Raw genomic sequence first — 115,343 nt, forward strand, 5'->3', positions numbered from 1 at the left:
AATGCCCACAAGCTGAATATAACCATGGAATTCCTACAGTATCACCAACTTTTAAGTGATGAATACCTTCTCCAATTTCAACAACTTCACCTACACCTTCATGTCCTGGAATAAATGGTAATGTTGGTTTAATTGGCCAATCACCATGCATTGCATGTAAATCTGTATGACAAACACCTGTTGCCACTACCTTAACGAGGACTTTTCCAGCTGTCACTTTTGGTATTTCAACTTCCATGATTTTTAATGGCTGATTAAACTCAGTAACCACTGCTGCCTTCATCATTTTAGCCATGCTGTTCTCCTTGTTTTTTCACTTCAATTACTTATTCACGCAATAAGAAACATACTAATTCAATAAAGGTAGGAAATTGGTAGGTACGCTATCATATTTATTTTCTTACAGTTTATCGGTAGATTTTTATTAACAAAATCACTAAATTAATAAAATGTTTGATAAAAACATCAAAATAACTTTAGGGAGAAGATCGAATGTCATCTAAATCCATTTACAACATTACTCCAATTACATTTCGTTTAGATTTAAAAGATCCATTTATTTTTACCGCTCATCATATTGATCATTATCCGCAAGGTAATGCCAATTTAGGTCCAGCAACGCCTGCAACTCAGCAAGAATATAATATGTACTATGGTGATGTTGTTCCAGGATTTCCTGAGCATCCTCATACAGGTTTTGAAACAATTACACTTGTTGAACAAGGTTATGTCGATCATTTTGATTCGTTAGGAAATGGTGGACGATATGCCGCTGGCGATGTTCAATGGTTAAGTACTGGTCATGGTGTTGAACACTGTGAAATGTTTCCCCTAATTCATCAAGATAAAGCGAATCCATTTGAATTATTCCAAATTTGGTTTAATTCATCACCAGAACAAAAGAAACAGCCTGCTGACTATAAAATGTTTTGGCGTGAGCATATTCCTCATATAATTCATGAAACATCTCAAGGATTAAAAAGTGATGTTCGTGTAATTTCTGGAAAATTTAAGCAACAAAAAGCGTTAGAAAGACCACCTCATTCATGGGCAGCAGCAGATGAAAATAAAGTTAATATTTATTTAATTACTTTAGATGCCAACGCTGAACTTACAATTCCAGCAACAACTTCAACTTCAACAAGATTTGCCTATTTTTATCAAGGAAGTACACTCAATATTGCTGATACATCCATTGGATTTAAGCATCTTGTAGAACTTAAACCAGATGATGATATTCATCTAATTGCAGGAGATCAGGAAGCTCGTATTTTATGGTTAGAAGGTGAACCTATTGGTGCACCTGTCGCAATGCGTGGTCCTTTTGTACTTAATAGTGATACAGAACTTGATCAAGCATTTTTACGCTATCGTAATACTCGCTTTGGTAAATGGCCTTGGCCGAATAATGCACCAGTTTTCAATCGTGAAACACCACGTTTTGCGAGTTATGGTGGTGGTGTAAAAAAAGAATTTCCTGAAAAGGTTTAATTTTTTACAGGTACAACAACACCAATATTACATTCAGGGTCCTGACCTAAAGCTCGTATTAAATCACGTTTAAACCGAGACTGAGCATAAGGATATGCTCTTGGTAAAAACAAAGTAATTCTAGTTTTATGGTCTGTAAGCCCTTCCACAAGTGTTTTCTGCAAAAATTGATTTGGATAAACTTTAATAAAAATTGTGCCCATTTCTAAATGCTCCTCCAAACGATTATCGCTATAAACCAAATCTTCTTCTGTCGTAAATGCAACACACTGCTGATAAGCTTGTTTCAAATGATTGAAAGCTTGTTCATATGAAATATCAATATCTGCACTTAATCCATTTTCATATGCATTAGCAACTAAAGCAGCTTCTGTTGGATAATTGGGTTCCGTTAAAAATTGTGTGGTATAACAACCAGATAAAATTAATGATAAAAAACAGATATATATTTTTTGTGTTAATTTCATTATGCCCTAGAATTATTTTAAACCGAGATAAACAACACAATAATAAACGACCATTTATAATTCAACACATTATATTTTTATAATAAAACTACTCTAAAGAGTAGTCTTTTATCAATAACTACCTTATTTTTTAGGTAATTCAATCTTTTGCTTACTGCACTTCCCTATAATTCCCATATCATTTTTTGAGATAATATCTTTAGCTTTCGTTTCATCTACCGTCTCTAACTTAGCACCACCAACAAAAGCACCCATTTTGATCTTTTGTTGAATATAGTAGAACTTTCCTGCTTCTATAGGTAAAGAAAGATGATTCGGTGAAAATTCTGACTCCGTTGAGATAATATAGTCCTTCCCACCATCTACTTCTTTATAGAAAAATACACCTCTTGATATCTCACCTAAACATTCACCGTTAATCCAAACGTCTTTTTTTAATACAGCACCTTTCATACTATTATCTCTATAAACATAAATACCTGCTTTTTCAGGAGCCAATGTAGATAAAGTTTTCATTTGCTGTGATTGTGCTTGATTAGCTTTAGGTACTGAAGCGCAACCAACAAATGTTAGAGAGAATAATAATGGTAAAACCATTTTAATTTTTGTCATAAAAAAACCACCCTTTCAGGTGGTTCTTTTAATCTCAAACCGACAATTAGATTGCGCGGTTTTTGATTTTGCGGATCGTGTCCAACTGTGCAGCAGTTTCTGCAAGAGCAGCAAGAGCAGCAGCAGAGTCCAAATCGCTCTTTTGATTTGCTAACAATTGTTCAGCTTGCTTACGCGCTTCAATAATTGCAGCTTCATCTAAATCGTGTGCACGAACTGCAGTATCTGCAAGAATCGTAACCACGTGCGGTTGAACTTCTAGAACACCACCTGATACATAGATTAATTCTTCTGTACCATTTTCAAGCAAAACACGAATTGCGCCTGGCTTGAGTAAAGTTACTAACGGAGCATGACCCGGCATAATACCGATCTCACCGCCAGCAGCTTTAGCAATTAGCATAGTTACAGTGCCAGAGTACAAAGACTCTTGAACACTTACAACGTCACACTGCATAGTCGCCATGAGAATCTCCTAAATTAGGGAACTAATTAAAGTTTCTCAGCTTTAGCAATAACTTCGTCAATACCACCAACCATATAGAACGCTTGTTCTGGGATGTGATCGTATTCACCAGCTAGAAGACCTTTAAAGCCACGAATTGTTTCTTTAAGAGGTACAAGTTTACCAGGAGCACCAGTAAACACTTCAGCTACATGGAACGGTTGAGAGAAGAAACGTTGGATCTTACGTGCACGGTATACAGTAAGTTTGTCTTCTTCTGCCAATTCGTCCATACCAAGAATTGCGATAATGTCTTTCAATTCTTTATAACGTTGAAGAACGTTTTGAACTGAACGAGCAATTTCGTAATGCTCAGCACCAACAACTAGTGGATCTAGCTGACGTGAAGTTGAGTCAAGTGGATCGATCGCTGGGTAAATACCAGAAGATGCGATGTCACGGCTCAATACTACAGTTGCGTCTAAGTGAGCGAATGTAGTTGCAGGCGATGGATCTGTTAAGTCATCGGCAGGTACATATACCGCTTGGATAGATGTAATAGAACCAGACTTAGTAGATGTAATACGTTCTTGAAGAACACCCATCTCTTCTGCAAGAGTAGGCTGGTAACCTACAGCAGATGGCATACGACCTAGAAGTGCTGATACTTCAGTACCTGCTAGTGTATAACGGTAGATGTTGTCTACGAACAATAATACGTCACGGCCTTTACCGTTTTCGTCTTTCTCGTCACGGAAGTACTCAGCCATAGTAAGACCAGTTAACGCTACGCGTAAACGGTTACCTGGTGGCTCGTTCATCTGACCGTAAACCATTGCTACTTTGTCAAGAACGTTAGAGTCTTTCATCTCGTGATAGAAGTCATTACCTTCACGAGTACGCTCACCAACACCAGCAAACACAGATAAACCTGAGTGAGCTTTCGCGATGTTGTTGATCAATTCCATCATGTTTACAGTTTTACCAACACCGGCACCACCGAACAGACCAACTTTACCACCTTTAGCGAACGGGCAAAGTAAGTCAATTACTTTAATACCAGTTTCTAAAAGGTCAGTAGAAGCTGCTTGTTCAGCATAAGAAGGTGCTTGACGGTGAATTGGTAGGCGTGCTTCAGTAGCAACTGGACCAGCTTCATCGATAGGGCGACCAAGAACGTCCATGATACGACCAAGAGTGGCAGTACCAACTGGAACAGAAATCGGTGCATTTGTGTTAGTTACGTTCAAACCACGTTTAAGACCTTCAGTAGATCCCATTGCAATTGTACGTACAACACCGTCACCAAGTTGTTGCTGAACTTCTAATGTAGTTTCAGTACCGTCAACTTGGAGAGCGTCATAGATCTTAGGAACGCTATTACGTTCAAACTCGACGTCGATAACCGCGCCGATGATCTGAATGATACGACCGCTACTCATTGCTGTCTCCTCAATTCAAACTAATATATGTTAAACGGCAGCGGCACCACCAACGATCTCAGAAATTTCCTGAGTAATCGCGGCTTGACGCAGCTTGTTATAAATAAGTTGTAGGCTCTTGATAAGGTCACCCGCATTGTCAGTTGCAGCTTTCATTGCAACCATACGAGCAGACTGCTCACATGCGATGTTTTCGATCACGCCTTGATATACCACAGACTCGATATAACGAACCAATAAGCCATTTAAAAGCTCTTCAGCTTCTGGCTCATAGATATAATCCCAACCGTATTGACGATTAAGAGTCTTGTCTTCTTCAGCAGCAGCCAAAGGAACAAGTTGTTCGATTTTTTGATCTTGAGTCATGGCATTGACGAAGCCGTTTGATACAAGATAAATACGATCTAAATCGCCTTTATCAAATGCATCCAACATCACCTGTACAGAACCAGTTAACTGTTCAAGACTTGGTGTATCGCCTACGTTTGTAGTCGCACCAAGAACTTTACCGCCGTAGTTTTTAAAAAACGAAACCGCTTTTTGACCAATTAAAGCAAATTGAACTTCAATTGACTGCTCTTGTTGCTGTTGAACGTGTTTTACCACTTTTTTAAACAAGTTAATGTTCAAACCACCAGCAAGACCGCGATCTGAAGAAACAATAATATAGCCAACGCGCTTAACTGGGCGTTCAACCATATAACGATGTTTATATTCAGGATTCGCTTGTACCAAATGAGCAATTACACGGTGCATATTTTCGGCATACGGACGGCCTTGAGCCATGCGCTCTTGCGCACGACGCATCTTAGAAGCTGCTACCATTTGCATCGCTCGAGTAATCTTCTGCGTGCTTTTGATACTAGCTACTTTGGCGCGAATTTCTTTTAAATTTGCCATACGCTTAACCTAGTATTCGAAAGCTCTTTCGAGCTCTCGAAGGTTGATTCCGTGAACCAAACCAACACTAATTAGCAAGTTGCTAAATTAGTAAGTTTGAGTCGCTTTAAAGCTTTCAATACCTGCTTTGATTGCAGCTTCGATGTCTTTGTTGTAATCACCAGTGGCATCGATTTGTTGCATTAAGTCAGCATATTCTGAACGGAAGTAAGCAATTAACGCAGCATCAAAGTCTACGATTTTCTTAACTTCTACGTCAGCCATATAGCCTTCATTAGATGCATAAACTGAAACAGCTTGGTCTGCAATTGAGTATGGAGCATATTGTTTTTGCTTCATTAACTCAGTTACACGTTGACCGTGTTCAAGTTGTTTACGAGTTGCTTCGTCAAGGTCAGAAGCGAACTGAGCAAACGCTGCTAATTCACGGTACTGTGCAAGTGCAGTACGGATACCACCAGATAATTTCTTGATGATCTTAGTTTGCGCTGAACCACCAACACGAGATACAGAGATACCCGCATTCACAGCAGGACGAATACCTGCGTTGAATAATGATGTTTCAAGGAAGATCTGACCATCAGTAATCGAAATTACGTTTGTTGGTACGAATGCAGATACGTCACCCGCTTGAGTTTCAATAATTGGCAATGCAGTTAATGAACCAGTTTGGCCTTTAACTTCACCATTAGTGAATTTCTCAACGTAGTCAGCAGATACACGAGAAGCACGCTCAAGAAGACGTGAATGTAGATAGAACACGTCACCTGGATAAGCTTCACGACCTGGTGGACGACGAAGAAGCAATGAAATTTGACGATATGCTACAGCTTGTTTAGACAAGTCATCATAAATGATAAGAGCATCTTCTCCGCGGTCACGGAAGTATTCGCCCATTGTACAGCCAGAATATGGAGCTAGATACAACATTGCTGCTGGATCTGCTGCTGCTGCTGCTACAACAGTTGTATACGCCATAGCGCCAGTTTCTTCTAACTTACGTACAACGTTAGCGATAGTCGATTGTTTTTGACCAATTGCTACGTATACACATTTAATGCCAGAATTTTTCTGAGCGATGATCGCATCGATCGCCATAGCTGTTTTACCAGTTTGACGGTCACCAATGATCAACTCACGTTGACCACGGCCTACAGGGATCATTGTATCTACTGATTTATAACCAGTTTGTACAGGTTGATCCACTGATTGACGCCAAATTACGCCTGGTGCTACTTTTTCAACAGCATCAGTTAATTTAGCATCGATAGGACCTTTACCATCAATAGGATTACCTAAAGCATCTACTACACGGCCTAAAAGTTCTGGACCAACCGGAACTTCTAATACACGACCTGTGCAACGAGCTTTTTGACCTTCTTGAAGGCTTAAGTAGTTACCTAAAACAACGACGCCCACTGAATCCTGTTCTAGGTTCAGTGCCATACCGTATAAGCCGCCGTCGAATTCGATCATTTCACCGTACATTGCATCAGCAAGGCCGTGAATACGCACAATACCGTCGGAAACCATAACAATGGTTCCTTCGTTTTTAGCAGTCGCGCTGGTGTCCAGATCGCCGATACGCTGTTTAATGAGCGCACTGATCTCGGATGGATTCAGTTGTTGCATTGCGCTATACCTCAATCTTTTTTAAGTTCAGTCTTCTTATATGCAATTACGCAAGAAGACGAGTCCGCATTTTTTCAAGCTTGTTAAGCGCAGAATCATCTATCACTTGGTCGCCTGCACGAATAACAACACCAGCAATAAGTGCCTGGTTAACTTCTACTGAAATAGAAACAGTACTGTTAAAATGCTTTTCTAAAGCAGTTTTCAACATGTTTTCTTGTTCAGCAGTCAATGGGAAAGCCGATTCAATCACGACATCCACATTGTTGTTATTCTGTGATTTGAGCTGTTCGTATTCTGCTTGAATCTCAGGAAGAAGAGATAAACGATTATTATCAGCAAGAAGTGTCAAAAAGTTTGACACAGCTGTCGTTTGATCTTCACCTAATACTTTAGCAAAAAGACTTACCTGCTCAGCAGGAGTAAGCTCAGGGCGATTTAAGTAAGCTGAAAATGCGTCATCTTGTACAGCAGCACCAAGCACCTGTAATGCATTTGACCAGTTGTCTGTTGCATTTTGCTCAGTTGCATAAGCAAATGCTGCTTTTGCGTATGGGCGTGCCAACGTCAAGAGTTCAGCCATAATCCGCCTCGCTTAAAGTTTAGCAGCCAGCTGAGTAAGCATGGCATTGTGAGCTTCTGCGTCAACTTGCTGGCTAAGAATTTTCTCAGCACCAGCAACTGCAAGAGCAGCAACTTGTTGACGTAATTCTTCGCGAGCAGCATTGATTTCTGTATCAACAGCTTCTTTAGCCTGTTGACGAATTCGCTCACCTTCAGCAGTTGCTTGAGTACGAGCTTCTTCTACCAATTGCGCCGCACGACGGTTCGCTTGTTCGATCAATTGAGCCGCTTGTGCTTTAGCCGCATCTAATTCAGCTTTCACTTGTGCTTGCGCATCCGCAAGGTCAGCTTTAGCTTTTTCAGCAGCATTTAAGCCATCAGCGATACGACGCTGACGCTCACTAATCGCATTGATTAGTGGTGGCCAAACAAACTTCATGCAGAATGCGACAAAGATCGCAAATGCAATTGCTTGACCAATCAATGTGAGGTTGATATTCATTGCTCTCTATTCCTCAAATAGTGGATTTTTGGGAATTAAGCTGATTAACCTACAAATGGATTAGCGAAGATGAAGAACAAGCCAATACCAACACCGATCATAGGCACAGCATCAAGAAGACCCGCGATTAAGAACATACGAGTTTGAAGTTGTGGAGCCAATTCTGGTTGACGAGCAACAGCTTCTAAGAAGCGACCACCTAAAAGACCAAAACCAATCGCAGTACCTAAAGCACCGAAAGCGATTAAGATAGCAGATGCAATTGCAACTAGACCTAAAGTGAGTTCCATGAAAAATTCCTCAGAGGTTAGGTTTATACCCAATAAATAAAAAATTGTGCCTAGTTAACTTTTGAAAACTAGGCAATACCATTAATGTTTTTCGCTTGCCATGCTCAAGTATACGATAGTCAGCATCATAAAGATGAATGCTTGTAACGTAATAACAAGAATGTGGAAGATCGCCCAAGGCACAGACAACGCCCATTGAATCCAGAACGGTAACAATGCGATTAAGATGAAAATTAATTCACCTGCGTACATATTACCAAACAAACGAAGAGCCAATGAAACTGGTCGTGCAAGGAAAGTTACTAATTCCAAAATTAAGTTCACTGGAATTAAGCAAGCTCTTGCAACTGGGTTACTTGGGTTAAATGGGTTTAGTGCCAATTCACCAACGAAACCGCCAACACCCTTTTCTCGGATGCTGTAGAACAAGATAAGTACAAATACAGACAATGACATACCAAGGGTAATGTTAGGGTCTGTAGATGGAACAATCTTGAAGTAAACGTGGTGTGGATCCATGCCAAATACGTTTGCACCAATCAATTGAGCTGCATACGGAATGAAGTCAACTGGAATTAAGTCCATTGCGTTCATGAGGAAGATCCACACGAAAATGGTCAATGCAAGCGGCGCAATTAAGCGTGATTTGCCATGGAAAGTGTCACGGACACTTGAGTCAACAAACTCGATAATCATTTCGATTGCTGCCTGGAACTTGGTAGGAACACCAGAGTTTGCAGCTTTCGCTACGATCCAGAACATTAAACAGAAAACAATACCAAGGCCAATTGACCAACCCATTGAATCCAAGTGAATAGCAGTGAACCCCATCTGTTGAGCTTCTTCAGCAGTCTCAGCCAACTTCCATGAACCGTCTGGCATTTTGCCATACGTCATATTCGTCAAGTGATGCTTGATATACTCGGTCGAAGTAAGGGCATGTTCTTCAGCAGCCATAAATCACACCTGGTCAATGTCAAATACTAAAGGAGAGAGCGAACATCGCGTGCTGCTTGATATCTCACCCAACTCCCAAAAAACTTTTCAATTTTTACTGAGCTTATACTCGTTTTTGTAGACGTGACACCCAAAAAGGTGCAACCCACGACATGGCTTGAACGAGAATAAAACCACAAAACAATGCTACCGGTGATAACGGTTGTACATTGCTTAAAATTAAAATGAATCCTACGATCAAAATTGCAAACTTACCTAACATGCCTCTATACATGTTCAAAAGAACTTGTTTAGATGCTCGCGCTCCCGCAGCACGAAACGACTGCCATGAAAAATAACAACTTGCCAACCAGCAAACCAACGCACCAAGTGCGGCACTTAACGCTGCGACAGAGTCTTTTATTGCCCATGCAATCAATGCTGAAACAGGAATCATTAATGCTTGTAAGAAGACTAAAGCTTTCGCTAATCGTCGGTCAATCAAGCGACTAGTTCGGCTCATTTTTTACCTACTCACTACATCAATAGTCGATAAGTTCAACTGATGATCGTTTTTTATCGCAGGCATTATAGAGTTACACCCCTGAACATGCAATCTTTTCCCGACCTTAGTAGATATTTTTTGCAACGAATTAATATCTGAATGAATTTTACATTTTGTTTAAAAAGCAGGTTACTTTTGCGCATTTAATACACACTTCTGAGCTTCAGTCGCCAATTTTGACCATGCTTCTACAAAGTTATCTTCTCCCCCCATACTTTCATCAACTTTTTGAAATACAATTGGATCTAGTTTTTGATATTGACTTGAACTTGCATGCCCTTCTGCTAAAAGGCACATTTTTTTATATGGTCGGCTATCATTTAAATATTTGATTTGTGCAATTGTTGGTGCAACATGAGGATCTGATGTTAATGCACCTGCAAATTTTAAGTTTAAAGCACGTTCTAAGTATTGATATGCATCATGATATGCCCAATACGGTCGCGCAATCGTATTACGATTATACTTATTTGACACTTCTAACATTTCTTTTGCAAAACGACGTGCATTTTCCCAATATTGCGTCTTAAATTCTGGCTTTTGCTGTGAACGCAGTGCAGCAATAAAAAAACCAATACGAATTGCATTGTTTGGATCTAGCCAAACATGAGTATCTATCGTTCCATTTAATACCTGCCCTCTTGGATTCCGCTGAGGTAATTCTTGTATTAAATTTGAATCTAAAATAGAAATAGCCAAGGCATTATTTTCAAGCAACTTTGTTAAAGGTGCTTCATGCTGTGGTCCTAACCAAATAAGTAAAGATGCATCTTGAATCATCTTTCTATGTTTTGGTGTTAATGTAACATCATGCCCTGTTTGATCTGCCAATAATAACTCTGGTTTTTCAATACCTTTTGTTACTTCTTGAGCAATCAAATAAATTGGATGTGTCGAAACCACGATTCCTTGAGTCCAACCAATGGTACTAAAGAAAAATAAAGAAAAAAAGGCAAAGAACCTAGACATAGATGTACATTAAAATTCGGAGGATTGTTATATTATAACACTTAAATTTAAAAACATCAGTTAATGTCGATTCATAAGCATGTCTTCTTCATGCTAAAATGCTACTAATTTTTTCTAAACGAATGGGATTGTTATGAGTCAGTGTTCTCACAAGCATCACGATACCTTGCATGGTGTACATGACCATCTCAATGTCACCCAAAGATTATCTGAAGCTGAAAATATCTGTACCTCAACAGGTTCACGCCTAACACCTCTTCGCAAAGAAGTTCTTGAGTTAATTCTTAATGCTTCTGGTCCAGTAGGTGCTTATGATTTATTGGCAAAGATTAAAAGCGATTCTGATCGCCCTGCCGCTCCGCCAACGGTATATCGCACCTTAGACTTTCTTTTAGAACAAGGCTTAATTCATCGTTTAACATCAATTAATGCATATATTCCTTGTTGCCATCCACGAGAAGGTCACCAAGCTGCTTTTCTCATTTGTACCGAATGTAAAATTGTGAAAGAAGCATCTGCTCAAGGTTTGTTGCAACAACTTGATGTCATTTCTTCATCTGATGGTTTTACTGCACATCATAGTATTATTGAAATTTCTGGAATTTGTCAGCAGTGTCAGAACAAATAAAAAGTTCAAATCCCCTCATCGAACTTCACAAAATTTTTGTTCGTATTGATGATCGAGATATTCTTAAAAATGTTGATTTTAGTTTAAATCATAAAGAAATCGTCACGCTTATTGGTCCCAATGGCGCAGGTAAATCAACATTAATTAAAGTATTACTAGGCATTTTAAAACCAAATTCTGGCAAAATTAAAACGGCTTCAAAACTTAAATTTGCATACGTACCACAAAAATTTAATCCATCTCATAGCCTCCCCTTGCGTGTTAAAGATTTACTTGCATTGGAAAAATGCCCAACATCCTTAAAACAAGAAATTATTCGCGATACTGGAATTACCAAATTAAAAGATTCTAGAGTTCAACAATTATCAGGTGGTGAACGTCAACGTGTTCTACTTGCTCGTGCCTTATTACGTCAACCAGATGTACTGGTTTTAGATGAACCCATGCAAGGTTTGGATATTCAATCTGAAGCTGAACTTTATGATTATGTAAGAAGCCTTCCTGAAAAATATGATTGCGCCATTTTAATTGTTTCTCATGATTTACAATGGGTGATGCAAGGCACACATCGTGTCGTTTGTTTAAATAAACATATTTGCTGTAGCGGTCTTCCTGAAAATATTCAGCAGCACCCCGAATATCAAGCTATTTTTGGCACAAATCGTGTGTTTTATCAGCATCATCATGACCATTGCGTACATGGTGATACAGCAACACCTTGCCAACATAATCCACGTCCTCATATTCACCCAGAACCGGAAGCTTAAATCATGATGGAATGGCTACAATTGTTATTACCAGCATGGACTATGGGTACATTACTTGTATTTCTTACAGCTCCATTGGGTTGTTTAATGTTATGGCGTCGTATGTCTTTTTTTGCTGATACTATGGCACATGGAACGCTATTAGGTGTTGCAATTGCAGGAATCCTTCAATTACCTTTTTGGTTAGGTGTTGGTTTCTTAGCCTTATTACTGGTTGCGATTTTATGGGTGCTTCACGATCCACGCTTGCCTAATGATGCTTTACTTGCCCTTTGTTCTGCAACATTACTTTGTTCTGGTTTACTCCTTATTCAAAATTTACCAAGTTTACGTCCTGAATTACTTAGCTATTTATTTGGTGATTTATTACAAATTTCTTGGACAGATTTACCTTTTTTTGTTCTGATCATCGCCTTTGCCTTGGCTGTTCTTTATCGTTACTGGCAAGCACAAATTCAAATTGCGATTGATCCTGATATTGCAATGAGTGAAGGCGTAAATGCTAAATGGCAACGCTTAATTTTTATGTTGCTTCTTGCATTATTTACCGTGTTAGCACTTCGTGCTGTAGGCTCTCTCTTGATGGGTGCTTTACTTGTAATTCCCGCATTAACTGCACGTCTACTTGCACACTCACCTAAACAAATGGTGGTTTGGGCATTTGTAATTGCACAAATTGGGGTTACAGTAGGGTTATGGTCAAGTGCTGCCTTAGATACATCTACAGGTCTAACCATTGTTCTAACAATGGCGTTACTTTTCGCGATGATTTTTATCGTACAAAAATTTAAAAAATTAAGTTAATCATGAACTACTCTCCCCTCTTCTCTAATATGAGGGGGAATTCAACATTTAATACAAATATAATTCATATTATTAAATGATGCTATATATTCCATAAGCAGCAATTAATATTAAAATCCAACCACATAAAGCCAATATTTTTGAGTAATATTTGGTTTTAGATAGTTTATTAAAACCTAAATAAACCACAGACAATGTCAAAAAATCGAGAATAATCCATGCAATCACCAATATCATTAAACTCGTATTGATATTGCTATGAATACCTATAAATTGTGGGAAGAAAGACGAAAAGAAAATAATATCTTTAGGATTTGAAATACCAACAAGAAAACCTTTTTTCATTCCACCATCAATCGGTGAAAGCGTTTGAATTTGTGCATCTTTAGTTTGAAAAACTTCTTTTAAAATTTCAAAACCTAAATATGCAATATATAAACATCCTAAAATTTTAATCCATATAAACAGTGTTTCATTAACACTAAAAGCGCCTTTTAAAATTAAAATAGAAATGGAAATAAGAACTAATGAAGCTAGATTTGTACCAATAATTGTTTTTAGCGCACTTGTATAACCACCTTTTAATCCTGCACTTGCCACTAAAATCATGACAGGACCAGGTGTTGAAATCATAATAATGACACTCAACACATAAAGATAAAAATCAAAATAATTCATAAAATTGACCGTTTAAATATTTATGATTGCCGCACTAAACTTAATAAACTTGCTGCACCAGCAAATAAAAATGCAAAAGTTCGATTCAAATATTTTTGTTGTTTTGGTGATTTTAAGATACATAAAACTTTTGATGCTAAGCCTGTATATCCTGCCATAACAATCAGATCAATAATAACCATCGTGATCGCCATCGTCATATATTGCGAAGTTTGGGGTTTAGACAAATCTAAAAATTGTGGAACAACAGCCAATAAAAAAACAATCGCTTTTGGGTTGCTAATATTCACAATAAAACCATTTAAAATCAGTTTTACACGAGATTTTTTAACCGAATCTTGTTCTACACTTACAGCCTGAATAGGTGCTTTCCATTGCAAATAAGCCAAATACAATAAATATGCAACACCAAACCATTTTACCAGTAAAAAAGCCCAAGATGTGGTTGCAAATAAAATCCCTGCACCAGCAGCAACAATTGCAAATTGTACAAGTAGAGCCAATTGTAGCCCTATTGCATTCCAAACGCCTTGTCTAAAACCATAGTTTAAACCGCTAGACATTGAAGCAATTGCACCCGCACCAGGAGAAACACTAATCACCCAGCAAGCCAGCATAAAGGCAAACCACATTTGATAAGACATAGTAATCGTTTAGAAATGAGCTGAAATCCAAGAAGAAAAGTATAAAATAGATCAGGTCTTTAAAATGTAAAATTTCAATAATGATTTTTAATAATATGCTATTCAGAAAGTTATCATTCAGGCACAATAAAGATAGCCACTGAGGAATATAATATTAGGAGCCATGAATGACTGCCCAATCTGTAATTTTACCTTTACCATCAGATCATGCGCGATTTATTACTTTACGTTTAAAAGACCTCTCTATTGATCAATTAAAAGAAAAATTATCCGATTTACTGTCTACTCGTGACCGTCTCATTTCCCAACATCCTCATGCCGAAATTAAAACTGCAATTGCTTTTGGTCCTGAGCTTTGGGCACAAATTTATTCAACATCACCTGCTGACTTTAAACAGTTAGAACCAATTGCAGGTTCATTTGAAATGCCTGTTGTTCCAGCAGATATATTTATTCATATTGCATCTCAGCGTGTCGATATCTGTTTCGCACTCAGCCAAGCATTTTTTGAAGGCATTCAAGACCTGGTTGAAGTACTTGATGAACGTGTTTGTTTCCGTCATTTTGAAGGTCGCGATTTAACTGGCTTTATTGATGGTACAGAAAACCCTCAATTTAAAGATGACCGAGCTGAAACTGCATTATTAGCAGAAGATGCAGATGTGTTTGCAGATGGTTCTTTTATCTTTGCTCAGCGCTATGTGCATGATTTAGAAAAATGGAAAAAACTCAAAGTTGATGCGCAAGAGCATGTAATTGGTAGAACGAAATTAGAAAGTATTGAACTTGATGATGATGTAAAACCTGAAAATGCACATACAGCACGTGCCATTGTTGAAGATGAGGAAGGTGAAGAACAAGCGATTTTGCGCCACTCTTTACCTTATGGCGATGGTCGTGGCGAACAAGGTTTATATTTTGTTGCCTATACCAATAATTTAAGCATTATCGATAAAATGCTGTTCCAGATGTTTGGTACAAGCGGTGATGGTATTCATGACCGACTTCTACATTTCGTTACACCAATAGATGGTGCATATTTCTTTGCGCCGAGTGAAGAATTATTAGAAGAAGTTTTAGAAAATTAATATTTTATAAGAAGCTGACATTAGTCAGCTTTTATCTTTTTTATTTGTAATAGCTGCTATGAAATACGAGTTTGGGCTGAAAAATTAGGGAACAGTCAAATCAAGTTGAAACGAGCATACTTAAATGCAAGAAAACAAATTACCAACAGATATAGATGTTACAATATTAGAACTTATATCATATCTCACACCAACCTCCTTATTTGGGTTAATTTTATAATAAATAAACATATCTCCCTCCTTTCCATTTTCATCAATCTCAATATCAGGTTCTATATTTTTAGGATGATTTATATAAACTTTATTAGCAGAATCACCCACAGCTACCCCATATGGAGATAACATATCCTTTCTTGAAGCTATTATTCTAGAAACTATTTTTTCATTAATTTCATAATTTAATCCGTTATTTCCATTATTAATTTCTTTTGCAAGGAAACAACCATCTATTTCTTCTGTATATTTTTCAAGTACACTTTCATTAAATTTATCATTAATTTTAACTCCTTTAGAAGTGCCATCAAGTTCTAATACAACTATCTTGCTATTTTCATCAACGAGCTTTATATCCTTTTTAGCACAGGCAACAATCAATAAACTTACGATTATTACTGTACAGAGTCTAAATATCTTCAACATTATATTTATGCTTTCCTATATGTAAATATATATGGTTATGATGATCATTCGGGAATCCCGCCTAAAAGACAATAGAAACTAAAAATAGAATTTTTATTTATTTCTCTACAATTAATCCTAGCTATGATGATATTCATGACCGACTTCTACATTTCGTTACACCAATAGATGGCGCATATTTCTTTGCACCGAGTGAAGAATTATTAGAAGAAGTTTTAGAAAATTAATAATGAAGCCGATGAGAGTCGGCTTTTATTCCTCTATAGCTTTGTTGCACATAAACCATTGTTTTTTATTTAAATTAAAAAAACATTCAAACTTTTTTTAAATCATATAGTTATGAAACCTTTATGGAACCAAGCCTATTCAAATTTCCCTCCTACATTTTACAATAACAATGTATAATATATCCGTGATGAGAAAATTAATAAAAGTCCACTTCCATCAGCTTATCAAAATTGCGTATTCTATTCAGAATTTATATTTCAATAATCTAACCACATCTTCCTCTATAAGTTGAGAAGCTTACTTTTGAACCAGACATACAATTTACTTTTCTAGGGGGCTGATCATCTTCATTCAAATCATAAATTAAATAATTATCTTGAATAACAAATGGTTCATTATTTGAATCAACTTTAAATGTGGTATATCTCTTACCTAATACAGCATTATCTGCACAAGTATCGTATTCTAATGTGAAATTATTTTTACTAATAGCAATATTATTAAAATGACTAAAATTACATGCATTATAACTATCATCAAATAATAAATTATTTGTCCATAATACTTTATGACTCAGACCATCTCTAATAATAATTGATTTTAATAAATCCTTTTCACCTAAAACTTCTATAAAATCCTTAACTCCATCTTTATTAATGTCCATTTCTCTTTTTAGAAAAATATTGCTTTTTAGCCTAGAAACTCTATTTTCAACAAAAGTGGTCATTTCATTTAAGTTATTGGATCCAATATTTATATTATTATTCTCAACCCATCCATTTCCTGAGTTTAAAAATATTTTTAATTTATAGTTTTCTTTAGGTATATAAGATGTATCCGAAGTAACAGTTTTTACTAAATAATCTTTGGGAATTAGAAAAACTATTTTTTCTTTAATTCCCTTTATTTCTCTTAATTTTAAATCCTTTTTTTGATCAATATTTGGAATTATAAAAATGAATGCATTACCCATTTTATTAGATTGACCATTATAAATGCAACCATGATCAGGCAAATAATAATATCCATCCAAATTACTATATTCAGTATTCACACCATTACAAGCTAATATACTATCTAAATTTTTATCATTTAGATCTTTTTTATCAGCCTGCACACCACAAGCAGCTAATAAAAAAATAAAAAACCATACTGTACTTTTTATCATATTTTCTTTCCGCCTATATTTGGTCTAAAATATCCAATCCACCCACTATGCGCTGCTAAAGCCTTACCTGAAATGGTATAAACAGCTGTTCTAGTACAACCTTTCTTACTACTACCACCATTATTTTGATTAAATTTTTCTTCAGCACTCCCTACATAGCCTATGGCTTCCAGAATGGTTACTGTTTTCTTTGTAGAGTCGACCGCATAAACAATACCACAATGCCCAGCACTACTTCTCCATACAAATATATCGCCAACTTGAGGAATAAAAGATACTGATTTACTTCCTGTAACATAGTCTATTTTATTAGAATGTATCGCTAGTCTAAATGCATTCTCAGTTAACATTACTCCCGTATGAATTGAATAAAATTTATCCGTAACACCTAGTTTCATTAAATATATTGCAACCGTTTCTGAGCAATCTAAACCTTTTAAATCATTAGCCGTAATTATAGACTTGGCATTTTCAGGAGATGTCCCTCCTCTAGCTCCCAATTGAGAGTACGGTATATTTTGATCTACAAGCCTTTTCATTTCATTTAAAACTGAAGTCATATGTCCAACTGGTTCAACTGGTTCAACTGGTTCAACTGGTTCAACTGGTTCAACTGGTTCAACTGGTTCAACATTATTTAAAGAATCTGTTTCTACGATAGAATTTTTACATTTATTTAGTTCAAATACTCTTGATGTAATATCTTTAAAATGATTTTTTCTTTTTTGTCTTGAGGCCGTCTTACTATTTATTATATCAATTAAATTATCCACTATAGCTAATTGCGATATTAAAGTGACTTGCTTTTTATTCGCTAAAGCTGACAAACCGAAAGACTTCCAGTATGCCATTGATGCTAGCGTCCCTTCTTTTAGATTATTAATATTATTGGCATCTATATAAATATTTTCTTGTGGATAGCATTTTTTTATTTCATTGTTAATTTTACTATACTTATCTTTTCCTGTGATTTGGATTATCCCTCGTCCTCTATATTTCCATCCATCTCCAGAATTAACATCTCCATTCCCATTTCGATTAGCATAAGCAATATTCGCAATCATCTCTTGATCAGCTGGATGTTTATCATTTCTACCATATTTATCACATAATTGTTTATTACCACGAAAGGCTTTAAAAGGTCCCCCATGACTACTTTTAGCAACTTTCTTTCCATTCTCAATTATATAAATAGTTCTTGCATTCGTTGTATAAGGGGCGACTAAAATATCTGAATGATAATTTAGACTCTCACCATTTTTTACTGTAATAGAAGTTCCAATTTCCTCAAGAACTTGAGCAAAAAAATGTGCTTTACTTACGCAATTTTTCATTAAAAATTTTTCTGAATATCTATTATATGCATCAACTAATATTTTAATTTCAGTTGTACTCGCCTGTGAAAAAATTTGCTTTAACTCATCTTCTGTAACTTGAGAACAATTTTTACATCCATTTACAGATACTTGAGCTATAGGTTGATTTTCATCATTAACAGTATGTTGTGTTTTAGATTGGTTAGTATCAAGAGAAGAAGTATTATTTGGTTGACTGTGATTGTCAGTTTTAGCCTCAAATTTAATTGTATCTAATGAAATACCTATACCAAAATTTCTAGATTCTGTAACAAACCTATTACTAATTACTTTATAGTTTGAATTTGTTTTTGACCAACCCTCTATAACTATACTTTTTCCAGACTTTCCTTGGTTTAAAATAACCAAGCCTTTTTCATTTGTTAATTTTTCACAAATTTTTTTTCCACCAATAATTATTTTAATTTTAAAATTACTTATAGCTTCACCTTTTCTATTGACTATTGCAACTGCCAACAGATTTGTATTTGTATTTGTATTTGTATTTGTATTTGGTAGCTGTAACTTCTGACCAATATAAATCAAATTTTTATTTTTTATTCCATTTAGACGAATTAATTCATCGACAGTGCATCCATTTTTTTTTGCAATTACACTTAAAGTATCGCCTCTCCTTACTGTATACATTTTACTCTCCTAGAAGTTCATTGAAATTTTCAATATTAAAATCTGTATATTGCGTTTCATAAACAATCAATTCCAACTCTTCTTCTTTTTCGGTATAGACTCTATCAGTTTCAAAATTTGAATTAATTGCTCCTTGAATCAATACCTCTTGAGTATTTTTGTTAATAATCTTATAGCTAGAGCCAATTAAATCACCATGTTCACTCCCTAATGATTTCAAATTAAATTGCTGGCTATAACCCCCAACCAATATCTTCGGTATAAAAGGTAACTGAATATTTACTTTCTCCCCACCCACAAAACTATGCTGTCCAGCTTTACTCTCGAACTTACCGCCCGTTTTCGTAAAAATACCACTTCCATTAATTTTAAGTTGAGAACCACCAGCCGTCAGTACAATTTCTTTTGGACTGGTAATTTCAATTTTATCTTCAGTAGAAATAAGTTTAATCACTTTACGAGCAATTGCTTCAATTGCATCATCCTGTGCTTGAAGTTCTAACTTTCCTTTTGCCGCATAAGCACTAAATCCTTTTTGCGCGGCAAATAAACTGATTTTATTCTGAGCATGCCCAACAATATTCTTTTGAGCACTTAGGTTAATAGAACCTTGCGCACTTTCAGCAATATCTTGCGAAGCATTTAAAATAATATCTTCAGGTGTGGTCAGCGCAATACCATTAGGTGAGGCAAGCAACATCAGAGCTTGTCTAAATATTTGACCTTGAGCCTGCTTATTTTTATCTGAACTTTTTTCTAAACCTTGCGTATAGCCTTCCATAAATCCAGCAAGACTACCTAAAATTTGAGATGCATCAATTTTAAGTGGATTATTAATTCCCCCAAATGAACCACAGGATTGAGTTAAATCAAAATCTGAAATATCAACATTCATTAACACACGTGCAACATCCTGCAATAACGTTGCTGTTGATGATTGTGTACTCATCAAACTTGCTAATTGCCCTTGTATTGCCTCATTTGCATATTCTTGAACATTTTCTAAATAAGACGTTAAATTATCTAAAGCATTTGGAATTTCAGAAACAAATTGATTTAATTCCGTCATAATATTTGAACCAATAGGGCTCAATTCTTGCAGATCATTAAAAAATCCAGCACATCCTTTTAGTGCTGTAATTGGATCTATATTTAAACTTTCCGTAAATAAATTAATCGTAGTATTAATGGCATCACTTTGACTTTTCAAACCAATCGATTGAATAAATTTCGGTAAACGACTAATAACATTCAATGCATCTGTCTGTTGTTTAACTGCAATTTCGCTCAACATTTTCATGCTTTCCTCGCCTTGAGCAAGTAAGCTTTGGGCTTGAGCCGATTCTAAATGTTCTGCAATTGCATTTTCTTGAGCATAAGTCGTAATGAGCATGCCTTTTCCAGCACGTACAGCACCGTAAGCATCTGTTCTTAACTCAAACCCTTCACCACGCCCATCACTTATTTCATTTTGTTTTGGATGACTTAAATTTCCTAAATTTAATTGTGTTGCAGCATGACTACTCTGTAATTGTGCACTAATTTGTCCTGTCGTATCATCAAAGCGGAGCTGGTTAAATCCTTCACCTTCAACCTCTTTGGAACGAATACCACTTAATTTTTTAGTATCTGGTAATTGTCCTTTTATATCAAACATAGTTTGGTGACGTTCGGCTTCGTGTAATCGTCCTGTCACAAATGGTCGGTCAACATTACCATCAAAGAAATCAATTACGACTATTTCACCAATTCGTGGATGAAATCTTGTACCGTATCCCTCACCCGCCCATGTTGTTAATACATCCACCCATGCCGAATCTGTATCATTTTCATTTGAACCTGCACCACCATCATGTGAATGATCATCGGTACGCGTAAATAAAAATCTAACTTTAATACGTCCCCATTGGTCTACATAAATTGTTTCACCTTCAGGACCTACAACTTTAGCACGTTGAGGATATGCAATCGGTCTATGCTTTAATGGATCATATTCAGGAACAACTCTAATTGCACGGCGTATTAATGAAAGTTGACAACCTTGTCGCTCATCTTGGTAAATATTCCACCGACTAAGTTTTAATAAATTTAAAACCTGTTCTTGCAAATCTTTGGGTAAATTATTTTGATTATAAAATTGCTTAGATAATATTAAAAATTCACGATCTGAACCTTGATGCATATCAATTTCAGGATGACCACTAAATTCAAACCAATACCCCACTTGTGCATCTCGAACAGAACTCAATGCTGTAAAATACTTAGATTGTAATTCTTGATATTGGGTTAAATTTTGATTAAGTGCTTCTAATTGAGCAGTTCCTGAAGCTGTTGCTTGATCGTCACCGTTTAAATCACTAATCCAAGCTGGACTAATTGTCCATGCTTGTTCCAAACTTAATGATTGATTTTCTTGAACATCACTATGTAAATGCGTACTCAGTACACTCTCACCCAAATCTTGAGCCAAGGAGTCAGATTGCCAACGCTGTAATTGAATTGCTGTAGATTGCAAACTACGTTGAGCAATAAAACTTGTAATTGTATCAAAATGCTCTGTAGCATTTGTTCGATGATAACGAATTAACTTTCTTTGTAATGCTTGATAATAAGATTGATCATCAATTAATTTCAGTTTTTGTGCTTCAATCGGTGCTGATGAAAAAGGAACTTTTAATTGAGCTTCGTCAATTAACCAACTTATTCCTTCACTTCGCCATAGACGAGTAAGAAAGTCGATATCCAATTCATTTGACTGCATGACAAATGGGCGAACATCATAATTTTTGCTTAGTCCCGTTAAATCCAAGCTCAAGCTTGCAGCAAAAAGTGGGCTTTTTTCCTGCCACTCTTTAAAAATAATTTCTGTAATATCTCTAATACTTTTATTCATAAACACACGACTATTGCGTCGTTTGTACCAAAGTGACATTGCATCTTGTAAAGTTAATTTATATAAAGTTAGTGCACCATCACTTTGCCCTTGAGATGCTTCTGTAATAATGCCCGTAGTTCGAAATAACTCCCCTAAATCTGTTACTTGATCTACAGCAACTTGGCAACCAACAAACTGCTTTAATGAAATATGCGCATTTGTTGAAATACATATTAACTCAGCTTTTAAACCGTCATTAATTGTATGTTGCCCATCAATACGCTGTAAAAATACTTGTGTATTTAAAAAAGGATTAGAAAATTGAATATGAATTGCTCTTTTTTAAGCAGTTAATCCAAAACTTTCTAAGATGTTATAAATTTGAGAAATCATAGTCATATTTTCTTTTAATACTTAATATAATTTAAAAAAAATGAAATATAGTTATCATTTTAATGATTGTATATTAATCAATTCCACCAAAAATGTCACATATTTTTTATAAAAAAAGGGAGCTTATGCTCCCTTTTTAAATCACAAGAAATTAGAACGTAACACGCTTATATTCACGATACTCTGGCTTCCAGAAATTATCATCAATTGCTTGTCTCAAAGCTTCATCGCTTACTACAGGAGCAACTCCTGCTTCCATTGCAGCTTTTGCAACTTGATAAGCAATGATTTTTGAAACTTTTTGAATTCCATCTAAATCTGGCAATAAGTCTGCATCTGGATCTTGTAACTTAGGTGAACAATCTGCTAATGCATTACTTGATGCCATTAACATACTATCCGTTACACGTGTAGCACCACATGCCACAATACCTAAACCAATACCAGGGAAAATGTAAGAGTTATTACACTGTGCGATATGGTGTAATTTTCCTTGATAATTTACAGGTACAAATGGACTACCCGTCGCAATTAAAGCCCTACCATCTGTCCAATTTAGAATATCAGCAGGAACTGCTTCTACACGTGATGTTGGATTAGATAATGGCATTACAATTGGACGTTCACAGTTTTGCGCTAAGGTACGAATCACTTCTTCAGTGAATAAACCTGGTTGACCTGATACACCAATTAAAACAGTTGGCTTCGCATGTTTTACAACTTCTAATAAAGAAATCATACCGCTTGCATCAGCCCATGCAGATACCGCTTCTGGTTTTTGTGCCAAATTACGTTGGAAGTCAAGTAAGTTTGGTTGATTTTCAGTAATTAAACCAAAACGATCAACCATAAACACGCGTGCACGTGCTTCTGCATCCGTTAATCCTTCAAAGACCATTTGTGCAATGATTTGTTCTGCAATACCACAACCTGCTGAACCTGCACCTAAGAATGTAATGACTTGATCTTTCAGTTGCTTACCTGCTGCACGTGAAGCAGCAATTAAACTACCAACAGAAACTGCAGCCGTACCTTGAATATCATCATTAAAACAACATAATTGATCACGATACTTTTTCAACAACGGCATCGCATTATTTTGTGCAAAATCTTCAAATTGAATTAAAGCTTTTGGCCAACGGCGTTTAATTGCATTAATTACTTTATCAACAAATGCATAATATTCATCTCCACTTAAACGTGGTTGTCTGCATCCCATATAAATAGGATCATTCAGCAATTGCTGGTTATTTGTACCAACATCTAATGTAATTGGTAATGTGTAAGCTGGGCTGATACCGCCACAAGCGGTATATAGCGAAAGTTTTCCAATAGGAATCCCCATTCCACCAATGCCTTGGTCTCCTAAGCCCAAAATACGTTCGCCATCAGTAATCACGATCACTTTGACATTTTTCTTTCTTACATTATGCAAAATCGTATCAATATGATCACGATCAGGATAAGAAATAAAAATACCACGATGACGACGGTAAATATCTGAGAATCGTTGACATGCCTCACCTACCGTTGGGGTATAAATGATCGGCATCATTTCACTTAAATGATCTTCAATTAAGTGATAAAACAAAGTTTCATTCGTATCTTGAATATTTCTTAAGTAAATATGTTTGTTAATCGCATCATTAAATGCGCTAAATTGCTGATACGAGCGCTGACTTTGCTCTTCAATACTTTCAATTACATATGGAATTAAACCATGTAAATTGAAGTGTGAGCGCTCTTCTTCAGTAAAAGCAGATCCTTTATTTAATAAAGGTAGTTCTAATAATGTATTTCCTGCGTAAGGAATATATAAAGGTTTCTTTGTTGCGGTTGTATCTGATGCCATTTCCGATCTCATTTTGGACAACTTCGAAGGAATTTTCAAAAGAGAAAATACCTATCTAGCTTTATGTGTATAGCTTACCTTTATTTCCACAAAAAATGTCATTTTGTAGATTGATATTGAATCTATCATTATTTTATCAATAAATAAAAAATGAATTTAATAGTTGTTTTGTATATTTATTATTCATAATTGGCTATTTATTAACTGTTTTTAGATTTTGATCAAATTTTAAGTGATAGAAAAAAAATTTAAATGCTCATAAATAATCGAATATTTGCTATTTATTTGCACTACTTATCATTTTAAAAATAAATACCATGTAATTTATTAGGAATAGTGATCTGGTTATCATTTATTTAGATGACTTTAGATGTGATATATCAACAAAAATACCAACAAATCGTCTCACCCAAGGTAAGAGCAAAAGTACAATTGGAAATGCCATCGACCAAGAGATCATCCAATTTTTTAGCCACAAATCAATAAAACCGTCATACCATCCTATATTTCTTAACAGATTAATCAGTGAAATAATTCCACTCATTAAACAAGATAAAATAAACGGTACAAATATATTTGCCCATTTCGCTGAAAGCTTAGGAATATTACGAATTTTTCTCATTTTTTCTTGATACATTTTTATTCAATAAATCATTTATTGGCTATCTAATATGTCATAACAATCGTATTTTTTTATTCTATTTTTCTACAAACCATATAAAAATATTCGCACAATATTCATTCAGTACAATTGCACTCACCTAAAGGGCTGGAAATTTGCTATATTTAGCGTTTCTCTGCGACATTTATTTTCGATTGATATGAATACGGCAATACAAGCAGCGCTGGAACATGCAGTGCAAAACCTTCAAAACGAAGGTGTTCTTCCATCCGATTGGAACAATACAAGCAATTTGACTCGTACTAAAGACCGAAGCCACGGTGACTTTGCGTCAAATATTGCAATGATTGCTTCTAAAGCTGCAGGTATGAAGCCACGAGATTTAGCAGAAAAAATTCTCGCAAATCTTCCAGAAGTTGCCGACATTAGCAAAGCAGAAATTGCAGGTCCTGGCTTTATCAACTTCTTTTTAAATGCAGATCAACGCTTTACGATTTTAGATCAAATCCAAGCACAAAAAGAGCAATTTGGTCGTACAACCGTAAATGCTGAAAAACGTATTCAAGTTGAATTCGTTTCTGCAAACCCAACGTCTAGCCTCCACGTAGGTCACGGTCGTGGTGCTGCCTACGGTATGACAGTTGCAAATTTACTTGAAGCAACTGGTGCAAAAGTAGATCGTGAATACTATGTAAATGATGCAGGTCGTCAAATGGACATCCTTGCAACATCAACTTATTTACGTTACTTAGAACTTACTGGTCAAACATTAGTATTTCCAAAAAATGCTTACCAAGGTGACTACGTTAAAGAAATCGCACAAAGCATTATCAATAAAGATGGTGATGCTTATGTACGCCCAGTTGCCGATGTATATAAAGACGTCCCTGAAGACGTTCAATATGCCGCTGAACTTGATGCAGATGGTAATAAAGTTGTACTTTCAGGTGATAAAGAAAAACATATTGATGGCTTAATCTTCAATTCACAAAACTTAATTGCTGAAGGCTATCGTGTTTTCCATCAAGCAGCACTAAAAGCAATTCTTGAAGATATTAAAGATGACCTTGGTGAATTTGGTGTAACTTTCAATCAATGGTTCAGTGAAGCAACATTGACTGAAAAAATTGATGAAGCACTTCAAATGCTTGATCAACGTGGTTTCTTATATGAAAAAGATGGCAATATTTGGTTCAAATCGACTGAATTTGGCGATGAAAAAGACCGTGTTGTAAAACGTCGTAATGGACAAACAACTTATTTTGCATCTGACATTGCTTATCACTTAAATAAACTACAACGTGGTTATACAGACCTTATTGATATTTGGGGTTCAGATCACCACGGTTATATTACTCGTGTAAAAGCTGCAATTGATGCTCTAGGTTATGACTCTAAAAAACTTACAGTTCTTTTAGTTCAGTTTGTAAGCTTATGGCGTGGCGGTGAGATGGTTCAAATGTCATCTCGTTCGGGTCAATTTGTAACTTTACGTGACTTACGTAAAGAAGTTGGTAATGATGCTGCTCGTTTCTATTACGTAATGCGTAAGTCTGAACAACACATTGATTTCGACTTAGATCTTGCTGTTTCACAAAGTAAAGATAATGCTGTGTACTACATTCAATATGCACATGCACGTATTTGTCGTATGCTTGAAAAAGCAGCAGCAACTGATGTGAATTTCTCTGCAGAAAATGCTCGTCAATTTGCAGCAAAACTTGATCTTGATGCTGAAACTGAAATTTTAGCTAAACTTGCAGCTTATCCTGAAATTGTGGCACGTGCTGCAAATAGCTACGAACCACATCAGGTTGGTAACTATTTGAAAGAATTAGCCGCATTATTCCACGGCTGGTACAACGAACATAAAGTTCTAAATGATGATGCTGAACTTACACAAGCACGTTTATTACTTTCAGTGAATGTACAACAAGTTTTACGTAATGGTTTAGAATTACTTGGTGTTTCTGCACCAGAATCAATGTAATTCTAAAATTACAGATCATGTATATATTTTCAAAATAAGATGAAATATTTCTTTTTTTTGAAGATTTAAGTAAACAGGACTCTACGTCCTGTTTACTTATTTAAAACACTTCAGTAATGTTACAGTATTGATATAAACAATGAATAACAAAGAGGTTTCCTCGTGTTTGGAAAAACGCAACGCGGTGTATCTGAAAGACCCAATAAGCCAAAAAAGTCACTCATTCCATCATGGCTTGGAACATTAGTCGTTATTCTGGTTATTCTATGTTTTGGCCTAGCGCTTTTATTGTGGAAACCTTGGGAACCAGTACAACCTAAAAGTGATGCTACAGTTGAAAGATCTCAAGAAGATACTAACAGCGAATATCGCTTCTATGATTTATTGCCACAACAACAAGTCACCCCTATTCCTGAACAAGCAATTCCTGAAACAAAAGAGCAAGCAACTGTGGTTATTGTTGAAGCACCACCAACAACAGCCTCATCAGAAGTTGGTCTTATTTCCGAACCAACTGCAACAAAGCCAAGTTATATCTTACAAGTTCGTAGTTATAATAATCCAGATGCAGCAGATGCGCGTCGCGCTGAAATTATTTTAAATGGCTTATCTGCAGATGTAATTCGTACTGTAGAAAATGGTGAAACATGGTACCGCGTGATTTCAGGACCATATGAATCTCAACAATCCGCAGTCATTGCACAGCAAACTTTACAACATAGTGGTATTGATTCTATTGTGATTAAACACTAAAAATTAGAATATAAAAAAGATGCTTTTGCATCTTTTTTTTATATTTATACTTTAATCAAAATCTATTTAGAAGATCTCATTCGATCTGGCAAGATCGGTGCTTTAAGTCTTTCACCATCATAATGTGGAATTGAGCCAAAACGAGCATCCTCATTTACCCATTGTTCTCTTGCAATTGCTAATTCTTCTTGAGTTCTGCCGACAAAATTCCACCATAATAAAATTGGCGATTCAAACGGCTCACCACCTAACATTAAAACTCGGCTATTCGCATGAATATATATTTCAATTTCATTCATGCCTGTTTCCAATGTCACCATATTATCTAATGTTAATTCATGTCCATTGATCGTTGCCGAGCCATCTAACACCATAAAGCCATATTCGAATTTTGAATTTAATTGAAGCTTTGTAGAGGTTGAAGTCTGTGCAAATAAATCCACACCCAATAATTCAGTATGAACAGCAACAGGCGATCGCGTATTTAAAAACTCCCCAACCAATACCGTAAATTCAATCCCCTCTCCTTCAATTGTAGGGAGCGTTGGATAATGGTCAAACTGTGGTGCCATATTGCGCTTATCATCAGGCAATGCAATCCAAAGCTGTGCAGCGTGCATACGTGTTTCAGTATCTGGTGCAACTTCAGTATGTGAAATACCATAACCTGCAGTCATTAAATTCACTTGTTTAGGGCGAATCAATTGGTTAGTCGTTCCCAAGCTATCACTATGTAGCATCGTGCCTTCAATCATCCATGTGAATGTCTGCAAGCCCATGTGTGGATGTGGACCAACATCTAGACCATCACCTTGTGGAAAATGTACTGGACCCGCATGATCTAAAAAGCACCATGCACCAATCATGCGCTTTTGTCGACTTGGTAATGCTCGTTTAATAACAGTACCTTGACCAATTTCAGCACGTCGAATAGGAACTTCTTGAATAAATTGATTAATATATTTTTCGCAATCATCTGAATGAGACATATCAGTATAGTTACTGTTACTCATATTCCTGTTCCTTTATTTTTAATATCTCTATACCTATAACATTACCCTATTTTTATTATTTTTCGAGATATTATCTACATACACTGAATTTCATATTTAGGACAATAGATTATCTCTATTCATAAGTCTAATTCGCAGAATAAGTATAGTGATCTTAGATAGCACTGTACGAAAGGATAATATCTCTTGTATATTTTTTGTGTAATTTTCAACTATTTACTTTATTGTGAGTATCAATTTTGAAAATTAAAAAAATTTCAGAGATTAAAAACTTTTCCATTTTTAAAGATTTTGATTGGGACACTAATTTAACTTATCAAAATAAACAAAGACAGAATGAAGTCTATGATTTTAAGGATATCAATATCCTTTATGGACGTAACTATTCTGGAAAAACAAGTCTTTCAAAAATAATTCGCAGTCTTGAGAAAAAACAACTTCCGCTTAAATATGATAATCCTGATTTTAAAATTAAGCTTTCTGATGATACTGAGATCACTCAAAATACTTTACAAACTTTTGAACATCCTATTCATGTTTACAATTCAGACTTCGTAAAGGAAAACTTAAAATTTATTCATAATGAAAATGACAACATTGAGTCATTTTCGGTAACTTTAGGTGGTGACAATCAGCAAATTCTAGAGCAGATTCAAAAATTAAAAGGTGAATTAGGTTCAAATGAAGAAAATAATAAATCAGGTATCTATCTTGATATTCATAATAAAGAACACCAAGTCAGAAAGGCTAGTGAAAATCACAATGCTAAAAACCGTCATTTGGAAAATACACTTTCAGATAAAGCGACTCGCGGCTCTGAATCAATAAAGAGTCAACATACTCTATTTGGAGATATTAATTACTCTATAACCAAACTTAGAAATGATCTTACCGAAGTTCAAAAATCTAGCTTTCAAGTTTTATCTGAAGATCAAAAAATAGAAAAATTAGCCTTGATAAAACAAACTGAATTACCCACCCCACCTGAAATTCCTAAATATACTTTAAACTTTTCTTCACTTCTTCAAGCAACAACTGAAACTTTAAAAACCGTTGTTAGCCTTAGTGGAAAAATTGAAGAATTAACAAATAACCCCACATTAAACTCATGGGTGCAAACAGGACATCAACTCCACCATGATCGGGACACCTGTGCATTTTGTAATAACAAAATTTCAGAAGAAAGAGAACAAACCCTGAATCAGCATTTCAATCAAGAATTTCAAATACTTCAAAGCAGAATATCAAAGGGTATTCAACTTTTAGATAAAGAATTAGACAGTGAAATTTTAAAATTTAATTTAAATATCAATCTCTATTATCAACAATATCACTCTAGGCTCTCAGCATTAAGCTCAAACCTAGACTCTTCATTTAGTAAACAAAAAGCATCACTTGAACAACTAAAAATTGCACTCGAGCAGAAACAAAATAACCCTTTTATAGAACTAGAATCTAACAACCCGCAAGATTACTCTCTAGAAATCACAACTATTCTTGATCAAATTTCTGATATTCGAAATCAGTGCATCCGATTGAATAGTGACTTAAAAACCAAACAGGAAGAAGCTAAAAAAGCTGTACGCCTTAACCACGTTTATCACTTCTTACAAGATATTAACCACACTCAATTAACTTCTGATATAGAGTTTGCATTGCAAGCTATAGCACCTTTAAAAACAGAACTAGCAACGCTAAGAACTCGAAAAGATACACTTCTATCAGATATTGAAACTGAAGAGGCTAAATTAAAATCTGAGGGCGAAGCTTGTAACCGTATTAAAGAGCTTTTAAATCATGAATTTGGACATTCATCATTAAGTTTAGAACCAATTGAGGTCGATACTATGAATGGAAAGCAGATCAAATTTGAAATACAGCGTATTAAAGATGGAAATAAAACTAAAGCTCACAATTTGAGTGAAGGTGAATGTAGCTTAATTTCATTCTGCTATTTCTTAGCTAAAATTCAAGATGATTTAGACCACGATAAAAAGCCAATTATTTGGATAGATGATCCAATTTGTAGTCTTGACAACAACCATATATATCTCATTTACTCATTATTAGAGAATTTATGCTTAGAGAACAATTACAATCAACTATTTATTTCAACTCATAATTTAGATTTTTTGAAATATCTAACTCAACTTACACCTATGGGAAAAACAGCAACTACAATTAAACGCGAAAAAGCTTTCTATCAAATCGAGAGAGCTTTCACTTGTTCTATATTAAAAAAGATGCCACTCCATTTACAAGAAAATTCAAGTGAATTCATATACCTATTCGATCAGATTTATAAATGTTCCTTAGCAATCGACGTAGATGATTCAAATCATATTTACTTTTATAACTTCGCTAATAATGCTAGAAAATTCCTAGAAATCTATACTTACTACCTTTTCCCTAATCCTCAATTAAAAGACAGACAAAGACTTCAAAGATTTTGGGGTGATAGACTGCCACGTATTTTTAGTGAACGCATTAATCATGATGGATCTCACGCAGTGACTATTCTAGAAGGAAAAATAACTTTGCGAGATTTTAGTGAAGTTAATACTAATGCCAAACTTATCTTAAGTAAGTTAAAGACATCTAATTCTGAGCAGTACAATTGCTTACTTGAGAGTATTGGTATCACGCCTACAACTCAATAAAAAAGGACACCTAAGCGTCCTTTTTCTAAATAATTTCCGTCAGGAAATTATTCCCACTCGATAGTCGCAGGTGGTTTAGATGAAACATCATAAACAACACGTGAAACATCTTTAATTTCATTCATGATACGAGTAGAGATTTTATCTACTAAATCATATGGAAGATGAGCAAAGCGAGCTGTCATAAAATCAACAGTTTCAACTGCACGTAATGCAATTACCCATGCATAACGACGACCATCACCTACTACACCAACAGATTTAACTGGTTGGAATACAGCAAATGCTTGAGCAGTTTTGTCATACCAACCACTTGCACGAAGTTCTTGCATGAAAATATCATCTGCTAAACGTAAAATGTCAGCATATTCTTTTTTCACTTCACCAAGAATACGAACACCTAAACCAGGACCTGGGAATGGGTGACGGTAAAGCATTTCAAATGGAAGACCTAGAGTCGTACCTAAACGACGTACTTCATCTTTGAACAAGTCACGAATTGGTTCAACAAGTTCAAAAGCTAAATCTTCTGGTAAACCACCCACGTTGTGGTGTGATTTAATCACATGTGCTTTACCTTGTTTGCTTGCAGCAGATTCAATAACGTCAGGGTAAATTGTGCCTTGAGCAAGGAATCTTACACCATCAAGCTTACGTGCTTCTTCAGCAAATACTTCAATGAATTCACGACCAATGATTTTACGTTTTTTCTCTGGATCAACTTCACCTTTAAGTGCAGTTAAGAAACGCTCTTCAGCATCTGCACGAATTACACGGATACCCATGTTTTTCGCAAACATATCCATTACTTGCTCGCCTTCGTTCAAACGAAGTAAGCCGTTATCTACGAATACGCAAGTTAATTGATCGCCAATTGCGCGATGTAAAAGAGCAGCAACTACAGATGAATCAACACCACCTGATAAGCCTAAAAGAACTTTTTCATCACCAATTTGTTCACGTAACTGTTGTACGCGAAGATCGATAATATTTTCAGAATTCCAAAGGTTACGACATCCACATACACCATGAACGAAGTTAGATAACAATTCTGCACCTTTCGCAGTATGTGTTACTTCAGGGTGGAATTGAATACCATAGAAACGACGTTTTTCATCAGACACCATCGCCACTGGGCAGCTTGGTGTACTTGCAGTAATTTGGAAACCTTCAGGGATACGCGTTACTTTATCGCCATGACTCATCCATACTTTAAGTTGATCTTTTGTATCTTCTAAATCACCAATTAAAGCATCACGTACTTTAATATCAACTTCAGCATAACCAAACTCATGCACTGTACCTGGTTCAACTTTACCACCAAGCTGTTCAGACATGGTTTGTAAGCCATAGCAAATTCCTAATACAGGAACACCAAGTTCAAATACAACTTGCGGTGCGCGTGGACTACCTTCTTCATGAACACTTTCTGGACCACCTGAAAGAATGATCCCGTTTGGGTTAAATGCACGAATGTCTTCTTCAGACATATCGAATGCGTACATTTCTGAATAAACACCAGCTTCACGTACACGACGTGCAATAAGCTGACTATATTGAGAACCGAAATCCAAAATCAGGATACGGTCTTCAGTAATTTGGGTATTGGTAGTCATGGCAAACAACTATGCAGGCAACGAGAATAATAAGCGCGACATTCTAACATTTTTCTTGAGCTTACGCACAATATTCGGACAAGCCTTCAATGAAAGTATTTTTCTAGAATATATTCAATCTTTTAGTATCGAAAAAATATTCATGAATCATAAAAATGAGCAAATGAAAATTCATTTACTCACCTTGAAAACAGGTTATTTTTCCATTAAATAATCAATACTTAATTTACCTGCACCATTTAACATCAAGAAAAAGAAACCACCTGCAATGGCTAAGTTTTTCATAAATTGAATCGCATCTGCTTCTCCACTATGAAAAATAAATGCTGTAGCTATGCTAAACATGCCTAAAACTAATGCAATAAATCTAGTTTGAAATCCTGCTAATAAAGCTAATCCACCACCTAATTCAACTAAAATAGTGAAAGGTAATAAGCCTCCAGATACTCCCATTGCTTCCATATATCCTACTGTTGTGCTGTAAGCAGTAATTTTTCCCCAGCCAGCAACAATAAAAATATAAGCAACCAATACACGAGCAAAAACATTAATCCATGAGTTAATACTATTTTTTTCTATACTATTTTTAATTACGATATTTGGATTAAACATTAAAAACCTATTTTGTTTCATTATTTGATGGCATATCTTACAGAAAGTTCATTATTAGAATAAATGATCTTTTTTCATACACATCATTCTATTTTTGCAACGAACTTAATTCAAAATAATTTATTTTTGATACTGACTTTCTATGTATGGACTGCTAGGATTTGTTTAATTTTTCGCAACACTGTCCAGCATGGAACTAATCGATTTTATTTTAAATGTAGATGAGCACTTGTTTGAATTTATTACCAATTATGGTACATGGGTTTATGCAATCTTATTTTTAATTATTTTTGTCGAAACTGGTTTAGTGGTTATGCCATTTTTACCAGGAGATAGTTTACTCTTTGCTGCGGGTGCATTAGCTGCATCAACAGGTGCAATGAATCCTATCACTTTGATTATTCTTCTTTTTATTGCTGCTGTTTTAGGTGACACATTAAACTATCATATTGGTAAATATATAGGTCCACGTGTTTTTGAACTTGAATCTAAATTAATCAATAAACAACATTTAATTGCAACACAGCATTTTTTTGAAAAGCATGGTGGAAAAACGATTATTTTTGCTCGCTTTATTCCTTTTGCACGTACATTTGCCCCTTTTATTGCAGGTGCGGGCAGTATGAATTATAAATATTTTCTAACCTATAATGTTATTGGTGCATTCTGTTGGATTACATCTTTTGTTGTTCTAGGTTACTTATTTGGTAATGCACCGATCATTAAAGATAATTTCACTCATCTTATTTTTGGAATTATCATTATTAGTGTATTACCTGGTATTTTTGGAATTATAAAACAACGCATTGGAAAGAAAAAACTTAAATCTTCATCTGATTAAGTTAAAAAATCTGAAATACCACGGGTAACATACAAATCAATAAAATGAGAGCTGAACCTTTATATAACTGGTCGGCTTTTATTTTTTTGGTCTCCCCAGCTAAAATTTTACGCCCAAAGAACATCCAAAACATTGCTGTTGGAATCAATACAATACAAAATATAAGATGAATAACTACAAAATTGAAAACACTATTCCAAGTCTCCTCTGGGAAAATACCAGCAGCAAATAGAAGCGCTTTAGGGTTTTTTAATGTCACAAAAAATAATTGACGAGGGCGAATATAACGATGCTTCTGACTATGTTCTTCTAAATATGAAAGCTTCCATAATCGAAATACAAGCCAACAAACATAACCAAAACTCAAAGCATGTAAAAGTGCAATTAAATGTGGCCAAATTGAGGTAAATAAATGAATAATCAATGACCATAAACTAATGGCATAAAAATACCCCAATAGTTCAGCAGGGATAAATAAGCTCGTTTTTGCAAAGCCTTGTTGATGAGCAGAACTTGCCAATAAAATATTGGTTGGACCCGGAATCATCAAGACAGCAATTATTGCTAAAACAAAAAGCCAACTCTCAATCATTGAGCTTTATCCCCTTTTAAAAGCAGGTGCACACCTTATATGAAAGTGAATAAAAATAACAATCAATTTAGTTAAAAACTCAATCACACTAAAATTATTTTTGTAAAAATAATAATAAATTTTTGTTTTATATAGTTTATTTCAAACATCATTATTTTGTTATCACATATTCCAAATGTGATAACAAATTCACTTCATATTAATTTGCTGTTTTATTTCTCACAATAATTGGACATCCTTTAAATTGTGCAGCTTGAATAATAGCCTCTTGCTCGCCTAAAACACGTGCTAATTCTGTTTTTTTCGTATTAGAAGACTGTCCCATATTCACAGAAATGCTCGGACCAAATCCCCATCCACTTCGGCTTCCCCATCCACCACCAAGACCTACACCCACACCAACGCCTGTACGCTTCGGTGCATCTACACCATTTTCAACATACTGATGAATACGGTTATATTCACTTTGCAATTGACCGCAATCTAAAGCTTGATACTGTGTAGGAGAAACATAAGTTGGTTTCACATTTGAGGCACATGCGCCCAATAATAATGTGGAACCGATCATTAAAAATGTTAAAGTGCGTTTCATTTTATAATCTCAAATATTTATCTATCTCATTGAACAATGATTGATAGGCTTGCGTCAATTTATGTTGTTGATTCATGTGAATCAACTGTAAATTTTGGTGGCGTGTTATTCTCAGTATCACACATCATGGCAATTTCATTTTGGATCAAAAGTCGTACTTTTAATATTTTATCGATCTTACTTCTTACGCTATTTTGAATCGATATGATCAAAATTACATATATTTTTCGCAAGAAGAAAGTTCTCAATATTATCCAAATGTTGGCTGTAAGATTACTAAACCATAAATAGCAATAAATGAAATTACAGCAATCACCCAACCCGCTCTTCGCTGAACCAATAAAACTGTTTCATCTTTTTTAAAAGCTTTAATTAATGAAGAAACCATAACAAGAAATAAGATAATTTTAGCGTAAAACCAAGTTTCAACTTGAAAGTTCTTCTGCATCAACAAGACTAGCCCTGTTAGCACTAATAAAGTTAAAGCCAAATGCTGTATACCAATAAATGGTTTACGCAATTTTGGATGAATCTGCTGTGTCTCAGTTGCTTTAAATAAACCAATGCCACTTAATATAAGAGCAATCAACAACAAACCTACACCAACTAAATGAATGTTGCTAAGTAATGTAACATCTACCATCGACTTAAAACCTTAATTTTTGGGTGCATGTGCACATTCTGGGCTAGATGTATCTTGTCCGTTCCATTCTGATGGAAGAAATGCATGAATCGCTAATGCATGTATTTTTCCAGCACTTAATAAATTACCCGCAGCGCTATATACCAATTGATGGCGCTGTACTAAACGTAAGCCTTCAAATGCTTCACTCACAATAACAGCTTTAAAATGTGACTCTTTACCAGGAAAATAACCACCATGGCCAGAAGACTCATTCACCACTTCTAAGTAATTAGGAGAAAGCTCTTGTAAACGTTGAACCAACTCTTGTTCTAAGCTCATTTTTAATTCCAATTTCCAGCAATCTATCAATCAGTATAACGATTATTTATCTCTCTTTTTAGCTAATTCTTTTCATACTTATAAGAAATCTTTTATTCATTTTGACTATTTTTTCTATTTAATAGAATTTTATGTTCCATTTTGGCTTTTATTTATTCAAACAGTATTTTTTTTTGAATAAAGTTATTGACCCAAGTTTTCCATAATGTATTATACACCGCATGCGGGAATAGCTCAGTTGGTAGAGCACAACCTTGCCAAGGTTGGGGTCGCGAGTTCGAGTCTCGTTTCCCGCTCCAAAATCTTTTTTGTTTAGTTTTTTATAGTAAAAAATTATTCGACCCCGCGGGAATAGCTCAGTTGGTAGAGCACAACCTTGCCAAGGTTGGGGTCGCGAGTTCGAGTCTCGTTTCCCGCTCCAAATTCAAAAAAGCCCTCATCAAAAGATGGGGGCTTTTTTATTGTTGATTTTAAACAATATTTTTTTCCCAACTTATAAACTTAAAATGCTTAAAGCTAGTAAAAAGTTAAGATAGATCACTTGAAAATGGTCTTACGTGACCAAAAGTGCCCTAAACGTGCCCTGCAACCATCACATATAGATCAATATATTAAAGATTTTGCATAAATTTTAGTGAACATAGACTGAGTAATTCTAAAAAAGCTTAAAACACTTCATTATGGCTTTTATTGAAGTCTTTTTTACTACTTTATAAAAATGGTGACCAAATCTGGTCACCATAAATATACAATAAAAAACAAAATCTTAAACTAAAAATTATTAATTTATGGACCGATTTTTTATTAAAAAAACTTATTCTTCCTGCTTGAACTTTAATAAATCACCAACCTCTACATTTAACAATACACATAATTTTTCTAATGTTTCAAAGTCAATACGAGTTGATTGACCATTATAAAGCTTATGTAAAGTTGTCTTACTCATTCCGGTTGCCCGAGCTACATCTGCCACCTTCATTCTTCGTTCCGCCAAAAGAACAGGCAAGTTACAAACTATCATCAATTACCACCATTGTGTAATAAAGTACTTGCATAGTGTATTAAACGCATTTATTATTGCATTGTGATCTTAAATAACACCATTATGATACTTTATAAAAGGATACAAACATGAATCTTACCTATATTACTACAAAAGAACTAGCGGAACGAATCCATTACAACGAACGTACCATCCGTAATCAGTTGAAGGACAGTGTTCTAATTGAAGGCATTCATTACATCCGCCCTTTTGGTGGACGCAAAATTTTATATGTATGGGAGCGTATTGAAGAAGATATGACTAAAACCACTTTAGGCTCGCTATACAGCCTACAACTTCAATAAGGAGAACATTATTATGGCGGCTATTCGTACTAGATACGGTAAGTTATGTGTTGATTTTCGATACTTAAACATCCGTTGTCGTGAAACAACAGCTCTTGAAGATAATGCTCAAAATCGCAAAAAGCTTGAAAAAGCGATTGAGCGAATGGAAGCGGAAATCTTACTGGGTATTTTTGACTATGCTAAATACTTTCCAAAAAGTTCTCGCTTAAAAGAAATCAAAAATGCAGAAAACAAAGTAAATGAAATCAGCTCTAAAACTCCCCTATTTTCCAAGTTCTGTGAAATCTGGTTCACTGATAAAAAAATAGAATGGCGTGCGAGCTACAAGGAGAAAATTCAGATTGTGATCAAAAAGTACTTAATCCCTTTTTTTGGCACAATTCCGGTTATTAATATCAAAAAGTCAGACATTCTTGGATTCCGTTCATCCCTCGCCAAAGTGACTCACGGAAAAAACCAAGAATGCCTTTCACCATCAAGAATCAACCAGATTATGATAGCACTTCGTATGATACTCGATAGTGCTGCAGAACGATATGACTTTGATAACCCTTATAAGAATATCAAGAACTTAAAGCAAGGAAAGATTGAAGTAACACCTTTTTCATTAAAGGAAGTACATACAATTTTAGCTGCAGTTCGTGATGATTTTAAGCCTTATTATACTGTTCGATTTTTCACAGGTATGCGCACCAGTGAGATCGATGGCTTGCAATGGAAAAATGTGGACTTACAGCGTCGTGAAATCAATATTAGAGAAGCGCTAGTGAATGGGGTTCTTGGTGGAACCAAAACTTATGGCTCTGACCGCACAATCCAAATAAATGATCGGGTTTATCAAGCCTTTCTGCAGCAGAAAAGCTTGAATAATGGTAAATCCAGTTTTGTCTTCTGTAACCGCGATGGTGGACCTCTAGATTATCGTTTAGTGAATAAACGTGTCTGGCATCCCCTACTACGCTATTTAGGACTAAAGCCTCGTCGTGCTTATCAAACACGTCATACCGCTGCAACGCTCTGGCTGTCGGCAGGAGAGAATCCTGAATGGATCGCGCGCCAGCTCGGGCATTCAACGACTGAAATGTTGTTCCGGGTCTATAGCCGTTACATTCCGAATGTTACGCGTCGTGATGGCAGTGCTTTTGAGGCCATGCTAGAGAGACTAAATACAGAGGAGCTTGCCCATGAACAGTAAAGCTTTCTTTGGTGGTGTGGTCGTCAGTCATGAAGCAGATATGGTCGCACGTGAACTCATTCATGAGTTACACATTCCCAAACTGAACAATCTAGCCTTTTTGCTGAAGGTTAACAGATGCTTCGATGATCACCAGGCATTGAGACTTTGGCTACAGCGAATGCTAGATGATGGGCAAGCCCATTACGATAACCTGGCACAACAAGCTCGCCTCCGGTTAATAAGTCTCGCTCACTAATAAAACAAACATACAAGGTCATCCAATCGATGACCTTAGACCCTTTATACCTCTAAGAAAGGTGAACACATGCATAAAGATATTTCAATTTGGATGCCACTCTATATTGGCGACTTACAGGCGAAATTTGCACGAATGACAGCAGAACAAATTGGTGCTGCACTTCTGCTAATGATGGATTTCTGGAAAAATGGTGCCATTCCTCATGACCTAGCTACTGTATGTAGCATCACGAAATTACCGCAGCACACCAAGGCTAAAACTTTATTGAATACGCTGATGACCCTAGAATTATTTGAAGTCGAATCTGAGCAGATTAATTCAAATTTTTTAACCAATTTAAAAAGCCAGGCATTGCAAAATCAGCAAATGAAATCTGATAAAGCTAAAAATGCAGCTCAAGTACGTTGGAATAAATCCACAAGTAATGCTCAAGCATCTAACAAGCAAATACCCAAAAATGCTCAAGCATTCTCTGAGGATAACCCGAGTATTACTCAAGTTATACTTGAATCATGCCCTTCATCTTCATCTTCATCTTCATCTTCATCTTCATCTTCATCTTCATCTTCATCTTCAAATTTTGAAGAAAAAAATGAGGATTTTTCAGAAAATTCCAAATGGATTTAGGAGAATGATCATGAATACCATGCTTAAAACATTCCAGTTACGCGCAGAAGCAATGGAAACACTCTGCCCTTCCCACCATATACCACTGATGGAAATTGCTGGTCATAGGCTCTGCAAATTATGTGCGAAAGAAACCGTCCATCACTCACATGCAGCCTATGCAGATGAGCTGCAACAGCGGTTGCTGCAACAGAAAATCAAAAACTCAGGGCTCAATAAACGCTACCTGGACCGTGGCTTCAAGAATTATGTGGTTGCATGTCCTGAACAAGACAACACCATCAAGCTCTGTCAGGCCTTTGCACAGCAGATTATTTCTGACCACTATCCAAACATGTTGATGATTGGTACACCAGGTACAGGTAAAACCCATCTGAGTGCATCAATTATTCGCAACATTCTGCACAACAGCACAAAATCTGCACGCTACTATACAAGTGCAGAAATTGCTCAAAAAATGATGGATACCTGGTCAGATGCTTCACGCTCTGAAAAGGCAGTCATCGACCATTTCTCCAGTTTTGATTTATTAGTGATAGATGAATATGGCTTGCATGACCGGCATGAGAAACGTCTAGAGATGGTACATAAGATTCTGTATAGCCGTTATGACAATATGAAGTCCACGCTGCTAATTTCCAATTTCACATTACAGAATATGCAGCGGGATTTAGGTGTCCGATTATGGTCACGGTTGCATGAAAACAATTTGATTGTAGTTCCGTGTTATTGGGATGATAGAAGATTAACTGGGTAACAAAATCCACATAGCCAATCAACCTAAGAGTAGGGTGATTGGCTTTTTATAATAAAAATGAATTTTATATATACAATCTAATCAGATCTAGGCTTAATTATTAAAAAAAATAACTTCCATATATATTTTTTTAACTTCCAAAAGCCAATATGCTGATATAATTTTATTTTTTAATGGTTAAAATTTTCTTAGCATGGACGGAAATTGGTTCGAATTCATAGCAATACAAGGCTTACAGGCTCGTAAAGCTTTTTACATCATTATGGTTCCTCTCAAAGTTGTACCTAAATTTTTTAAATTTGATGATGACTCATTACCACCTGCAATGCGTGCACAACGCACATTAAACAAAACAAGAATTCCTCAAATAAGCAGATATATAATTGATAATCCTGATGAATATATACTGTCATCTCTCTGTGCATGCGTAGATGGAGAAGTTGTATTTGAGCCCAATGATCTTTCTAATAATTTGGGTAAGTTAAAAATTTCAATGGATGCTACTGTCCTAATTAATGATGGCCAACATAGAAGAGCAGCTATAGAAGATGCTCTCAAACATCGTCCATATCTAGGAAATGAAACTATTTCTGTTGTGGTTTATGCTGATCAGGGCTTAAAACGTTCTCAGCAAATGTTTGCTGACCTAAACATGCATGCAGTAAAGCCAGCTCAATCAATTAAATTACTTTTTAACCATAGAGATGAACAATCACATATTACTAAAGCAGTAATTGAAAATATTGAACTATTCCGCAAATTTACTGACTTTGAAAAGTCTAGTTTATCTAACAGAACAACTAATTTATTTACATTTAGCTCCTTACATCAAGCAACTAAACAACTATTAAACGATTTACCACAAGAAGCTACTCATGAAGAAAAGATTATAATTGCGACTAAATTCTGGAGCTGTGTAATTCAATATATTCCAGGGTGGCTAAATCTTTTAGAAGGTAAAGTTACGGCAGCTGAGTTAAGGAATAGTTATATCCATGCTCATGGCATTGCAATCCAAGCTCTAGGTAAATTAGGCAATATTTTACTCATACAGTATTCAGAAAATTGGGAGTCTAAACTCAGTAAATTGATACATATTGAGTGGTCTCGAAACAACTTAAAAGTCTGGAATAACCGCGCGTTAGTTGCAGGTAAAATCAATAAGTCCCGCAATAATTTGGTGCTTGTGACCAACTATATTCAAAAAGTTTTAGGCATTCCATTGAATGACGAATCACAACGAGTTGAAGATCTACACAGCAACTCTATTCAAGTTGAACAAAGTACCGTAACAAAAATCGAGGAGATGGTCTAAATGAGTTTTTTTGAGACCAACTCACTAAAAGATGTTCATGCATCAATCCAAGAAGTCTATCTGTCTGATAAGCGACCATGGGTTGTTGGATATTCAGGCGGTAAGGACTCTACTTGTGCCTTACAACTAGTATGGAATGCCCTAGCTTTATTACCAGCAGAACGAAGACAAAAGCCGGTATATGTTATTAGTTCAGATACTCTGGTTGAAACCCCTATTATCGTTCGCTATATCGATAAAAATCTTGAAAACATCCAGAAAAAATCTGATGAACAAGGCATGCCTTTTATTGTTCAAAAGGTAAGTCCAAGAGTCGAGCGATCATTCTGGGTCAACTTAATAGGTCGTGGTTATCCAGCACCAAGTAATAAATTCCGCTGGTGTACAGAACGTTTAAAAATCGAGCCTGCGAATGATTTTATTACACAACGAGTCGCTGAATTTGGTGAAGTTGTAGTTGTTCTAGGCGTACGTTCCGCTGAAAGTGCAACGCGTGCACAGGTTATTGCGATGCACAAAATTAAAGGCACCAAACTAGCACGCCATTCGTCACTTTTAAATGCTTTTGTGTTCGCGCCAATTGAAGCCTTTACTACGGATGATGTTTGGAATTATTTACTACAGAATAAATCACCATGGAATAATGACAATCGCGAGTTAGTCACCATGTATCGAAATGCCCAAGCGGGTGAGTGCCCTCTTGTTGTTGATAAAACAACACCTAGTTGTGGTAACTCACGTTTTGGTTGCTGGGTATGTACTGTTGTTCAACAAGATAAGTCGATGGAAGCAATGGTTGAGTCTGGAGAAGAATGGCTTGAACCATTATTAGAATACCGAGACCTTTTGTCTTCAACTCAAAATCCGGAAAAGAAATTCATCTATCGTGAATTTAAACGCCGTAATGGTCAAGTTTCATTTAACCATGCAAATGGCAAGCTTGTTCCTGGTCCATATAAATTAGATTTCCGTAAAGAGTTACTTGGCAAATTGTTGGAAATTCAGAAACAAGTACAAGCCGAAGCACCAATTGGTGAAGCACCTGTTCTGATTCATCCAGCGGAATTACATGAAATTCGTCGTTTATGGCGTTCTGAAAGCGGTGATTGGGCTGATTCCGTCCCTCAAATTGTAAAAAATATTTTAGGGATCGATTTAGATTGGGAAATTGAAGATAGTGTTCTCTATAACACTCAGGACTTTTCTTTACTCGATCGTATTTGTAAAGAGCATGAACTTCCTACTGAGCTAATGGTTAAACTTATTGGTGTGGAAAAAGCTTCTCATGGTCTAAAGCGACGTCATAACATACATAGTCAACTCAGCAAAGTACTTAATGAAGAATGGCGTGATTTAAAAACTATTCTTGCTGATCATGGCTCAGATCAAACAATTGATGACATCATTGAAATAGAAGATGAAGAATCATCTTTTGCTGAAGAAGTTTCTTCAGGTCAACTAGATTTACTAAATAACGCTGGAGCTAATCCATGATTATCAAATCGTTAGTTTTAGATAATGTTGGTTTATATAGTCAGCGTACTGAATTCTCTTTAGAACCTAAAAAATCATCCTCTACCAATCGCCCTATTATTCTAATTGGTGGTCGTAATGGTGCTGGTAAAACAACATTCTTAGATTCTGTTCGATTAGCACTTTATGGTAAACGTGCTTTGGGCCTTGGGATCAGCACAAAAGAATATCACCAATATTTATTAAGTAAGATAAATCAAAATCATCTTGAGCGTTCTTCAAGTGTGGAACTTACATTTGTTTATACAGAAGGTAGTATTCCCGCTGAGTTCAAAGTAAGTCGCTCTTGGTCTTTATCATCAGAAGGACAAATTTATGAGAATTTAGATCTTCAAAAGAATGGTTCAACTGTTACGTCTGTACCAAAACAAGAATGGGAAAACTTCCTCTTAGAACTGATCCCAATCGGCGTATCTCAGCTATTTTTCTTCGATGGTGAAAAAATTCAAGATATTGCTGAAGATAACAATGCTTCTTTATCAGATGCAATTAAAAATCTTCTCGGAATCGACTTGATTGAAAAGTTACGTCTAGATCTACACGCATATTTGAGTCGTAATAAATCCGATGATGCTGGACAAAATGATGTAGAGCTTCTAACGGAGCAGTTGAATGATCTTAAGTCTCAAGAAAGTAAAATCAATAACGAATATGCCCAGCTTAAATTCGAACATCAGGGTTTACTGAAAAGTATTGAGCAAAAAAAACTTCGCTTTGTTTCTGAAGGTGGCGCAATTGCATTGCAATATGATCAACTTAAAATAAAACTCTCTCAGCTAAACAAAGATATTAATACCTGCAAACAAGAATTAGTCAGCTTAGCAAATGGTCTTCTCCCATTCCTCTTTGCACCAAAACTGATTTCAAAATTTACTAAGCATCTAGAACGTTCTTCGGCTGATCAATCATCAGATCAAAAAGTTGTTGAGCAAGCTCTAAACTCATTCCAAACTAGTTCTGTTCAGAAACCAGAGCTTTGGAAAGATGAACATTGGCAAAACTTAAATGAATTTCTTGTGAGCTATTTTAATGCAGAACCACAACATAGCTCACATATCGCATTTGGGGAATTAACAGAATCACAACAAACCCTAGCTAAATTATTAAGTTTAGATGCAGAAGTGAGAAAACAAGTTAAATCACTCTTTGAGCGTTTTACCTACTTGAACCAAGAAAAAGAAGCAACAGAGTTTTCTATTGCTCGTGCTGAAAATGCTGAAGACTCTAATGCTTACTTAGATGAGTTACTATACAAAGAGCGTAAACTTGGTGAGCTTGATTTAATTCTTAATAAGAAGGAAGAAGAAGTTCGTAAAATGAGTTGGGATGTTGTGACAGCAGAACGAAACTTAAAAGCTGCTAGCGAAGCAGTTGCCGAGTTCGCTCTACAAAATCACAAAAATTCTTTAGCCGCTAAAGGAATTAAAGCTCTCATTGAATTTGAGACTGCTCTTCTTGAACAAAAAATCAATCAAGTTCGTCATAACTTTGTTGAAATTTTCAACTCATTGCTACGTAAGCGTAATTTTATTACTGATTTACATATTGATCCAAAAAGCTTTAATACTCAGTTAATTAAAACCAATGGTAAAGTTGTAGAAAAGTCTGCTTTATCTGCTGGTGAAAAGCAGATCTATGCGATTGCGATGTTATGGTCTTTAGCTAAAACAAGTGGTCGTCATTTGCCAATGATTGTAGATACTCCACTTGGCCGTCTAGACCGCGAACACCGCGATAACCTGATGAAGTTCTACTTCCCTCACGTAAGTCATCAAGTCATTATTCTTTCAACTGATACAGAAATTGATGACTTATATGTTAATCAATTAAATGAATTTATCTCTGAAAGTTACTTGCTTGAATATAATCACGAGTTAGGTTCTACTCAAGCATTACCAGGTTACTTTACTGATCTGAAACGCACCAATACGACGGAGAAGAGAATTGCATTACAGCAAGCTTAAAATTTCATCTGAGGCAACTACTCGTCTTCGTATGTTAAAACAACGGACTGGTTTAACACCAAACTTGCTTTGCCGTATTGCCCTGATGATGTCTTTAGAAGAAGGCCCTTTAGGTAATATTCCATTACCGAATGAAGATGGTTCTGAATTCAATGCCTACACCCTTACAGGTGAAAATACAGATCTATTCTTATCACTTCTTAGATATGTAGAAGACCACCAAGAAGAGCCTCTAGAAAACAAGATACTTCTTGATCGTATGCGTGGGCATATTCACAGAGGTGTTGGTGCTATGTCTGTTCGCTATAAGTCTTCTGAAAGTTTAATTGCTAATATATAAATTAAAAGGCAAGCCTATTGGCTTGCCTTTTAATAACTTTATAAACTCTATTGTTCCAAAGCAGTTTTTAATTTAGCAATTGCACCTGCTCTATGTTTAGCAATAATTTCTCCACCTTTATATATATTTTCAGCAAATAATTCAGATGTAAATCTTAAATTTATCAATGGCAACTTTTCTTGCAATTTATCCAACTGATGATCTTTCAAATACAAGCTGTATATTTCAGCTAAAATCTCTAAACCAATATGTCTCATGAATATCATTTTCTGAATATCACGCAAATCTTTTGTTAATTCTGTATTCGTGAAAGATTGTTCGATCTCTGGAAAAAGATCCATTAAAAAATTTAAAAAACCAATTTGAACTTTATACAAACTCTCTTCAGTAGTAAGTTTCAAATTCTTTTTAAATACTTTAGCTATAGCAACCAATGTTAATAAGCTTGTGAAAAATTCAGGATCATTAACTGTAGTAGTTTTTGAAAGGATAATTTTAGTATATGGTAATCTATCAAAATCGCCATAAATTTTCCTCGCTATAATATTTTCAATATCTTCCTCATCAATAATTGCTAATTCTCCAGGACTTACCTTTTGAGCTTTTTTATTAATATCCGAAAATAATTTTCTAGTTCTTTTTTTACCACTAACAGAATCCACATGTTGTACTAATATTATAGAAAACTGATCTTTAAAATTAGGGTCATCTAAAACTTGTCTTTTTATAGCCTCTACACGATGTTGCCCATCAATCGCAAATAATTTCTCAGCACCAGTTAGCTCCAATAATCCCATTGAATCTTCTAAGTATTCTCTGCGTTCATCAGTAAGAATATCTACATGCCCAAGATCCAGTGGATACCAATTAGGGGTATCATCAAACACTCCAACAATAATTGAGTTAAAGAAACGATCTTCGTTATTTCTAATATATTCAGTGATTTTTTTTACATTTGGAGTGATTTCTCGTTGTAAATAATCATCTAAAGTCTGATTCTCTCTTATATCTTTAGAACGCATTATACGATCTGAAATTTCAGATGCAGACATAAGAATAGGGTAATAGACCCAATTACCCATTACAGCTCGAAGTGCTGGAAAAATATTACTCATAATTCTATTTCAAAACCTAATTTTAGAATGCATTACGTGCACGCTTAATATTTACTGGAAAGTCCCTATCATTCGCCCAGGGTAAATAGAAACCATGTAAATATTCTTCAATCTGAGATAATTCACTTGTATCATCAAATTCACAGTAATGAATCGTTACATCTTGATGATACATCGCTAAGGCAGTTCTCACCTTATCTCTTCTTTCGATACCAGATATCTGAATATAGTTTCTAAGTCTTTCTCTTAATGGATTTGTTGAACCACGCTCACCTGCTATTCCAACATAAAAAACACACTCAGGTAACCGATTAACACGTTCTCTAGGTCCAACTGAAAAAAGATAAATTCCACATTCAGTGGCACGTGTTCTATCTTCCGACAAATATTTATCTAATTCTGTATACTTGACCGACACCCAATTAAAGTTATATCTAGATAATATTGCTCCATATGTGTCCCAATATCTTGGAGCAATTGCTATCTTTTGAATGGAGCTTTTCAAATAGAATTTATCAGATTGATCTTGATACTCCTGATATTCAGGCGATAGAAAGTCTAAAATATCTCTAGTTGCCACTCTTAATCCTTATCTTTTCAAACACACAAGCTAAAGCACACAGTGGTACTAAAAGCTCAAGATCTTTTCTAACAAAAGTCGCTTCTACAAATACACCTTTGTCAGATTCATAAAGCTCAGTAATACGCTTCACTCCACGCTTATGAAGCTCTTTTCCTAATCTGCCTAAATTAGAATAATGCTTAAAATATTCTTCTAGTTCATAACCATGCTGCGTGGAATCATACCATTCACGTAATGTCACAATTTCTGCAGCTTTTTTAGCTGCAGAAATTTGCTCTTTCCGTAGTTGAACTTCGCTTTTTGAAGATTTAGAATTACTCATTACTAATTCCCCTTAAGAAACTTCAAATTGTTGACACAGCTCCCAGAAGGCTTTGTCTTTCATCTTCACTAGTTTCTTATGACCATCAATATACAAGCTATAATGTTTATCAAGTTTACGAACCGTTTCCATTAAGTGTTCTTGCTCAGATTTATCATCCACATTAAATATTGCTTTGATATCACCGTTGCTAATCTGCGCAACGCGATGGATTACCCAAGTCAAGATATAGGCAGAGTAGTTATTTTCCCCAGTCTTAAAGTGCGTAATATCTTGTGTAGATAAGACCACGCCTACCCCATACTCACGTCCTTCCTTAAGAACCTTGCGTAAACTTGGGAAATCTTGCGACATAAAATTATCAGCTTCATCAACAAGAATCATCTTTGTTATTTGTCGATAGTCACCTTGAACTTGTGGTTTACCTTGTTTCTGCATCTGTGAATAAAACAGATCCAAAGTTAGAGCAACCACAAGATTTTGAACTTGTGGTGGATACCCTGCTAATTCGATAACCAAAACACCATCTAACAAATCATACAAACTTGAACAAAGATGATTATCTGACTCAAAAATTTCTAATTCATTTAAGCTTTCAAGAGCAGCGTACAAAGAATCAATTGATGGATCAGTCGCTTCGAATAAATTCCAAATATCTTTAATTGTTGGCGCTGGTAAATGCCATGTAGATGCATCGGCCCTATCAATTCCAGCTTGCTCATAAGCATCTAGAACCAATTTACGTAATGTTGCTTGCTGTTTAACACCTAGTCCAAATGCCTTAGCCATCGTGTCAGAAAAACCACGAGCAGTATGCACAGGCAACATTGGTGTATCACCAAATAAACTCAATGGATTATAAGGTAACTTATAAAGTTTATGTCTCTTAACAGCATTGATTTCTACAAACTCATCATCTACATAATCTGATTTGTAGTCGAAAATCAACATACCGATTGGCGCTGAATTGACATTAGATTCTTGGTTCTGCATCAATTGCGTAATGAGCGACTTGGTAAATTGCGTCTTACCAGTACCCATCGTACCAATAATGCCTGTATTGGTATTCATGAACTTAGCTGTATTCGTAGGTTCCCAATACAATTGCTCATGTGTTACAGCATTAGAACCAAAATGAATCTGTAGAGGATTTATGCTTTTCGGTACAGGATCTACAGGATCTACAGGATCTACAGGATCTACAGGATCTACAGGATCTACAGGATCTACAGGATCTACAGGATCTACAGATCTACAGGATCTACAGGATCTACAGGATCTACAGGATCTACAGGATCTACAGGATCTACAGGATCTACAGGATCTACAGGATCTACAGGATCTACAGGATCTACAGGATCTACAGGATCTACAGGATCTACAGGATCTACAGGATCTACAGGATCTACAGGATCTACAGGATCTACAGGATCTACAGGATCTACAGGATCTACAGGATCTACAGGATCTACAGGATCTACAGGATAAGATCTACAGGATCTACAGGATCTACAGGATCTACAGGATCTACAGGATCTACAGGATCTACAGGATCTACAGGATCTACAGGATCTACAGGATCTACAGGATCTACAGGATCTACACCAAGGTCAATCGTAAAATAGTCTGTTTTTCCATTTAAAATAAAATGATCCGGAATATTAAATAAACTTCTACTATCTACTTGATCAAGTAAAACTTTTAATGGCGTAGAAATAAATTTATTTTGACAAGCTCCAGGGAGTTTAATTACAAGAATATCTTCTTCCAAACCAAAACTTTCTAAGAAGAACGTATCACTTTCAATAAAAGCTAATACAAACCCTTTTGGATAATTTTGGATATTAGCTAACTGATAATTTCCTCCCAACCACCACTCTCGATTTTGAAGCAACTGATCAAAGTAATTATCAGGATAGGTTTGGTAAAGCTGATACTTCTCAATCTGCATCATAATTTGTCGAATGAATAAACTTCTATAAATATGTCCTACTAAATCCTGACGACCGAATAAGCAAGTTTCTAAATATTTTTTTAACTTTTGTGCCTGAAGAATCCCTTTATCATGTTTTTGTTTTTGACCAACTTTTACTTCTAACGGTAGTAAATACATCTGTTGGTCTTTAAAACCAACAAATAGAACATCATCCGAAATAACTCCATACTTTTTACCTTGGCAATAAGTACTAAAGTCAGATTCACTCATTTTTAAACCAATATTACCGGATACACGAATCATTTCAGCAACACTGAGTGGAACCCAAGTAATATCACTATTGTATAGAAATGTATTCACATATTTATAAGCAGCAATAATGCTTTTTTTCTCTCGACGATCTTTGTCTTGAAGCGTCAGCATTTTTAATAGCCACTCACCATTAAAGGCATTAAACTCATCAATTCGTCCTGCTTGACCTTGACTTAGAATTTGGTCATAAAGATCTCGGCGCTTAGTTACCGTGATAGCATCATAATGTGCAGAATTTGTGTAATTATCAGAATAATGGATGAGTACAACATCCTGTTGTGTTTTAAAGAAATCTAAAGTGACTTTAGGATCAATGATTACTGTCCACAAGCTATCCTCATAGGCACGATCAAGTAGCCTTTGTAGCTGATTTGAAACTTTTAAGGATAAACCATTAGACTCATAAAAATTCTGATTTTTCCATGCAGCATGACTCAAGGCACTATATCGCTGAACAATTTGAAGTAATGGTTTATCACATTCAATTCCTTTTAAGCCAGCAGTAGTAAAGTACGTATCTTGCTGGTGATAAGAAGTCTCACCAGCCAATAAGCCATTACATGCTATCCCCGTTTTTTCTGCTTTTAAATCCACGTTAGCAACTTCAACAGGTGTATTATTTCGAACAAATGTCAGATGTGCATACTTAAAGTTATCTTCATCATTAATTTCAAATTTACTATATGTAATACGTCTACGAATAAGATCTGCAATTTGATCTACACTATTATCTGACAAAGTTAGCTTACACAGTTGTTTCAGCTTCATTTGACTAACAGTATCTGCTACTTCATCAAAATATGTTGTAGTTAATTTTTCATCATAAAGATTAATGTGAATATTAGGTACTTCTTGAGGTTTAAGCTTCTGAACAAACCCAACCAAACCTAAAAACAACTCCTCATTAGATCCATTATTTATAGAATTTATTAATAAAGTGTCTCTTTCACCCTGATTAAATAAAATCTTAAAAGCTTCTACAAATTCAGCTGTTTTTTGTCGAACTAAGGGCCTGATATAATTTAATTGCGTTTGTTTCTGTGGAATGATCTGAAGCCACATCGGATGCTCAACAACAGCTTGACTATAACTAAATTCATACTCAGGATGCCAATTAAAAGGAATTAATCCTTCTGCACTTAAACGCCGTAGCGTTGTATTATGTAAGGTTTTAAACGCTGCTGTAGAGTCATCTAAACATTCATTGACCAAATTCAAAAAATACGAAAGATTCAATGGGTGAAATAGCGTGATATATTCCTTTCTATCTAATACACAGAACCCTAAATTCACGAGAGTCTTTTCCCCTTGTGATAGCATACGTTCAGTAGGAATCTCATGAATGAGCTTTACATATTCTGTAACTACCCGATTTACAATCGATCTTAATTCTGCCCCCCATGAAACTAAACTTAAAGCTGTATTTTTATTTTTCAGATAATCATAAAGCTGCGTATAAGCAGTATAAAGTTTAGGATAAAGTACTGCTAAATCCTCAATTAGAATTTTACTACCTCTAACAGTTTCTGTAGAAAGCATTTTGTTAGAAATAAATTCCATTTCTAACTCAAGTAACTTCTTATATTCATTTTTAGATTTATACTCTCGACCTAAGAAGGAAATTCTTGAGTTTTTAGGGTTATATACTCCAAACAATTGATCATCGAAGAAATACTGGTAGGATTCTAAATTAAAGATTAGTGGTAAATTTAAGCTTGATACAGAGAGAATACCCTGTATTTCAAAGGTTAAATTATTTTGACCTTTATTTAATACGAAATTAACTTGTTCCTCTGTATTTAAGAGCCTATCAAAATCTACTGTTCCAAATTGATTTGTATCTACACTTTCTCCAGATTTAGATAAAGTATAAATTGTAGTAATTGAGGAATCAAAAATAAACTCTGATTGGTCTGTTTCAAGAATAATAAATTCTTTATTAGGTACCAATAAAAACTTATCTTCAAATGAACTCACGGGGAAAACTTTTTCTGGGATCAGTAACACTCTAAACTTGAAACACTCTTTTGGCTTTGATCTCTTAATTTCAAAATTTAGATATTTAGGTATACCATCAAATTCTGTTTCTAAACTTAAGATTGTTTTTTTATTAGAGCGGTTATTAATTTTAAAATTTAATTGTTTCTTAAATTTATTTGAGATTTTTATTTCATCTTCAGAAAGTTGGCCTTTTACGAATACAACATCCAAGCTAATCATGGACTGATCTGGAGTCACTTCTAGAATCAAATGATGATCACGACTAGAAGAACTCCCTTTTTGAGAAATAGCCCCCTTGGTACGATGATATTGTTTTTTAGCAGAGGTAGACAACTCAGAAAATTCTATCAGATCTACAGAATTTTTCTCTCGCTCTTGCTGACATGCACCAAAATCTAAAGTTTTTCGCCATGACTCTAAATCATCATTTGAGAAAAAATTATCAATAAACTTTTCACTAAAATCCAAATCGACTAGTTTTTCAACATACTCAGTTGGAAATTGCTCAATAATATACTCAATATCTTCTTTGAGCCGCTTATTCTCATCTAGCCTTTTTTCAATTTGATTAATATTAGCTTGACTCCAACTTTGCAAAGCAGAGTCATTCAGATATCCAAGTTCATTGAACTCTATTTTTCCATCGTACACAGCATTGAACAATTCTCTAAAGCCAAACATTGTGGCGCCATCAGCACAAATTAACTCAAACTGATGATTTAGTAGTTGTTTAGAAATTTCATTATCTTTGAAAGAGCTCTGATCAATAAAATTCAGTAGGGCTTCATAAATAGCTCTAGGATTCCAAATGTTGTCAGTCAAAGTTAAATCTTTAGATGAATTATTTAAAGTATCTAGAGATGAATTATGTATTATAAGTAGAATAGAGTCCTTAAAATTTCCTATTTGGCTTGAAACATGATCTCTCAAATAAGAAATATAATTTTCTGAATATCCAGAATCACTATCTGAATGAAGTACTGGAATCACTCTACATCCATTTACAATGAAATACTGAATCTTTTCATTGTGTAAATAGAATGATGATTCTGATGTACGACTAAAAGCTTGGAAAAGTTTTAGACTATTCTCATCATCTGGTGATTTAAAGTGGAGTTTTTCACCAATTCTTAAGTGATTTTTTGCCCAGTCAAAAAATAATTCAACCAAAAAATCTTCATATTGTTTTTTTGACATAAATTGCATCCCCACTATCACTCATTTTTTCAACATTACCCAAACGCTCATAAAAACTGACTAAAGCTTTTCTACTTTCTTTATCAAAGAAAATTCCTCGTAGTTCTAATCCTTTAATAACCTCATACAAGCGTAATTTCTCTCTTTCACCAATCACTAAATTTGTTAATAACAATAAATATTCTTGAGTGAGTACAAATACTGTACCTGCACTTCCTCGAGTCTGTGTAAAAGGCTTTAAGATAATATTTTTAATTGTGCGTACTACATTTGAATTCCGACTTGCCCTAGTTTCACCTTTCTCAAATTGAGCTTTATATAGGTGCTGTAATGCCTCAAGAGCCGACTCTATATTCTCAAATTTATCATCTTTTATTTTTAAGCTTCTATTTTCAGCAAATGCTAAATAATAATTTTCTAAGGTTTCTAAATCACTATTTTTTAAAAGTGTTACTAATTTCCATAAAGGAAATTTTTGACCTGCAGGATTCGGTAAACTTTCACATAACGCTAAAGTAGGAAAAATAGAATCCAAACCCTTTTCGACTAATTTATAACCACTTCTTTGGAGACAAGCTCGCTCTCGACTCGCTTTTTCACTGTCTAATATAAAATAACAGTCTTTAACAGATGGCTCATTCGCTTCTTTCCAACCATTAATAACAATAGATAATTGTGCTGTATATAAACAAATATATAACTCTAAAAATAACTGTATATTTTCTAAGAAATATTTTGAATGATTTGTTAGAAAAACTAAGTCTTCAGCAAAAACTTTAGACAACTTTGGTAAATAAGAATTTAAACCTTCATAGTCTGGAATACGACTTGGGAAAGAATTCTCAAATGTTTGATAAATTTTTTCTTCTATAAAATTCAGATTAGTTACATCATTGTTATAAACAAAATCTTTCTTAAAAAGCGTCTTTAAAAGACTTACTATTCGTTTTTCAGCTGATAGATTTTGAGCATCCTCAGATAACGAAAAAATGCGTAATTTAGGTGAAATCTTAGAGATATTATTTTCTATAAAATAAATATCATTAATCATAGCCCAAGCTTCTGAGTCAGGAATTTCATCTTTAAAACTTTGTTCAAAGTTCTTATGAAATTTCTTTAATTCATCTTCAAATTTACTTAATTTTTTTTCAGCTAGTAAGCCATAAAGCTCACTTAAGAATAAGTTAGTAACCTTCTCCCAGTTAAAGTCATTACTATTTTCATTAGTACTTATAGGATAAAAACTAGCCATACTATTACTTGTTGGCTTTAGAGCAGCAATTAAACTCATCATTAATACCCTACCTCTATGTATTCATCTTCACGAATAAATTTAATTTCATTTAAATTTGACTTAAAATTAATTTTATTAGATTTATTTGCAAAATTAAGCAAGCGATTTACGATTTCATTCAATATAACAACAACACTTCTATCATTTTTATTTGGTCGATATCCTGCTCTTAACCTACTGAGTAGCTCATATAAATTAATATCTATACTAAACTCAACTGTAGGGTCACTTTCATTTTCTGAAAAATCCTTAATACGGATATAAACATTGAAATAGCCTTTACCATTTTTAGGCTGTTTTTTCTCTATCGCTGAAAAATCAGGAGTAAGATTTAAGTGGGAAACAACTTTATAATTACCATACTCTGCTATTAAAAATTGATCATCCTCTAAATATGGCACCTTTTTGTTGATATATCCCCTAATTGCATTTAATAATTCTTTATTATAAAAATTTCGAAGAACTAATCTTGACTTTACAGCATCATAATATGTGTGATGCCTATATATATCTAGGTAGGCTAACAGTAAATTTTCTGAAAAATCATCTGTAAATTTTTTATGATAGTTATTTCCTAAATTTAAAAACTTTAATATATAAAATAATCTAATATAAGAATTCGAATCACTTAAATTTTTAATATACCACTCCTCCGATAATATTTGCTTAAATGCATCAAAATCATCAGTAAGAGTATTAAGCTCATAAGCTATAACAAATCGATCAATCGTCTTTGTTCTTAATCTAGATGGATCAAATTCAATTGCTTTTTCTAAAATCTCATTTTCATTACATAAAAATAGATTATTAAATAAATAATCTTTCTTAGTAATTAATTCATAGATCAAATCTAAAAATGTTCTTGCTGTAATAAATTGGTTTCTAAATAATCTAATTTTTAAAAGTAATTCAATTAATACTTTTTGGATCTGTTCATTACATAATAATTTGTAATTAACAAATTTAAGACAATCTACACTATCTATGCCTGTAGATTCTTCTTTAATAAAGAGTTCATAAAGTTTAGATGTCGGAGACGTAATTCTTGTCAAAATTCTTGTAATAAATTCACTTTTATATCCATCTTCAACAATTTCAAACTTTGGATAATCTTCAAAATTTATAAAGTTGAAATCATCTGAACTGTCTTTTTGTTCTAAATATTTTTTAATTTTTTCTCTGACACTTAGGAGCTCTGCTTCTTCAGCATAATTTCCCAACATCCCAATATTGATCCCGATCACCAGCGAATGGCTACCAGTTTCAAATTCGCTAAAAATTCGATCTAAGGTAACAATAGCATTATCATGAGGTTCAAAACTATGAGTCGCATCTAAATGAAAGTGTATATATGGTTGTGTGAATTTTTGCTTTGCTCGCAACATTAGTTCAGACTTTCCATCCCCACTACTGCCACAAAGAAAAATAACTTTTTTAGAATCTGAATTAATCTGTGCTAATAATGACAGAAAATCCTCTTCAATAGGCATTGCCACATACAAATCAGATTTAATTTTAGATAATTCTAAATCACGATCATTTTCAGTAGAAACTGCAAATGAAGAAGATTTTGATAAAACACTTAAAGCATCAATAAAACTCATCAGTCCCTCTGATTTAGCAATATTTTTCTCTTCTTATTGTGCCATGCCACAACCTTGAATTCACTAAAGATCAACTATTTTTATTTAGCTAGGCTATGCTCGTTCCAAATGAGCTATTTTGCTAACAAAAAATTGTCACAAATAAATTCAAGTATTTTATTTTTATTAGTTTTCCATCTAAAAATATAAATAATTAGACGTTTCATTTGACTAAAAAATGTATGCTAATGCCATAGCCATAAAATAAAAAAATAGTGGATTATTATTGTGTTATTTTTAGCCAATTGGCATGTATGGGGAGACAAAATTCAATGTCTGTAAAAAAGAAGAGCTCTCATTATTTCAATGTGCCTACAAAAAATCTGCAATTAATGTGTTATCCAAAATGTATGTATGCCTATCAAATCTGGATCGCTTTATTTTTCCAGCTCAATGAGAAACAGCAAAACTATCATTTTGATTTAACTTTTAAACAGAAAATAGACATTCCTATTCTTACAACAGCCAAAGCTAATCTCTATTTTTTTAGCAGTCATTTTAGCTGGATCTATGCCTACTTTTATGACCAGAGCAAAACTGAATTAAAATTCAAAGCTTATGAAAAAAATAATTCATATGAATTCATCATTCATGCTTTAAGTGAAGTAAGGGCCTTACTCTGTTCTAGCTTACATAACTCGATTAAGGGCTTAGATATCATTGCACATTCGCTAAATGAACAATATCTATCTGACCACATTCAGGAGGTTTTTGGTCATAAAACTTTAACTATCAATCACCTGCGAGAACTATCAGGATTATCCAAATCCAAAAGTCCGGTAAGTTCTATTTCAAATTATGCAGGCCCACTGTCATTAGAAAAAATTCTGGCAGGAATTTCATCATGAATGGATACAATTATTTAGAAGATACTCAAGAATTAAAGCTTGAGCCATTTCGAAACTTCTATCAAAAATTAGCAGAAGCAAAGCTGATAAATCACCAGAATTCAAGCAAGCTCAATGACTTTATACAATATACTGAAACTATTAAACTTAATAATATTATAACTCAACAACTTGCTGATACATCAATCAGCAACTACCCTCTGGCTCATTACCTTATTGCAGTCATTAACACCCCATCAGCATATCAATCAAATGCACTAAAATGGGCCATTTTTAATACCCAATGTATTGAATTACTCAATCATCAAGAACATGCAAAAACCGTTGCTAATCTTTGTCTGCGCTTTCGTTTAGCAAGCACAAAAACACCATACCACTGGCTGTATAATTTTTTACCTAAGAATCTCCCCATTGAACTCAAAGAGTTACTAAAATTTTTAGAAAATGCTGAAGCAGAAAATAAAAAAATGCTAGCTCTATCTACTCCAAATTTAAGTGAAAAACAGATTGGACAACTCGCAGAAATCCGTGTCGTATATCAATATGCACTTAACCAAGAGGAACGTCAAAAAAGGCAGCGTACTACTACGACAGTGATTTCAGAGCCACGTCAAACTAATATTTTAAAAACAAAAAAGCTCTCTCTAGATAATGAGCATACATTTCAGACCTATCTAATTGAAGGTATTACTAAACAGTCAACTGAAGATAAAAGCTTTGAAATATTGGAGGATCATAACTTTGTATTTAATACACTAGAGCAGCATTCTATTACGGCACAAAGTATTAATCTCAGAAGTAAAATTTTGCATAAAAACAAAAATGAGCTTATGACTAAGTCTAATCCTCGTGTATTTGATCTAGCCACCGCACAATACATTATGAATGCTTTATTCAAGCAAACAGAAAGCTCTCCAATACATACCTTGCTTTTATTTTCAGTACTTAGTCTTACTCATTATAAAGAATTGCCAATTTTTCAAAAAAACTCTAAAAACACAGCTAAAACGAAGAGTATTTCTCTAAAGCCAAACCAATGCTTCTTCAAACAAAATTTTGAAGTATCAAAGTTTAAAGATTTCGTTTTAAAAGAACATATGCTGAATACCACAAATTCTTTTACTATTCCTCTACCAGGAGTTTACCTAAAATCTCTTACTCAACTCAAAAAATGGGATCCGGCAGATTTAGATTCTGAAGTACAAGAACACTTACACAGAATTAATAAAAAATTAACGTTTCAATTAACTGCACAAAATCTCCCTCGTCTACTTAGTGACATCACTCTGAATGAACTTGGCTACGAACTAGAAAGTAAACTCCTCCTTGGAGAAAGCGTTCAACATTATATTCCTTGCCACTATTTCTCAACAAAAATTATAGATATTTTAGGTATTTACACTCAAGCAATTACTCTTACTCTACCACAATTAACATCTGATTATGTTTCAGACTTTACTGGCTCAAATTCATTCGGTAGTCAGCAAACCCCAGATATATTCTTTGTGAAATCTTTTTTTAATCAGCTAGACCAACGAGTTCGAAAGAATCCAGACCCATTTCAAACCTTAAATAACTATTCAATTTGGCTTTGGCATATTTGCATGCTACTGACCTCAGCACGTCCAAATGAATCTTTCCCACCGAGTTTAGACTATATCGATCTAGAAAATAAAATAATGGCTGTTGCAGATAAAGAACAAAGATATGCTGGGACCATTGGACGCTATCTTCCATTTAATGATTTTTTACGCCATGAAATAGAGGCCTACCTACGTTATTTAAAACACTTTCAGAATTTAATGAAACCCTGTATGTCTAAAGAAAAAATTCAAGCGATTCAAGAAGTTTTTGAGAGTAAATGCCCCTTCCTTTTGTTCTATGACCAACGAGCATTTATCCGTAATTTAATGCTCTCTGACATTCATCACTACTGTAAAGAAATCATTTTACAACGTAATTGGACTCGTCATTTTTCCCGTTATTTTTTAGCACAATACTGCAATGAAGATGTCCTCAAAGGTGTCTTTGGCCACGATGAAGCAATGCAAGAATTATTTGATCGCTATTCTAGTTTTCAACCTAATGATTATGAACAGATCCGAGTAGCTCAAAAAAAATTGATCGAAGCCATAGGAGTTAAAAGTATGTCAACTTTTAATGGAGTTCTGATCATATGAGCAAACATCCACATGCCTTAAAACGCTTAAACAGACATAAAAAAAATAAGGAGTTTCTTCTTAAATTATTTAGTGAGAAATGCTCAGCACTAACAGATGAAAGCTATCCAAACATATGTCGCCAGATCGATCTTCAACTTCTAGAACACTACAAATCTAATATTCTTAGTTACCAAATTGCACGCTTTGAATTTGCAAAATATATTAAGCGATTTAACCTCTCATCTGGGCAGAACTTTCCCATTCCTGCATCACCTATTCATCACGAAAGAAGCTCTCCGCTACAAAGTATCGAGACATTAAAACATGGTAAAAAAGTGACCCATTTTGCTCAAAATATATTAACTTACTGGGAAAAGCATTCCGAATTCAGCCCTATTCAATCTCTTGGCTTTTGTCTAATTAGCAGCATATTATTTAATGGTATTTATGATGATACGGAGCTGCAAAAGTTTCTGAAAGTCATTCTAAAGACAAAAAAGTTTCAAAGTTTTTTAAACCAAAATCATATCGTCTCACTAGAAATACCAAATCAAAAATTTGGTAATCAGCGTATAAAAAACCGTAATTTCTCAGTCAGCTATACGAAAACGTTTGTACTCAATGATATTGTTAAATGCTGGATCTACAGACTAAAATATCAAGAGTTTAATCTATTCTCAGAACTTAATGATCCGGAAATCATCGTTAATAATTGCATTACAGAATGCCTTCCCACAGAAAAAGTACGCTATAAAGATCTTTTAAAATATGGTTTTTACTACACACAGTTTTTAGAAAATAGTGGCTTAGATCAAATGTCGATCTGTATTTTAAAAAATGATATTTGTAACTCTAGTCCACTTTCAAAACAGTTAGCGACTTATTTTGTGCAGTTTGATCAATCAACGACTATTACCATTACAAATAATTTAGACAGCTCTAATAAGCCACTACCCTCTCCTCAAACCTCTACTGATTCGGCTGAATTTTTAGTTAAAATTCGTCGTGCAATTCGTTCAAAAAACTACAAAAATCAACTTATAGATCTATACACACAAGACTTATCTCCAACTCTAAGTCGCTTATTGTTTTGGAGTATTCTGCGTTCTAAATTAAACGAGCAACAATTAGATCGTCTCAATCATATTATGCAGCACAAAAAATTGCTTAAGCAACACTTAACTCAAGCAGATTTTCAACCCATTAAACAAAGCTCACTTAAAACCATGTTTTCTCAATTTGCTGTTGGCTGGCTACTAGCAACTCAAGACAAAGATATTTCTTCATTTTCAGCGGTTGATTTTGAAGATCTATATGGAGAAATGCTTTTACTAAAAAAAGAAACAGCCCGTGCAACGTTACAAAAACGTCTACTGGAATTTCATCATAAACAAAGTTTATTTTTTAATGCTCCCTCTGTCGATTTAGATAATTTAATCCAAGCTAAAATATGTAAAACAGCACTGATTTCACCACATCTTTTCCATGAAATGCTACACCAGCTTGAACATGTACAAAACATACCTACACAAGATAAAACCATGTTTAAACTGTTTTTTATTCTTAGTTTTCGAGTTGGTCTACGCATTAATGAAACATTAAATATCTTCGTACGCGATCTTTTTATTACTGATGATGAAGTAATCTTAACGATCCGGAATAACAGAAATAAAAGTCAAAAAAGCAGCTCTGCTTATCGTAAAATTCTTTTACATCATTTGCTAAAAGATGATGAGTTACGTTTATTTAAAACATATAGTCTCAATCGAAAACAGTTGCTGAAAGAGCAAAAAAAATCATTTTCACAGCCACTGTTTTTAAAGCAATCATTGCAAGAAAGTAATGAAAATGAAGTGAACTTACTACTCAAACAACTCATCCAACCTATTTTTGGAGAGCATAACTTTACTTATCATAGCCTGCGCCATTCGGCTTTTAATCACATATATCTTGTTTTAAAAAATTCTGAACTTGCTAATGAATTTACAGACTATACACCAAATGAGCAACTACGCATCCGATATGCCTTGCTACGAAACAACAATACGCAACAAACCTGGTATGCTCTCTCCCACTTTGCAGGACACCTTACACCAGAAACAACCTGTTCAAGCTATCTTCATCTTATGCATTTAGCGATTACATATCAACTTAATCAGATAAAAAGTCCACTTTCTAAAGAAGCCTACTTTAATATTTTAAAATACGATGATTCAATAAAGTATCCAGTTCAGCAAAGATCAATAAAACAATTCTTATTTAATTACCTAACTAAAGACCGTTATAAACAACATAATCATAGACATCAAATAAAACAACAAGCCACTGATTCTATGATACTAGGAGCATACAACTCCGAAATAACTTTTGAACTTTTACATCACATTCTTACCGTAATAAAGGAGGAAGATCTTCTATTACCCGAAACTATTCCTTTACAAATAGCAATAAAATTACGTGCTAGGGCTCTACATTTAAAAACATCATATGTAACCCAAAAACAATCATCAAGGTTATTTACAACGGACTTTTTAAAAAAAAATCCCAACTCTCTAGTAACTATGTTACCAACCAATCAAGATGAGAAAAAGATCATCCACTATACCCAAGAGCGTTATGCAACATCATATAATAAACATAAGAAACAATTGAATACTCTCTATTCTATTTATCTTGAAAAAGTTCAACCAAATTCACCTCAGCTCATTTTTGAGATCAATGAAAAAAGGCAACTGAAAAAATTTCTATCTTTTATTATCAGCCTATTTCCAAAAAAATATCTGCATTTAGAGCTATCCCAAATAAGTAAGAAGTTGCTTAAAAATACCCTACAAAATTTAAAGTTTCAGACAGAAAATTTTACATTCAATGAAGAAGAAAAACGAATTAAATTCAGTTTTAAATGTACAAATCAAAAAGCTCTCGGAGTATTCAAACTTTTGATGTACTTAATGATTGTGGCTCATATGAATATTTAAAACCTATTTCACTATCTTCTTTACTTTATTCATTCTAGTAATCATCATCAATTTTAGATCTAAATGGAATTAATTCTAATTCACCAGAAGAACGACATACTAGCCCTGAGGGCTCCCAACTTATTCCAAAATAATCAGGATCAGACTCAAGTATTGGCTCAACTGTAATTTTTAACCCAGTTGTTAAATAGCTCATTTTTTTTATACGAAATGGGTGCTCATCAAATGACATAAAATGTAATTTTCTATCTTTAAAAGCTGATAATAAAAAACTTAATGAAAGTTGATCAATATATCGATCACTCATAGGATTCTTTACACCACAAGATACAAAAACAACTTTAATCTTTATGTTGTATTCTGGTTTTTCAAAACTTACGTCCGGTACAGTCAATAATAAGTATTCAGGAACTTTCAACATTAATTATTCATCCTATTAATTTTTTAAAATACTTTTAGTAATTAAACCTTAAATCTATTTTATGAAAACTGAAGTAGTTCTTCTAATAACGGATAAACCATAGATTTCCCTCTTAATAAGAATATACCATATGGTCAAATTCAATTATTAATAATAAAATTATACTCAAAAAATAGGTACCTTTTATAAATTTAAAATTACAAAACTAAGTGACCAAAATACCATTAAAGTACATAAATTGATTAAAATTATATGCTACAAAAATCTATGTCTAACTAATTAAATCAAATACTTAACATTAAGGCAATCTAATGTAATAAATCTCGGTGACCTTGCCAAGGTTGGGGTCGCGAGTTCGAGTCTCGTTTCCCGCTCCAAATTCAAAAAAGCCCTCATCAAAAGATGGGGGCTTTTTTATTTATATAAAATATTCATTCACTCTCCTTATAATTAGCAATAAAATAAATATCTTGATCAAAAATTAAGGTCTATTTTAAATAGACCTATTAGAGTTTAAGAATGAATCATCACAATAAGTGCCGTCACTGTAATCAACATACCGACTGTTGTAATAGCCAATATAGATGATGCTTGTGCCTGGTATTGCTTATACCGTGTTGCAAGCAAAACAATCATTGGACCTGATGGTAAAGCAGCAAGCAACAAGCCTTCATTAAAAACTGTTGTATGTATTGGCATACGAAATACATAAATTGCTATTCCAATAAATAACAAAGGGACGCCTATATTTTTTAAAAGCGAAATACAAAAAACCTCACCCGAAACCTTAAATTGATTCGCAGCAATCGTCATTCCTGCAACGAATACGGCAACACCAGCGGTTGCCTTACCAATTAGCTCTAAGGAATTAATAACAACATGTGGCATTTGAATATTTAAAAATACGAGAATAAATGCCAATAATGGTGCCCATACAAATGGCGTCTTGAAAATAGCTTGATATAAAGATTCACCAACTAAATGCATAGCTGAGTGATGATTTTCTTCATTAACCAAAGCCATCTTTATAATCACAGTAGCTAAAGGAACAATAAAAACATTAATTACAACAGAAATCATGCTTACAGCTACGCCACTTTCAATACCATATAAGCTACCAAGTAAGGCAGGACCATAAAATGGACCTGCACAAAAACTAACAGCTAGACCTGCAATTGAAGCTTCTACATTATTTCGTTTAAAACAAAATTTTGTAAAAATAAACCCCACAATATAAGCAATAAATAATGTAATAAATAATGAAAAAAATAAGCTAAGTTCCTGAATTAAACTTACTCTGGAAACAGTCACCGTCCCTACAAATAAGGCTGGAGGTAGAGCAAATTTTAAAACAAGCTCATTAAGTGTATTAAGTGGTTTTCCCTCAGTTCCAAACGATTGCCTTTTACCTGCAATAAAGCCAAACACTAAAACAAAAATAATAGGTATAACAATCGCCATTGATTGTAAAATTTGCTCCATTCCCCTCACCTAATTTTATATCATTATCAATTAATTATTATTGTATAAATCCACCTTATAAATAGCATTTACTTTTATGTATATAAAGTTTATTTTACTAAAAAGCCTCCTAAAAAGGAGGCTTATATACCTACTTAAAAGTTAACTAAATAAACTAATCGTAAACTGAATCACAACTGCATTTACAATATCAACAAAAAAAGCACCGGTTAATGGAATAATTAAAAAGGCTTTATGTGAAGGTCCATAAGTATTTGTAACTGCCTGAATATTTGCAATAGCCGTTGGTGTTGCCCCCAAATTCACACCACATTGACCTGCACAAAGTACAGCAGCATCATAACTCCGACCCATCACTCTAAAGGTTACAAAATATAGGTATAAAGCTAAAATAAGCGTCTGAACCAAAAGAATCAAAAGCAAAGGACCTGCTAAATCTGCTAATAACCAAAGCTGTAACGACATCAATGCCATAGATAAAAATAATGCTAAAGAAGCATTACCAAAAACATCAATACAACGATCAAACATTTCAACTTTAAAGCCATGCTCTAAAATATTACGAAGCACAACACCACATGCTAATGCCCAAACAAAAGTAGGTAACTCAAACCATTTACCTTGAGCAAAGTCTGCCATGAAATATGCGAAACAAATACAAAATGCGAACATCCCCATTGTTTTTACCGCATCATCAGCAGTAATTAAGCGTGTATTTTCTGGATATTCAAATGGTGCTGTTTCATCAGCAGGAGGTGCTTCCACTCGCTGTGCCGATGGTGCAATTTCTTCTGCCAATTGATAACGACGAATAAGAAACTTAGCCATGGGCCCCCCCATCATTCCACCAATGACAAGACCAAATGTAGCACTTGCCATTCCTAAAACAATTGCACCATGAATCCCATGATTTTGCTCAAATACACTTCCCCATGCACCTGCTGTACCATGTCCTCCAGTAAGCGTTACAGACCCAACAATCAAACCAATTAACGGATCTAAGCCCAGTACCTTCGCAAGACTAATTCCCACAATATTTTGTAAAAGAACAAATATAATTACACATATTAGAAATAATATAAGTGCCTTTCCACCTTCTTTAAGCTTTAATAAACTTGCACTCAATCCGACAGAAGTAAAAAACATTAGCATAAATATTTGCTGAATTTTGGCATCAAATGAAACCGTAATATTAAATAGCATAAATAAAATATAGGTAACCACTGCTGCAACCAAGCCACCAACAACCGGTTCAGGGATATTATATTTCTTTAATATCGTGATATTTTTCACAAAAAAATGCCCTATAAATAGGACAATCACTGAAATCACGATGGTAAGAAAAGCATCTAACTCATAATTCATGGCAGGTCATTCATTGTTCAAGACTCATATCCATGAATTATAACTTAAGCATATATTTTATTTATGTTTTTAATAATTTAATGTGCATTTAAAATGCAAAATATAATTGAAATTTTAAATACAATTAAGCATAAGCACTTTCTTTTCAAATCAGATAAATAAAAGATTTACTTTAATACTTATACATACATTTAATGATCCAACTTCATCCAGGGTGATTTACCATAAAATGAACCATTTAATTGAGAATATTCAATCAATTGATTTCTAAAAGAATAAAAATATTTAATATCAACAATACCTGGCTCTTTCCAAAATTTTTGTAAAGGATATTGGTTTATTAGACCTGGTAAATTATAAATTGCATGACCTAATGTTTTTACAGGAATTCCATGATACAAAGCTTGTATGCCTGTTGTACTATTCACCGTCACCATTCCCAAGCTATGCTTTAATAGCGTTGGCAAATGAACATCACAAAAATAATGAACCCTTCCTGATAAATTTAATTCTCGCTCTAATGTTTTAATTAATTTTGAGTAATTTCGATACCCCCGATCCATAGGATGATGCTTTAAGACTAAGTGTTGATCATCATTTGCATATTGAGCAAAATTTTTCATTACTTTTTCTATATATAACTCAACCTTCTTTAAATCACTATGTGTCAGAATTTGCGAATCATTATGAACTTGCAAGGCAAATACAAAATATTTTTTTGAATATTTTCTTATAAATTGTTTAAAACACAGCTTTTCAAAAAAATAATTTTTTATCCGTCGAACGCCTGAGATACACCAGTAATAAAGCTCTAGCTTAGGTGCAATTTGACGATGATGCTGATAATTTGGGTAATTTATCTGGTTAATTGTCCAAAACCAATAATAAAGTATGGCACTTAAGACCATCATAGAAAATTGATTATGAACAGGCTCTATATTTTTTATAGTTATTCTTTGTCGTGATGAATATCCCGTAATAAAAGCATCCTGAAAATTAGAATAAAAATTTACCCCATCTTGTTCAAACGTAATATAGTCTGGACGAATATACCCTTCTTCAAATGCAAAAAACTTAACTTTACAGCGTAAAGAAATTTCTTTTGCAATCACATGATAAAAACGACAATCCCCAAAACAGACAATCGCATCAATCTGATGCTCAATAATAAAATTTTCTAGCCATAATGGAAAATTTTCTAGCGTGTCTGTATAACTAAAACAATTCTGCATTGTTTTAGAAAAAAATTGATCGCCCCCATTAAAATTTACTTTGAAGCATTCAATTTTTTCTTGATTTAACCATTTCGCCAATCGAGTAAAAAAATTTCCCATTGGTCCTTGCAAAAGTAATACTCGGCGGGAGTCGAGTAAACTTTTCACATATTTCGACACTAAAATTTTACCTTAAAAAAAATACTACAACTATTTAAAAAAATTAATAAATTTAAATAAAAAGGGCTTAAAAGTTGGAAAGTATCTTATTTGACTTATGTGCTCAATGACATTTTCCGGCTGTATTGTTGGTAGTGTGTTAATTTTTGTAAAATTGTACAAAGGATACTCGATAAGAGTACAAAAAATCAACTTTTCACAAGATATTTTATGTGTTCTCCGCTCACATTTATATTCATCTTTTGTTAATCCCCACCCAGCATAAAAAGGTAAACCATAGCAGTAAACTTTAAGACCTCGTAATAAAGCTTCAAAACCACTTAAAGATGAAATCGTATGAACTTCATCGCAAATGTTAAAACAATCTAAAATAGATACTTTTTTCTCAATATAATTACAAAACTTCAGTGCAATATGATCTGGAATATTACCTACTCTTAAACCTTCAAGCACATCAGGATGTGGTTTATAAATAATGTAGGCAGTAGGATTTTTTTGACGGACCTTCTCCAATAAGGCTAAATTGGTTTTAATACCAACACCACCCAACTGAACCGACATATCATCTTCAACTTGCCCTATCACCAAAATTACACGATCTTGCTCAAATGGTCTTTGTAATGTTTCATGAACGCCTACATTATATTTTGTAATATTTAATTCAATAAGCATTTGCCATAAACTTATGGCACGAACATGTTCTTCTTCAGTTAAATCTGGGCGATATTGAAGTAAATTTTCTAATCTAGATGGGCGAGTTGCATCATAATAAATTCCGACATCATCAAAGACCAAAGAACAAGGTCGAATTAATTTTGCACCAAGACCAACAGATCGAATAAATCCATCTTCAACAGTAATGACATTTTCATAGCCTTGTTGCTTTAAATAATGTGCTTTTTTCCCCCAAGCAAGAACTGTGTCATTTTTATTTGGTTTACAAAATGAATAAAACGTGATCTGAGTTTTTGGAAAATTTAAAAAATCTCGAATAAATTTTCGTTTCCAACGACTAAAACCATAAGCTGAAATCAGATTAGGAACATATTTCTGCGCTTCAATATTTGGAATTAACAACTCTAAAATATCTTCTAATTCACATTTTTTACCTGTTATAGGATTTACATAACATGCATATTTTAAATATGCACATGCAAATAAATGCTCTAAGGAACGCTTTTTCCCTCTTCTCTCACCTATAATATGTAAAGGTGCATATTGATCATCTGTAAGTCCCCATCCTGCATACCAAGGAACACCAAAGCAATATACTTGCTTACCACAAAGTAAGGCTTCAAAGCCTAGCTGAGAACTCACCACAAATACATGACTAAACTGTGGTAATAATTCAATAGGATTATAATTCTGAGATAATACTTTTACACGTGGATGCTGTAAATCAACAAAATCAAAATGCCCTTGAGATTTCCCTGCTAATACATCAGGATGTATTTTCACCCAAATTGTCGCTGTAGGATAGTCGTCTAAAGCTTGTTGCAACATTAACTTAAATGTCTGCTGATTAGCTCCTGCATACTGAATAGATTGATCACCAAATGTTTGATCAACAACTAAAATATGTTGTTTCTCTGAATCAAATATTGTGGGATCTATATTGTCGAACTTCTGATTATATTTACTAATTTTATATTTTAAGATAGTTTCAATAATATGCTTTGCGCGAATATTAAGATCTTGATTTTCATCTAATAATATTACGTTTTCTAAATCTGATACTTGGTAAGCATCGAAATAAATTCCTAATTTATCTACAACCAAAGATAATGGAGAACAGCCATCTTTTCCCAAACCTAAAGAACGAATAAAACCATCCTCTAGACACAACACATCTAGACCATGCGTTTCTGCATAAGCTTTAGCTTTAAAAAAACTTTTTTTACGCCCCCAACCCAAAGCATAAACTTTGTCTAAATCTAAACATTTTTGAAAAATATAATAGGTTTTCTTTAACTTTTTAGAACCAAAATATTGCATAATAAATAATAGAAGCTATCTCAATTTTTAAGTTTAGTGCTCAAACTTTAACACGATATTAGTAATTTATGAAAAATTTAAGAATATTAAGCATTTTAGATGATTTTACGTATCAAAATTTAAAATTAGAGCCCTATGTAGAACTATTAACTAATAGACCTTTTTTATATTCTAAATATAATAAAATTGATCTTCTTTTGGTCGAATCAGCATGGCTTGGAAATCAAAGTAAATGGCGACATAAAGTTGCAAGTTATCCCAATCATCCTAAAAGAAATATCAATGATCTTAAAAAATTAGTACTATGGTGTAAAAATCATAATATACCTACAGTTTTTTGGAATAAGGAAGATCCTTATCATTATGATCAATTTATTGAAGCAGCCCAATTATTTGATTATATTTTTACTACAGATGAACTCAGCCTATCACAATATGCTATAGATGCTCCACATTCTAAAGCTACTACATTAACTTTTTTTATTCAGCCTCAATTACATTTTAGAAAAAACAATATTACCCCAATTAAAAGAACACTATTTACAGGAACATATCAAAAAAACCGACTCGATCATCGTACACTTTGGCAAAATAAAATTTTTGAAGCAGCAGCGCCTTATGGCTTAGACTTATACAATCGCCATATAAATAAATCGGATTATGAATTTCCTGAGTTATCTGGAGATGTTCACTACTTTAATCCTATTTCATACTCTAAAATTGTTGATATTTATAGAAGTTACCAACAAATTTTAAATGTAAATACAATTGTTCAATCCCCTACCATGTTTTCTCGTCGATTAATAGAGGTTATGGCATGCGGGCGTTTAGTCATAAGTAACCCAAGCCTTTCTATTCAAAACTTATTTCCAGAAATGTGTTTAGAAATTACAGCAGATGATGAAGCTTCTACATTATTCGAACAACTTCAATATGGTTATAGCATTCAACAAAAAAATATGATTAATTATGCGTATGAACATGTACATCAGCACTATACTGCTAAAGAATGGCTGAAAAAATTGCTTAAATATTGCAATATTGATCATGCTTATCTTTCATTATAAATGAGTAATCTTTTGTCAAATTTAGATTTATCTATTGTTATTCCAATTGATTTAAACCGTAGAAGTTGGGATATTTATAAACGCATTAAAAATTATGTACGTATTTTTGCACACTCAAATATTCAAATTATTTTAGGTTGCCATAATGAACCAAAATTTTGGGTCAGTTGTGTTCAAAAACTAATTACTCCTTATAATAATTTTAAATTATGTTTAGTTAGTACCCAAAAAAGTTCATTAGCTAAACTACGTAATATTGCGCTTAATCAAGTTCAAACACGTTATGTTTTATTTTTAGATGTGGATATTTATCCAGATATAGAAATAATTCAACAAGCATATAAATATACAATCAATAAGCCGAATACTTTAGCAATGTTTCCTTGCTTATATTTAAGTAAAATGGGAAGTAAAAAAATATATACGAAACCAACAACAGAGTTTATAAAAAATTATTATGATTTTAGACGTGATTTAATTCAACACTTAGCCTTTCCCTCTTCAATTATTTTAACAGATCTTGCTTCTGTTCAAGCAATAAATGGTTTTGATGAAGCCTATATTGGGCATGGTTATGAAGATTTTGACTTTATGCTACGTTTATTTAAATATAAAGGTTTAATTGAGTATACAAATGATATTTTAGTAGACGAACCTTATTTAGCACCATTAATGAGTATTGGCTTTAGAGCATTACTAGCAAAATCATGCTTGGAAATTCTATTATCACCTTATTATTTTTTACATATCTTTCATAAAAAAAATAAGCAAGAAAGTTATTATCGACTCCGTCAAATCAATCAAAATTACTTTAACTCTAAATTTCATATTATGATTAATATAAATCATGAGCTAGATAAATTAGCGCTATTACAAACATTTTTTATGCTTTTAAAAGACAAAAAAGAAAGCCCAAAATACGCTGTACTTTGGGCTGAAATAGAAGGGTATAAATTTAGAATAAACTCATATTAATTTTAGTTTCCAATACTTTTATATTTTTCTTGAAAACATCCATTCTTAATATCTCTATCTAATCGAGCTTCTGCATCCATCCACATCTTGCCTAATTTTTCATCCCAAGCCTTCCAAAACATAGAAAAACCACCTGGAAAAGGAGTAAACTCACCAAAAATAACTCCTTCAGATGAACTAAACAAATCGACTCTTACAAATGGAAGGGGAACATTAGATGATAATTTTCTTGCAGCATCTAGCATTTTTCGTACATTTCGAGCTAATGGTAAATTACTGTCAATTTTCCCAATATACTTACCAGTATTCTTAGCCTCTACAAGACTCTCATCATATAACTTATATGTTATCTCCCCATCTATCCCTTTGTGCTTTTGAAGAATTAAACCAACTTCACCATAAAAACAATAGAATTTCCAATCATCAAGCGCATAAAGTTTTCCATCATCAGGATATACTAACTCTTCCAACATCCACTTATTTGAAAATTTTTTTTCTTTCATAATTGAAAAAGCTTCTTCAATTATTTGTTGCTTACTAACCGTTCTATTCGTTAATAACTCATGATAATTTCCATGTTCATTATGACATAAATAAACACCTAATGAGCTATGTGCTTGTTCTGGCTTAAGAACAAATGAACCATCAATATCATTAATTTGAATATTCTCTAGCTTTTCATTTTTATAAAAAAGTTTAGGGCATTTAATACCTAAGTTTTCAACAAATGGGTAAGCTATAGACTTCATATCTAAACTAAAAATATAATCATGAAACTTTGATTTTACATTATCTCGTCTTATGTAAATTGCTTCTCTTACTTTATTCCTAAATGAAAAATTAGGTAATGTATTAGGCATCTAGACTTCCTATAAAGAATTTAAATATACTCAAATTCTACGTTCAATTTAAATTACTACTTTTTTTACATCAAAATCATCAAAAATTTCTGCATTTTTTAAGAAAAAGTCATCATCCGTTTGCCAAGTGTGATGTTCTCTTTCTTTACTTCTAAATGCTATAAAATTAAATGCATCTGATGAATAAATAGAGATTTTTAACTCTTTCAATCTAGCAAGAATAGATGAATCCTCTCCCTGATTCACAGGAGTAAATCCACCTATTTGATCAAATACTTGCTTTTTAATAACAAGTGTTGCTCCAAATACAAAATCTGTAACACGATGAGATTGATCTTTATATCTAATAATTGTTTTATTTGAACCTTCCAGATAAATAAAGATTTCTTTTTTACCAACTAAACCAAAATTACCATAACTAAATGGAATAATCATATCAGTTAAATAATTTTCAAAATAGAAATCATCATCATCCATTTTTGCTAAATATTCGCCTGTAGCAAAGGAAGCAGCTTTATTTAAACGTTCACCCAAAGTTACTGTATTATCATTTATTTCTATGATTTCAAATCTATGAATATTTGAAATTTTTTCAATTCCATCTTTAAGCCTTTTAATACCATTTACACTAAAACCTTGTGTAACCACAAATAGTTCTAAATTAGAATAATTTTGTCTACCTAAATTATCTAAAATACGATCTATATAATTTTCACGCATTGTAGCCATTAAAATAGATACTTTTGCAGGTGAATCATCATATTCAATATCAATAGAAGCTAAAATTTGCTTAACACGACTACTATATGTGTGCTTTAACATAACTTCACGATAACCACGATGAGCTAAATGTTTATATTTCCATTCATCTTGAAGTAGCTCTTTTGCAATATTAACTGCTTCTTCTGCATTTTTTGCAATTTGAACAATTCCAGGAAATTGTGTTTCTAGTGCTAATGATGGTGTAGATATTACAGGTGTTCCACATGCTAATAACTCGTAAACACGTCGTGACATCATTGTTGGTGAATCTGTAATAGTATTAACATTTAAGAAAATTTTGAAGCGTTTATATAAAACTGACATGGTTTTAAAATCAACAGCATCCCGAATTAAATGTCTATATTGCTCAGGGAAGTAATAACGTTCATTATTTAATTTAGACATGCGGTCATAAATAGCACCATTAAACTCTAATAATGCTGGAAGTAGTTGATCCATCTGTACTTTACGATCATCATGCCCCACAGAATAATAAGAGCCCGCGAAACAAATAGTTTCTTGTTCATAACGATTTCTATTAATAGGGTTACAAATAAATGGGTTAGCTGCAAAAACTAATGAAAAAACTTTTTTGCCTGGTAGGTCTCGCTTATAATCAGGAACCCTATTTTCATCTGTTGTAAAAATAATATCGCAGCGTTCTGCTATAGGTAAAAATTTTTCATAATGCATCGGATCTTCTTTATTCCAGAAGATAATTGGTAAGTTTCTATTTTTAGCAATACTAAGCGCATCTAAAAGCTTTTGTGCATTTGCATGTTGTAAACCAGGAGATGTAAAAGCATACTCCCAAGAACCACTATTGCCCTTCCAGCAACTCTCAATAAATAAAGCATTTGAAGTAGACTTCTGAATTTGCTCCACATAATTATTCTTATTTACTGGATATAATTTAAATTCATTACACCAAGAATTTTCAGAAATTTCATCAAGAATTGATAAAAATCTTGATTTACTCACAGCCTTTGGCCATTGTTTTTTTATAAAATCATATGAAATTAAAGGATAGTCCTTTTCTACATTAATTTCCTTAGCTAAGCTCTGTACTTTTGGCTGAATTAATTTATTTTCTCCATTAGTATTTACAGTAATGATTGGTGTATCTATTACTTTATTATCAGACACACTTACATTATTTAATTTTTTGGCTCTTAATTTTGCCTCATTCTTTAATTGTAAAATTCTATTCGGTAAGCTAACTAAACTTTCTAAACTTTTTTTACTATCAATTAGAGTTTTTCCAATTTGGAAAGAAATCGTACGTTCTAAATCACGCTCTTCTTTACCATCTTCAAATTTCCCTACAAATTGAGTAAGTTCTTGTTTAAACAACCCAGCAACTTCTCGTCTATGTAAAGTAATTTCATTAAGAACTTGTAATATCGAGGTCGATAAATTTGTATTTTTATCTTCCATAACTTGTATAATTTTTTGCAATAAATATTGGGTGTCTTTTTTTAAATCCTCAACCATTACAGCCCTATTATCAACTATCTCTTTTGATAAGCTCTGTAAGGATATCTGATTTTTTTTAACAAAACCTTCTAATCGTAAGACAGGTTGTGAAATTTCACTTTCAATTAATTCCGCAAAAACTTCACGACTATGTAAAATATCATTGATAATTCGTTTTGTAAAAACAAAATAATTTTCATTATTTTGTATTACAGTCTCATTTAAATCAGAACTCATTTTTTTTAAAATATCTTGCTCTTTCTGCAAACTATCTAGTTCCAATTTAAGACTTTGAGTTATCTCTAATAAATTATCTAATCGTTGCTTTATATCAGAACCATTAGCAGCAATTACTTGCTCTAATGGTTTAATATTTTCAGCAAGATGACTAGCAATTTCTATAGATTGAGCGTCTGCAACCTTTTTCTGCCTTCTTGGTGAAACCACAGATTTCATCTTATTACCCCACAAAACTCATAACTGCTGAATCTAAATTCACAAACTCTTTATGATTTACTAAAATAGCAACTACATCAGCCTCAGCTATTGCTTGCGCCAATGAACATAAAGTGCCTTGTGTAATTTTTTGAGGTAAAGTATGAATATTTGGTTCTACTAATAGCAAATCAATATTTGAATTTCTACCCATCATTTGCGCAATTTCCACTGCTGGGCTTTCTCTTAAATCATCAATATTTGGTTTAAATGCTAAACCAAGTAAAGCAACTTTTGGCTTACGATCTAAATTTCCTAATTGTGCAATTTCTTGCTCAATTTTTTCAACAACCCACTTAGGTTTATAATCATTTACTTCACGTGCTGTCGCGACCATACGTGCAAGATCTGGTGTTTTATTTACAATAAACCATGGGTCTACAGCAATACAATGTCCACCAACACCAGCACCTGGACTTAAAATATTCACACGTGGGTGACGGTTAGCTAGAGCAATTAACTCCCAAACATTAATATTTAAACGATCGCTAATTAAAGATAATTCATTTGCAAATGCAATATTAACATCGCGGAAAGCATTTTCTGTCAGCTTAGTCATTTCTGCCGTACGGGCATTGGTTTCAACTAAATCACCTTTTACAAAAATTCGATATACTTCCGCAGCTTTTTTAGCACATTCAGGAGTAATCCCCCCAATTGTACGGTCATTTTCAACCAATTCACGAATCACTTGACCAGGTAATACACGCTCTGGACAGTATGCAACATGAATATCAATATTTTGGTCTGTATCAACTTTAGGAAATGTTAAGTCAGGGCGTAATTCTGTAAGCCACGTTACCATCTGCTCCGTAGCACCTACTGGAGAGGTCGACTCCAAAATCACAATATTCCCTTTTTCCAATACAGGTGCAATTGTTTTTGCTGCTGCCTCTATATAAGAAAGATCTGGTGTATGGTCTTCACCTTTAAATGGTGTAGGTACTGCAATTAAAAATGCATCTGCAGATTCTGGTATTAAAGACGCTTTTAAATGCCCAGTCGAGACAACTTGTTTAACAATTTCCTCTAGACCAGGCTCTACAATATGAATTTTACCTTGATTAATTGTATCAATTGCATATTGGTTTACGTCTAAACCAACCACTTGAGCCCCAGCATATGCAAACATTGTTGCTGTTGGTAACCCAATATACCCCAAACCACTCACAGACACTTTCTTAATAGATGACATAATAATTTACTTTTATCTAACACTAACAAAAAATAAGCTTTAAAACTTCGGAATAAAAAGTATTTACCTTTAGGCAAATACTTTTTGCACTTGTTCTTCCTGCATTTGCTCTAAACCATATGCAGCTTTAATTGCATTCACAATACGTTGACACGCTTTCCCATCACCATAAGGGTTATGCGCTTGACTCATCGCTTTATGTAATACTTCATTATTTAAAAGCTCTGAAACATGCTTCACAATAGAATCTTCAAGAGCTCCAATTAATTTTACAGTTCCAGCTTGAACTGCTTCTGGTCGCTCTGTCGTATCTCTCATTACTAATACAGGAATACCTAAAGAAGGTGCTTCTTCCTGAATACCACCAGAGTCTGTTAAAATTAGGTAGCTATGCTGCATTAGCCAAATAAAAGGTAAATATTCTTGTGGCTCAATTAATTTAATATTTGAAATACCATCTAAATATTTATATACAGGACCAGAAACATTTGGGTTCATATGTACAGGATAAATAAACTCGATTTCAGGATATTTCAAAGCTAATTTTTTTAATGCCTTGCATATATTTTCAAAACCTTCACCAAAGTTTTCACGACGATGTCCGGTAATCAATACCCATTTTTTTGTTAAATCTAATTGTTTAAATTTTTCCTGCATTTCTAAATGCAAAGAAGCATGCGTATCTAATTTGTTTTTAATAAATAGTAAAGCATCAATAACCGTATTTCCTGTTACATAAATACAGTCACTCGGTTTTTTCTCTTGCTTTAAGGAAGCTGCCGCTGTTGTTGTTGGTGCAAAATGAAACTTTGCTAAAGTTCCTGTTAATTGTCTATTCGCCTCTTCTGGCCAAGGAGAATATAAATTATATGTACGCAAACCAGCTTCTACATGTCCAATATCAATTTTTTGATAAAATGCTGCTAATGATGCACTTAATGTTGTGCTTGTATCACCATGTACTAAAACTAAATTAGGCTGAAAGTCTTGATAAACTTCAGACAATCCCAATTGCATTTTTGCTGTTAATTCAGTAAGACTCTGATTTGGCTTCATAACATTTAAGTCATAATCAGCATTAATTGTAAATAGCGAAAGTACTGAATCAAGCATTTGACGATGCTGTGCAGTTATACAGACTTTTGCCTCAATTAAATTATCATTTTGCAAAGCGTGTACTAAAGGCGCCATTTTTATGGCTTCAGGTCGAGTTCCAAAAACTAGTAATACTTTAAACATATTTATACCCATTCCTTTAAGCTTTTAATCATCACTTGCATTTAGTCTGTACAATTAAGGTAAAAAACATAAACAATTATATTAAAAGCATAAGATTATTTTTGACTAGTATACTATATTAATACTAATATCTTTCACATTAAAGTATATTTAAAAGCTTTGTTTTTATTATACTTAATTGCAATTTTTACAATCGCACCATATAGTACACATTATAATTAACTTACAAGATATTTATCACAATTTCACATATTTTATTTAAATATTTTCTTACATAAAATTTTATTATTCAAATTTTAATTTTTTCTTTAAGTATTCAAAAAATTAGCATTTTCATATTTCATTTGGAGTACAATATTTTTCACAAAACAATAAGCAGCATCAAAAAAAATTACACCCACAAAAACAAATATATGATTTACAAGATAAATCAATAATATAACGACAACCCGTAATAGATAGACAATATTGACTTTTTTTGTTCACAAAAAATATAATTTTTAAAAATTTATGCTATTTTTTATTTATACCCCACAAATAACGCGCAAAATGCATTTTTCAAAATGCTGGAAATATATATTAAAAAATCATAATCATATATATTTTAAATATATAAATAAGCCCTCTTTAAAAATAAAAAGGGCTTATTTATAGAATAACGTGAAAGATATGCTGTGTATTATTTATACTTATAAGTCTAGAGCCACTTTCGCCATAACAGCTAAATGATAAAGCACTTGCGTGATTCCTCGCGTTACCTCAATCGATTTGGTTTGAACTTTCGGTAATACTAAAATTTCATCACCTTGTTTAATTTTAGTATTTTTAGACACTAATTCTGTTTTACCATTTTGACTCATGACAATGACTTTAGATTTATTCGATTTCTGGCTGAAACCACCAACCTGATCTATGTAATCCATAGCCGTTTGATTCTTTTTGTATTCCACACCATTCGGAAATGAAACCTCACCATGAACCATCACTACAGAAGTTTTTTCAGGAATCTTTAAAACATCACCTTGTTCTAAAATTACATCATGATATGTACTAGGATCTAGAACCACTTGACCACTTGGCTGAATTTTTCGTGCCTTCGCAATAAATTGTTTGACTAACTCAGCATCTTTAGAACGTAAATTTGCTTCTTCTTGGGTGCTTGAACGTGCATTAAATGTTGCATCTTCTAACTTATCTAAAGAAACATTGAGCATTTCTTTTTGGCGTGTTGCGACAGAAGGTCTATACAACTGCAAAGAATCCATTTCCGCTAATTGATTTGGATTTAACTGTGCTAAAACATCTGAAAGCTTTGAACCATAAGGTAAAACTACAGCATGTGCACCATTATGCGCACCTTCTACACGAACCTGAATAGTTCCTGCATAACGGTCTGCTGTTACAGTTACAATATCACCATCTTCTACAGGTACGTGCCCTGCTTGTTTCACATCATAATATTCACTACGGTATTCAGAACCTTGACGGCGTTGAATACTTACATTGGTCGCACCTGGTTTAAGTTTGGCAAATGACAATGCTTGAGCTAGTGAAATCGTTGGACTATCAAATTCAAAATCATTTTGGTTATAAACTTCACCCGTTACATTAAAGGTATGTGTGCGCTGTCCTACAACAATTACATCACCATCTCTAAATGAAAATGGGCGTAAATGTCCATTCAATAAAAAGTCATATAAATCGATATGTTGTACAGTTTGCCCATTACGCATCACTTTAATATTAATGTAACTACCACGTTCAGGATCTACACCACCTGCACGATCTAAATAAGCAATCGCGCTATCATTTGCTACGCCACCATAGTTCCCTGGCTGGTTTACAAATCCTGTTACTAATACTTTTACAGGTTGTGCTTGCTCAAGTGCTGCATAAACTCCTACGTTTGATGCATAAATACGGCGTACATGCGATTCAATTACAGACTGTAAATTTCCGTTGCTTATACCTTCAACTCTGACAGGACCAACGTTCGGAATGAAAATATTTCCTTGTGGATCAACTTTTTGTGTTCCAGCAAATTGATATGCCCCCCAAAGACGTAAATTAATACTATCTCCAGGATTAACGACATAACTATTATTAAAAGTAGAACCTGCTGTCGAGGCAAATGCACCCTTAAATAACTGTGAACCAAACATTGTATTATCTGTTTGATATTTCATTGAATTACTAGGTGAAAGATCAATAATTGACTCATTATTTAAAATTGTATTTTCAGATGATGAGGTATTAATATTTCCACCAATACTTGACAATTCAGCTGGAAGTAAACTCTGATCTACTGCATACGTTGCCGTAGTACATGCCAAGGATAAAACTGATAATAACGCAATTTTTTTCATAGACTTATTCCTTGTGCTCACGAACAATAGAACGGATTAACATCCCAATTCCAAAAAGAATATTCAACACAATAAATGATGTAAAACTAATATAAAATTTACGAGGATATTGAGCATCTTGAGCAAGCATTGGCTCTGCAATAATCACTAATTTTTTCAATTTACGCGACGCTTCTAAACGCGCTTTTTCAAGTGAAGCTAAAGAAATTTTATATAAATCTGTAGCAAAACCAACCTGTGCTTTTAATGCTTCAAAGTCAGCAACATTTTTATTTAATTTCGCATTACTTGGTGATGTTAACTTTGCACTTTCACTCGCAATTTGCTCTTGTACAGATTGAATTTGACTGCGTACAGCGACCACTTGTGGTGCATCTGGTGTTAAGTAGCTCAGTAATGTACGTTCTTCAGTTTTTAACTGTGCTAAATTTGCCTGTAAGCTTGAAATTAAAGTTGCAACTGCCTGAGCTTGTAATTCAGGATCAAAAATTTCATTTTCATTTTGATAAGTTAAAACAGCCTGGCGAGCTTGTTCTAATTGACTACTTGCATCTTTAAATTGTTTTTCTGCAAAACGCTGTTGCTCTTCTGCAATATTTTTTGAAACTTCATTAATAAAAGCATCGCTTTCTTTTAAAATTTCTTTATTTAATTTTAATGAAAATTCAGGTGAAAAAGCTTGATCATTAATTTTGAGCATCATACTTTGCTCATCTAATTCAACCTTAACCATTTTATTATAATATTCTACTAAGTCTTCAATAGATGCATCTTCTGGTAAAGCAAAAACAGGGTCTTGAACTGAAGAAAACTCTTTTCTTAAGTTTAACTTTTCATTCAGTTTTACAACCATATCACGAGAAGCAATATATTCTTTTAAAATTTGTGAATCTTCTCGGCTTGTACTTGACACACCAAATAATGCCCCTAACCCAGATGAATCAGACACTTGTGTATCTGCAACCTGCTTAACCAATACCAGTGAAGAAGACTGATAACGATCTTTTGCAAATGAAAATAAATAAACAATAATTATCAAAAGTGGAATTAAGACACAGCAGATATATGCAATCCAAAGTGACTTTTTAAATTTAGTTTGCATATGCTTTATATACCTCTATCGCATTTTGTATATCATCGAAATATTCTGCTTTTCCATCACGTACTAAAAAAGCCACATCACAATTTGTTGTTAAATCTTTTAAATTATGTGAAACCATGATGATATTTGAACTTTCTTTTAACTCATTCAGTAATTTTTGACTTTTATTTCGAAATGATGCATCACCAACAGCACCAGCTTCATCTAGCAAATAATAATCAAAATTAAATGCCATACTTAAGCCAAAGCCAATACGACTTTTCATACCACTTGAATAACTTTTGACAGGCATATCAAAATATTTTCCAATTTCAGCAAACTCTTCAACGAAGTTCACCACATATTCTACTTCTTCTTCGGTACTCACATATAAACGAGCAACAAAGCGACAGTTTTGGCGTGCACTTAAACTGCCTTGAAAACCACCAGATAATGCAACTGGCCAAGAAATAGATTTATTGGTAATGACTTGTCCTGCATCGGCATAATCAATACCACCAATAATGCGTAATAAGGTGCTTTTCCCTGCTCCATTTTTACCAAGCAAAGCCACACTTTTATTTTCGGGTAAAACAGCATTTAAATTTTTAAATACATAATGACGTCCTTTAGGCGTCACATAAGACTTGGTTAGACCTTTTAATTCTATCATTTTGATCTCACCATTCGTTTTTCAAAACGTTTATATAGCAATAAACCAAGAAATAGTGTACCTACGAGCCACTCTATAAAATAACTCAAACTAATTCCCTGAACTAAAGCATAGGTAGGAGAAACTGCGTGACGCATATTTTCAAAAATATGAATTAATGGATTCCAAAGTAAATATTCTCTATAGGGCATCGGTATAATTTGTATAGAATAAATAATTCCTGAAAGTAAATATAAAAGGAAAAATAAAACGTTTAAAACTTTTTGGATTTCTTGTGAAAAGTCAGCAATGACCATAAACACAAGACTACAGGCAAACATAAATAGAAATAATAATGCCCAATACATTAAAAGCTGTGGAATAGCTTCAAAACTAATATGAAAACCGAACCAAATTAGAGCGATGCTAAAACCAATATAAGCAATGAATTTAAGTATAAGTTCTAAAAAGTTTCGTGCTATCACAGCATCTACAGGCTTCACAGGTTTATAACTAAATAAACCTTTATTTGACTGCACTGCACTCATGGCTTGCGTAACGCCTGTACGAAACATATAAAATGGAATAATGCCATTCACCAAAAAAACTACAAAATCAATACCAGGTGAAACTCGATCTCGAATTGTTCCAAAAATTAAAATTAATATACCAATTGTCAACAATGGCTCTAAAAACACCCAAAAATATCCTAAACGGTATTTTCCGAATCGCGTTTGTAACTCACGTAATAATAGTGCCCGTATTGAAGAATACATGACTGCTAATCCACCACGAGGCTTTAAACGTGGTAGCTTTCTTAGTGAAACAGAGTTGGCATTTTTTTTCATTTTCGAGTTAAAAACAACCTATTCAATGAGTATTATTCACATAATTAGAAACCATAATAACGACTCTAAATCCATTAATAAAGATATTATTTTTAATCGACTAAAATGTATAAAAATTCTTTTAATTTAAGTATTTTGCCTATTTTAATTTGATTATATTTTTATACATTATTCTTCTGTACAAATGTTTAATAAACACTCAAAAAATCATTTTATTTATTCTCCTTAGCTATTCAACGCTTCTTAGACTGTGTATAACAATGTCTTCATAGGGAAAGTCAATAGTCATAGGCAAATACGTTCAAAACGCGTTAAACTATGTCAATTAATGCAATTAAACTGTCTGATATAGACATCAAAAAGGTGAAGGTCAATGCCGCTCAATACTGTTGAAGAGCTTGTAGCTGATATCCGTGCAGGAAAAATGGTCATCTTAATGGATGATGAAGATCGTGAAAATGAAGGTGATCTTGTTATCGCTGCCACGCATGTGCGACCTGAAGATATTAACTTTATGATTACGCACGCTCGTGGTTTAGTGTGTCTAACCTTGAGCCGTGATCGTTGTCAGCAACTTGCTCTCCCATTAATGGTTGATGCAAACGGTGCTCAACATGGTACAAACTTCACACTTTCAATTGAAGCGGCTGAAGGAATTACTACGGGTATTTCAGCAGCAGAACGTGCTCATACCATTCAAACAGCTGTTGCAGCACACGCTAAACCACAAGATATTGTACAACCTGGTCATATCTTCCCGCTTATGGCTCAACCAGGTGGTGTTTTACACCGTGCAGGTCATACCGAAGCGGGTTGTGATTTAGCCCGTCTTGCAGGTCTTGAACCAGCATCTGTTATTTGTGAAATTATTAAAGAAGATGGTACGATGGCGCGTCGTCCAGATCTTGAAATTTTTGCAGAAAAACACGGTCTAAAAATTGGTACAATTGCTGATCTCATTCACTATAGAATGACCAATGAGCAAACTGTTGAACGTATTGACCAACAAACACTAGATACAGAATACGGCACATTTGAACTTTTCCGTTACCGTGAAATTGGTAATCCAGATATTCATTTAGCGTTAGTTAAAGGCGAACCTTCTAGTGGTGTAACCACAGTTCGTGTACATGGATTTAATCCTGCACGTGATTTGCTTAAACTCAATAAGCAAGATGGTGAACCTGCTTGGAATTTAGATAAAGCACTTAAAACTATTGCAGATAGTGATCGCGGTGTTTTAGTGTGGATTGGTCAACGCCATTTACAAGATTTAGGTCCAGCTTTAGATACCTTAAAAGCACCAAAGAATGTAAAATCAAATTCGGCACTTTCACAGCAATACCAAACCATTGGTGTTGGTGCACAAATTTTACGTGATTTAGGTGTTGAGAAAATGAATCTTCTCAGCTCTCCATTACGTTTCAATGCCCTTTCAGGCTTTAATTTAGAAGTGGTGGAATATATCACCGCAGATCAACCATCTGAGAAATAATCGAGGTTTCTATGGCTGTTCGCCGTATTGAAGGTTTGTTACATCTCGCGAACGAAGACCGTTACGCGATTTTAGTTGGTCGTTTTAATAGCTTTGTTGTCGAACATCTACTAGATGGTGCAATTGATACATTGAAACGTCATGGCGTATCAGATGATAATATCACTGTTGTTCATGCACCAGGTGCTTGGGAACTTCCTGTCGTTGCTAAAAAATTAGCTGCGTCAGATCGTTTCGATGCCATCATTGCATTAGGCGCTGTGATTCGTGGTAGCACACCTCACTTCGACTTTGTTGCTGGTGAATGTGCTAAAGGTCTAGGCGTGGTTGGTCTAGATACTGGCTTGCCAGTAATTAATGGTGTACTTACTACGGATAGTATCGAACAAGCGATTGAACGCTCTGGTACAAAAGCAGGTAATAAAGGTAGCGAAGCTGCCCTTACTGCAATTGAAATGGTTAACTTGTTAAAGGCTATTTAACGCTATGTCGCAAACACTTCAAGCAGCTTATGCAGCAAAACGTAAAGCACGTCGCTTTGCTGTACAAGGAATTTATGAATGGCAAATGAGCCACAATCCTGTGCATGAAATTGAAGCACGTACACGTGTTGAAAATGCAATGCATAAAGTGGATCTCAGCTATTATCATGAATTGTTGACTCAAGTGGTTGCCAATCATGAAGCATTGGATGCGCTCTTAATCCCTGTGCTTGATCGTGAGATTAGTGCCTTAGATGGTGTTGAACTCGCGACGCTACGTCTCGGTGCATATGAATTAAAAGAACATCTTGAAATTCCATATCGTGTTGTTTTAGATGAAGCAATCGAGCTTGCTAAACATTTTGGCGGTGCAGACAGCCATAAATACATCAATGGTGTATTAGATCGTTTAGCAACAACTTTACGTGCAGCAGAAAAACAACAAGCTAATTAAGTTTTAAGTAGATTTGTTGTATGGCTGAGTTTTCGATTATCGACACCTATTTTAATCGCAAGAATCAATATTCTGTCGATTTAGGGGTCGGTGACGACTCAGCCTTGCTCACTCCCCCTCCACAGCAACAATTGGTCATCTGTGCCGATACTCTCGTTGCTGGTCGACATTTCCCATTAGATACTAATCCACATGCTGTTGGCTGGAAATCTGTTGCTGTCAATTTATCTGACATTGCTGCAATGGGTGCAAAACCACATAGTATTTTATTGGCATTGAGCTTACCCCAAATTGATCATGCTTGGCTCAAAGGTTTTAGCCAAGGTCTTTATGATTGTTGCGATCAATTTGGTGTGAGTTTAATTGGTGGTGATACCACTCAAAGCCCTCATTTAACCATTTCTGTTACGGCACTTGGTTGGATTGAACAAGGGAAGTCTGTACTTCGTTCAGGTGCTAAAGTTGGTGATTATATCTGTGTAAGTGGTACCGTTGGTGATGCTGCTTTTGCACTACATCATTTAGGACATCTATTACAAAAACGCTTAGATTATCCAACACCACGTTGTGAACTAGGAAATATTCTCAAAAATTATGCAAATAGCATGATTGATATTTCAGACGGTCTTGCACAAGATTTAGGACATATTTTAAAAGCATCAAATGTTGGTGCAATTCTAGATATTGATCAACTACCTATTTCACCAGAATTAGAAAACTTAGAACAAAATAAACTTTTGCAATATACCCTTGCAGGAGGAGATGATTATGAGCTATGTTTTACATTATCTCCTGAGAAATATGAAGCACTTAAATCTAACAAAATTGATACTCCTATTACAAAAATAGGGAAAATTACTCAAGAATTAGGATTACACTTCACTCAAAATAATCAACTTCAATTATTAGAGTTTAATGGATACCAACACTTTGCATAAGCCAGCTATTAAATTTAAAGACATGTCTTGGTTTAACCGTTTCATCGTATTTTGCGGTGTCGGTTTTGGTTCAGGACTTGCTCCTAAAGCACCTGGGACTTTTGGTTCAGCTTTTGCTTTACTTTTTGTCCCTATTTGGCTTTTTTTAGGCTTTTGGAACTCTGTTATTGCCATTATATTAATGTCTTTAATTGGTATTTATATTTGTGGTCATACTGCCAAAGTCATGGGTGTTCATGATGATGGTCGGATTGTTTGGGATGAATTCGCTGGACAATCTATTACATTTCTTCCTCTCATTTATTTTTCTCAAATAAGTTGGTCTTGGATTTTTATTGCATTTGCACTCTTCCGCTTATTTGATGTTTGGAAACCTTGGCCGATTCGTGTTATTGATCGCCAAGTTGGTGGCGGTTTCGGTATAATGTTTGACGACATTATTGCTGGCATTTGGGCTGCTCTTTGTATTCTCCTGTACCTCTATATCTCACTGGCTTAAAGCCAAATTTCCAAGGTGTATTATGTCAACTTCTGTGATTATTCTTGCAGCAGGCAAAGGAACTCGAATGCGCTCGAATTTGCCAAAAGTATTACAACCTCTTGCAGGACGCCCTCTTCTCGGCCATGTTATTGAGACTGCAAAAAAACTAAATGCAGAAAATATTATTACTATTTTTGGGCATGCTGGAAATTTAGTTCAACAAGCATTTTCACATGAAAATATTCAATGGGTTGAGCAAAAAGAACAACTTGGAACAGGTCATGCCGTTAAAGTGACACTACCTGTATTACCAACAGAAGGTGTATCACTCATTTTATCTGGTGATGTTCCTTGTATTAATCCAACAACCTTAGAAAAGCTACTCAGCGTTTCACGTGAAACAGGTATTGGGCTTGTTACACTCACTTTAGATGATGCTACAGGCTATGGTCGAATTGTTCGTCATAATAATAAAATCCAAGCGATTGTAGAACATAAAGATGCATCTGATGAACAACGTCAAATTAAAGAAATTAATACCGGCATTTATTGTGTAAATAATGCAAAATTACACGAATGGTTACCTAAAATCAGCAATGAAAATGCTCAAGGTGAATATTATTTAACCGACATTGTTGCAATGGCAATTGAAGATGGTTTGGAAGTTGCATCTGTAGAGCCAGAACTTGCATTTGAAGTTGAAGGCGTAAATGACCGTATTCAATTAGCAGCACTTGAACGTGAATTTCAACGTTATCAAGCACAACAATTAATGAAGCAAGGCGTACATTTAATTGACCCTCAACGTTTCGATTTACGTGGTGAATTACTTGTAGGACAAGATGTTTGTATCGACATCAATGTTATTATTGAAGGCCATTGCGAATTTGGTAACAATGTACAAATTGGTGCTGGATGTATCATAAAAAATACAAAAATTGCAGCAGGAACTGTTGTTAAACCTTATAGTATTTTTGAAGATGCCAATGTCGGTGAAAATACAGCAATTGGTCCTTTTGCACGCCTGCGTCCTGGTACTCATCTTGCCAATGAAGTTCATATTGGTAACTTTGTTGAAGTTAAAAACTCAAATATTGGCTTAGGCTCTAAAGCTAATCATTTCACTTATCTTGGTGATGCTGAAGTCGGTGCTGGCTCAAACATTGGTGCAGGAACAATTACCTGTAACTACGATGGTGCAAATAAATTTAAAACCATCATTGGTGATCATGCATTTATTGGATCTAATAGCTCATTGGTTGCCCCTGTTGTTATTGCAAATGGTGCAACAGTTGGTGCTGGTTCTACAATTACTCGTGATGTTGCCGAAAATAGTTTAGCTGTAGAACGCTCTAAACAATTTTCTAAAGAAAATTATCAACGTCCAGAAAAAGTTAATAAATAAGGGGGATTTATCATGTGTGGTATTGTCGGTGGCGTTGCAGAGCGTAATATCAGTAATATTCTAATTGAAGGCTTAAAACGCTTAGAGTATCGTGGCTACGATTCAGCAGGTTTAGCACTTATTAATCAAGGACAAATTCTCCGTGAACGTCGTGTAGGTAAAGTTGTTAATTTAGAACAAGCTGTTTTAGATGCACAATTAAATGGTTCATTAGGTATTGCTCATACGCGCTGGGCAACACATGGTAAACCTACTGAAAATAATGCTCATCCTCATATTTCAGGTAATGTTGCTGTTGTTCATAACGGTATTATTGAAAATTACCAAGAACTCAAAGATCAGCTTGAAACTTTAGGCTATATTTTTACTTCACAAACAGATACTGAAGTTGTCGCACATTTAGTCAATGATGCTTTAAAATCTACACCTAGCTTATTAGAAGCAGTTCGTTTAGTAGTACCAAAACTTAAGGGTGCTTATGCACTTGGTATTATTCATACAGATCATCCCGATGAACTTATCACTGTACGTGAAGGCTCTCCTCTTGTCATTGGTGTGGGAATTGGTGAAAACTTTATCAGTTCAGACCAACTTGCTCTTTTGCCAATTACTAATCGTTTTATTTACCTTGAAGAAGGTGATATTGCACGTTTAACAAGAACAACAATTGAAGTTTTTGTAGATGGTCAATTGGTTGAACGCCCTATTACAGAATTAGATGCTACAGTCACTAATGCTTCTAAAGGTCGTTATAAACACTACATGCTCAAAGAAATTTATGAGCAACCTGAAGCGATTAAACAAACCATTTCTCAAGCATTAAATGGTAATGCATTACGTGAAGATTTCTTAGCGAATGCAAATGATCAATTTAAGAATATTCAGCAAATTCAAATTATTGCCTGTGGTACAAGTTATCATGCAGGGATGATTGCGAAATATTGGTGTGAACAGCTTATTGATTTACCATGCCAAGTTGAAATTGCAAGTGAATTCCGTTATCGCTCACCTGTTATTGTGAATCAAACATTATATCTATGCATTTCCCAATCAGGTGAAACAGCAGATACATTGGCTGCTTTACGTGACATTCAAAAGCGTGCAGTAAGCAAACATTTAGACATTACAACAATGGCTATTTGTAACGTTGCAACCTCCTCTATGGTTCGTGAAACAAATTATAGCCTTTTAACGCTCGCTGGTCCTGAAATTGGTGTTGCTTCAACTAAAGCATTCACCACACAACTTGCAGCATTAATGCTCTTAGTTTTAAAAATTGGTACAGTTAAACAAACTATTACAGCAGAACAAGTTTCTCAACTGATTGCTGACCTTTGGCATATTCCTAAAATTCTTTTAGATACTCTACAAAATAATAATGAAATTTTAGCATTATCGGAATTGTTTGTAGAAAAACAGCATTGTTTATTCCTAGGGCGTGGCACGCACTTCCCTATCGCTTTAGAAGGTGCTCTAAAACTCAAAGAAATTTCGTATATTCATGCTGAAGGTTATGCTGCTGGTGAACTCAAACATGGTCCATTAGCTCTCGTAGATAACGAAATGCCTGTCGTCATTCTCGCTCCGAAAGATGACATGTTAGATAAATTAAAATCTAATATGGAAGAAGTTCAAGCACGTGGTGGAGAACTTTTTGTCTTTGCGGATGAAAATAGTGGTATTAAATCGAAAGACCGTCAACATGTTGTCAATGTACCAACTGTACATCCAACGCTTGCGCCAATTGTTTACAGTATTCCAATTCAATTACTATCTTATCATGTGGCAGTATTGCGTGGTACAGATGTTGACCAACCACGAAACTTAGCAAAATCTGTAACAGTTGAATAATAGATAAAAAAAGCTGGAAATTTTCCAGCTTTTTTCTAATTTTTGGAAAGTAGAAATGACAAAGCTAAATTGTTTTAAAGCTTATGATATTCGTGGAAAATTGGGTACAGAACTCAATGAAGACATAGCATATAAAATTGGTCGTGCTTATGGTCAAATTTATCAACCCAAAACAATTGCCGTTGGTTGTGATGTACGCTTAACGAGTGAAGACCTTAAACAAGCAACAATCCGTGGCTTAAATGATGCTGGTGTGAATGTCATTGATTTAGGAATGACAGGTACTGAAGAAGTTTACTTTGCTGCATTCCATTTAGATGTTCAAGGTGGTATTGAAGTTACAGCAAGCCATAATCCAATGGATTATAATGGCATGAAATTGGTTCGTGAGAATGCTCGCCCAATCAGTGCGGATACAGGTTTAAAAGAAATTCAATCACTCGCTGAATCTAATCAATTTATTGAAGTAGCAAATAAAGGTACTACAGAAAAATATAATATTTTACCTGAGTTTGTAGAGCATTTGATGACTTACATTGAGCCTACAAAAATTCGCCCACTCAAACTTGTCGTAAATGCAGGAAATGGTGCTGCTGGGCATGTGATTGATGCCATTGAAGAAAAATTCAAGCAACTTCAAGTTCCTGTAGAATTCATTAAAATCCATCATGAAGCAGATGGTACTTTCCCGAATGGTATTCCTAACCCTATTTTAATTGAAAACCGCGATAGCACACGTAATGCCGTCATTGAACATCAAGCAGATATGGGTATTGCATGGGATGGTGACTTTGATCGTTGCTTCTTATTTGATGAAAAAGGGCAATTTATTGAAGGTTACTATATTGTTGGTCTATTAGCTCAAGCATTCTTATTAAAACAATCTGGCGAAAAAGTGGTACATGATCCTCGCCTTGTTTGGAATACACTTGATGTCTTAGAACAATACAATGGTATAGCAGTTCAATCTAAATCTGGTCATGCATTTATTAAAGATGTAATGCGTGAACATAATGCTGTTTATGGCGGTGAAATGAGTGCTCACCATTACTTCCGTGACTTCGCTTACTGCGATAGTGGTATGATTCCATGGTTGCTGACTTTATCTGTATTATCTGAAACTCAACAATCGCTCTCTTCATTAGTAGAAGATATGATTACTAAATTCCCTTGCTCAGGTGAAATTAATTTTAAAGTGACAGATACGCAAATCACGATTCAAAAGATTTTTGATCATTTTGCGCCACAAAATCCAAGTATTGATAAAACTGATGGCATTAGTTTAGATTTTGGTGCTTGGCGTTTAAATGTTCGTGCATCGAATACAGAACCTCTATTACGCTTAAATATTGAAAGCCGTTTAGATAAACAACCAAAACCTATGCAAAGTTATGTAGACGAATTAACACAATTAATTCAAGCTTAATTTGCAATAAAAAAGAGCTCTAAAGGGCTCTTTTTTACGTATTATTTATACCCATTTGGATTTTTGTTCTGCCAATTCCAACTATCAATCAGCATATCTTCTAAAGAAAGCTCCGCAACCCAACCTAACTCTTGTTGAGCGCGTTGACTATCTGCATAAAAGCTTGCTAAATCACCTTCTCTTCGAGGAGAAAATTCAAATGGAATTTTAATATTATTCACTTTTTCAAAGGTTTCTTTAATTTTTAAAACAGAAATAGGCGTTCCTGTTCCAATATTCCAAGCACGGCAACCTATATTATTGAGCCTATTTTCAATTGCTAAAACATGTGCTTTAGCTAAATCAACCACATGAATAAAATCTCGTTCACATGTTCCATCTTCAGTTGGATAATCACATCCGAAAATAGAAAGTTTATCACGACGACCTACCGCAACTTGAGTCACAAAAGGCATGAGATTATTTGGAATACCTTGTGGATCTTCCCCAATATTCCCACTTTTATGCGCACCAACAGGATTAAAATATCGTAATAAGGCAATTGACCAACGTTCATCTGCCAAAGATGTTTTTTGCAATAATTGCTCCACAATCATTTTGGTATAACCATAATTATTCGTAGGTATACCTAATGGCATATCTTCGTGATACGGAGAAATATTATTTTCACCATATACCGTTGCAGAAGAGCTAAAAACTAAATTAAAAACTTGCGCTTTTTCCATTGCTTTAATCAAGCAAATAGAACCACCAATATTATGATCAAAATAAGCTAGTGGAATTTTTTGACTTTCACCAACTGCCTTTAAGCCTGCAAAATGAATAACTGCATTAATCTTATATGTTTGAAAGATATGATTTAAAATACTCTCATCACGAACATCACCCTCTATAAAGGTTAAAGTCTTCTGAGTAATATCTTGTACTCTTTTTAACGACTCAATAGAGCTATTAGATAAATTATCTAATACAACCACATCATAATTAGTATTGAGTAATTCAACACAAGTATGAGAGCCAATATAACCAGCCCCACCAGTCACTAAAATTTTATTCATGCTTTGCCCTTAATAAGATATCTAAAAGACCTCTAGTCGAAGCATCCAATTGTGAGGTATTCACTTGTTCGCCATTTAAAATAGGTAACAATTGATTCGCAATTTCTTTGCCTTTTTCAACACCCCATTGGTCAAATGGATTGATATTCCAAAGAACAGATTGTACAAACACTTTATGCTCATACATTGCGATAAGCATTCCTAGACTATATGGGTTTAATTCTTGTAAAAGAATTGTTGTACTTGGTTGATTACCCTCATATTGTTTATATTCAGGTAATGTTGATACCTCTTCGGCATCCAATGCCTCATTACCAAATGCTAATAAACGTGACTGAGCTAAACAGTTAGATAAAGCCAAATTATGCTGTTCAATTAATGCTTCTGCACTATCTACATAAGTAAACTGATTAGAATTATAACGATAAACTGGTGCAATAAAGTCACTGCTTACAGAATGTGTGCCTTGATGCAATAATTGGTAAAATGCATGCTGTGCATTTGGTCCTACTTCGCCCCAAATAATTGGACAAGTATCAAATTCAACTTTTTGACCATTTCTTTGGATCGACTTACCATTCGACTCCATTTCCAATTGTTGTAAATACGGTGCAAAATACTTTAAGCGCCCATCATAAGGTAACACTGCATGTGTTTGAATATCTAAAAAATTATTATTCCAAGCACCCAACAAACCCATTAAAACAGGAATATTTTTATCAAATGGCGCATGTTGAAAATGTTGGTCGACCTCATAAGCACCATTTAAAAATTGTTGAAACCCTTCAACACCAATAGTCAATGCAATAGGTAAACCAATACAAGACCATAAAGAATAGCGACCACCTACCCAATCCCACAATAAAAACTGATTTTCTAGTGAAATGCCCCATGCTGTCATTTTTTCAGGCTTCGTAGAAACTCCAATAAAATGATGTTTTAACGTTCTAGATCCTTCGCCTAATGCTTTCTCTAACCAAATTTTTGCTGTTTGTGCATTCGATAGGGTATCAATTGTTCCAAATGACTTAGATGAAATGATAAATAACGTCGTTTCTGGACGCAATTTATGTAAAAGTTCAGATAACTGACTACCATCAATCGTGGATACAAAATGAATATTTAATGGTTTTGCCGTTTCTTGTTTAAAATCAGAAAGTGCATAGCTCGCCATAAGTGGTCCTAAATCAGAACCACCCACACCAATATTCACAACATCTTGAATGACTTCACCTGTCATTCCTCTGTATTGACCTGCATGAATCTTATTCACTAGCGTAAACATACGCTGTAATTGCTCATGTACTAAAGATGAGAGTTCCTGATTTTTACAATCATTCTTAGGTAGTCTCAATGCCCAATGCATTGCCGCTCGATTTTCAGTATAATTAATTGCTTCCGTTGAAAAAAGTTTTTTAATTTCATCAGATAAATTACATACCGATGCCCATGCAGACAAAGAATGAATGACTTTCTGATCAACTCTTTGCTTACTAAAATCACAAACAATTGGATTTAAACTAACTGAAAATTCTTTAAAACGTTCAGGATTAAATTCAAATAATTCTGTTAAATGTTTTTGTTTAAACTCATCTTTTAATTTATTCAAATCAGCAATTAATTTTACTTGCTTTTCAATTGAAGTACGCTGAAATTCATTTTCCATTAACGACCTACTCCAATATAAGCAAAGCCTTGAGACTTAATATATTTGGGATCATAAATATTTCGTCCATCCAATATCAACGGATGTATCATTAATTTCAATAAAGTCGCGTAATTTGGACTCCAATATTGCTTCCATGCTGTTAATAAACATAATGCATGTGTATCTGTTACTGCCTCATATTGGTCAGTACAATAAATTAGATCTTCTCTTTGTCCATATACTTTTTCTATTTCAGATAATGCTTGAGGATCATGTAATTTTACAATAACACCTTGTGCCCACAATGCTTTTAACATGGTATGAATTGGAGATTGTTGTATGCGTGAAGTATTTTCTTTAAAAGAGACTCCCCAAATTGCCACTGTTTTTCCTGTTAATTCGCCATTGTAATAATTCCATAATTTTCGAAATAAAATTTCTTTTTGTTGTTCATTAATATCCCAGACTTGAGATAAAAGCTGACTTTTCATTCCTGTATCAGATACAGTATTTGCCAATGTTAAGATATCATGTGAAAAATTTTCACCACCAAAGCCAGTACCTGGATATAAATAGGCTGATCCTATTCGGCTATCAGCAGCCATTCCTTGTCGTACATTTTCAATATCAATGCCGAGCTTTTCCGCAACAAGTGCTAAATCATTAATATAACTGATACGTGTTGCTAACATTCCTGAAACACTTAATTTAGTAAATTCAGCATCTAAAATTGGCATAAATAAATACTGTTGAGCACGAGGAAATAAAGGACGTAATAACTCTTTGATTTTTAATTGGCTCATTTCATGCATACAACCAACTGTCAGTTGTTTTGCTTGAAGTAAACTTTGTAAAGCATTTCCTTCCTGAATAATATCAGGTAAATATACCCATTCGTCATTCGCTAGAATTTTTTTAAATTTCTCAGTTCCATGCAAGCCCAATGTAGAGGCATTAATCATCAATTTAGGATGAATAATTGGTCTTTGTTGTAATGCATTTAAAATATCAAAACCTTGAGATTCTTCAGCAGGATTAAAGCTAAAGAAATAAACATCAACATCCAAAGGAATTTCGTGAAAATTACAATATTGAAGAAATCCATAAGTTTCTTGTTTATCTAATAAACGTTGAACAGCTTCATCTTGAGCATAGGCTTGTTCAAGTGCTGCTTTTTTTAAAACGTCACACCAATAAACTTGATGACCACACTCAGCAAGTAATGCAGCCATTACACCCGAGTAAAGTGTTTGCCCAAATATTGTAACTTTCATAAAATCTCCGTATTTTATAATTTTAATTCTTTTATAAGATACTTAAACTCATCTCCTAATTTAGGATGATCTACACCATAATGCAGTACAGCTTTTAAATAACCAATTTTGCTACCACAGTCAAAAGTTTGTCCTTTCATACGATAAGCTTCAACAACATCTGTATCTTGCAACATTGCAATTGCATCTGTTAATTGAATTTCATTACCTGCACCTTTAGGTGTTTTTTCTAAAAGTTGCATAATTTTTGATGGCAAAATATAACGACCAACTACTGAAAGATTCGATGGTGCAGTTCCAATAGCAGGCTTTTCAACAATCCCCTGCATTGCAATACTATGACCTTCTTCAGGAGTTGATGCGACATCCACAATACCGTATTGATCAACTAAATCGTCAGGTACAGCTTCAACCATAATTTGTGATGCTTGTGTTTCACTAAAACGTTGAATCATCAAATTCAAATCATTCTTTGGATCAGCATCTTTCACTAAAACATCCGGAAGTAAAACTGCAAAATCATCATTTCCCACAATATCTTTTGCACATAATACAGCATGCCCTAAACCTAATGGTTGAGGTTGGCGAACACTAATCACACTCACATGTGATGGTAAAATTTCAGTAATTTCTTTCAGTAAATCAAATTTATTTTTCTTCTCTAAAGTTGTTTCAAGTTCAAAATTACTATCAAAATAATTTTCAATTGAAGCCTTTGAAGAATGTGTAACCAAAATAATCTGTTCAATGCCTGCAGCAATCGCCTCTTTCACAACATATTCAATTGCAGGACGATCAACAACTGTCACCATTTCCTTAGGAATCGATTTACTCGCTGGTAAAAACCGAGTGCCCAAACCCGCTACGGGAAGAATTGCTTTTTTAATACTCATACCAAAGCCTAAAATATTAATCTATGCTTAGTTTACCTGAATACGATCGCTACGTTGATAACCATCCACATAATATTCCAATTGAGTTAAAACCCAGTTGATATCATTTTCTGTTGCTGTCAACTCACTGATACGATTGATTATATCTAACACTTCACTTAACAAATAATGTTTTTCATAAGAACGTAATATACGACTATGCTCTGTAATTTCTGTATTTTCTTGATCAATCAATAGCTCTTCATAAAGTTTTTCACCAGGTCTTAAGCCTGTATATTTTATTTCAATATCACCATCATCATGTTGATGCTCTTTCAATTTTAATCCACTTAAAGAAATCATCTGACGTGCTAAATCTTGAATACGTACTGGTTGTCCCATATCCAATAAAAAAACATCACCACCTTGTCCCATTGCTCCTGCTTGAATAACCAATTGTGATGCTTCAGGAATAGTCATAAAGTAGCGTGTAACATCAGGATGAGTGACTGTAATGGGACCACCTTTGGCGATTTGTTGCTTAAATAATGGCACAACCGAACCTGATGATCCCAATACATTACCAAAACGAACGATACTAATCTGTGTTTTCTTTTCAACTTCTGCAACAGCTTGACAATATAACTCTGCCAATCGCTTAGATGCTCCCATTACATTTGTAGGGCGTACTGCTTTATCTGTTGAAATCAATACAAAGGTTTCTACGCCTTGTTTTACAGCAGCATTTAAACTAAATGCTGTTCCGACGGCATTATTTTTTAAACCTGCAATAGGGTTACATTCAACCAAAGGAACATGTTTATATGCCGCTGCGTGATATACCGTTTTTACTTGATATTGCTGAATAATACGCTCCAATTTAGTTTGGTCTAATACCGTTCCTAAAATTGGCACAATTTCTATATTTGAAGTTTGTCGTAACTCTTTATCAATTTGATAAAGTGCAAATTCAGTTACTTCATATAAAAGTAACATCTTTGGTTTATTTTTAATAATCTGACGGCATAACTCAGAACCAATAGATCCACCAGCACCGGTCACCATCACCACTTTTTGATCAATATTTTTTGCTAACAATTGAGTAATTGGTGGAATTGGATCTCGTCCTAATAAATCAATAATATCAACTTCTTGAATATCTGAAATGCGTACATCACCATCAACCAAGCGCGTTAAACTTGGTAATTCAGTAATCTTTAAATATGTTGGTTCTAAAAACTTAATAATTTCATTTTTACGTTGGCGACTGACCGAAGGTAATGCAATAAGTACTTCATCAACCTTATCTTTCTTTAATAATTTAATGGCTTGATCTGCATTATATACACGTAAACGCCCCACCATTTGATCCGACAAAGATAAATTATCATCAATAAAAAATACAGGTAAATGCTCATCTGATTTACTGAGTAATGCTGCAATTTGTTGCCCAGCAAAACCAGCACCATAAATCGCAATTCGTTTACGAGGCACATCAGATTTAAAATGTGAACGAACAATAAATCTTATAAAACTTCGACTCAACCAAATCCATGCAAACATCATAAATCCAAACATTAATGGAATCGACATTGGAATAAATGCAGGTGTGAAATAAGCCAATAAATATAAAGAAATAACCGTGAAAAGCGTTGCTAAAGCAAGCTTAGTAATAAAGGCTTCATTAAAAGTACGAACAATAAATTGATAAACACCGCAAAAAACAAGCATCAACGTTGCAATTGTTGTTATCCACAAAGGACCTAATGGGATATTTGGCACAACATCGGCAGCTAAATTAAATAGCCGAATAGCGTAGCAAAGCCACAGTAAAACTGGAAAAATTAAAAAATCCATTGCTAACAAGAAGCTTTGTTTTACTATTCTTGGGGCAGTAGATAATGGGAGAATAATTGAGTTCACAGTGTAAGGCTTCTTTTCAAATATTAAACTTCTTTTAAGCTAAAACAATAAACTAAGCGCTTATAAAGGAGTCTTTTAATTATTGGCTAATTGGATGATTATCATAAAATAATCATCCAAATCTCATTGTTAAATTTGGTTGATTACCATTGTGATTGCAGCAATCATTTTATCTATACTCATCTTAGATAATGTAGGATGAACTAAAAACATTAAGCTCGTTTCACCAAGTTGCTGTGCTTGCGTTAAACGCTGCTCAGGTCTCCAAGATGTATCATCAAATGCTTTTTCTAAATAAACTTCAGAACAAGAGCCACTAAAACATGGTACACCTAAAGCATTAATTTCAGCCATGATACGGTCGCGAGACCATCCTTCAGGCAATTGATCTTGATTCACCTGAACATAACATTTATATGCAGCATGCACATAATCTGATGAAGGTTTTGCAACAATAAAATATGGACTATTCTCAAATACATTCCAAATGCGTGACATATTTTCTATACGTTTTTCAGTCCATTGTGGCATTTCTTTTAACTGTAAACGTCCAATAACGGCTTGCATTTCCATCATGCGCCAGTTGGTACCAAATGAATCATGTAACCAACGGAATCCTGGTGGATGTTGTTTGTTATAAATACTGTCAAAATTTTTGCCATGATCTTTATAAGACCACATTGCTTTCCAAAGATTTTCATCATTGGTCGTAACCATTCCACCTTCACCGCCAGTGGTCATGATCTTATCTTGGCAAAATGACCATGCACCAATATGACCGATTGAACCTGCTGGTTGACCTTTATATTGTGCACCATGTGCTTGAGCACAATCCTCTATAACAAATAAGCCCTTTTCTTCGGCCAATTGCATGATTGGATCCATATCGCACATCCAACCAGCTAAATGCACACAAATAATTGCTTTCGTATTTGGCGTTAAAACTGCTTCAATAGTACGACGAGAAATATTTTGTGAATCTAGTTCTACATCGGCAAAGATTGGATTAGCACCCGCTGTGACAATAGAACTTGCCGAAGCTAAGAATGTACGGGAAGTCACTATCACATCATCTCCAGCACCAATACCTAAAGCTTTGAGTGCTAAATCTAATGCAACCGTACCATTTGATACCGCAACTGCATATTTCGTCCCTGCAAATTGTGCGAATTCTTTTTCAAATTCACGACATTCTTGACCTGTCCAATAATTCACTTTATTGGATAATAGAACTTTTGAAACTGCATCTGCCTCAGCTTGAGTAAAGCTGGGCCACGGTTCAAATGCGGTATTTAACATCGGACTTTCCTAATTTAAAAAAATTACTTTTTCTCTAAAATTTTTGCTGGGTTCCCAACAACAGTTACACCTGCTGGAACACTTTTGGTCACGACAGCACCCATACCAACAATAGCACCTTTCCCAATGACTAAAGGCTTGTCTGGTGTACCTTGTTTAATGACAGCACCAGTACCAATATAAGCATGGTCTTCAATATGAACATTGCCATTACATTTTACACCTGGTGCAAATGTAACAAAATCACCAATCACACAATCATGCTCAACATAACTATACAAATTAGCATGAAAACATTGACCAATTTTAATATTAGATGTAATGCTCACAAATGGGCTTAATGCAGCACCTGCACCAATCTCAACATTATCCATCAACATAATGTTATCAGCCTGAATAGACCATAATTCAATCTGATCTTGTATTAATTGATGAGCTAATTTTTCTCGAATTTGACTATTAGCAATCGCAATTAATACAAACTTTTTATCTGCCACTTGCTGCTTAAAAGTCATGTAACTCATTGCACGATGACCATTCACTTCATGAATAATTTCTAGTGAATCATCAATAAATACAATTTCAGATACATCGTTTTGACGTGCTAATTGTTGACGAGCAATAGGCATCAAACTCCGTCCACAACCTGAAGCACCATAAACTGCATAAAGCTTAGTCATTTTTTTGTTCCGATGTCCCAGTAAACTTGGTCATTGTTGCCTCGCCTTCAGCACTAATATCATCTTTCGCGATGACTTTTTTGACCGTTTTTAACATGATCTTAAAATCCAACCATAGCGAGCGATTTTCTACATACCAAGTATCAAGTTTAAACTTTTCTTCCCAACTAATTGCATTACGCCCATTTACTTGTGCATAGCCTGTCATTCCTGGGCGAACATCATGTCGTTTCGCTTGTTCTTTATTATATAAAGGCAAATACTCTGTAAGTAATGGACGTGGTCCAACAATACTCATATCGCCTTTAATCACATTCCATAACTCAGGCATTTCATCTAAGCTTGTTGAGCGTAACATTTTTCCAAATGCTGTTAAGCGTTCACTATCAGGTAAAGGATTCCCTTCAGCATCAACTGCATCTTTCATGGTTCTAAACTTGATCATCTCAAATGGTTGACCATTTAAACCAGGACGAACTTGACGAAATAAAACAGGAGAACCTAAATTCTTTTTTACTTTATAAGCAACAAAAGCATATAAAGGTGATAAAACAACTAAAGCTGTGGAAGCAATAACAATATCTAAAAGACGCTTCATCATGACAACATTCCCATTTCAGACATCATATGTTCATTTACACGATGTACATCGTATTTATCTAAAGCGATCTCTCTAGAACGTTGTCCCATATATTCAATCAATTGTGAATCTTCAATAAAATAAGACATCGCTTGTACTAATTCTTCAACCGATTTCACCGCAACCAAATAACCATTATTACCATTGATTACTGTTTCACGACAGCCGGGAGCATCTGTCGTAATAATGGCACGTCCCATGGCCATTGCCTCTAAAACTGTACGAGGTGTACCTTCACGATACGACGGCAAAACATAAACTGAGCTTGCAGCAATTGCTGGACGAACATCACTGAGTTTTCCCCAATAAATTACTGTTTCATCTATAATCCATTGATCTAGCTCTTGCTGTGAAATTGCTGATGGATTTTCATCAATCCATCCCACCAAATGGAACTCAACTTCAGGATGCTGATCTTTAATCATTCGTGCAGCTTGAGCATATTCACGGACACCTTTATCTCCCAATAAACGGGCAATCAATAAAAATGAAGCTTTCACTTGTCCTTGCTCATTAACAGGTAAGTCAATCACATTAAAATCTTGAATATTTACCCCTGAACCATTTACCACCACTGTTGGTTTATGCTGATGAAGTAAATTCATTTGATGGAACAGTTTTAAATCATCAGGATTTTGAAAGAATACTTTATCTGCATGTTTCAATGCTTGAGCATACAAACCATGTACCAGTTTTTGGAACATGCTGCGCTGACCACTTTCGACATTTTGAAAGGCGTAGCCTAACCCAGTAATTAAAGCGAAACGATGTGGAACTCGTGCAAGCCATGCCGCTAAAGTTCCATAAATAACAGGTTTAATGGTATAAGATAAAACATAATCAGGACGAATTTTTCGGATTAAATGAAACATTGCCATTAATGTTTTTAAATCATTAATTGGATTTGTACCTGTACGTTGCATCGGAATATCATGTATGTAATAGCCCAATTTTTGCAGCTGACAAAGTTCTTCAGGAAACTCTTCTAAAGAAGGTGCTATCACATGAATTTCAAAACCACGTGCATGAATCGCTTCTAATAACTTTCCACGAAAATTCAAAACAGAAGGTAGATAACTACTAATCATTAAAAATTTCATTTATCTACTCTCCACACGTCAATATATTGCTGACTAATATGCTGAATACCAAAATTAAGTTCTACACGTGATCGAGTTGCTTGCTTTAATTGTAATTTAGCTGACGGAGATAAATGTACGTAATCTAAAATAGCTTGAGCTAAGGCATTTGCATCACGAGATGGAACAATTGAACCTAAATCTTGAACAATATATCTAGCATCACCAACATCAGTACTAATACAAGGTAATCCCGAAGCCATTGCTTCAACTAGTACATTTGGAAAGCCTTCAGTAATTGATGTCAGTAAAAAAGCATCAACAGATTGATAAAATTTAGGCATATCAGAAACTTGATCAAGTAATTGCACTTGCTTTTCATCAAGTTGATATTGTTCAAAATAGCCTTTAATTTCAGGAGTTTCTAAATTCGCACCATGACCTGCTATTTTAAAAATAATCGGCTGATCTTTTAAATAATTAATCGTTTCAAATAAATAAGGATAACCTTTTGCAGTATGATATCGCCCTGCAAAACCAATCACACAAGGTTCATATAAATCAGGATTTATCTGAAATCTTTCAAGTGATACACCATTTGCAATAACACATGAATTTTCATTTTTTAATCCAAACTTTTCATGTTGCTCTAAAGATGAATGAGCGCAATAAATAATTCCAGTTGGATATTTAGATAAAATCTTACTAAAAACTAAACCTAGTTTTGTGCTAATCGACTCTTCTTTAGGAGAAGACAATGAATGATGAATTCCCCAAAATACTTTGGGCTTCTTTTTAATACCAAGCAGGCTTAAACTTGTCATCACATTTGCATGATACATCCAACATTGAATAGCAAAAGGTTGATATTGCTTTAATAATTTTTTTAATTTCCCAACAACTGAAAAACTATTTATTCCATTCCAATTTAATGCCGTATAAGAAACACATAAATCTAAAGTATCTGCATAAATATCTGAAGTTTTCATTAATGAAATAATCACATGATTATATTCATTTTGTGTTTGCTTAATTAAACGAGACAGCATCATTTCTGCCCCACCAACACCTGAAAAATTAGTAATTACATGAACTATTGTTTCTTTTTTCAAGATGGATTCTCCATCATGCTTAAATATTGTTGTAATACATTTTCTTTTTTAAATTGGTGACAATGTTCAGTAAATTCTTCATTTGTATAAGAAACATAATCCTTAAACAATGCCTGTTCAATTGCTTGGCTCATAGCATTAATATCATTACATTCCACTAATAAACCAAATTTAGAATGTTCTAAAATTTCCATTGGCCCGCTTGGACAGTTTGTACTTACAACTTTAATTTTTGATGCAAGTGCTTGAATTAAAACACCTGGCAATCCTTCCCAATTTGAACTAAGTACAAATAAATCTGCATACTTAAAATAAGCATATGGGTTTGAATCAAAACCAGGTAAATCAATAACTTCAGATAAATTTAAATCTTTAATCAATTTTTCAAGTGATTGACGTAATTCGCCCTCACCTAAAATAATTAATCGAATAGAAGGATGTAGTATATAAACTTGTGCAAATGAGCGAATTAAAAACTCAAAATTTTTCGCTTCGGTAAGTCGCCCAACAGCCATGATGACTTGCTGATTATCTTGAAAAAAGTGATGTGTTACAGGTGCTTTTAATTTCTCTAAATAAGCATCATCAATCACTGGATTATAAATTGTTCTTAAATTAGCTTTTCTATAATTATAGTATTCACAAAAATCTTCTCGCACACCATGAGAAACACAAACGATTTGATCTGCAGCAGGATATGTTAAATTTACCAAAATTTTTAAAATAAAATTAGCTAAACCTTTACTTTTAATATTTTTCGAAGGTGTAGAAACTTCTCTAAAAATTAACTTCGTTTTAACATTTGCTAATTTTTTGGCAATACCACAAATAATATTTGTATGAGTTTGTGTTGCCACGGCACAATCATAATTTTTTTCTTGAAGTAATTTTTTAAGTGGGAAAAGTGCATTCACAACTCTGCCACAATTTAAATCAATCAAATGAATTTTTGAATTTATTTCAGGACGTAATTTTCCTTTTTCACCTTGAGTATTACATACAACTAAATCAATTTTTAAGCCTTGTTCTACAAAGCTATTTGCAAGTTGAATAACTGTACGCTCTGCTCCACCTCCACCGAGAGTAGGTAAAAAGAACATGACTTTATTTAACATAAGATGACCTAAAGTTGGGAGAAATTAACGAGATGATTTTTGATGCTGTAATTCAATGGCACGATATACCCGCGCATTATAATCTTGAATACCTTGTAGCTCTGTATCACTCACACATGTTGCTTTAATCTTTTTTTGATAGTCTACGAAACTTGAAACAACTTTCGCAGGTACACCTATTGCAACACTATTATCTGGAATATCTTTCGTAACAACTGAACCGGCACCAATCACAACATGTGAACCAATTTTTACACCTGGCATAATAATACTATTCACACCAATGAAAACATGAGACCCAACTTCAATTGCAGCAAATCGTTGATAACGCTTACCAACAGTATCCTTAATCAAACAAGTACTACCATCATGAGTAATAAACTTCACTCCAGAGGTAACGGTCACATGATCTCCAATTGAAATAAGAAATGGTTCAGATCCCCAGCTTTTAATGTAAATACGACAATTTTCACCAATTCTTACTCCTTTTTTTCGAGCATAATTGACTGAACCATGTAAATAAAATGAATAAATATCAAATATCTTATTAAATAAAATCTTCATTTTTTTCTCCTAAAGTATCAATTATGATTTTTTCTCAATATCTCTATTATAAAAAATAAGACTGGAATATAAATAAAAGGAAGAAGAATCGATGCCTGTCTAAATCCAACACCTACCTCTGTACTATAAATAATAATATATAAAAGAGACATCATCACTATAGGTAGTGATGGAGAAATTATAGTAAACTTTTTATATATTAATAAAATCAAGTTAAAGATCATTAATACTAAACAAATAATAAATGAAATCTTAAACCATAACCTTAAATATTCAGGCAAATTAATATCAATTGTAAAAGGTAAAGGAGAAAACATAAATGAAAGTGCTTCTGTCATCACATTTAAAACATTAAAATCATCAACTCTACCTAAACTTTTAGAAACAAAACCAAAAGAAACTAAATCAACACCATACAACAAAACACAAGATATTAAAAAATATATGAATAATTTAGATAGCCCATCAATTTTAATTTGATCAACAAAAATATAAAATAATATACACAACATCATATTTATTCTATAAAATGATAATAAAATTAAAATTAAAAAAAGACGAAAAAAATTATTTTTCTTATAAAAAAATAACGCCATAGATAATAAACAAAAAATTGAAATATCTCTCATCAATGAAAAAGAAAGATATAGAAATACTGGATAAACTAAAATTAATAATGCAGTATATTTTACATATTCTATTTTTATAAAATCATACTCTAAGTACATATACCTAGAAAAATAAAAAGCACCTATACAATATATTAATAATTGATAAACCATCCAAAAAAACATTGAATCATTAAAAAAATAACGTATAAATGCCAAAACAAAGTAGTGTAAAAAATGTACACTTTGTGAATAATTATAATAATTTTCTAAAGTATAAAGAAAACCGTATTGCTTTAAATCTATTAACAATAAATCTGTTGCATTTAAATACCTTATTTCATCATATGCTGTAACAATATTTTCATAAACTGTACTAGATTCAAAAAATATAAATGACCATGCAACATATAATATAAACATCAAAAAAATTAAAAACTTATTTTTATCAATATTCATAAAAAAGTGCTCTAACAATTAAATTTATTAATTTTTTTAGCAGGTATTCCAACATAAACACCTTTTTCATTAATATTTTTAGTAATTAAAGATGCTGCACCTAAAATAGTATCATCACAAATTGAAACACCATCTAGAACAGTTACACGAGCCCCAAACCAAATATTACTGCCTATTGATATTCCTTTTTTAGTAATTGCATCTTTAATTAAAATACTTGGATCATCAAATTTATGGTTACTTGCTATGATAATTGTCTGTGTACCAATACGCGTATTATTTCCTATCGTTAATCCACCACAACCATTTAAAAATGATTTAGAATTAATACTAACATCTTTCCCTATCTCAATTTTTCCACCATAACACTTGATATAACAATTTTCTCCAATAAAACTATTATCACCTATGAATAATTCAGCGCCATTTTCTACAATTAATGAAACATAATCACCAATATAGACATTTTTACCAATATTTACTTTTCCTGAAATTTCTAGTCTAGTGTTCTGACCAAAATATTTAAATCTTGTTTTAAATGCAAAGTTATAAATTAACTTACGATATGTAGCTGTCACACGATTAATTAATTTAAGTGCGCGGAAAAAAATCATTTTTGACTTCTCCATACCATATATAAGATGGAAAAATTATAGAAAATAAGAGAAATAGGGATAGCTAATAACATATAGATTTTATGATCAATATATTGATAAGCTAAAATAAATAATAAAATTTTTACAATAAGTTCTATAATTTGTAAATTAAATAAAATAGAACTCTTTCGTTTTGCAATTAAAAATGCAGAACTCGGAGGATTACAAAATATTGCCCAGTAACCTAAAGCTAAAATTTTAAAATATAATGAAATTCCAATCCATTCTTGTCCAAAAATAAATAAATATAAGGACTCAGGAACAATAAAAAATAAAGCAAAAAATGGTAATGATACCAAACTTAAAATTACACTACTTTTAAATGCTTCATATGCTGAATCTTGATTTTTAAACTTACGTATAAAAAATTGCCGTATTGTTTGTGACATTAAATTTATAGGTACACGTAATGTTCGCTCAACAATTGAATAGAAACCAACAGCTTGATAACCAATAAAATGTGAAACAATATAGTATGGTAAATTATGTGAAAAACTATTTAGTAGCGCATGTGGTGTATTAGAAAATATAAAATCTTTATAATTTTTAACACCATACCAACTAAACTGATATAAATGTTGTTTTAATATATAAATTAAAAGAATAAATATTAAAAATAATGAGCTAATTGAGTAACTTACAACCAAAGTTACACTCATCATTAAAGGCAAAATAAGTTGTATTAAAACAACAACTAAGCTTCTTAAAATATTTAAACCCGCACAAAAAAATTCAGCTTCATGTGAAAATTTATAATTATATAATCCTTGAATTAAAGTATTAAAAAAAATTCCTGCACAGATTGCTAAAACCATTTGAGCATCGAAAAAGAAACTTAAAATGCTAGCAAAAATAATACAAAAAATTAAAGAAAAAACAGAGCTTTCAAACATCAAACCTTTTTGATGTTTATCGTCTGCAACTAATAATGCTTGATCCAAACGTAAATTTGCAATTGTAGAGAGAACACTCACAACTGCTAAAACAACACCGTATTCACCGAAATCTTGAACAGAATATAGTCGCGTTAAAAAAGGAAGTGCGATAAATGTAATTATCGCACCAACTAAAAGACTGGAACTAATTAATCCAATCGATTTATATTTTTCCGCAAGCTTCCGTATGCTCATGTCAAGTTTTTAACATACCACTGCATTGCTAATTCAATACCAGCATCAATACGATATTGAGGTGCATAACCTAATAGAGTTTGGATTTTTCCAATACTTGCTTGAGAGTGACGGACATCACCAGCTCTAAATTCACGATAAATTACCTTTTTAGGATAATTTACATCATTTTTTGCTAATGCTGTTTGAATTGCATTGAATAAATCATTTAATGTCGTACGGTCACCTACGGCAACATTATAAACTTGATTTTTTGCATCTTCATTTACAGTCGTTGCAGCTAAAATATTGGCTTGAACAGTATTATCAATAAAACAGAAATCGCGACTAGTTTCACCATCACCATTAATAAAAACATCTTCGCCAGCAATCATTGAGGCTGTCCATTTTGGAATAACAGCAGCATATGCGCCATTTGGATCTTGACGCTGTCCAAAAACATTAAAATAACGTAATCCTATAGATTTAAATCCATAGCATCGTGCAAAAACATCAGCATATAATTCATTCACATACTTAGTAACTGCATAAGGAGAAAGTGGATTACCAATATTTTCTTCGAGTTTAGGTAATGCAGGATGATCCCCATATGTTGAACTACTTGCAGCATAAGTAAAGCTTTTTACATGAGCATCACGTGCTGCTGTCAACATATTTAAAAAACCACTGATATTTGTTTCATTTGTCGTAATTGGATCAGCTATTGAACGTGGTACTGAACCTAAAGCAGCTTGATGTAAAACATAGTCCACACCAGTACATGATTTTGTACAATCATCAAATTTACGTATATCCCCTTCATGGAAAATAAAATTTTCCCATTGCTGAGGTGAAACTAAGGCTTTAACTTCATCTAAGTTATGTTGATGACCTGTTGCAAAATTATCTAAACCAATTACTTTTTGATCTAGCTTTAATAAAGTTTCAAGTAAATTTGAGCCAATAAAACCTGCTACACCTGTAATTAACCATGTTTTAGGAGCTTGTTTTAGCTGCCCATAAACCACTTCATATTGGTTCATTTTTTTATTCCTAAGCTCTATATTTTAATTACAAACGAATATCAGATTCAGTCTGATCCAACACATACTTTAAATCATATAAAACATGGTTTTCTTTGCCTAAAGCACGAATTTTTTCCGCACCTAGCGCTACAAACTGTTCATGTGCTACAGCCAAAATAACTGCATCGTATAAACCACTTTCTAAATTATCAGTCATACGAATGCCATATTCATGCTCAGCTTCATTTGCATCAACCCAAGGATCATAAATATCAACATCAATATGATATTCCTGAAGCTCTTTAACAATATCAATAATTTTAGTATTACGAATATCTGGACAATTTTCTTTGAAACTTAAACCTAAAACGAGAACTTTAGCACCTTCAACTTGAATACGTTTTTTCACCATACTTTTTACAAGTTGTGTGACTACATAAGCACCCATTGCATCATTTAAACGCCGACCCGCCAAAATAATTTCAGGATGATAACCTATCGCTTGTGCTTTATACGTTAAATAATATGGATCTACACCAATACAATGCCCACCCACTAAACCTGGACGGAACGGTAAGAAATTCCACTTCGTTCCCGCAGCTTTTAATACCGCTTCAGTATCAATTCCCATTTTATTGAAAATTAAAGCAAGCTCATTGATTAATGCAATATTGACATCACGCTGTGTGTTTTCAATTACTTTCGCTGCTTCAGCGACTTTAATACTTTCTGCTTTATGCGTACCAGCTTCAATAATTAGGTTATAAACTTGATCGATATATTCAGCAATTTCAGGCGTAGATCCTGAAGTAATTTTTAAAATATTATTTACTCGGTGTAATTTATCACCAGGATTAATACGTTCTGGACTATAACCTGCATAAAAATCTTGGTTAAACTTTAAACCTGATACATTTTCTAAAACAGGAATACAAACTTCTTCTGTTGCACCTGGATAAACTGTAGATTCATAAACAACAATATCACCTTGATTAAGTACTTGCCCAATAGTTTGAGATGCCTTAACCAAAGGAGTTAAATCAGGTTGTTTAAATTCATCGATAGGTGTTGGAACTGTAACAATAAAAAAGTTACATCCCTTTAATTCTTCTAAATTTGAGCTATAACTAAGTTGAGTTGCTTGAGCTAACTCTTCAGGAGATACTTCCAATGTATGATCTTGGCCAGATTTTAGTTCATCAATACGTTTTTGATGAATATCAAAGCCAACAACTGGCACTTTTTTACCAAACTCCACGGCCAAAGGTAGACCAACATATCCCAATCCAATAATTGCGATTCTTAGTTCAGAGAGTTGTGACATTGCAGAGCCTTATAATTTAGGATTTAACCTTATAAAAACGGGTATATTCTAACAGAAAATACTTTCTATTTCTGTTTTCCTATTTTGAATTTGACATAGATTAATACATTTATAATTCTACTTTTCATAAACTATTTTCTATGTATTCAGCGAATTCATATTCTATGAATTTAGTATTTGCACCTCATTTTAATTATTTATTTTAAAATCAAGCACAAATACTTAAGTTTTATTTTTTTTAAATAAAACACTCACTTTTGTAATATTATGTGATAAATTTAACAAAATTCAAGAGATTTTTCTTTTATTTATTAGGAAAAATTAATAATTTATACTTTTTAAACAAATAAAAGTTATTTGCAAATGACATAAAATGGGTATTATCGTGAAAATAAGGCGATATTTAGCATGCTTAGTATTAAGTAACACACTAACTGCTTGTGCAATAACATCGGGCCTACAAACATCGGACTTAAAACATGATGGACTGTTTAAAACTGAATTAGGTACCGAAGTTAATATTATTAAAATTACCCAAGATTCCATTCTCAAACTAGAGCCTTCGGAAGTAAATTTACACCATAAATATGCCCATCTTTTTGATATAGATCACACTATTTATGATTTAAATCCAGGTGATATTCTTTCTATTTATTTATGGGCATATCCAGAAATCACACCGCCAACCAATGTAGTAAGCACAGAACAAGCAATTCAAGCTTCTGGCTATCAAATTGATCAAAATGGTTATATTCACTTTCCAATCGTTGGTCGTTATAAAGCAGCTGGAAAATCATTGACACAAGTGAGCTATGAATTACAGCAAAAGCTTGCTCAATATTTAAAAACACCAGATGTTATTGTCCGAGTACTTTCATATCAAGGAAAGCGCTTTTCTGTTCAAGGTAACGTACAAAAAAGTGGTCAATATGCTTTAACCGATCAACCAATCAGCCTATATACCGCATTAGGCATGGCGGGTGGAGTAAATAACCAATATGGTGCAAATACATCAATAAATCTCATTCGTAATCGTCATGTTTATACGCTTAATAATATTCAACTTGAAAATGTGGGTTTGTCATTAAATCGTTTACTCATCCAGCCTAATGACACCATTTACGTCAATTCAAAAGACAATCAAAAGATTTACATCATGGGTGAAGCTGGTCGTAATCAAGCTCTATCTTTACGTGATCAAGGTATGTCTTTAAGCGATGTTATTGGTGAAAGTTTAGGCTTAAATGCGATGTCTGCAAATCGAAGTAAAGTCTATGTTGTGCGCAATAATCAAAATGAAAATTTAACAGAAGTCTATCATCTAGATTTAAGCAGTATTGCTGATTTCGGCTTAGCCAATAAATTTACTATGCAAAGCAATGACATTGTGTACATTGATGTTGCAGGACTTGCCCGTTGGCAACGTGTCATCAATCAAATGCTACCTTTTTCAAATATTATTTATAATGTTGATCGATTGGGGCAGTAATGCAATTTGCTCATATTCTCATTGTCTGCCAAGGAAATATTTGCAGAAGCCCTATGGCAGAATATTTCCTAAAAAAAATTCGTCCAGATTTACAAATAGTATCTGCTGGAATTATGGGCTTAATTGAACATGGTGCTGATGACAAAGCGATGATCAGCATGCAACAAGAAGATATTGATCTTCAAAATCATAAATCACAAAAACTAAATCTTGCACTCATAAAAAATGCAGATCTTATTTTAGTGATGAGTACAGACCAAAAACAATATATTGAAAAAACATGGCCTTTTGCTAAAGGAAAAGTTTTCCGACTAGGTCATTGGCGTGATATCGACATTGTAGATCCTTACCAACAAAATCAGGCCGTATTTAATGAGACTTGTCGATTAATTAAATACTGTGTTGATGATTGGAAAAATGCAATTTAATGAAAAGTAAGAATTAGTTATGAACACAAAACAAAATATTGAAGATCATATAGATTTAAAAGAACTATTTTTTTCAATCATCGCTCATTGGCTTTTAATTTTAATTTGTATTGTTCTCAGCCTTTTTATTGCCCTAATGTATTTGAGAGTGACTCCAAATATCTATTCGGTCAATGCATTGGTACAAGTTGAAGAGAAAAAAGGAACTTCTGCTGCACTATTGGGAGATCTATCAAATATCGTTGATCAGAAACAGCCCGCCCAAACAGAAATTGAAATTCTAAAATCGCGATTGGTTTTAGGAGATGTTATTCGCCATTTAAATTTAGATATTGCAATTACAGGTGATAAAACATCACTTCTTGATAGATTAATACATAAAAATCAATATATAACTGAATATCATGCACAATCTATTATTTTTAATGATGATAAGAAATCATTTCGTATTCAAAAGTTTATTATTCCTGAAAAATATTTAGATCATCCTCTAGAAATTCATTTTAAAGATAATGTTTTTAGTTTATATGACACAGAAACTGAAACAAAACTTATTCAACTTCCTTTAAATCAGGATCATATTACTCGAACAGTAGATGGCGAATGGCATCTTTCTATTTATACGTCAGATCATCATAATTCTTCTTACTTTATTACGAAGAAATCTTTTCCACGCGCAATTAATGATATTTTGGGTCATTTTAGTGTTGCTGAAAAAGGGAAATTGACAGGTATATTGAATTTACAATATCGTGGTGAAAATAGAGAACATATCACAAAGGTATTAAATTCCATTCTAAGTGCATATAACAAACAAAATATTGACCGTCGTACAGCTGAAACTGCCCAAACATTAAAGTTTTTAGATGAAAAATTACCTATATTATTGAATGAATTGATGGTCGCAGAACGCCAATTTAACGAATTTCGTGAAAAAAATAATACAATTGATATTACAAAAGAATCTGAACTTTATCTTACTCAAAGCATGCAGTTAGATACTCAAAGAGCTAAACTTCTTCAACAAGTTGCTGAAGCATCTTCAAAATATACGGATGCTCATCCAGTAATGCAGCAAATGAATGCTCAATTAACAGCGTTAAATCAAAAAATAGCTGAATTAGATGGTGTTTTGAAAAAACTACCAGATTTACAACATCAATATTTACAACTTTTCCGTGAGGTAGAAGTTAAACAACAACTTTATACATCTCTGCTTAACTCATCTCAACAACTTGCTATTGCTAAAGCTGGAGAAATTGGTAATGTCCGAATTATTGATACAGCTATTGATCCCATTACACCAATCAAACCATCAAAGCTAACCATTATTGTATTATCTATTTTTATTGGTGGATTTATTGGCATAATGATTGCCATATTACGTAACTTCTTACGTAATGGAATCAAAGATGCACAACAAATTGAAAATACATTCGATATTCCAGTGTATGCAACTGTACCAAGATCAAAAACACAGCTAAATTGGGTAAAACTACGTAAACATAAAAAAAATCAAGTCATTCCAATATTGGCAGTCCAAAATAGCACTGATATTGCAATTGAAAGTTTACGTAGCATGCGTACCGCTCTTCATGTCGCATCAAAAACTGCTAAAAATAATATCATTATGATTACAGGCCCTGCCCCAGAAGTTGGCAAATCATTTACTTCAACAAATCTAGCTGTAATTCTTGCACAAGGTAAAAAGCGAGTTTTAATTATCGATGCAGATATGCGTCGTGGAAACTTAGATCAATACTTTAATATGATAAATCAACCAGGTTTAGCAGAATATCTGAATAATCAGCTTGAGCTTGGCTGTGTCACAAGAAAAACAAATATTGAAAATTTAGATTTAATTACGCGAGGAAAAAGCCCTCATAATCCATCGGAATTACTAAATTCAAATAATTTCAAGAAATTATTAGATCATTTCGCAACACAATATGATTATATTTTAATTGATACTCCACCTATTTTAGCTGTAACAGATGGTCTGATTATTTCTCAATATGTCGGAATGAGTATACTCGTTGCTCGTTTTGCAAAAACACAAATCAAAGAGCTTGAAATTGTCATCAATCGTTTCAAGCAAGTAGATTCTCAAGTTACTGGTATCATTCTAAATGATATTCAAAAGTCAACCTTAGGATATAATTACAGTTATACATACCATTATGAAAATCGATAATTTTTTATAATAATCATTATAACTTAGAAATAAAAACTCCCTCATCATGAGGGAGTTTTTTAATCTAATAAAAATATTAAACTTGAATGTCATTAAAGCCTAATACATCTTTCATATCATATTTACGTGCTTCACGACCAACCACCCATGCTGCTGCACGAACAGCCCCAGCAGCAAAATTCATACGATTAGTGGCTTTATGAGTAATTTCAACGCGTTCACCTTCACCAATGAACATTGCTGTGTGTTCACCGACAATATCTCCCCCACGAATAGTTTGGAAGCCTATACTTTGGCGCTCACGAGGTCCTGTATGACCTTCACGACAATAAACAGCATCTTGCTTTAAGTCACGACCTAATGTTTCTGCAATAGCCTCACCCATCATTAATGCTGTACCAGATGGAGCATCTACTTTATGACGATGGTGTGCTTCAACAATTTCAATATCAACAGTATCACCAAAAACTTTCGAAGCAAGCTCTAAAAGTTTAATTGAAACGTTTACACCCACTGAATAATTCGCTGCATACACAACTGGGGTTTCTGTTGCTGAATCATCTAAATATGCTTTTTGTTCATCATTCATACCCGTGGTACCGATGACAATTGCAACACCTGCTTCACGACATAATTTTAAATGATTTGCTGTCGCAACAGGTGCTGTAAAATCAATAACAACATCGCAATCTTGCAGAACTTGTTCTAAGCCACCAACAACTTTTACACCAATGTTTCCAATACCAGCTAATTCACCTGCATCCGCACCCACCAAACTACTTTCTGGGCGCTCAACAGCTGCTGCTAATTGATAGCCTGCTTGTTGAACTGCTTGAATAAGAATGCGTCCCATACGACCGCCTGCACCTAATACACCAATGCGTGGAGCTGCTGACATAACATGTTCCTAATGTTGATTCAAAATTGTTCTTACTATATCAAAAGTCATGGCTTTCTCTAAAAGGTTAAGAATAAATTTATTTCTTAAAATGACTTTTCTTTTTCATGAAAGCATTGATGATGCTAAACATCTATTCATCCTGTTACTCTATTCATTATTTTTTTAAATACTCTTTACAATAAAAATAGCATACACATTACTATTTTCCTCTTAAACAAAATTTGTGCTCACAATGAAATCTAAAACTCTTTATCATGGTTCTAGACACTTGGTTAAAATATTAGAGCCCAAACAAGCTAGTGGCTTTAAAACTGAAGATAATCAATTTGCAATTTATGCAATTGAAAATAAAAAAATTGCTTCATTATTTTCAATTACTTATATTGGCTATACAAAAGATGCGAGATTTGAAATTCAACAAGAATTAGAAGATTTTTACGTTCATCTCTACCATACAAGTGTTGATTGGAATCAAATTGGTTATTTATATATTCTTTCTTCTGAATACTTTAATAAAATTGATGAATATCAATGGGTCGCATACAAACCTATCATTCCACAACGTATAGAAATTATTCAGCCTAGAATGTTAGAAAAATATATTAAAGATATTGATTTTTAACAGGAAATAGTATTCATTATGAATGTAGTTTTCTCATTTTACCGGTTTTATTTGGTTCTATTGCATTAATCCTGATTGCACATTTGGTCAATAATATAAAAGCAAAACAAAAATGGCCACTGTATGGTTTAGGATTCATTCACTCGAAAAAAAAAATGATCTATAAACAAAAAACCTAGTATTTTTGTAAGCTTTAACCTACACCAAAAGAAACTATATCGACTATCTATAAACATAAATAATTCATATGATAAATACATCAAGAACAGGATGTTCTAAAACATAAATGGAATTTAAGTTCTTACTCATGGATGTGAGATATGACAGTATTGTTATATCAGGAACAGAATCTAAAAGCCCCGACAGGATGTTGGGGCTTTTTTTATAATTATGAATTCAAATCAAACTATTAAATTTCAAGGCTTAACTACTTTTTTTATAAATAAAATATTATTTATACCACAAAAAATCCATTATTTATCCTTCGCTTTATCGCATTATATTTATAT

At 33.9% G+C, this 115,343-nt stretch carries 101 protein-coding genes, 2 tRNA genes and 3 pseudogenes (1 of these 106 running past the window's edge); 39 read left to right on the plus strand and 67 right to left on the minus strand.

Annotated elements, in window-relative coordinates; all coding sequences use genetic code 11:
* Positions 1 to 295 (minus strand): annotated as a pseudogene (gene adhP, locus AOY20_RS15115) (alcohol dehydrogenase AdhP); it reaches 740 nt to the left of the window's first position.
* Positions 296 to 492: 197 nt separating this feature from the next.
* On the opposite strand from adhP, the gene AOY20_RS03265 reads away from it, so the two are divergent.
* Positions 493 to 1,491: a pirin family protein gene (locus tag AOY20_RS03265; RefSeq protein WP_054580531.1), complete on the plus strand. Its 999-nt coding sequence runs from the start codon at positions 493 to 495 to the stop codon at positions 1,489 to 1,491.
* On the opposite strand, the gene AOY20_RS03270 is transcribed toward AOY20_RS03265, so the two are convergent.
* The 12 genes from AOY20_RS03270 to AOY20_RS03325 all read right to left on the minus strand — a co-directional run bounded on the left by AOY20_RS03270 (position 1,488) and on the right by AOY20_RS03325 (position 10,815).
* Positions 1,488 to 1,958, minus strand: coding sequence for a hypothetical protein (locus tag AOY20_RS03270; protein WP_054580532.1), 471 nt, complete (start codon positions 1,956 to 1,958; stop codon positions 1,488 to 1,490). The genes AOY20_RS03265 and AOY20_RS03270 overlap by 4 nt on opposite strands.
* A gap of 123 nt (positions 1,959 to 2,081) precedes the next feature.
* Positions 2,082 to 2,570 carry a DUF2846 domain-containing protein gene (locus tag AOY20_RS03275; protein WP_081403349.1) on the minus strand — a complete coding sequence of 163 codons (489 nt, stop codon included), beginning with the start codon at positions 2,568 to 2,570 and terminating at the stop codon, positions 2,082 to 2,084.
* 46 nt (positions 2,571 to 2,616) lie between these two features.
* Entirely contained in the window at positions 2,617 to 3,036 is a 420-nt protein-coding gene (locus tag AOY20_RS03280) for a F0F1 ATP synthase subunit epsilon (protein ID WP_054580533.1), read from the minus strand.
* A 26-nt stretch (positions 3,037 to 3,062) separates the two neighbouring features.
* Positions 3,063 to 4,457 carry a F0F1 ATP synthase subunit beta gene (atpD, locus tag AOY20_RS03285; RefSeq protein ID WP_054580534.1) on the minus strand — a complete coding sequence of 465 codons (1,395 nt, stop codon included), beginning with the start codon at positions 4,455 to 4,457 and terminating at the stop codon, positions 3,063 to 3,065.
* Between the two features lie 30 nt (positions 4,458 to 4,487).
* Entirely contained in the window at positions 4,488 to 5,357 is an 870-nt protein-coding gene (atpG, locus tag AOY20_RS03290; RefSeq protein WP_054580535.1) for a F0F1 ATP synthase subunit gamma, read from the minus strand.
* An 87-nt stretch (positions 5,358 to 5,444) separates the two neighbouring features.
* Positions 5,445 to 6,989: a F0F1 ATP synthase subunit alpha gene (gene atpA / locus AOY20_RS03295; RefSeq protein ID WP_054580536.1), complete on the minus strand. Its 1,545-nt coding sequence runs from the start codon at positions 6,987 to 6,989 to the stop codon at positions 5,445 to 5,447.
* Between the two features lie 46 nt (positions 6,990 to 7,035).
* On the minus strand, positions 7,036 to 7,572 hold the full coding sequence (locus AOY20_RS03300; protein ID WP_054580537.1) for a F0F1 ATP synthase subunit delta: 537 nt from the start codon (positions 7,570 to 7,572) through the stop codon (positions 7,036 to 7,038).
* Between the two features lie 12 nt (positions 7,573 to 7,584).
* The gene (locus AOY20_RS03305) at positions 7,585 to 8,055 is read right to left on the minus strand and encodes a F0F1 ATP synthase subunit B (protein ID WP_054580538.1); all 471 of its coding nucleotides are present in this window, start codon (positions 8,053 to 8,055) and stop codon (positions 7,585 to 7,587) included.
* 44 nt (positions 8,056 to 8,099) lie between these two features.
* Complete coding sequence (gene atpE, locus AOY20_RS03310) at positions 8,100 to 8,345, minus strand: F0F1 ATP synthase subunit C (RefSeq protein ID WP_000424060.1); 246 nt, start codon at positions 8,343 to 8,345, stop codon at positions 8,100 to 8,102.
* 81 nt (positions 8,346 to 8,426) lie between these two features.
* Positions 8,427 to 9,302: a F0F1 ATP synthase subunit A gene (gene atpB / locus AOY20_RS03315; protein WP_054580539.1), complete on the minus strand. Its 876-nt coding sequence runs from the start codon at positions 9,300 to 9,302 to the stop codon at positions 8,427 to 8,429.
* 103 nt (positions 9,303 to 9,405) lie between these two features.
* The gene (locus AOY20_RS03320) at positions 9,406 to 9,804 is read right to left on the minus strand and encodes an ATP synthase subunit I (protein WP_054580540.1); all 399 of its coding nucleotides are present in this window, start codon (positions 9,802 to 9,804) and stop codon (positions 9,406 to 9,408) included.
* 171 nt (positions 9,805 to 9,975) lie between these two features.
* On the minus strand, positions 9,976 to 10,815 hold the full coding sequence (locus AOY20_RS03325) for a metal ABC transporter solute-binding protein, Zn/Mn family (protein WP_054580541.1): 840 nt from the start codon (positions 10,813 to 10,815) through the stop codon (positions 9,976 to 9,978).
* Positions 10,816 to 10,948: 133 nt separating this feature from the next.
* Between AOY20_RS03325 and AOY20_RS03330 the strand changes: the two genes are divergently transcribed.
* Genes AOY20_RS03330 through znuB form a run of 3 tightly spaced genes read left to right on the plus strand, consistent with a single transcriptional unit; the run spans position 10,949 to position 13,014 of the window.
* Complete coding sequence (locus AOY20_RS03330; protein ID WP_054580542.1) at positions 10,949 to 11,443, plus strand: transcriptional repressor; 495 nt, start codon at positions 10,949 to 10,951, stop codon at positions 11,441 to 11,443.
* The gene (znuC, locus tag AOY20_RS03335; RefSeq protein ID WP_054580543.1) at positions 11,428 to 12,210 is read left to right on the plus strand and encodes a zinc ABC transporter ATP-binding protein ZnuC; all 783 of its coding nucleotides are present in this window, start codon (positions 11,428 to 11,430) and stop codon (positions 12,208 to 12,210) included. The genes AOY20_RS03330 and znuC overlap by 16 nt, the downstream gene beginning before the upstream one ends.
* 3 nt (positions 12,211 to 12,213) lie before the next feature.
* A complete protein-coding gene (znuB, locus tag AOY20_RS03340; protein ID WP_054580544.1) occupies positions 12,214 to 13,014 on the plus strand; it encodes a zinc ABC transporter permease subunit ZnuB in 801 nt (266 codons plus the stop codon).
* A 72-nt stretch (positions 13,015 to 13,086) separates the two neighbouring features.
* Here znuB and AOY20_RS03345 read toward each other — a convergent pair whose 3' ends face one another.
* On the minus strand, positions 13,087 to 13,692 hold the full coding sequence (locus tag AOY20_RS03345) for a LysE family translocator (RefSeq protein WP_054580545.1): 606 nt from the start codon (positions 13,690 to 13,692) through the stop codon (positions 13,087 to 13,089).
* Positions 13,693 to 13,712: 20 nt separating this feature from the next.
* Positions 13,713 to 14,336 carry a LysE family transporter gene (locus tag AOY20_RS03350; RefSeq protein WP_054580546.1) on the minus strand — a complete coding sequence of 208 codons (624 nt, stop codon included), beginning with the start codon at positions 14,334 to 14,336 and terminating at the stop codon, positions 13,713 to 13,715.
* A gap of 167 nt (positions 14,337 to 14,503) precedes the next feature.
* Here AOY20_RS03350 and AOY20_RS03355 point away from each other — a divergent pair, with 167 nt between their 5' ends.
* Complete coding sequence (locus AOY20_RS03355) at positions 14,504 to 15,424, plus strand: Dyp-type peroxidase (RefSeq protein ID WP_054580547.1); 921 nt, start codon at positions 14,504 to 14,506, stop codon at positions 15,422 to 15,424.
* Positions 15,425 to 15,544: 120 nt separating this feature from the next.
* On the opposite strand, the gene AOY20_RS03360 is transcribed toward AOY20_RS03355, so the two are convergent.
* On the minus strand, positions 15,545 to 16,063 hold the full coding sequence (locus AOY20_RS03360; RefSeq protein WP_054580548.1) for a hypothetical protein: 519 nt from the start codon (positions 16,061 to 16,063) through the stop codon (positions 15,545 to 15,547).
* 119 nt (positions 16,064 to 16,182) lie between these two features.
* Between AOY20_RS03360 and AOY20_RS14610 the strand changes: the two are divergent.
* Positions 16,183 to 16,290: pseudogene (locus AOY20_RS14610) on the plus strand (Dyp-type peroxidase); the annotation flags it as partial.
* A gap of 266 nt (positions 16,291 to 16,556) precedes the next feature.
* On the opposite strand, the gene AOY20_RS14900 reads toward AOY20_RS14610, so the two are convergent.
* The 5 genes from AOY20_RS14900 to AOY20_RS03385 form a co-directional block, all read right to left on the minus strand.
* On the minus strand, positions 16,557 to 17,459 hold the full coding sequence (locus tag AOY20_RS14900) for a hypothetical protein (RefSeq protein ID WP_227510359.1): 903 nt from the start codon (positions 17,457 to 17,459) through the stop codon (positions 16,557 to 16,559).
* Positions 17,456 to 19,462 (minus strand): LysM peptidoglycan-binding domain-containing protein, encoded by a 2,007-nt coding sequence (locus AOY20_RS03370; protein WP_054580549.1) that lies wholly within the window; start codon positions 19,460 to 19,462, stop codon positions 17,456 to 17,458. The genes AOY20_RS14900 and AOY20_RS03370 overlap by 4 nt, the downstream gene beginning before the upstream one ends.
* 1 nt (position 19,463) lies before the next feature.
* Positions 19,464 to 22,670 (minus strand): type VI secretion system Vgr family protein, encoded by a 3,207-nt coding sequence (locus tag AOY20_RS03375; protein WP_227510377.1) that lies wholly within the window; start codon positions 22,668 to 22,670, stop codon positions 19,464 to 19,466.
* A 211-nt stretch (positions 22,671 to 22,881) separates the two neighbouring features.
* The gene (locus AOY20_RS03380) at positions 22,882 to 24,582 is read right to left on the minus strand and encodes an NAD-dependent malic enzyme (protein ID WP_054580550.1); all 1,701 of its coding nucleotides are present in this window, start codon (positions 24,580 to 24,582) and stop codon (positions 22,882 to 22,884) included.
* A gap of 352 nt (positions 24,583 to 24,934) precedes the next feature.
* Positions 24,935 to 25,219, minus strand: coding sequence for a DUF2798 domain-containing protein (locus AOY20_RS03385; protein WP_054580551.1), 285 nt, complete (start codon positions 25,217 to 25,219; stop codon positions 24,935 to 24,937).
* A 184-nt stretch (positions 25,220 to 25,403) separates the two neighbouring features.
* On the opposite strand from AOY20_RS03385, the gene argS reads away from it, so the two are divergent.
* Positions 25,404 to 27,194, plus strand: a complete 1,791-nt coding sequence (gene argS / locus AOY20_RS03390) for an arginine--tRNA ligase (RefSeq protein ID WP_054580552.1) — start codon at positions 25,404 to 25,406, stop codon at positions 27,192 to 27,194.
* Between the two features lie 162 nt (positions 27,195 to 27,356).
* Complete coding sequence (locus AOY20_RS03395; RefSeq protein WP_054580553.1) at positions 27,357 to 27,947, plus strand: SPOR domain-containing protein; 591 nt, start codon at positions 27,357 to 27,359, stop codon at positions 27,945 to 27,947.
* Between the two features lie 62 nt (positions 27,948 to 28,009).
* Here the strand turns inward: AOY20_RS03395 and AOY20_RS03400 are convergent, their stop codons facing one another.
* Positions 28,010 to 28,960 (minus strand): pirin family protein, encoded by a 951-nt coding sequence (locus AOY20_RS03400; RefSeq protein ID WP_054580554.1) that lies wholly within the window; start codon positions 28,958 to 28,960, stop codon positions 28,010 to 28,012.
* 239 nt (positions 28,961 to 29,199) lie between these two features.
* Between AOY20_RS03400 and AOY20_RS03405 the strand changes: the two genes are divergently transcribed.
* The gene (locus tag AOY20_RS03405) at positions 29,200 to 31,620 is read left to right on the plus strand and encodes an AAA family ATPase (RefSeq protein WP_054580555.1); all 2,421 of its coding nucleotides are present in this window, start codon (positions 29,200 to 29,202) and stop codon (positions 31,618 to 31,620) included.
* A 47-nt stretch (positions 31,621 to 31,667) separates the two neighbouring features.
* Here AOY20_RS03405 and guaA read toward each other — a convergent pair whose 3' ends face one another.
* Together guaA and AOY20_RS03420 are read right to left on the minus strand one after the other, a co-directional pair.
* A complete protein-coding gene (guaA, locus tag AOY20_RS03410; RefSeq protein ID WP_054580556.1) occupies positions 31,668 to 33,236 on the minus strand; it encodes a glutamine-hydrolyzing GMP synthase in 1,569 nt (522 codons plus the stop codon).
* A gap of 195 nt (positions 33,237 to 33,431) precedes the next feature.
* Positions 33,432 to 33,848: a DoxX family protein gene (locus AOY20_RS03420; protein ID WP_054580558.1), complete on the minus strand. Its 417-nt coding sequence runs from the start codon at positions 33,846 to 33,848 to the stop codon at positions 33,432 to 33,434.
* A 190-nt stretch (positions 33,849 to 34,038) separates the two neighbouring features.
* Here AOY20_RS03420 and AOY20_RS03425 point away from each other — a divergent pair, with 190 nt between their 5' ends.
* Complete coding sequence (locus AOY20_RS03425) at positions 34,039 to 34,689, plus strand: DedA family protein (protein ID WP_054580559.1); 651 nt, start codon at positions 34,039 to 34,041, stop codon at positions 34,687 to 34,689.
* A gap of 1 nt (position 34,690) precedes the next feature.
* Here the strand turns inward: AOY20_RS03425 and AOY20_RS03430 are convergent, their stop codons facing one another.
* The 4 genes from AOY20_RS03430 to AOY20_RS03445 form a co-directional block, all read right to left on the minus strand.
* Positions 34,691 to 35,281: a LysE family translocator gene (locus AOY20_RS03430; protein ID WP_054580560.1), complete on the minus strand. Its 591-nt coding sequence runs from the start codon at positions 35,279 to 35,281 to the stop codon at positions 34,691 to 34,693.
* Between the two features lie 199 nt (positions 35,282 to 35,480).
* A complete protein-coding gene (locus tag AOY20_RS03435; RefSeq protein WP_054580561.1) occupies positions 35,481 to 35,873 on the minus strand; it encodes a hypothetical protein in 393 nt (130 codons plus the stop codon).
* Positions 35,874 to 36,123: 250 nt separating this feature from the next.
* A complete protein-coding gene (locus AOY20_RS03440; RefSeq protein ID WP_054580562.1) occupies positions 36,124 to 36,516 on the minus strand; it encodes a SirB2 family protein in 393 nt (130 codons plus the stop codon).
* 12 nt (positions 36,517 to 36,528) lie between these two features.
* Positions 36,529 to 36,837: a BolA family protein gene (locus AOY20_RS03445; protein ID WP_054580563.1), complete on the minus strand. Its 309-nt coding sequence runs from the start codon at positions 36,835 to 36,837 to the stop codon at positions 36,529 to 36,531.
* Between the two features lie 223 nt (positions 36,838 to 37,060).
* On the opposite strand from AOY20_RS03445, the gene AOY20_RS03450 reads away from it, so the two are divergent.
* Together AOY20_RS03450 and AOY20_RS03455 are read left to right on the plus strand one after the other, a co-directional pair.
* Positions 37,061 to 37,136: transfer RNA gene (locus tag AOY20_RS03450), tRNA-Gly, on the plus strand.
* A gap of 46 nt (positions 37,137 to 37,182) precedes the next feature.
* A tRNA-Gly gene (locus AOY20_RS03455) sits at positions 37,183 to 37,258 on the plus strand.
* Between the two features lie 393 nt (positions 37,259 to 37,651).
* On the opposite strand, the gene AOY20_RS03460 is transcribed toward AOY20_RS03455, so the two are convergent.
* Positions 37,652 to 37,858, minus strand: coding sequence for a helix-turn-helix domain-containing protein (locus AOY20_RS03460; protein ID WP_081403350.1), 207 nt, complete (start codon positions 37,856 to 37,858; stop codon positions 37,652 to 37,654).
* A 110-nt stretch (positions 37,859 to 37,968) separates the two neighbouring features.
* Between AOY20_RS03460 and AOY20_RS03465 the strand changes: the two genes are divergently transcribed.
* The 9 genes from AOY20_RS03465 (at position 37,969) to dndE (ending at position 46,159) form a co-directional block, all read left to right on the plus strand.
* On the plus strand, positions 37,969 to 38,184 hold the full coding sequence (locus AOY20_RS03465; RefSeq protein WP_054580565.1) for a hypothetical protein: 216 nt from the start codon (positions 37,969 to 37,971) through the stop codon (positions 38,182 to 38,184).
* 13 nt (positions 38,185 to 38,197) lie between these two features.
* On the plus strand, positions 38,198 to 39,382 hold the full coding sequence (locus AOY20_RS03470) for a site-specific integrase (RefSeq protein ID WP_054580566.1): 1,185 nt from the start codon (positions 38,198 to 38,200) through the stop codon (positions 39,380 to 39,382).
* Positions 39,372 to 39,620 carry a hypothetical protein gene (locus AOY20_RS03475; protein WP_054580567.1) on the plus strand — a complete coding sequence of 83 codons (249 nt, stop codon included), beginning with the start codon at positions 39,372 to 39,374 and terminating at the stop codon, positions 39,618 to 39,620. The genes AOY20_RS03470 and AOY20_RS03475 overlap by 11 nt, the downstream gene beginning before the upstream one ends.
* A gap of 69 nt (positions 39,621 to 39,689) precedes the next feature.
* Positions 39,690 to 40,250 carry a DUF1376 domain-containing protein gene (locus AOY20_RS03480; protein ID WP_054580568.1) on the plus strand — a complete coding sequence of 187 codons (561 nt, stop codon included), beginning with the start codon at positions 39,690 to 39,692 and terminating at the stop codon, positions 40,248 to 40,250.
* Positions 40,251 to 40,260: 10 nt separating this feature from the next.
* A complete protein-coding gene (locus AOY20_RS03485; protein ID WP_054580569.1) occupies positions 40,261 to 41,007 on the plus strand; it encodes an ATP-binding protein in 747 nt (248 codons plus the stop codon).
* 193 nt (positions 41,008 to 41,200) lie between these two features.
* Entirely contained in the window at positions 41,201 to 42,322 is a 1,122-nt protein-coding gene (dndB, locus tag AOY20_RS03490; RefSeq protein ID WP_054580570.1) for a DNA sulfur modification protein DndB, read from the plus strand.
* Complete coding sequence (dndC, locus tag AOY20_RS03495) at positions 42,323 to 43,816, plus strand: DNA phosphorothioation system sulfurtransferase DndC (RefSeq protein WP_054580571.1); 1,494 nt, start codon at positions 42,323 to 42,325, stop codon at positions 43,814 to 43,816.
* Complete coding sequence (gene dndD / locus AOY20_RS03500) at positions 43,813 to 45,819, plus strand: DNA sulfur modification protein DndD (RefSeq protein ID WP_054580572.1); 2,007 nt, start codon at positions 43,813 to 43,815, stop codon at positions 45,817 to 45,819. Before dndC ends, dndD begins: the two co-directional genes overlap by 4 nt.
* Positions 45,800 to 46,159, plus strand: a complete 360-nt coding sequence (gene dndE / locus AOY20_RS03505; RefSeq protein WP_054580573.1) for a DNA sulfur modification protein DndE — start codon at positions 45,800 to 45,802, stop codon at positions 46,157 to 46,159. The genes dndD and dndE overlap by 20 nt, the downstream gene beginning before the upstream one ends.
* A 47-nt stretch (positions 46,160 to 46,206) precedes the next feature.
* Here the strand turns inward: dndE and AOY20_RS03510 are convergent, their stop codons facing one another.
* From AOY20_RS03510 to dptF, 7 genes are all read right to left on the minus strand, one after another.
* A complete protein-coding gene (locus AOY20_RS03510) occupies positions 46,207 to 47,274 on the minus strand; it encodes a DNA sulfur modification protein DndB (protein ID WP_054580574.1) in 1,068 nt (355 codons plus the stop codon).
* Positions 47,275 to 47,296: 22 nt separating this feature from the next.
* Entirely contained in the window at positions 47,297 to 47,854 is a 558-nt protein-coding gene (locus AOY20_RS03515) for a hypothetical protein (protein WP_054580575.1), read from the minus strand.
* The gene (locus AOY20_RS03520) at positions 47,844 to 48,179 is read right to left on the minus strand and encodes a hypothetical protein (protein ID WP_054580576.1); all 336 of its coding nucleotides are present in this window, start codon (positions 48,177 to 48,179) and stop codon (positions 47,844 to 47,846) included. Before AOY20_RS03520 ends, AOY20_RS03515 begins: the two co-directional genes overlap by 11 nt.
* Before the next feature lie 12 nt (positions 48,180 to 48,191).
* The gene (locus tag AOY20_RS03525; protein ID WP_054580577.1) at positions 48,192 to 49,250 is read right to left on the minus strand and encodes an ATP-binding protein; all 1,059 of its coding nucleotides are present in this window, start codon (positions 49,248 to 49,250) and stop codon (positions 48,192 to 48,194) included.
* Positions 49,251 to 49,656: 406 nt separating this feature from the next.
* Positions 49,657 to 53,625 carry a DNA phosphorothioation-dependent restriction protein DptH gene (gene dptH / locus AOY20_RS03530; RefSeq protein WP_227510360.1) on the minus strand — a complete coding sequence of 1,323 codons (3,969 nt, stop codon included), beginning with the start codon at positions 53,623 to 53,625 and terminating at the stop codon, positions 49,657 to 49,659.
* Complete coding sequence (dptG, locus tag AOY20_RS03535; RefSeq protein ID WP_054582530.1) at positions 53,606 to 54,916, minus strand: DNA phosphorothioation-dependent restriction protein DptG; 1,311 nt, start codon at positions 54,914 to 54,916, stop codon at positions 53,606 to 53,608. The genes dptH and dptG overlap by 20 nt, the downstream gene beginning before the upstream one ends.
* A gap of 2 nt (positions 54,917 to 54,918) precedes the next feature.
* Positions 54,919 to 56,523, minus strand: a complete 1,605-nt coding sequence (dptF, locus tag AOY20_RS03540) for a DNA phosphorothioation-dependent restriction protein DptF (protein WP_054580578.1) — start codon at positions 56,521 to 56,523, stop codon at positions 54,919 to 54,921.
* A gap of 389 nt (positions 56,524 to 56,912) precedes the next feature.
* Between dptF and AOY20_RS03545 the strand changes: the two genes are divergently transcribed.
* The 3 genes from AOY20_RS03545 to AOY20_RS03555 are packed head-to-tail and all read left to right on the plus strand — an operon-like array spanning position 56,913 to position 62,550.
* Entirely contained in the window at positions 56,913 to 57,410 is a 498-nt protein-coding gene (locus AOY20_RS03545; RefSeq protein WP_054582531.1) for a hypothetical protein, read from the plus strand.
* Complete coding sequence (locus AOY20_RS03550; protein ID WP_054580579.1) at positions 57,407 to 59,590, plus strand: hypothetical protein; 2,184 nt, start codon at positions 57,407 to 57,409, stop codon at positions 59,588 to 59,590. The genes AOY20_RS03545 and AOY20_RS03550 overlap by 4 nt, the downstream gene beginning before the upstream one ends.
* Complete coding sequence (locus AOY20_RS03555) at positions 59,587 to 62,550, plus strand: tyrosine-type recombinase/integrase (protein WP_054580580.1); 2,964 nt, start codon at positions 59,587 to 59,589, stop codon at positions 62,548 to 62,550. The genes AOY20_RS03550 and AOY20_RS03555 overlap by 4 nt, the downstream gene beginning before the upstream one ends.
* A 34-nt stretch (positions 62,551 to 62,584) precedes the next feature.
* On the opposite strand, the gene AOY20_RS03560 is transcribed toward AOY20_RS03555, so the two are convergent.
* From AOY20_RS03560 to AOY20_RS03580, 5 genes are all read right to left on the minus strand, one after another.
* Entirely contained in the window at positions 62,585 to 62,971 is a 387-nt protein-coding gene (locus AOY20_RS03560; protein ID WP_054580581.1) for a hypothetical protein, read from the minus strand.
* 513 nt (positions 62,972 to 63,484) lie between these two features.
* Complete coding sequence (locus AOY20_RS03565) at positions 63,485 to 64,453, minus strand: AEC family transporter (RefSeq protein ID WP_054580582.1); 969 nt, start codon at positions 64,451 to 64,453, stop codon at positions 63,485 to 63,487.
* Positions 64,454 to 64,594: 141 nt separating this feature from the next.
* Positions 64,595 to 65,818, minus strand: coding sequence for a sodium/glutamate symporter (gene gltS, locus AOY20_RS03570; RefSeq protein ID WP_054580583.1), 1,224 nt, complete (start codon positions 65,816 to 65,818; stop codon positions 64,595 to 64,597).
* A gap of 191 nt (positions 65,819 to 66,009) precedes the next feature.
* Positions 66,010 to 67,152 (minus strand): capsule biosynthesis protein, encoded by a 1,143-nt coding sequence (locus AOY20_RS03575; protein WP_227510361.1) that lies wholly within the window; start codon positions 67,150 to 67,152, stop codon positions 66,010 to 66,012.
* 90 nt (positions 67,153 to 67,242) lie between these two features.
* A complete protein-coding gene (locus AOY20_RS03580) occupies positions 67,243 to 69,207 on the minus strand; it encodes a capsular polysaccharide biosynthesis protein (RefSeq protein ID WP_054580585.1) in 1,965 nt (654 codons plus the stop codon).
* A 68-nt stretch (positions 69,208 to 69,275) separates the two neighbouring features.
* Between AOY20_RS03580 and AOY20_RS03585 the strand changes: the two genes are divergently transcribed.
* Both AOY20_RS03585 and AOY20_RS03590 read left to right on the plus strand, forming a co-directional pair.
* The gene (locus AOY20_RS03585) at positions 69,276 to 70,274 is read left to right on the plus strand and encodes a CgeB family protein (protein WP_054580586.1); all 999 of its coding nucleotides are present in this window, start codon (positions 69,276 to 69,278) and stop codon (positions 70,272 to 70,274) included.
* Between the two features lie 12 nt (positions 70,275 to 70,286).
* Positions 70,287 to 71,249, plus strand: coding sequence for a galactosyltransferase-related protein (locus AOY20_RS03590; RefSeq protein ID WP_227510362.1), 963 nt, complete (start codon positions 70,287 to 70,289; stop codon positions 71,247 to 71,249).
* A gap of 2 nt (positions 71,250 to 71,251) precedes the next feature.
* Here AOY20_RS03590 and AOY20_RS03595 read toward each other — a convergent pair whose 3' ends face one another.
* From AOY20_RS03595 to AOY20_RS03630, 8 genes are all read right to left on the minus strand, one after another.
* Complete coding sequence (locus tag AOY20_RS03595; RefSeq protein ID WP_054580588.1) at positions 71,252 to 72,109, minus strand: ATP-grasp fold amidoligase family protein; 858 nt, start codon at positions 72,107 to 72,109, stop codon at positions 71,252 to 71,254.
* Between the two features lie 48 nt (positions 72,110 to 72,157).
* Positions 72,158 to 74,803, minus strand: a complete 2,646-nt coding sequence (locus AOY20_RS03600; protein WP_054580589.1) for a glycosyltransferase family protein — start codon at positions 74,801 to 74,803, stop codon at positions 72,158 to 72,160.
* A 4-nt stretch (positions 74,804 to 74,807) separates the two neighbouring features.
* On the minus strand, positions 74,808 to 76,037 hold the full coding sequence (wecC, locus tag AOY20_RS03605; RefSeq protein WP_054580590.1) for a UDP-N-acetyl-D-mannosamine dehydrogenase: 1,230 nt from the start codon (positions 76,035 to 76,037) through the stop codon (positions 74,808 to 74,810).
* A gap of 69 nt (positions 76,038 to 76,106) precedes the next feature.
* The gene (wecB, locus tag AOY20_RS03610; protein ID WP_081403352.1) at positions 76,107 to 77,276 is read right to left on the minus strand and encodes a non-hydrolyzing UDP-N-acetylglucosamine 2-epimerase; all 1,170 of its coding nucleotides are present in this window, start codon (positions 77,274 to 77,276) and stop codon (positions 76,107 to 76,109) included.
* Positions 77,277 to 77,965: 689 nt separating this feature from the next.
* Positions 77,966 to 79,642, minus strand: coding sequence for a polysaccharide biosynthesis/export family protein (locus AOY20_RS03615; protein ID WP_054580591.1), 1,677 nt, complete (start codon positions 79,640 to 79,642; stop codon positions 77,966 to 77,968).
* 4 nt (positions 79,643 to 79,646) lie between these two features.
* The gene (locus AOY20_RS03620; protein ID WP_054580592.1) at positions 79,647 to 80,744 is read right to left on the minus strand and encodes a KpsE/RkpR family capsule polysaccharide export protein; all 1,098 of its coding nucleotides are present in this window, start codon (positions 80,742 to 80,744) and stop codon (positions 79,647 to 79,649) included.
* Positions 80,734 to 81,396, minus strand: coding sequence for an ABC transporter ATP-binding protein (locus AOY20_RS03625; RefSeq protein ID WP_054580593.1), 663 nt, complete (start codon positions 81,394 to 81,396; stop codon positions 80,734 to 80,736). The genes AOY20_RS03620 and AOY20_RS03625 overlap by 11 nt, the downstream gene beginning before the upstream one ends.
* The gene (locus AOY20_RS03630) at positions 81,393 to 82,223 is read right to left on the minus strand and encodes an ABC transporter permease (protein WP_054580594.1); all 831 of its coding nucleotides are present in this window, start codon (positions 82,221 to 82,223) and stop codon (positions 81,393 to 81,395) included. The genes AOY20_RS03625 and AOY20_RS03630 overlap by 4 nt, the downstream gene beginning before the upstream one ends.
* A 373-nt stretch (positions 82,224 to 82,596) precedes the next feature.
* Between AOY20_RS03630 and ribBA the strand changes: the two genes are divergently transcribed.
* The 8 genes from ribBA to AOY20_RS03670 are packed head-to-tail and all read left to right on the plus strand — an operon-like array spanning position 82,597 to position 90,755.
* On the plus strand, positions 82,597 to 83,718 hold the full coding sequence (gene ribBA, locus AOY20_RS03635; protein ID WP_054580595.1) for a bifunctional 3,4-dihydroxy-2-butanone-4-phosphate synthase/GTP cyclohydrolase II: 1,122 nt from the start codon (positions 82,597 to 82,599) through the stop codon (positions 83,716 to 83,718).
* Positions 83,719 to 83,729: 11 nt separating this feature from the next.
* Positions 83,730 to 84,200, plus strand: a complete 471-nt coding sequence (gene ribH, locus AOY20_RS03640; protein ID WP_054580596.1) for a 6,7-dimethyl-8-ribityllumazine synthase — start codon at positions 83,730 to 83,732, stop codon at positions 84,198 to 84,200.
* 4 nt (positions 84,201 to 84,204) lie between these two features.
* Positions 84,205 to 84,654 carry a transcription antitermination factor NusB gene (nusB, locus tag AOY20_RS03645; protein ID WP_054580597.1) on the plus strand — a complete coding sequence of 150 codons (450 nt, stop codon included), beginning with the start codon at positions 84,205 to 84,207 and terminating at the stop codon, positions 84,652 to 84,654.
* A gap of 20 nt (positions 84,655 to 84,674) precedes the next feature.
* Positions 84,675 to 85,592, plus strand: a complete 918-nt coding sequence (gene thiL, locus AOY20_RS03650) for a thiamine-phosphate kinase (RefSeq protein WP_054580598.1) — start codon at positions 84,675 to 84,677, stop codon at positions 85,590 to 85,592.
* Positions 85,570 to 86,091, plus strand: a complete 522-nt coding sequence (locus AOY20_RS03655; RefSeq protein WP_054580599.1) for a phosphatidylglycerophosphatase A family protein — start codon at positions 85,570 to 85,572, stop codon at positions 86,089 to 86,091. The genes thiL and AOY20_RS03655 overlap by 23 nt, the downstream gene beginning before the upstream one ends.
* A 22-nt stretch (positions 86,092 to 86,113) precedes the next feature.
* Positions 86,114 to 87,478: a bifunctional UDP-N-acetylglucosamine diphosphorylase/glucosamine-1-phosphate N-acetyltransferase GlmU gene (glmU, locus tag AOY20_RS03660; protein WP_054580600.1), complete on the plus strand. Its 1,365-nt coding sequence runs from the start codon at positions 86,114 to 86,116 to the stop codon at positions 87,476 to 87,478.
* A 12-nt stretch (positions 87,479 to 87,490) separates the two neighbouring features.
* The gene (gene glmS / locus AOY20_RS03665; protein WP_054580601.1) at positions 87,491 to 89,329 is read left to right on the plus strand and encodes a glutamine--fructose-6-phosphate transaminase (isomerizing); all 1,839 of its coding nucleotides are present in this window, start codon (positions 87,491 to 87,493) and stop codon (positions 89,327 to 89,329) included.
* A 55-nt stretch (positions 89,330 to 89,384) separates the two neighbouring features.
* Positions 89,385 to 90,755, plus strand: a complete 1,371-nt coding sequence (locus AOY20_RS03670) for a phosphohexomutase domain-containing protein (RefSeq protein WP_054580602.1) — start codon at positions 89,385 to 89,387, stop codon at positions 90,753 to 90,755.
* Positions 90,756 to 90,796: 41 nt separating this feature from the next.
* Here AOY20_RS03670 and galE read toward each other — a convergent pair whose 3' ends face one another.
* From galE to tviB, 17 genes are all read right to left on the minus strand, one after another.
* Positions 90,797 to 91,813, minus strand: a complete 1,017-nt coding sequence (gene galE, locus AOY20_RS03675; RefSeq protein WP_054580603.1) for a UDP-glucose 4-epimerase GalE — start codon at positions 91,811 to 91,813, stop codon at positions 90,797 to 90,799.
* The gene (gene pgi / locus AOY20_RS03680) at positions 91,806 to 93,479 is read right to left on the minus strand and encodes a glucose-6-phosphate isomerase (protein WP_054580604.1); all 1,674 of its coding nucleotides are present in this window, start codon (positions 93,477 to 93,479) and stop codon (positions 91,806 to 91,808) included. The genes galE and pgi overlap by 8 nt, the downstream gene beginning before the upstream one ends.
* A complete protein-coding gene (locus tag AOY20_RS03685; RefSeq protein ID WP_054580605.1) occupies positions 93,479 to 94,735 on the minus strand; it encodes a nucleotide sugar dehydrogenase in 1,257 nt (418 codons plus the stop codon). The genes pgi and AOY20_RS03685 overlap by 1 nt, the downstream gene beginning before the upstream one ends.
* Positions 94,736 to 94,749: 14 nt before the next feature.
* Complete coding sequence (gene galU, locus AOY20_RS03690; protein WP_054580606.1) at positions 94,750 to 95,628, minus strand: UTP--glucose-1-phosphate uridylyltransferase GalU; 879 nt, start codon at positions 95,626 to 95,628, stop codon at positions 94,750 to 94,752.
* Positions 95,629 to 95,655: 27 nt separating this feature from the next.
* Positions 95,656 to 97,530 carry a polysaccharide biosynthesis protein gene (locus AOY20_RS03695; protein WP_054580607.1) on the minus strand — a complete coding sequence of 625 codons (1,875 nt, stop codon included), beginning with the start codon at positions 97,528 to 97,530 and terminating at the stop codon, positions 95,656 to 95,658.
* A 129-nt stretch (positions 97,531 to 97,659) separates the two neighbouring features.
* On the minus strand, positions 97,660 to 98,829 hold the full coding sequence (locus AOY20_RS03700; RefSeq protein ID WP_054580608.1) for a DegT/DnrJ/EryC1/StrS family aminotransferase: 1,170 nt from the start codon (positions 98,827 to 98,829) through the stop codon (positions 97,660 to 97,662).
* A 23-nt stretch (positions 98,830 to 98,852) separates the two neighbouring features.
* Positions 98,853 to 99,509 (minus strand): acetyltransferase, encoded by a 657-nt coding sequence (locus AOY20_RS03705; protein WP_054580609.1) that lies wholly within the window; start codon positions 99,507 to 99,509, stop codon positions 98,853 to 98,855.
* On the minus strand, positions 99,502 to 100,110 hold the full coding sequence (locus tag AOY20_RS03710) for a sugar transferase (RefSeq protein ID WP_054580610.1): 609 nt from the start codon (positions 100,108 to 100,110) through the stop codon (positions 99,502 to 99,504). The genes AOY20_RS03705 and AOY20_RS03710 overlap by 8 nt, the downstream gene beginning before the upstream one ends.
* Positions 100,107 to 101,249, minus strand: coding sequence for a glycosyltransferase family 4 protein (locus AOY20_RS03715; RefSeq protein WP_054580611.1), 1,143 nt, complete (start codon positions 101,247 to 101,249; stop codon positions 100,107 to 100,109). Before AOY20_RS03715 ends, AOY20_RS03710 begins: the two co-directional genes overlap by 4 nt.
* The gene (locus AOY20_RS03720) at positions 101,246 to 102,340 is read right to left on the minus strand and encodes a glycosyltransferase (protein WP_054580612.1); all 1,095 of its coding nucleotides are present in this window, start codon (positions 102,338 to 102,340) and stop codon (positions 101,246 to 101,248) included. Before AOY20_RS03720 ends, AOY20_RS03715 begins: the two co-directional genes overlap by 4 nt.
* Complete coding sequence (locus AOY20_RS03725; protein WP_054580613.1) at positions 102,337 to 103,455, minus strand: glycosyltransferase; 1,119 nt, start codon at positions 103,453 to 103,455, stop codon at positions 102,337 to 102,339. The genes AOY20_RS03720 and AOY20_RS03725 overlap by 4 nt, the downstream gene beginning before the upstream one ends.
* A gap of 24 nt (positions 103,456 to 103,479) precedes the next feature.
* Positions 103,480 to 104,019, minus strand: coding sequence for an acyltransferase (locus tag AOY20_RS03730; RefSeq protein WP_054580614.1), 540 nt, complete (start codon positions 104,017 to 104,019; stop codon positions 103,480 to 103,482).
* Between the two features lie 17 nt (positions 104,020 to 104,036).
* Entirely contained in the window at positions 104,037 to 105,086 is a 1,050-nt protein-coding gene (locus AOY20_RS03735; RefSeq protein WP_054580615.1) for a hypothetical protein, read from the minus strand.
* Between the two features lie 11 nt (positions 105,087 to 105,097).
* A complete protein-coding gene (locus tag AOY20_RS03740; protein WP_227510363.1) occupies positions 105,098 to 105,700 on the minus strand; it encodes an acyltransferase in 603 nt (200 codons plus the stop codon).
* Positions 105,697 to 106,872, minus strand: coding sequence for an oligosaccharide flippase family protein (locus AOY20_RS03745; RefSeq protein WP_054580616.1), 1,176 nt, complete (start codon positions 106,870 to 106,872; stop codon positions 105,697 to 105,699). The genes AOY20_RS03740 and AOY20_RS03745 overlap by 4 nt, the downstream gene beginning before the upstream one ends.
* A complete protein-coding gene (locus AOY20_RS03750; RefSeq protein WP_054580617.1) occupies positions 106,869 to 107,894 on the minus strand; it encodes an NAD-dependent epimerase/dehydratase family protein in 1,026 nt (341 codons plus the stop codon). Before AOY20_RS03750 ends, AOY20_RS03745 begins: the two co-directional genes overlap by 4 nt.
* 28 nt (positions 107,895 to 107,922) lie before the next feature.
* Positions 107,923 to 109,200 carry a Vi polysaccharide biosynthesis UDP-N-acetylglucosamine C-6 dehydrogenase TviB gene (gene tviB, locus AOY20_RS03755; protein WP_054580618.1) on the minus strand — a complete coding sequence of 426 codons (1,278 nt, stop codon included), beginning with the start codon at positions 109,198 to 109,200 and terminating at the stop codon, positions 107,923 to 107,925.
* A 373-nt stretch (positions 109,201 to 109,573) separates the two neighbouring features.
* Here tviB and AOY20_RS03760 point away from each other — a divergent pair, with 373 nt between their 5' ends.
* The 3 genes from AOY20_RS03760 to AOY20_RS03770 are packed head-to-tail and all read left to right on the plus strand — an operon-like array spanning position 109,574 to position 113,311.
* Complete coding sequence (locus tag AOY20_RS03760) at positions 109,574 to 110,689, plus strand: polysaccharide biosynthesis/export family protein (RefSeq protein ID WP_054580619.1); 1,116 nt, start codon at positions 109,574 to 109,576, stop codon at positions 110,687 to 110,689.
* Entirely contained in the window at positions 110,689 to 111,117 is a 429-nt protein-coding gene (locus AOY20_RS03765; RefSeq protein WP_054580620.1) for a low molecular weight protein-tyrosine-phosphatase, read from the plus strand. The genes AOY20_RS03760 and AOY20_RS03765 overlap by 1 nt, the downstream gene beginning before the upstream one ends.
* 19 nt (positions 111,118 to 111,136) lie before the next feature.
* Positions 111,137 to 113,311, plus strand: coding sequence for a polysaccharide biosynthesis tyrosine autokinase (locus AOY20_RS03770; RefSeq protein ID WP_054580621.1), 2,175 nt, complete (start codon positions 111,137 to 111,139; stop codon positions 113,309 to 113,311).
* A gap of 76 nt (positions 113,312 to 113,387) precedes the next feature.
* Here AOY20_RS03770 and dapB read toward each other — a convergent pair whose 3' ends face one another.
* Entirely contained in the window at positions 113,388 to 114,209 is an 822-nt protein-coding gene (dapB, locus tag AOY20_RS03775; RefSeq protein WP_054580622.1) for a 4-hydroxy-tetrahydrodipicolinate reductase, read from the minus strand.
* 235 nt (positions 114,210 to 114,444) lie between these two features.
* On the opposite strand from dapB, the gene AOY20_RS03780 reads away from it, so the two are divergent.
* Both AOY20_RS03780 and AOY20_RS14905 read left to right on the plus strand, forming a co-directional pair.
* The gene (locus AOY20_RS03780; protein ID WP_054580623.1) at positions 114,445 to 114,834 is read left to right on the plus strand and encodes a hypothetical protein; all 390 of its coding nucleotides are present in this window, start codon (positions 114,445 to 114,447) and stop codon (positions 114,832 to 114,834) included.
* Positions 114,831 to 115,013: pseudogene (locus tag AOY20_RS14905) on the plus strand (HPP family protein); the annotation flags it as partial. The gene AOY20_RS03780 and the pseudogene AOY20_RS14905, both read left to right, overlap by 4 nt.
* Positions 115,014 to 115,343 lie beyond the last annotated feature (330 nt).

It is taken from the genome of Acinetobacter equi (assembly GCF_001307195.1).
GTDB classification, from domain to species: domain Bacteria; phylum Pseudomonadota; class Gammaproteobacteria; order Pseudomonadales; family Moraxellaceae; genus Acinetobacter; species Acinetobacter equi.

Excerpts from the sequence above, each read along its gene's own strand:
- AOY20_RS03265 (WP_054580531.1), top strand. The coding sequence starts at position 493 with ATGTCATCTAAATCCATTTACAACATTACTCCAATTACATTTCGTTTA.
- AOY20_RS03270 (WP_054580532.1), bottom strand. The coding sequence starts at position 1,958 with ATGAAATTAACACAAAAAATATATATCTGTTTTTTATCATTAATTTTA.
- AOY20_RS03275 (WP_081403349.1), bottom strand. The coding sequence starts at position 2,570 with ATGACAAAAATTAAAATGGTTTTACCATTATTATTCTCTCTAACATTT.
- AOY20_RS03280 (WP_054580533.1), bottom strand. The coding sequence starts at position 3,036 with ATGGCGACTATGCAGTGTGACGTTGTAAGTGTTCAAGAGTCTTTGTAC.
- atpD (WP_054580534.1), bottom strand. The coding sequence starts at position 4,457 with ATGAGTAGCGGTCGTATCATTCAGATCATCGGCGCGGTTATCGACGTC.
- atpG (WP_054580535.1), bottom strand. The coding sequence starts at position 5,357 with ATGGCAAATTTAAAAGAAATTCGCGCCAAAGTAGCTAGTATCAAAAGC.
- atpA (WP_054580536.1), bottom strand. The coding sequence starts at position 6,989 with ATGCAACAACTGAATCCATCCGAGATCAGTGCGCTCATTAAACAGCGT.
- AOY20_RS03300 (WP_054580537.1), bottom strand. The coding sequence starts at position 7,572 with ATGGCTGAACTCTTGACGTTGGCACGCCCATACGCAAAAGCAGCATTT.
- AOY20_RS03305 (WP_054580538.1), bottom strand. The coding sequence starts at position 8,055 with ATGAATATCAACCTCACATTGATTGGTCAAGCAATTGCATTTGCGATC.
- atpE (WP_000424060.1), bottom strand. The coding sequence starts at position 8,345 with ATGGAACTCACTTTAGGTCTAGTTGCAATTGCATCTGCTATCTTAATC.
- atpB (WP_054580539.1), bottom strand. The coding sequence starts at position 9,302 with ATGGCTGCTGAAGAACATGCCCTTACTTCGACCGAGTATATCAAGCAT.
- AOY20_RS03320 (WP_054580540.1), bottom strand. The coding sequence starts at position 9,804 with ATGAGCCGAACTAGTCGCTTGATTGACCGACGATTAGCGAAAGCTTTA.
- AOY20_RS03325 (WP_054580541.1), bottom strand. The coding sequence starts at position 10,815 with ATGTCTAGGTTCTTTGCCTTTTTTTCTTTATTTTTCTTTAGTACCATT.
- AOY20_RS03330 (WP_054580542.1), top strand. The coding sequence starts at position 10,949 with ATGAGTCAGTGTTCTCACAAGCATCACGATACCTTGCATGGTGTACAT.
- znuB (WP_054580544.1), top strand. The coding sequence starts at position 12,214 with ATGATGGAATGGCTACAATTGTTATTACCAGCATGGACTATGGGTACA.
- AOY20_RS03345 (WP_054580545.1), bottom strand. The coding sequence starts at position 13,692 with ATGAATTATTTTGATTTTTATCTTTATGTGTTGAGTGTCATTATTATG.
- AOY20_RS03350 (WP_054580546.1), bottom strand. The coding sequence starts at position 14,336 with ATGTCTTATCAAATGTGGTTTGCCTTTATGCTGGCTTGCTGGGTGATT.
- AOY20_RS03355 (WP_054580547.1), top strand. The coding sequence starts at position 14,504 with ATGACTGCCCAATCTGTAATTTTACCTTTACCATCAGATCATGCGCGA.
- AOY20_RS03360 (WP_054580548.1), bottom strand. The coding sequence starts at position 16,063 with ATGTTGAAGATATTTAGACTCTGTACAGTAATAATCGTAAGTTTATTG.
- AOY20_RS14900 (WP_227510359.1), bottom strand. The coding sequence starts at position 17,459 with ATGATAAAAAGTACAGTATGGTTTTTTATTTTTTTATTAGCTGCTTGT.
- AOY20_RS03370 (WP_054580549.1), bottom strand. The coding sequence starts at position 19,462 with ATGTATACAGTAAGGAGAGGCGATACTTTAAGTGTAATTGCAAAAAAA.
- AOY20_RS03380 (WP_054580550.1), bottom strand. The coding sequence starts at position 24,582 with ATGGCATCAGATACAACCGCAACAAAGAAACCTTTATATATTCCTTAC.
- AOY20_RS03385 (WP_054580551.1), bottom strand. The coding sequence starts at position 25,219 with ATGTATCAAGAAAAAATGAGAAAAATTCGTAATATTCCTAAGCTTTCA.
- argS (WP_054580552.1), top strand. The coding sequence starts at position 25,404 with ATGAATACGGCAATACAAGCAGCGCTGGAACATGCAGTGCAAAACCTT.
- AOY20_RS03400 (WP_054580554.1), bottom strand. The coding sequence starts at position 28,960 with ATGAGTAACAGTAACTATACTGATATGTCTCATTCAGATGATTGCGAA.
- guaA (WP_054580556.1), bottom strand. The coding sequence starts at position 33,236 with ATGACTACCAATACCCAAATTACTGAAGACCGTATCCTGATTTTGGAT.
- AOY20_RS03420 (WP_054580558.1), bottom strand. The coding sequence starts at position 33,848 with ATGTTTAATCCAAATATCGTAATTAAAAATAGTATAGAAAAAAATAGT.
- AOY20_RS03425 (WP_054580559.1), top strand. The coding sequence starts at position 34,039 with ATGGAACTAATCGATTTTATTTTAAATGTAGATGAGCACTTGTTTGAA.
- AOY20_RS03430 (WP_054580560.1), bottom strand. The coding sequence starts at position 35,281 with ATGATTGAGAGTTGGCTTTTTGTTTTAGCAATAATTGCTGTCTTGATG.
- AOY20_RS03435 (WP_054580561.1), bottom strand. The coding sequence starts at position 35,873 with ATGAAACGCACTTTAACATTTTTAATGATCGGTTCCACATTATTATTG.
- AOY20_RS03440 (WP_054580562.1), bottom strand. The coding sequence starts at position 36,516 with ATGGTAGATGTTACATTACTTAGCAACATTCATTTAGTTGGTGTAGGT.
- AOY20_RS03445 (WP_054580563.1), bottom strand. The coding sequence starts at position 36,837 with ATGAGCTTAGAACAAGAGTTGGTTCAACGTTTACAAGAGCTTTCTCCT.
- AOY20_RS03460 (WP_081403350.1), bottom strand. The coding sequence starts at position 37,858 with ATGATAGTTTGTAACTTGCCTGTTCTTTTGGCGGAACGAAGAATGAAG.
- AOY20_RS03465 (WP_054580565.1), top strand. The coding sequence starts at position 37,969 with ATGAATCTTACCTATATTACTACAAAAGAACTAGCGGAACGAATCCAT.
- AOY20_RS03470 (WP_054580566.1), top strand. The coding sequence starts at position 38,198 with ATGGCGGCTATTCGTACTAGATACGGTAAGTTATGTGTTGATTTTCGA.
- AOY20_RS03475 (WP_054580567.1), top strand. The coding sequence starts at position 39,372 with ATGAACAGTAAAGCTTTCTTTGGTGGTGTGGTCGTCAGTCATGAAGCA.
- AOY20_RS03480 (WP_054580568.1), top strand. The coding sequence starts at position 39,690 with ATGCATAAAGATATTTCAATTTGGATGCCACTCTATATTGGCGACTTA.
- AOY20_RS03485 (WP_054580569.1), top strand. The coding sequence starts at position 40,261 with ATGAATACCATGCTTAAAACATTCCAGTTACGCGCAGAAGCAATGGAA.
- dndB (WP_054580570.1), top strand. The coding sequence starts at position 41,201 with ATGGACGGAAATTGGTTCGAATTCATAGCAATACAAGGCTTACAGGCT.
- dndC (WP_054580571.1), top strand. The coding sequence starts at position 42,323 with ATGAGTTTTTTTGAGACCAACTCACTAAAAGATGTTCATGCATCAATC.
- dndD (WP_054580572.1), top strand. The coding sequence starts at position 43,813 with ATGATTATCAAATCGTTAGTTTTAGATAATGTTGGTTTATATAGTCAG.
- AOY20_RS03510 (WP_054580574.1), bottom strand. The coding sequence starts at position 47,274 with ATGAGTAATATTTTTCCAGCACTTCGAGCTGTAATGGGTAATTGGGTC.
- AOY20_RS03520 (WP_054580576.1), bottom strand. The coding sequence starts at position 48,179 with ATGAGTAATTCTAAATCTTCAAAAAGCGAAGTTCAACTACGGAAAGAG.
- AOY20_RS03525 (WP_054580577.1), bottom strand. The coding sequence starts at position 49,250 with ATGAATACCAATACAGGCATTATTGGTACGATGGGTACTGGTAAGACG.
- dptH (WP_227510360.1), bottom strand. The coding sequence starts at position 53,625 with ATGTCAAAAAAACAATATGAAGATTTTTTGGTTGAATTATTTTTTGAC.
- dptG (WP_054582530.1), bottom strand. The coding sequence starts at position 54,916 with ATGAGTTTAATTGCTGCTCTAAAGCCAACAAGTAATAGTATGGCTAGT.
- dptF (WP_054580578.1), bottom strand. The coding sequence starts at position 56,523 with ATGAGTTTTATTGATGCTTTAAGTGTTTTATCAAAATCTTCTTCATTT.
- AOY20_RS03545 (WP_054582531.1), top strand. The coding sequence starts at position 56,913 with ATGTATGCCTATCAAATCTGGATCGCTTTATTTTTCCAGCTCAATGAG.
- AOY20_RS03550 (WP_054580579.1), top strand. The coding sequence starts at position 57,407 with ATGAATGGATACAATTATTTAGAAGATACTCAAGAATTAAAGCTTGAG.
- AOY20_RS03555 (WP_054580580.1), top strand. The coding sequence starts at position 59,587 with ATGAGCAAACATCCACATGCCTTAAAACGCTTAAACAGACATAAAAAA.
- AOY20_RS03560 (WP_054580581.1), bottom strand. The coding sequence starts at position 62,971 with ATGTTGAAAGTTCCTGAATACTTATTATTGACTGTACCGGACGTAAGT.
- AOY20_RS03565 (WP_054580582.1), bottom strand. The coding sequence starts at position 64,453 with ATGGAGCAAATTTTACAATCAATGGCGATTGTTATACCTATTATTTTT.
- gltS (WP_054580583.1), bottom strand. The coding sequence starts at position 65,818 with ATGAATTATGAGTTAGATGCTTTTCTTACCATCGTGATTTCAGTGATT.
- AOY20_RS03575 (WP_227510361.1), bottom strand. The coding sequence starts at position 67,152 with ATGGGAAATTTTTTTACTCGATTGGCGAAATGGTTAAATCAAGAAAAA.
- AOY20_RS03580 (WP_054580585.1), bottom strand. The coding sequence starts at position 69,207 with ATGCAATATTTTGGTTCTAAAAAGTTAAAGAAAACCTATTATATTTTT.
- AOY20_RS03585 (WP_054580586.1), top strand. The coding sequence starts at position 69,276 with ATGAAAAATTTAAGAATATTAAGCATTTTAGATGATTTTACGTATCAA.
- AOY20_RS03595 (WP_054580588.1), bottom strand. The coding sequence starts at position 72,109 with ATGCCTAATACATTACCTAATTTTTCATTTAGGAATAAAGTAAGAGAA.
- AOY20_RS03600 (WP_054580589.1), bottom strand. The coding sequence starts at position 74,803 with ATGAAATCTGTGGTTTCACCAAGAAGGCAGAAAAAGGTTGCAGACGCT.
- wecC (WP_054580590.1), bottom strand. The coding sequence starts at position 76,037 with ATGTCATCTATTAAGAAAGTGTCTGTGAGTGGTTTGGGGTATATTGGG.
- wecB (WP_081403352.1), bottom strand. The coding sequence starts at position 77,276 with ATGTTTAAAGTATTACTAGTTTTTGGAACTCGACCTGAAGCCATAAAA.
- AOY20_RS03615 (WP_054580591.1), bottom strand. The coding sequence starts at position 79,642 with ATGAAAAAAATTGCGTTATTATCAGTTTTATCCTTGGCATGTACTACG.
- AOY20_RS03620 (WP_054580592.1), bottom strand. The coding sequence starts at position 80,744 with ATGCAAACTAAATTTAAAAAGTCACTTTGGATTGCATATATCTGCTGT.
- AOY20_RS03625 (WP_054580593.1), bottom strand. The coding sequence starts at position 81,396 with ATGATAGAATTAAAAGGTCTAACCAAGTCTTATGTGACGCCTAAAGGA.
- AOY20_RS03630 (WP_054580594.1), bottom strand. The coding sequence starts at position 82,223 with ATGAAAAAAAATGCCAACTCTGTTTCACTAAGAAAGCTACCACGTTTA.
- ribBA (WP_054580595.1), top strand. The coding sequence starts at position 82,597 with ATGCCGCTCAATACTGTTGAAGAGCTTGTAGCTGATATCCGTGCAGGA.
- ribH (WP_054580596.1), top strand. The coding sequence starts at position 83,730 with ATGGCTGTTCGCCGTATTGAAGGTTTGTTACATCTCGCGAACGAAGAC.
- nusB (WP_054580597.1), top strand. The coding sequence starts at position 84,205 with ATGTCGCAAACACTTCAAGCAGCTTATGCAGCAAAACGTAAAGCACGT.
- thiL (WP_054580598.1), top strand. The coding sequence starts at position 84,675 with ATGGCTGAGTTTTCGATTATCGACACCTATTTTAATCGCAAGAATCAA.
- AOY20_RS03655 (WP_054580599.1), top strand. The coding sequence starts at position 85,570 with ATGGATACCAACACTTTGCATAAGCCAGCTATTAAATTTAAAGACATG.
- glmU (WP_054580600.1), top strand. The coding sequence starts at position 86,114 with ATGTCAACTTCTGTGATTATTCTTGCAGCAGGCAAAGGAACTCGAATG.
- glmS (WP_054580601.1), top strand. The coding sequence starts at position 87,491 with ATGTGTGGTATTGTCGGTGGCGTTGCAGAGCGTAATATCAGTAATATT.
- AOY20_RS03670 (WP_054580602.1), top strand. The coding sequence starts at position 89,385 with ATGACAAAGCTAAATTGTTTTAAAGCTTATGATATTCGTGGAAAATTG.
- galE (WP_054580603.1), bottom strand. The coding sequence starts at position 91,813 with ATGAATAAAATTTTAGTGACTGGTGGGGCTGGTTATATTGGCTCTCAT.
- pgi (WP_054580604.1), bottom strand. The coding sequence starts at position 93,479 with ATGGAAAATGAATTTCAGCGTACTTCAATTGAAAAGCAAGTAAAATTA.
- AOY20_RS03685 (WP_054580605.1), bottom strand. The coding sequence starts at position 94,735 with ATGAAAGTTACAATATTTGGGCAAACACTTTACTCGGGTGTAATGGCT.
- galU (WP_054580606.1), bottom strand. The coding sequence starts at position 95,628 with ATGAGTATTAAAAAAGCAATTCTTCCCGTAGCGGGTTTGGGCACTCGG.
- AOY20_RS03700 (WP_054580608.1), bottom strand. The coding sequence starts at position 98,829 with ATGTTAAATACCGCATTTGAACCGTGGCCCAGCTTTACTCAAGCTGAG.
- AOY20_RS03705 (WP_054580609.1), bottom strand. The coding sequence starts at position 99,509 with ATGACTAAGCTTTATGCAGTTTATGGTGCTTCAGGTTGTGGACGGAGT.
- AOY20_RS03710 (WP_054580610.1), bottom strand. The coding sequence starts at position 100,110 with ATGATGAAGCGTCTTTTAGATATTGTTATTGCTTCCACAGCTTTAGTT.
- AOY20_RS03715 (WP_054580611.1), bottom strand. The coding sequence starts at position 101,249 with ATGAAATTTTTAATGATTAGTAGTTATCTACCTTCTGTTTTGAATTTT.
- AOY20_RS03725 (WP_054580613.1), bottom strand. The coding sequence starts at position 103,455 with ATGTTAAATAAAGTCATGTTCTTTTTACCTACTCTCGGTGGAGGTGGA.
- AOY20_RS03730 (WP_054580614.1), bottom strand. The coding sequence starts at position 104,019 with ATGAAGATTTTATTTAATAAGATATTTGATATTTATTCATTTTATTTA.
- AOY20_RS03735 (WP_054580615.1), bottom strand. The coding sequence starts at position 105,086 with ATGAATATTGATAAAAATAAGTTTTTAATTTTTTTGATGTTTATATTA.
- AOY20_RS03740 (WP_227510363.1), bottom strand. The coding sequence starts at position 105,700 with ATGATTTTTTTCCGCGCACTTAAATTAATTAATCGTGTGACAGCTACA.
- AOY20_RS03745 (WP_054580616.1), bottom strand. The coding sequence starts at position 106,872 with ATGAGCATACGGAAGCTTGCGGAAAAATATAAATCGATTGGATTAATT.
- AOY20_RS03750 (WP_054580617.1), bottom strand. The coding sequence starts at position 107,894 with ATGAACCAATATGAAGTGGTTTATGGGCAGCTAAAACAAGCTCCTAAA.
- tviB (WP_054580618.1), bottom strand. The coding sequence starts at position 109,200 with ATGTCACAACTCTCTGAACTAAGAATCGCAATTATTGGATTGGGATAT.
- AOY20_RS03760 (WP_054580619.1), top strand. The coding sequence starts at position 109,574 with ATGGGTATTATCGTGAAAATAAGGCGATATTTAGCATGCTTAGTATTA.
- AOY20_RS03765 (WP_054580620.1), top strand. The coding sequence starts at position 110,689 with ATGCAATTTGCTCATATTCTCATTGTCTGCCAAGGAAATATTTGCAGA.
- AOY20_RS03770 (WP_054580621.1), top strand. The coding sequence starts at position 111,137 with ATGAACACAAAACAAAATATTGAAGATCATATAGATTTAAAAGAACTA.
- dapB (WP_054580622.1), bottom strand. The coding sequence starts at position 114,209 with ATGTCAGCAGCTCCACGCATTGGTGTATTAGGTGCAGGCGGTCGTATG.
- AOY20_RS03780 (WP_054580623.1), top strand. The coding sequence starts at position 114,445 with ATGAAATCTAAAACTCTTTATCATGGTTCTAGACACTTGGTTAAAATA.